99 protein-coding genes, 1 tRNA gene, 1 pseudogene and 1 riboswitch are annotated in these 115343 nt (G+C 46.6%); of the genes and pseudogenes, 37 read left to right on the top strand and 64 right to left on the bottom strand.

Features of this window, described 5'->3' with window-relative positions:
* Positions 1-391 precede the first annotated feature (391 nt).
* The 9 genes from FC652_RS13565 to FC652_RS13525 all read right to left on the bottom strand — a co-directional run bounded on the left by FC652_RS13565 (position 392) and on the right by FC652_RS13525 (position 8313).
* On the bottom strand, positions 392-1648 hold the full coding sequence (locus tag FC652_RS13565; RefSeq protein WP_176299007.1) for an HD-GYP domain-containing protein: 1257 nt from the start codon (positions 1646-1648) through the stop codon (positions 392-394).
* Positions 1649-1742: 94 nt separating this feature from the next.
* Positions 1743-2150 carry a VOC family protein gene (locus FC652_RS13560; RefSeq protein ID WP_176299006.1) on the bottom strand — a complete coding sequence of 136 codons (408 nt, stop codon included), beginning with the start codon at positions 2148-2150 and terminating at the stop codon, positions 1743-1745.
* A gap of 64 nt (positions 2151-2214) precedes the next feature.
* Positions 2215-3213: a LacI family DNA-binding transcriptional regulator gene (locus FC652_RS13555; RefSeq protein WP_176299005.1), complete on the bottom strand. Its 999-nt coding sequence runs from the start codon at positions 3211-3213 to the stop codon at positions 2215-2217.
* Between the two features lie 94 nt (positions 3214-3307).
* The gene (chbG, locus tag FC652_RS13550; RefSeq protein WP_176299004.1) at positions 3308-4066 is read right to left on the bottom strand and encodes a chitin disaccharide deacetylase; all 759 of its coding nucleotides are present in this window, start codon (positions 4064-4066) and stop codon (positions 3308-3310) included.
* A gap of 42 nt (positions 4067-4108) precedes the next feature.
* Positions 4109-5431: a 6-phospho-beta-glucosidase gene (locus FC652_RS13545; protein WP_176299003.1), complete on the bottom strand. Its 1323-nt coding sequence runs from the start codon at positions 5429-5431 to the stop codon at positions 4109-4111.
* Positions 5432-5444: 13 nt separating this feature from the next.
* Positions 5445-5753, bottom strand: coding sequence for a PTS lactose/cellobiose transporter subunit IIA (locus tag FC652_RS13540; RefSeq protein WP_176299002.1), 309 nt, complete (start codon positions 5751-5753; stop codon positions 5445-5447).
* Between the two features lie 50 nt (positions 5754-5803).
* Positions 5804-7135 carry a PTS sugar transporter subunit IIC gene (locus FC652_RS13535; RefSeq protein ID WP_176299001.1) on the bottom strand — a complete coding sequence of 444 codons (1332 nt, stop codon included), beginning with the start codon at positions 7133-7135 and terminating at the stop codon, positions 5804-5806.
* Between the two features lie 89 nt (positions 7136-7224).
* Positions 7225-7530: a PTS sugar transporter subunit IIB gene (locus FC652_RS13530; RefSeq protein WP_176299000.1), complete on the bottom strand. Its 306-nt coding sequence runs from the start codon at positions 7528-7530 to the stop codon at positions 7225-7227.
* A gap of 698 nt (positions 7531-8228) precedes the next feature.
* A tRNA-Leu gene (locus FC652_RS13525) sits at positions 8229-8313 on the bottom strand.
* 192 nt (positions 8314-8505) lie between these two features.
* Between FC652_RS13525 and FC652_RS13520 the strand changes: the two genes are divergently transcribed.
* Positions 8506-8979, top strand: coding sequence for an RDD family protein (locus tag FC652_RS13520; RefSeq protein ID WP_176298999.1), 474 nt, complete (start codon positions 8506-8508; stop codon positions 8977-8979).
* 96 nt (positions 8980-9075) lie between these two features.
* Here the strand turns inward: FC652_RS13520 and lptG are convergent, their stop codons facing one another.
* Both lptG and lptF read right to left on the bottom strand, forming a co-directional pair.
* On the bottom strand, positions 9076-10149 hold the full coding sequence (gene lptG, locus FC652_RS13515) for an LPS export ABC transporter permease LptG (protein WP_176298998.1): 1074 nt from the start codon (positions 10147-10149) through the stop codon (positions 9076-9078).
* Positions 10150-10152: 3 nt separating this feature from the next.
* Complete coding sequence (gene lptF, locus FC652_RS13510) at positions 10153-11253, bottom strand: LPS export ABC transporter permease LptF (protein ID WP_176298997.1); 1101 nt, start codon at positions 11251-11253, stop codon at positions 10153-10155.
* 192 nt (positions 11254-11445) lie between these two features.
* Here lptF and pepA point away from each other — a divergent pair, with 192 nt between their 5' ends.
* The 5 genes from pepA to FC652_RS13485 all read left to right on the top strand — a co-directional run bounded on the left by pepA (position 11446) and on the right by FC652_RS13485 (position 17524).
* A complete protein-coding gene (pepA, locus tag FC652_RS13505; protein WP_176298996.1) occupies positions 11446-12954 on the top strand; it encodes a leucyl aminopeptidase in 1509 nt (502 codons plus the stop codon).
* A gap of 63 nt (positions 12955-13017) precedes the next feature.
* Positions 13018-13467: a DNA polymerase III subunit chi gene (locus FC652_RS13500; RefSeq protein ID WP_176298995.1), complete on the top strand. Its 450-nt coding sequence runs from the start codon at positions 13018-13020 to the stop codon at positions 13465-13467.
* Between the two features lie 87 nt (positions 13468-13554).
* The gene (locus FC652_RS13495) at positions 13555-16410 is read left to right on the top strand and encodes a valine--tRNA ligase (RefSeq protein ID WP_176298994.1); all 2856 of its coding nucleotides are present in this window, start codon (positions 13555-13557) and stop codon (positions 16408-16410) included.
* Positions 16411-16572: 162 nt separating this feature from the next.
* The gene (locus tag FC652_RS13490) at positions 16573-16983 is read left to right on the top strand and encodes a DUF2061 domain-containing protein (protein WP_176298993.1); all 411 of its coding nucleotides are present in this window, start codon (positions 16573-16575) and stop codon (positions 16981-16983) included.
* A gap of 46 nt (positions 16984-17029) precedes the next feature.
* A complete protein-coding gene (locus tag FC652_RS13485) occupies positions 17030-17524 on the top strand; it encodes a GNAT family N-acetyltransferase (RefSeq protein WP_176298992.1) in 495 nt (164 codons plus the stop codon).
* A 5-nt stretch (positions 17525-17529) separates the two neighbouring features.
* On the opposite strand, the gene FC652_RS13480 is transcribed toward FC652_RS13485, so the two are convergent.
* The gene (locus FC652_RS13480; protein WP_176298991.1) at positions 17530-18306 is read right to left on the bottom strand and encodes a hypothetical protein; all 777 of its coding nucleotides are present in this window, start codon (positions 18304-18306) and stop codon (positions 17530-17532) included.
* A 155-nt stretch (positions 18307-18461) separates the two neighbouring features.
* Entirely contained in the window at positions 18462-18884 is a 423-nt protein-coding gene (gene rraB / locus FC652_RS13475; protein ID WP_011079425.1) for a ribonuclease E inhibitor RraB, read from the bottom strand.
* Positions 18885-19470: 586 nt separating this feature from the next.
* Between rraB and arcA the strand changes: the two genes are divergently transcribed.
* From arcA to FC652_RS13450, 5 genes are all read left to right on the top strand, one after another.
* Complete coding sequence (gene arcA, locus FC652_RS13470) at positions 19471-20691, top strand: arginine deiminase (protein ID WP_176298990.1); 1221 nt, start codon at positions 19471-19473, stop codon at positions 20689-20691.
* A 134-nt stretch (positions 20692-20825) separates the two neighbouring features.
* A complete protein-coding gene (argF, locus tag FC652_RS13465) occupies positions 20826-21830 on the top strand; it encodes an ornithine carbamoyltransferase (RefSeq protein WP_176298989.1) in 1005 nt (334 codons plus the stop codon).
* Between the two features lie 259 nt (positions 21831-22089).
* Positions 22090-23019: an aspartate carbamoyltransferase gene (pyrB, locus tag FC652_RS13460; RefSeq protein ID WP_176298988.1), complete on the top strand. Its 930-nt coding sequence runs from the start codon at positions 22090-22092 to the stop codon at positions 23017-23019.
* 14 nt (positions 23020-23033) lie between these two features.
* On the top strand, positions 23034-23495 hold the full coding sequence (pyrI, locus tag FC652_RS13455) for an aspartate carbamoyltransferase regulatory subunit (RefSeq protein WP_176298987.1): 462 nt from the start codon (positions 23034-23036) through the stop codon (positions 23493-23495).
* Between the two features lie 109 nt (positions 23496-23604).
* On the top strand, positions 23605-23994 hold the full coding sequence (locus FC652_RS13450) for a RidA family protein (protein ID WP_011079420.1): 390 nt from the start codon (positions 23605-23607) through the stop codon (positions 23992-23994).
* A 59-nt stretch (positions 23995-24053) separates the two neighbouring features.
* On the opposite strand, the gene FC652_RS13445 is transcribed toward FC652_RS13450, so the two are convergent.
* The 3 genes from FC652_RS13445 to rapA form a co-directional block, all read right to left on the bottom strand.
* Positions 24054-25016: a D-2-hydroxyacid dehydrogenase gene (locus tag FC652_RS13445; RefSeq protein WP_176298986.1), complete on the bottom strand. Its 963-nt coding sequence runs from the start codon at positions 25014-25016 to the stop codon at positions 24054-24056.
* A gap of 56 nt (positions 25017-25072) precedes the next feature.
* A complete protein-coding gene (gene rluA / locus FC652_RS13440; RefSeq protein ID WP_011151233.1) occupies positions 25073-25825 on the bottom strand; it encodes a bifunctional tRNA pseudouridine(32) synthase/23S rRNA pseudouridine(746) synthase RluA in 753 nt (250 codons plus the stop codon).
* Between the two features lie 92 nt (positions 25826-25917).
* Entirely contained in the window at positions 25918-28827 is a 2910-nt protein-coding gene (rapA, locus tag FC652_RS13435) for an RNA polymerase-associated protein RapA (RefSeq protein ID WP_176298985.1), read from the bottom strand.
* Between the two features lie 538 nt (positions 28828-29365).
* Here rapA and FC652_RS13430 point away from each other — a divergent pair.
* Positions 29366-30745, top strand: a complete 1380-nt coding sequence (locus FC652_RS13430) for a PhoH family protein (protein ID WP_176298984.1) — start codon at positions 29366-29368, stop codon at positions 30743-30745.
* A 230-nt stretch (positions 30746-30975) separates the two neighbouring features.
* On the opposite strand, the gene tldD is transcribed toward FC652_RS13430, so the two are convergent.
* From tldD to FC652_RS13300, 26 genes are all read right to left on the bottom strand, one after another.
* On the bottom strand, positions 30976-32421 hold the full coding sequence (gene tldD, locus FC652_RS13425; RefSeq protein WP_176298983.1) for a metalloprotease TldD: 1446 nt from the start codon (positions 32419-32421) through the stop codon (positions 30976-30978).
* A 23-nt stretch (positions 32422-32444) separates the two neighbouring features.
* Positions 32445-33269, bottom strand: a complete 825-nt coding sequence (locus tag FC652_RS13420; RefSeq protein ID WP_176298982.1) for a carbon-nitrogen hydrolase family protein — start codon at positions 33267-33269, stop codon at positions 32445-32447.
* A 10-nt stretch (positions 33270-33279) separates the two neighbouring features.
* The gene (locus tag FC652_RS13415) at positions 33280-37167 is read right to left on the bottom strand and encodes a YhdP family protein (RefSeq protein ID WP_176298981.1); all 3888 of its coding nucleotides are present in this window, start codon (positions 37165-37167) and stop codon (positions 33280-33282) included.
* 10 nt (positions 37168-37177) lie between these two features.
* On the bottom strand, positions 37178-38647 hold the full coding sequence (gene rng / locus FC652_RS13410) for a ribonuclease G (protein ID WP_176298980.1): 1470 nt from the start codon (positions 38645-38647) through the stop codon (positions 37178-37180).
* A gap of 22 nt (positions 38648-38669) precedes the next feature.
* Complete coding sequence (locus FC652_RS13405; protein WP_176298979.1) at positions 38670-39230, bottom strand: nucleoside triphosphate pyrophosphatase; 561 nt, start codon at positions 39228-39230, stop codon at positions 38670-38672.
* 3 nt (positions 39231-39233) lie between these two features.
* Positions 39234-39722 carry a rod shape-determining protein MreD gene (gene mreD, locus FC652_RS13400; protein WP_176298978.1) on the bottom strand — a complete coding sequence of 163 codons (489 nt, stop codon included), beginning with the start codon at positions 39720-39722 and terminating at the stop codon, positions 39234-39236.
* The gene (mreC, locus tag FC652_RS13395) at positions 39712-40602 is read right to left on the bottom strand and encodes a rod shape-determining protein MreC (RefSeq protein WP_176298977.1); all 891 of its coding nucleotides are present in this window, start codon (positions 40600-40602) and stop codon (positions 39712-39714) included. The genes mreD and mreC overlap by 11 nt, the downstream gene beginning before the upstream one ends.
* Positions 40603-40658: 56 nt before the next feature.
* Entirely contained in the window at positions 40659-41702 is a 1044-nt protein-coding gene (locus tag FC652_RS13390; protein WP_011151240.1) for a rod shape-determining protein, read from the bottom strand.
* A 152-nt stretch (positions 41703-41854) separates the two neighbouring features.
* Entirely contained in the window at positions 41855-45334 is a 3480-nt protein-coding gene (locus FC652_RS20570) for a DUF6701 domain-containing protein (protein ID WP_255199168.1), read from the bottom strand.
* 3 nt (positions 45335-45337) lie between these two features.
* Positions 45338-45754, bottom strand: a complete 417-nt coding sequence (locus FC652_RS13380) for an MSHA biogenesis protein MshP (RefSeq protein ID WP_176298976.1) — start codon at positions 45752-45754, stop codon at positions 45338-45340.
* On the bottom strand, positions 45744-46433 hold the full coding sequence (locus FC652_RS13375; protein WP_176298975.1) for a PilW family protein: 690 nt from the start codon (positions 46431-46433) through the stop codon (positions 45744-45746). The genes FC652_RS13380 and FC652_RS13375 overlap by 11 nt, the downstream gene beginning before the upstream one ends.
* Positions 46433-46999 (bottom strand): prepilin-type N-terminal cleavage/methylation domain-containing protein, encoded by a 567-nt coding sequence (locus FC652_RS13370; RefSeq protein WP_176298974.1) that lies wholly within the window; start codon positions 46997-46999, stop codon positions 46433-46435. Before FC652_RS13370 ends, FC652_RS13375 begins: the two co-directional genes overlap by 1 nt.
* A complete protein-coding gene (locus FC652_RS13365; RefSeq protein ID WP_176298973.1) occupies positions 46999-47496 on the bottom strand; it encodes a prepilin-type N-terminal cleavage/methylation domain-containing protein in 498 nt (165 codons plus the stop codon). The genes FC652_RS13370 and FC652_RS13365 overlap by 1 nt, the downstream gene beginning before the upstream one ends.
* Before the next feature lie 91 nt (positions 47497-47587).
* Positions 47588-48058 carry a type II secretion system protein gene (locus FC652_RS13360; protein WP_176298972.1) on the bottom strand — a complete coding sequence of 157 codons (471 nt, stop codon included), beginning with the start codon at positions 48056-48058 and terminating at the stop codon, positions 47588-47590.
* Between the two features lie 33 nt (positions 48059-48091).
* Positions 48092-48670 (bottom strand): prepilin-type N-terminal cleavage/methylation domain-containing protein, encoded by a 579-nt coding sequence (locus tag FC652_RS13355; protein ID WP_176298971.1) that lies wholly within the window; start codon positions 48668-48670, stop codon positions 48092-48094.
* Positions 48671-48747: 77 nt separating this feature from the next.
* Positions 48748-49209 carry an MSHA biogenesis protein MshF gene (locus FC652_RS13350; protein ID WP_176298970.1) on the bottom strand — a complete coding sequence of 154 codons (462 nt, stop codon included), beginning with the start codon at positions 49207-49209 and terminating at the stop codon, positions 48748-48750.
* Between the two features lie 5 nt (positions 49210-49214).
* Entirely contained in the window at positions 49215-50435 is a 1221-nt protein-coding gene (locus tag FC652_RS13345) for a type II secretion system F family protein (RefSeq protein WP_176298969.1), read from the bottom strand.
* 9 nt (positions 50436-50444) lie between these two features.
* A complete protein-coding gene (locus FC652_RS13340; protein WP_176298968.1) occupies positions 50445-52169 on the bottom strand; it encodes a GspE/PulE family protein in 1725 nt (574 codons plus the stop codon).
* Entirely contained in the window at positions 52166-53302 is a 1137-nt protein-coding gene (locus tag FC652_RS13335) for a lipopolysaccharide assembly protein LapB (protein WP_176298967.1), read from the bottom strand. The genes FC652_RS13340 and FC652_RS13335 overlap by 4 nt, the downstream gene beginning before the upstream one ends.
* Positions 53299-54144: an ExeA family protein gene (locus FC652_RS13330; RefSeq protein ID WP_176298966.1), complete on the bottom strand. Its 846-nt coding sequence runs from the start codon at positions 54142-54144 to the stop codon at positions 53299-53301. Before FC652_RS13330 ends, FC652_RS13335 begins: the two co-directional genes overlap by 4 nt.
* Positions 54145-54154: 10 nt before the next feature.
* Entirely contained in the window at positions 54155-55795 is a 1641-nt protein-coding gene (gene mshL / locus FC652_RS13325) for a pilus (MSHA type) biogenesis protein MshL (RefSeq protein ID WP_176298965.1), read from the bottom strand.
* Positions 55796-55810: 15 nt separating this feature from the next.
* Positions 55811-56131: an MSHA biogenesis protein MshK gene (locus FC652_RS13320; RefSeq protein ID WP_176298964.1), complete on the bottom strand. Its 321-nt coding sequence runs from the start codon at positions 56129-56131 to the stop codon at positions 55811-55813.
* The gene (gspM, locus tag FC652_RS13315; RefSeq protein ID WP_176298963.1) at positions 56124-56774 is read right to left on the bottom strand and encodes a type II secretion system protein GspM; all 651 of its coding nucleotides are present in this window, start codon (positions 56772-56774) and stop codon (positions 56124-56126) included. Before gspM ends, FC652_RS13320 begins: the two co-directional genes overlap by 8 nt.
* Positions 56771-58213: an MSHA biogenesis protein MshI gene (locus tag FC652_RS13310; RefSeq protein ID WP_176298962.1), complete on the bottom strand. Its 1443-nt coding sequence runs from the start codon at positions 58211-58213 to the stop codon at positions 56771-56773. Before FC652_RS13310 ends, gspM begins: the two co-directional genes overlap by 4 nt.
* A 12-nt stretch (positions 58214-58225) precedes the next feature.
* Positions 58226-60220 (bottom strand): RNase E specificity factor CsrD, encoded by a 1995-nt coding sequence (csrD, locus tag FC652_RS13305; RefSeq protein WP_176298961.1) that lies wholly within the window; start codon positions 60218-60220, stop codon positions 58226-58228.
* Positions 60221-60369: 149 nt separating this feature from the next.
* Positions 60370-60909, bottom strand: coding sequence for a single-stranded DNA-binding protein (locus FC652_RS13300; RefSeq protein WP_176298960.1), 540 nt, complete (start codon positions 60907-60909; stop codon positions 60370-60372).
* A 288-nt stretch (positions 60910-61197) separates the two neighbouring features.
* On the opposite strand from FC652_RS13300, the gene FC652_RS13295 reads away from it, so the two are divergent.
* The 4 genes from FC652_RS13295 to FC652_RS13280 all read left to right on the top strand — a co-directional run bounded on the left by FC652_RS13295 (position 61198) and on the right by FC652_RS13280 (position 67700).
* Complete coding sequence (locus tag FC652_RS13295; RefSeq protein WP_176298959.1) at positions 61198-61845, top strand: response regulator transcription factor; 648 nt, start codon at positions 61198-61200, stop codon at positions 61843-61845.
* A 185-nt stretch (positions 61846-62030) separates the two neighbouring features.
* Positions 62031-62903: a UTP--glucose-1-phosphate uridylyltransferase GalU gene (gene galU, locus FC652_RS13290; protein WP_011079387.1), complete on the top strand. Its 873-nt coding sequence runs from the start codon at positions 62031-62033 to the stop codon at positions 62901-62903.
* Positions 62904-63047: 144 nt separating this feature from the next.
* Complete coding sequence (gene uvrA / locus FC652_RS13285) at positions 63048-65870, top strand: excinuclease ABC subunit UvrA (RefSeq protein WP_176298958.1); 2823 nt, start codon at positions 63048-63050, stop codon at positions 65868-65870.
* A gap of 66 nt (positions 65871-65936) precedes the next feature.
* Positions 65937-67700: a PglL family O-oligosaccharyltransferase gene (locus FC652_RS13280; RefSeq protein WP_176298957.1), complete on the top strand. Its 1764-nt coding sequence runs from the start codon at positions 65937-65939 to the stop codon at positions 67698-67700.
* A 64-nt stretch (positions 67701-67764) separates the two neighbouring features.
* Here the strand turns inward: FC652_RS13280 and FC652_RS13275 are convergent, their stop codons facing one another.
* Positions 67765-68886, bottom strand: a complete 1122-nt coding sequence (locus tag FC652_RS13275) for an alanine--glyoxylate aminotransferase family protein (protein WP_011151256.1) — start codon at positions 68884-68886, stop codon at positions 67765-67767.
* A gap of 215 nt (positions 68887-69101) precedes the next feature.
* Positions 69102-69280, top strand: a riboswitch (Lysine riboswitch).
* Positions 69281-69400: 120 nt separating this feature from the next.
* Here FC652_RS13275 and lysC point away from each other — a divergent pair.
* Positions 69401-70750: a lysine-sensitive aspartokinase 3 gene (lysC, locus tag FC652_RS13270; protein ID WP_176298956.1), complete on the top strand. Its 1350-nt coding sequence runs from the start codon at positions 69401-69403 to the stop codon at positions 70748-70750.
* A 112-nt stretch (positions 70751-70862) separates the two neighbouring features.
* Here the strand turns inward: lysC and FC652_RS13265 are convergent, their stop codons facing one another.
* From FC652_RS13265 to dusA, 7 genes are all read right to left on the bottom strand, one after another.
* A complete protein-coding gene (locus tag FC652_RS13265) occupies positions 70863-71639 on the bottom strand; it encodes a phosphoadenylyl-sulfate reductase (RefSeq protein ID WP_176298955.1) in 777 nt (258 codons plus the stop codon).
* Positions 71632-73368 carry an assimilatory sulfite reductase (NADPH) hemoprotein subunit gene (gene cysI / locus FC652_RS13260; RefSeq protein ID WP_176298954.1) on the bottom strand — a complete coding sequence of 579 codons (1737 nt, stop codon included), beginning with the start codon at positions 73366-73368 and terminating at the stop codon, positions 71632-71634. Before cysI ends, FC652_RS13265 begins: the two co-directional genes overlap by 8 nt.
* On the bottom strand, positions 73368-75218 hold the full coding sequence (locus FC652_RS13255) for an assimilatory sulfite reductase (NADPH) flavoprotein subunit (RefSeq protein ID WP_255199167.1): 1851 nt from the start codon (positions 75216-75218) through the stop codon (positions 73368-73370). The genes cysI and FC652_RS13255 overlap by 1 nt, the downstream gene beginning before the upstream one ends.
* Positions 75219-75331: 113 nt before the next feature.
* Positions 75332-75562, bottom strand: coding sequence for a hypothetical protein (locus FC652_RS13250; RefSeq protein WP_130197694.1), 231 nt, complete (start codon positions 75560-75562; stop codon positions 75332-75334).
* A 146-nt stretch (positions 75563-75708) separates the two neighbouring features.
* Positions 75709-76371 (bottom strand): TIGR04219 family outer membrane beta-barrel protein, encoded by a 663-nt coding sequence (locus FC652_RS13245; RefSeq protein WP_176298952.1) that lies wholly within the window; start codon positions 76369-76371, stop codon positions 75709-75711.
* A gap of 103 nt (positions 76372-76474) precedes the next feature.
* Entirely contained in the window at positions 76475-76687 is a 213-nt protein-coding gene (gene pspG / locus FC652_RS13240; protein ID WP_176298951.1) for an envelope stress response protein PspG, read from the bottom strand.
* Between the two features lie 160 nt (positions 76688-76847).
* Complete coding sequence (dusA, locus tag FC652_RS13235) at positions 76848-77828, bottom strand: tRNA dihydrouridine(20/20a) synthase DusA (RefSeq protein ID WP_176298950.1); 981 nt, start codon at positions 77826-77828, stop codon at positions 76848-76850.
* A 292-nt stretch (positions 77829-78120) separates the two neighbouring features.
* On the opposite strand from dusA, the gene zur reads away from it, so the two are divergent.
* The gene (gene zur / locus FC652_RS13230) at positions 78121-78570 is read left to right on the top strand and encodes a zinc uptake transcriptional repressor Zur (protein ID WP_176298949.1); all 450 of its coding nucleotides are present in this window, start codon (positions 78121-78123) and stop codon (positions 78568-78570) included.
* A gap of 25 nt (positions 78571-78595) precedes the next feature.
* Positions 78596-79057 (top strand): chemotaxis protein CheX, encoded by a 462-nt coding sequence (locus FC652_RS13225; protein ID WP_176298948.1) that lies wholly within the window; start codon positions 78596-78598, stop codon positions 79055-79057.
* Positions 79058-79142: 85 nt separating this feature from the next.
* Here FC652_RS13225 and metH read toward each other — a convergent pair whose 3' ends face one another.
* The gene (metH, locus tag FC652_RS13220; protein WP_176298947.1) at positions 79143-82823 is read right to left on the bottom strand and encodes a methionine synthase; all 3681 of its coding nucleotides are present in this window, start codon (positions 82821-82823) and stop codon (positions 79143-79145) included.
* A gap of 193 nt (positions 82824-83016) precedes the next feature.
* On the opposite strand from metH, the gene FC652_RS13215 reads away from it, so the two are divergent.
* A complete protein-coding gene (locus FC652_RS13215) occupies positions 83017-84351 on the top strand; it encodes a sodium:proton antiporter (RefSeq protein ID WP_176298946.1) in 1335 nt (444 codons plus the stop codon).
* Positions 84352-84397: 46 nt separating this feature from the next.
* Here FC652_RS13215 and FC652_RS13210 read toward each other — a convergent pair whose 3' ends face one another.
* Complete coding sequence (locus tag FC652_RS13210; RefSeq protein WP_176298945.1) at positions 84398-85825, bottom strand: sensor domain-containing diguanylate cyclase; 1428 nt, start codon at positions 85823-85825, stop codon at positions 84398-84400.
* A gap of 1 nt (position 85826) precedes the next feature.
* Positions 85827-86960 carry an FIST signal transduction protein gene (locus tag FC652_RS13205; protein WP_176298944.1) on the bottom strand — a complete coding sequence of 378 codons (1134 nt, stop codon included), beginning with the start codon at positions 86958-86960 and terminating at the stop codon, positions 85827-85829.
* Positions 86961-87825: 865 nt separating this feature from the next.
* On the opposite strand from FC652_RS13205, the gene FC652_RS13200 reads away from it, so the two are divergent.
* The 4 genes from FC652_RS13200 (at position 87826) to FC652_RS13185 (ending at position 92509) form a co-directional block, all read left to right on the top strand.
* A complete protein-coding gene (locus FC652_RS13200) occupies positions 87826-89214 on the top strand; it encodes a tyrosine phenol-lyase (protein ID WP_176298943.1) in 1389 nt (462 codons plus the stop codon).
* A gap of 61 nt (positions 89215-89275) precedes the next feature.
* Complete coding sequence (locus FC652_RS13195) at positions 89276-90487, top strand: aromatic amino acid transport family protein (protein ID WP_176298942.1); 1212 nt, start codon at positions 89276-89278, stop codon at positions 90485-90487.
* A 13-nt stretch (positions 90488-90500) separates the two neighbouring features.
* A complete protein-coding gene (gene pdxY / locus FC652_RS13190) occupies positions 90501-91388 on the top strand; it encodes a pyridoxal kinase PdxY (protein WP_176298941.1) in 888 nt (295 codons plus the stop codon).
* 326 nt (positions 91389-91714) lie between these two features.
* Positions 91715-92509: a DUF547 domain-containing protein gene (locus FC652_RS13185; protein ID WP_176298940.1), complete on the top strand. Its 795-nt coding sequence runs from the start codon at positions 91715-91717 to the stop codon at positions 92507-92509.
* Positions 92510-92628: 119 nt separating this feature from the next.
* On the opposite strand, the gene metF is transcribed toward FC652_RS13185, so the two are convergent.
* From metF to FC652_RS13170, 3 genes are all read right to left on the bottom strand, one after another.
* A complete protein-coding gene (gene metF / locus FC652_RS13180; protein WP_176298939.1) occupies positions 92629-93522 on the bottom strand; it encodes a methylenetetrahydrofolate reductase in 894 nt (297 codons plus the stop codon).
* A 199-nt stretch (positions 93523-93721) separates the two neighbouring features.
* Positions 93722-96133 carry a bifunctional aspartate kinase/homoserine dehydrogenase II gene (locus FC652_RS13175; RefSeq protein ID WP_176298938.1) on the bottom strand — a complete coding sequence of 804 codons (2412 nt, stop codon included), beginning with the start codon at positions 96131-96133 and terminating at the stop codon, positions 93722-93724.
* Complete coding sequence (locus tag FC652_RS13170; RefSeq protein ID WP_176298937.1) at positions 96133-97299, bottom strand: O-succinylhomoserine (thiol)-lyase; 1167 nt, start codon at positions 97297-97299, stop codon at positions 96133-96135. Before FC652_RS13170 ends, FC652_RS13175 begins: the two co-directional genes overlap by 1 nt.
* Before the next feature lie 211 nt (positions 97300-97510).
* Here FC652_RS13170 and metJ point away from each other — a divergent pair, with 211 nt between their 5' ends.
* Complete coding sequence (metJ, locus tag FC652_RS13165) at positions 97511-97828, top strand: met regulon transcriptional regulator MetJ (protein ID WP_176298936.1); 318 nt, start codon at positions 97511-97513, stop codon at positions 97826-97828.
* An 84-nt stretch (positions 97829-97912) separates the two neighbouring features.
* On the opposite strand, the gene FC652_RS13160 is transcribed toward metJ, so the two are convergent.
* Together FC652_RS13160 and rpmE are read right to left on the bottom strand one after the other, a co-directional pair.
* Positions 97913-99190: a malic enzyme-like NAD(P)-binding protein gene (locus tag FC652_RS13160; RefSeq protein WP_176298935.1), complete on the bottom strand. Its 1278-nt coding sequence runs from the start codon at positions 99188-99190 to the stop codon at positions 97913-97915.
* 278 nt (positions 99191-99468) lie between these two features.
* A complete protein-coding gene (rpmE, locus tag FC652_RS13155) occupies positions 99469-99690 on the bottom strand; it encodes a 50S ribosomal protein L31 (RefSeq protein WP_176298934.1) in 222 nt (73 codons plus the stop codon).
* Between the two features lie 280 nt (positions 99691-99970).
* Between rpmE and priA the strand changes: the two genes are divergently transcribed.
* From priA to glpX, 9 genes are all read left to right on the top strand, one after another.
* Positions 99971-102175, top strand: a complete 2205-nt coding sequence (gene priA / locus FC652_RS13150) for a primosomal protein N' (protein ID WP_176298933.1) — start codon at positions 99971-99973, stop codon at positions 102173-102175.
* Between the two features lie 228 nt (positions 102176-102403).
* On the top strand, positions 102404-103411 hold the full coding sequence (gene cytR, locus FC652_RS13145) for a DNA-binding transcriptional regulator CytR (RefSeq protein WP_176298932.1): 1008 nt from the start codon (positions 102404-102406) through the stop codon (positions 103409-103411).
* 109 nt (positions 103412-103520) lie between these two features.
* Positions 103521-104078, top strand: a complete 558-nt coding sequence (locus tag FC652_RS13140; RefSeq protein WP_176298931.1) for an SPOR domain-containing protein — start codon at positions 103521-103523, stop codon at positions 104076-104078.
* Positions 104079-104248: 170 nt separating this feature from the next.
* The gene (gene hslV, locus FC652_RS13135) at positions 104249-104803 is read left to right on the top strand and encodes an ATP-dependent protease subunit HslV (protein ID WP_176298930.1); all 555 of its coding nucleotides are present in this window, start codon (positions 104249-104251) and stop codon (positions 104801-104803) included.
* Between the two features lie 27 nt (positions 104804-104830).
* Positions 104831-106162, top strand: coding sequence for an HslU--HslV peptidase ATPase subunit (hslU, locus tag FC652_RS13130; RefSeq protein ID WP_176298929.1), 1332 nt, complete (start codon positions 104831-104833; stop codon positions 106160-106162).
* A gap of 178 nt (positions 106163-106340) precedes the next feature.
* Positions 106341-107258 carry a 1,4-dihydroxy-2-naphthoate polyprenyltransferase gene (locus tag FC652_RS13125; protein WP_176298928.1) on the top strand — a complete coding sequence of 306 codons (918 nt, stop codon included), beginning with the start codon at positions 106341-106343 and terminating at the stop codon, positions 107256-107258.
* A gap of 75 nt (positions 107259-107333) precedes the next feature.
* The gene (gene rraA / locus FC652_RS13120; protein ID WP_176298927.1) at positions 107334-107843 is read left to right on the top strand and encodes a ribonuclease E activity regulator RraA; all 510 of its coding nucleotides are present in this window, start codon (positions 107334-107336) and stop codon (positions 107841-107843) included.
* Between the two features lie 227 nt (positions 107844-108070).
* Positions 108071-108313, top strand: coding sequence for a cell division protein ZapB (zapB, locus tag FC652_RS13115; RefSeq protein WP_176298926.1), 243 nt, complete (start codon positions 108071-108073; stop codon positions 108311-108313).
* 265 nt (positions 108314-108578) lie between these two features.
* Positions 108579-109586, top strand: a complete 1008-nt coding sequence (glpX, locus tag FC652_RS13110) for a class II fructose-bisphosphatase (protein WP_176298925.1) — start codon at positions 108579-108581, stop codon at positions 109584-109586.
* 62 nt (positions 109587-109648) lie between these two features.
* Here glpX and FC652_RS13105 read toward each other — a convergent pair whose 3' ends face one another.
* Complete coding sequence (locus FC652_RS13105) at positions 109649-110266, bottom strand: metalloregulator ArsR/SmtB family transcription factor (RefSeq protein WP_176298924.1); 618 nt, start codon at positions 110264-110266, stop codon at positions 109649-109651.
* A 256-nt stretch (positions 110267-110522) separates the two neighbouring features.
* Here FC652_RS13105 and FC652_RS13100 point away from each other — a divergent pair, with 256 nt between their 5' ends.
* Complete coding sequence (locus FC652_RS13100) at positions 110523-110861, top strand: DUF3135 domain-containing protein (RefSeq protein WP_176298923.1); 339 nt, start codon at positions 110523-110525, stop codon at positions 110859-110861.
* A gap of 72 nt (positions 110862-110933) precedes the next feature.
* Here FC652_RS13100 and FC652_RS13095 read toward each other — a convergent pair whose 3' ends face one another.
* Positions 110934-111356 (bottom strand): DUF805 domain-containing protein, encoded by a 423-nt coding sequence (locus tag FC652_RS13095; protein WP_176298922.1) that lies wholly within the window; start codon positions 111354-111356, stop codon positions 110934-110936.
* A 58-nt stretch (positions 111357-111414) separates the two neighbouring features.
* Positions 111415-111762 carry a 5-carboxymethyl-2-hydroxymuconate Delta-isomerase gene (locus FC652_RS13090; RefSeq protein ID WP_176298921.1) on the bottom strand — a complete coding sequence of 116 codons (348 nt, stop codon included), beginning with the start codon at positions 111760-111762 and terminating at the stop codon, positions 111415-111417.
* Positions 111763-112064: 302 nt separating this feature from the next.
* Between FC652_RS13090 and tpiA the strand changes: the two genes are divergently transcribed.
* Both tpiA and galE read left to right on the top strand, forming a co-directional pair.
* Positions 112065-112835 carry a triose-phosphate isomerase gene (gene tpiA / locus FC652_RS13085; RefSeq protein WP_103277318.1) on the top strand — a complete coding sequence of 257 codons (771 nt, stop codon included), beginning with the start codon at positions 112065-112067 and terminating at the stop codon, positions 112833-112835.
* A gap of 178 nt (positions 112836-113013) precedes the next feature.
* Entirely contained in the window at positions 113014-114024 is a 1011-nt protein-coding gene (gene galE / locus FC652_RS13080; protein WP_176298920.1) for a UDP-glucose 4-epimerase GalE, read from the top strand.
* Positions 114025-114120: 96 nt separating this feature from the next.
* Here the strand turns inward: galE and bfr are convergent, their stop codons facing one another.
* The 3 genes and pseudogenes from bfr to tuf form a co-directional block, all read right to left on the bottom strand.
* The gene (bfr, locus tag FC652_RS13075) at positions 114121-114597 is read right to left on the bottom strand and encodes a bacterioferritin (RefSeq protein ID WP_176298919.1); all 477 of its coding nucleotides are present in this window, start codon (positions 114595-114597) and stop codon (positions 114121-114123) included.
* A 73-nt stretch (positions 114598-114670) separates the two neighbouring features.
* Entirely contained in the window at positions 114671-114859 is a 189-nt protein-coding gene (locus FC652_RS13070) for a (2Fe-2S)-binding protein (protein ID WP_130350762.1), read from the bottom strand.
* Positions 114860-115065: 206 nt separating this feature from the next.
* Positions 115066-115343, bottom strand: a pseudogene (gene tuf / locus FC652_RS13065) (elongation factor Tu); the annotation flags it as partial.

Below are 115343 nucleotides of genomic sequence, written 5' to 3'. Positions count from 1 at the left end.
CGTTTTGGTCACTCAGTTCATTGATAAATCTTTTGGATTATCATCAACGAGTGCCCACACAGATTGATAGGTTTAAATTGTTAAAGAGCTTGCTTCTCAAGAAGTTTTTCTCTCAAAGCGGAGGTGAATTCTAGCGAGTTAATTTGAAGAGTCAAACACTTTTTCAAATTTATTTTCTCAGAAGCTTTTGCCTCACCCGACCTTGCTGAAGCCTTACGCTGTCTGCCGTGTCGGTGGATGCGCATTATAGGGAAGACGTTTTTCTTAGCAAGCAAAAAAATAGTTTTTTTATTAAAAAAACGCTCAAGTGAACACATTTCACTCAAGCGCTTATTTGCTTGTATTTTATATTCAGGCTATACAGAAGATATTCACAAAATCCTGTGGATAACTAATCATCGCTATCGAAGAAATAAGAAATTCGTGAGCGAGGGTTTAAGTACTCTCTCACTTTGTCAGGTAACTTATTAGGATGAATTGCGCTGACTATCTTTATATCTTTGTCCGCCAAATCGATGATGGGCGCCTGAGTTCTTGGTACTGCTGGGTCGTACATCAAAACATTGGGATACAGTAGATGTGCCGCATTAACGGAAATGACCAGCCCGACCATATTATTGGAAAGTTGTACAACCGTTCCTGGAGGAAAAACCCCCATAAACTTGATCAGTATATTGAGGTTTTCTACGTTATAGAGATGCTTACAGTTCTTGTATAGATGAGAGAGAGCGGTATAAGGGATCTTTTGTTCCGCAGGAATATTATGATGACATAAGTTATCAAACGCGTTTGCAACCGCAATAACTTGAGTTAACTCATCTATTTGATCACCTTTAAGACCTTCAGGGTATCCTGAGCCGTCATTAAGCTCGTGATGCTGCAGAATTACTTTCTTCGCACTTTCTGGGAATCCTTCCACAGTATTGGCTAGGTCCAGCCCATATTTCGTGTGTAGCTTAAGATAGTTAAACTCAGGTTCGGTTAAAGGCGTCTGCTTACGAACAATCGCTGAGGGTATTTTTATTTTACCAATATCGTGGAATAGAGCGGCAAAAGACAGCTCTTTCAACTGCTCAGCCTTATAGCCTTTCGCCTTTCCTATCATCATGGCGATGACGGAGACGTTTAACGAATGAAAGTAGATATCTTCAAACTCACTTTTTCCATTCATAAGATGAAGAGTGACATTATCATCGCTCATCAGCTTTTCAACAATGTCGTCGATGAGTTGTTTAGCTTCCTCTACCGCATCGGTTGGTCGATTGCGAATTTTTGTCATCACAGAGCGCATTCTAGCCAAAGAACGTTCAAACTCTTTCTCGCACTGAATCACACGTCGGCGATAAGAACTGAGCTTTTCTATACGCTTTTGCTTTTCATCCCAAAGCTTTTTGGTTTCACCATCCAATTTCTCTGACTGAGCGTCAAGTTCACTAACGCTTCTCTGATTGGCAGGCAGGGGCTGTGTGTCACTTTGATTGACATTAAGAAACACATATTTAACGCCCAAGTGGCGGATCATTTCCACTTGTTCCTGGTCTTTAATCTTAAAGCTATTAAAAAGAAAAGGATGCTCGTTCCACTTCAACGGCAGACGTATATGTAATCCAGGCTGAATACGATCTACTGTAATTTTGATAGTTGCCACTTCTCGTAAATACCAAAATTTCCAAAACAAAGGCGAAATTTTAGTGCATTTTGTCAATTAATTCATCAATAACAATTCACATTTTCAATCACAATCAATTTGTGAGTTTACAGTGAATCATCCAGCGAATCCCAAACTTGTCTTCTACTTTTCCAAACCGAGTGCCCATAAATGAATCCGCGAGAGGTAACATGACGCGGCCATCTTGAGCAAGGCGATCAAACAGTTTTAACTGCGTGTCCAGTTTATTTACCACGATAGATAAGGCTATATTGTTCCCATGCAACTCCTTTGCAACGACGCCATCGGATAACATGAGTTTCAACCCCGGAGCTTCAAACTCAGCATGCATAATCCAATCTGGCACAACGCCATCCATCTGCTGAGGTGCATCTTTAAATAGACGAATATTGGTTATCTTTCCGTCAAAACACTGATGATAGAAATCGAGAGCTTCGGCGCAACGCCCAGCAAAGAATAAATAAGGGGTAAGTTGATACATTGGCCATCTCCTGTTATTTCTATTAAAAGATAGCCGACAAATCAACTTACTGCAGGTTGATTAGTTACGATATCACTCGATCTGCGTTACGTTTTTTCAGAACTGGACTGAAACTTGCGGGGGTGGTAATGATCTGCCCTTTGGTCAGACTCACTAGGGTTTGAACTGCCACTTCCGCCATTTCACTAATGGGGAAATGAACAGCTGTGACCGTCGGATAAAGGCTTTCACAGAGGTCGACACTATCAAAGCTAACTAACGAAATAGATTCTGGAACGGAAATACGTTTTTCATGCAAGTATTGCATCGCCCCTATGGTCATTTCTTCACTGCATGAAAAGACTGCCGTTAAATCGGCGTGATGCGCTAGCAGGGTATCCATCGCTTTGTAGCCACTTTTTCTTCCGTAGTCGCCTTCTGCACATAAGAGTTCCAAGTCACCTACTCCCAATGAACTCATGGCGTCTAGATAACCTTGTTTTCTTAACTGGCTGTTATAGCGTTGCGCCGGACCAGTAATGCACCCAATCTTTCGATGTCCTTGCTCTATGAGATGATTGACGGCAAGCACACTCGCACCTCGATGATCAAACGTAATGCATCGTTCTTCCAGCCCTTCTACATATCTATCTAACAGCACAAATGGCGTATCTTGCTGTGCTAGTGCGCGTAAATCATCATCCGAAAGATAGCGACTGTGCAGCACGTAGCCATCACAACGTAGATCATGAAAACGTTGAATCGCATTCTTCTCCCCTTGCGCAGAATGATGACCTTGAGCAGTAATTAAGAACTTATTGTGAAGATCTAATTCGGTTTGAACGCGATCCATCATTTCGCCAAAGAAACCACCTGTATAGTAAGTGACAAGCAACCCCATCATGTTTGACGAGGAGGTGGCCAGAGAGCGCGCAATGGCACTTGGGCGGTAGTTAAGTTGCGCCATCGCCCATTCCACTTTTTGTCTGGTCTCTTCCTTGAATTTTCCTTCACCATTGATGATTCTCGAAACCGTTGAACGGTTAACGCCAGCAAGTTCTGCTACGTCTTTTATTCTTGCCATTTCTCTGCCTATCTATAATGCGATTTAGCGCTTTCTATAAAGTGACTGCCAGCAACTCGTAAGGTGACTAAGGGGACGTTGCTGACAGTCTTAATCATACACAGCTATGCAACGGTGCAAAAATTAACTCAGAATAATCCGTGATTTCGATATCATGCTTTTGCAGACTTAGACGTAATTCTTTACTGGTTAACACAGCAAGCTCTTCCTCTCTTTGCTTTGCATAACCACTACAGCGCTCCAACGCACTATCAACCAATGCAGGGTGACACATCACTTCAACGAGATCGTATTTGCCTTTTAAGGAAACCAGATGTTCCACCAGCGAATCGTGCTCAACACGTTCATCGTAAAAATGGTCCGTAAAGTAATAGCGACAGCCAAACTCTTCCTCACCTGCCATTCCTGTGCTGCGCAAAGGTACATGATAGGCTTTGGCGATATCATAGATGACCGATTCAAACTGCGGATGCGTGTGTGCATGATGATGACTGTCTATGTGACTAAGAGTTAGACCTAAAGCAAGGAAATGTTCTACTTGAGCCATCGCCTCATCATGTATTGCAATGGGATCGTAATCTCGTCTCTGCCAAAAATTGCTGTAACGAGTAAACTCGCCATTAGGATCACACAAGTTGGCTTCTTCTGTTAATGGCCTACCAGCTGTGAATCTAAGATGAAGGCCAACTTTTAACTCTGGCAACTGATTGGCCAGTTCAACCGCATGTTTTTCTGCTGGCATACCAACCATCATGGTCGTGGACCGGACGACGCCTTCCAAATGCGCTTTCGCGATGCCATCATTGACACCCTGCGTCAAACCGAAATCATCAGCGTTAAAAATAACTTTCATCTTAGGATTCACCTTTTGTTTGAGAGCCTTTCGTTTAAGTGCCTAAAGCGACGTTAACTTAAACTGCGGGAGATATTGCGCGTTTTCACGAAGAATGTCGTCCAAAATTGCCTTAGCTCGACCAATATCAGGCACTAATGGGTTGTTTGCTAACGCCATCAATGCTTGGTGGTAATCGCCATGCACCGCTGCTTCAATCGCCAGTTGTTCGTAGGCTTTCACTTGATGTAGCAACCCACTTACTTTAGGCGATAGGGTTCCTACTGCAATCGGTTTGGCTCCCCAGCTACCAACAACGGCACTACATTCAATCACAGCATCATCTGGCAATGTACTGATAGCGCCACGATTAAGAACGTTAACCACGTGAATACCATTTCGATTGTTGTAGATAGCATCAACCAAGTTGAGAGACGCATCTGAATAGTACGCACCACCCCGCAGCTCTAACTCTTGCGGTTTTTGATCAAGCGTTGGATCTTGATAGAGATTAAATAACGCCTTTTCTGTTTCCATCACCTGCTCTGCGCGAGTGCCTTTTTCTTCAGAGCTTTGTTTTTCTTCCGCTAGCATTGCGTCGGTTTGATAAAAATAACGATGATAAGGACAAGGAATCGCACCCAATGCTTTCAAAAAGTCCGGGTCCCAGGGTTCTTCCCAGATATTTTTCATGCTGAAGTTCGCGCCATCGCCAACCTTTTCTAGAACGACATCCGTAATATCTTGACCATCCAACCACGCTTTATGCACCCAGACCAAATGGTTCAATCCCGCGAACTCTAACTGCAACTCTTTGGGTTCGCATTCCATAATCTCGGCAATCATCATTTGCATTGAAACCGGGACGTTACACAGGCCAATGCTCTTCACTTTAGAGTATTTGCTGACGGCTTCCGACACCAAACCGGCTGGGTTGGTAAAGTTGAGCATCCACGCATTGGGAGAGAGCTCCTCAATATCTTTACAGATGTCCAATATAACCGGAATCGTGCGCAGTGCTTTCGCAAAACCACCAGGTCCCGTCGTTTCTTGGCCAATGACATCATATTTCAGCGGGATCCGCTCATCACTTGCACGAGCGGCAAGACCACCCACACGAAATTGCGTCATCACAAAATCCGCACCCGCGATAGCTTCTCTGCGATCAAACCCTGCTTTGATTTCGATATCCGCACCTACCTTGTCGACCATACGCTGTGCAAGACGACGAATAATATCTAATTTCTCGGCGCCCGATTCAATGTCAACAAAATGCATTTGCTTAACCGGTAAATAGTCCAGTCGCTTTAAGACCCCTTCCACCAACTCAGGCGTGTAACTGCTTCCACCACCAATAATGGCCAGTTTTATTCCATCTCTAGACATGATGAATCCTTACTTATCCAGCCAATTGTTTGTGCAATGCAACCATTTCTGATGCCAGTTCCTGAGCGAGGATGGTAGTCATTAAGTGATCTTGCGCGTGAACCATAACCAGCGTCATCGGCACTTTACCCTCACCTTGGTCCTCTTCTATCAGTTGCGTTTGTACTAAATGGGCTTTGTTCAAACATTCTTTGGCTTGCTGCAGCTTTTCTTCAGCCACGCTAAAGTTCTTTTCTCGAGATTGGCGCAACGCTTCAAAACAAAGGCTTCTCGCCTCACCTGCATTGCAAATAATTTCCATAACAACCAGTTCTTGTTCCATTTCTCTCTCCTCGGGAAGAGGCTGCCCGCAGACAGCCTCAATAATGTCAATTAAGCTGTTACACCTTGACCACTCACCTGCTGTTGTTCAGGGGCCACATCAACCGATTTCTCTTGCTCAAGAATTTGTTTTTCAAACATCTTGAAGAAAGGCAGGTAGATGAAGAGATCGAGAATTAACAAGCCGACCACGAGTAAAATTGGCGTAAACGTCCAGCCACTCCCCCAGGAGGCACCGATGATGGCTGGCGTTGTCCATGGTGTGGTCGCAACCCCCATACCAACAAAGCCAAGTTGCACAGCGAAATAAGCGATAGTGGCGTTAATCACTGGTGCAAAAACAAAGGGTAGGAAGAGGATTGGGTTCATTACCACAGGGCTACCAAAGATGACAGGTTCGTTGATCTGGAATAACCCAGGAACTGCACTCATACGGCCGATACTCTTTAAGTGTGCAGAGCGACTAAAAGACATCAGCATCACCAGCGCCAATGTGGCACCAGACCCACCAATAAAGATGTAGAAATCCCAGAACGGTTGCGTAAATACGTTCGGAATCGGTTGTCCTGCCACAAATGCATCAATGTTGGCACTGATGTTGGTTAGGAAGATTGGCGACAACAAGCCCACCACGATGGCTGCTCCATGAATACCTGCGAACCAAAGTAACTGGCACACTAACAACGCCCCGATAATGGCTGGTAGTGTATTGGATGCACTGATTAATGGTTTAAACATGGCCATAACCGCATCAGGGATGAGCATGTCATATTGCGCTTGCACAAACAGGCTTAACGGATAGAGTGTGATAAAAATAGCCAACACAGGAAGTAACACTTCAAAAGAGCGTGCAATCGCTGGCGGTACCTGCTCAGGCATACGAATCGTAATATTGTGCTTTTTCATAAAGCGGTAGAGCTCGACCGAGAAGAATGCACACATCACTGCGGTGAAAATGCCAGTGCCCCCCATATGCGACATTGAGAGCGCCCCTTCTTTTGCTGGCGCAGCCACCAGTAGAAACGACATGAGCGACAGCACCGCGCTGGTGATCCCATCCATCTTATACGCTTTGGCTAAGCTATAGGCCACGCCAAGCGATACAAAGATCGTCATAATGCCCATCGACATATTGAATGGCATCATAATGGTATCAAAATGCGTGGTGGCAAAATCAAGCCAAACACGACCAAATGCGTTGGTGGTATCTTCTGAGAATGGGGGAAAAGCAAAGATGAGAATAAAACTCCCCACAATAATAAAAGGCATTGCGACAATAAAACCGTCGCGCATTGCTCGTACATGGGGTTGATTACCAACCTTTGCCGCAATTGGTGCTATGTATTTTTCTACAACACCTATTATTGCATCATAAAGCTTCATAGATTCCTTCCTTATTTTTAGATAAAGCAATCCTTGGCCATATATAAAATACACAGCTTGAATTACTCACATTTTAATCTTAGAAAAAACTAGTTAATTAGATCGAGTGCTTGCTGAAGAACTTCATCACCCTTCATCATTCCATAAGCTTGAGGAGAGATTGCCGCAATGTTTTTACCATACTCGTTTGCGGTTTTACGTAGCTCTTCCAACTGAAATCTCACTTGTGGGCCAAGCAGGCAAACATCGTAGTCTTTGATCGCCTCATCAAATGCATTCACCGAAAGTGCGTCAATCTTACACTCAATCCCTTTAATAACAGCAGCTTGCTCCATTTTCTTCACGAGCATGCTGGTTGACATACCAGCACTGCAACATAACAAAATCTTTTTCATCGCCAATTTCACCCTGTTCAAAATCCGACCTAAAAACTGTAGCAAAATATACGCGCACAAAAAAGCGCAACCGGTTGCATTGTTCGTGAACAAAATCTCATTTTAGACAATTAACCCTATTTTAACTTTGTTTATTTGGAGCGAATATTAAAGTAACAACTAGGTAATAAGACAAAGCAAAATTACGACCATAAGATAGATAAAAACCTTTCTATCAATATAACCAACGACATCATAATTAAATATCATTTAGCATGGATTGAAATTATTTCCATTGCTTTTTTGAGCGTTACTGACCAACGACATAAATAGAAAAAATTATCAAAGCGATATGGTGAGCATGTATTACAACGGCAATGTTTCACATGCCTCATGGGCAACGGGGACATCTGAAACGCAGAACACTTTATTGATCGTTCTAATCACTGTTCCAGCGATCACCATATAGATAGTTTGCGTAGTGGCACTTCCCCGCAGCTTTGTATCAACCTGAGACATTTCATTTTTTTGATAGCCCAGAGAGCCAAAAGATGAACGCAATCGTCACAACATCAGCTTGATTGAACACTGAACGTTACACACGAGAGAATAATAGTATAGAGAGAATGCAGTACGGATGAAGGAGAGATGGAAAAAGGAATCGTTATTTAAAGCCCCAAAACGACGAAAGGCCGCTATAAAAGCGACCTTTCTATGTATGGTACCGGTGGGCGGACTTGAACCGCCACTCCCGAAGGAAACGGATTTTGAATCCGTCGTGTATACCAATTTCACCACACCGGCATCTTTAGGCTATTGCCTTTCGATGCTTGGCATTATACGTAAGCTTTTCGGTTGTGCAAGAGCAAAAGATTGAAATAATTACCGTTTGCCTAAGTTTTCGCCACAAATGAACACAGTGTGCTCTAGCTCTCTTTTCTTCATACGGTTGAATCTATATCCTGACGCACAATTTGAATGGTAAGTGATCGATTTATGACTACAACAACACTACCGCCAGCTGGCCTATTTCGCCGTCTGGCTGCACTTTTTTATGATTCTCTAATTATTATCGCGTTAGAAATGATGGCAGCGGGTGTCGTAATGGCCATACTGTTTGCCCTTAATGGCACAGGGCTGATTAGCTATGGTGAATATGTCGACGCAGCGGATTTGCTAAGCCGTCATCCTGTCATTAGCCCTCTCTTTACTCTTTATTTAGCCGGCGTTTGGGTGTACTTCTTGGTGTTCTTTTGGACCAAAGCAGGACAAACACTTGGAATGCGTGCGTGGAAGATTCAAGTTCGTAACCACGATGGCTCCATGATATCCGCCACTCAGGCGTTGATTCGTATTGCTACTTCTGCGTTTGGCTTAGCAAACTTCACCGTGCCAATCGATCCGAAGAAAAGAGGCTTTCACGACATCTGGGCCAAAACGGAAGTCGTTTTACTCCCTAAAGTGAGATAACCCCAAGTCGAACAATTTTAGCGCTCATATTAAAGAGACCATAAAAAATGGAAGGCATTTTGCCTTCCATTTTCTTTCGTGCGTCTATCACGTTACTTATTGCAGTTTTCGGTTCAACAACATCACTGCGACAATAAAAAACACAATGCTTGGGGCCACTGCGCCAAACACTGGTGGAATACCATACACCAACGTCAAAGGACCAAAGAACTCGCTGGAGATGTAAAAAGCAAAGCCAGCAATCACACCCGAGATCACTCTCGCTCCCATAGTGACACTGCGAAGCGGACCAAACACAAATGACAGCGCCATCAACATCATCACCGCAATTGAAATCGGTTGAGTCAGTTTACGCCAAAACGCCAGTTCATAGCGTGACGCATCTTGTTCAGAGGCCTTTAAATAAGACACATAGTCATACAAGCCACTTAACGAGAGTTCTTCTGGTTTAACAGTCACCACGGCTAGCTTATCGGGCGCCAATGACGTTTCCCATACCATCTGTTCTAGTGCATGTTTTCGGATGATTTTTTCATCTTGCATGTCGGTGACTTGGACATAACGCATTAACCAGCGATTGTCTTGTTGGTAATCCACCTCTTCGGCAAAAATCACTGACTGTAGCTTCTTATTCTGGTCAAACTTCCACATGTTCAGTCCATAGAGCCTATCTTCATCGACCTTGCCGATAAAGATAAAGTCATTAGCATCTTTGGCCCAGACCCCACTGCGCACGGAAACGATGCTACCGCCAGATAAGGCAAATGAACGCAAATCGCGGGCCATTTTCTGCGCTTCTGGCGCTCCCCATTGTCCTAGAGCCATGACAACGAGCATCAAAGGAACCGCGGTTTTAAGTACCGATATGCCGATATCCAATTTTGAGAAACCCGCGGCTTGCATCACCACAAGTTCAGAACTGGAGGCCAGCATCCCAAGCCCGATCAATGCCCCTAAAAGCGCCGCCATCGGGAAAAACATTTCGATATCGCGAGGAATGCTCAATAAAACAAAGTACAGCGCATGCAAGAGGTCATACGCACCTCTGCCCACTTTACGTAATTGCTCAACATACTTAATAATTCCAGAAAGCCCAACAAAGGTAACCAGTACCAATGAAGTCGTCGCTACTATCGTTCTACCGATGTAAAGGTCTAAAATTTTAAACACGATTTACGCTAGCCTCTTCTTTCTAAAATTATCTTTGATTCGTCTAACGGCAACGCTGTCCATAAAGTTCGCCATAATCGCCACCAGCAATAGCAAACCGTTAATTGGCCACATGCCGATGGAGACCGAGATATCCCCCTCTTCCAACGCAGATTTCGTCGCACTAATCGACAAGAAGTAAGCAAGGTAGATGAGAATCGCAGGTCCCATTTTGGCGAACCGTCCCTGACGTGGGTTCACGGCAGATAATGGAATCACCAGCATAGTGAGTAGAGGAATACAGACAAACAACGACACTCGCCATTGAAGTTCTGCTTGCGCTTCACGATCCGGATGACCAATCAGCTCCAAGGTCGGTATCGCATCCCAATCCCTTCCCTTTTGTTTCACTGATCGTTGGCCAATTAAGCCGTCATACTGCTCAAACTCGGTCACCATATACTCAACTCGCGTTGGTACCCCCTCGTAGCGCGTACCTTGCTTCATTGAGATAATCTGGCGGCCATCCGACAGTTCTTTTACCTCACCAGAATTGGCAAACATCACACTCGGCAAAATTGAATCTCTAGGTATGAGCTGAGCGATAAACACGTTGGAGAGTTGCTTGTCTTTGATATCGTCGATGAACACCACCGAAGAGCGATCAGGCGTGAACTGAAATTGGCCTTTTTTCAATAAATCCACACTATTTTCTGCCGCCACCTGTTCGGTAAGTTGCTCAACACGGTCCATTGACCACGGAGAAAGCCACAACGAGTTAAAGGCGGCAATTCCTGAAGTCATCACCGCGAGATACAAGGCAGCTTGAACGAGGAACTTATTGCCAATACCCGTGGCATTCATCACCACGATTTCACTTTCCGCGTAGAGACGACCAAAGGTAATCAAAATACCAATATAGAGGCTTAGAGGTAACATCAATAAGCCCATTGACGGCATATTCAGTGCAACAATGGACATGATCAAACTGGCCGGAATATCGCCATCCGACGCATCCGCTAACACACTGATGAACTGCTGGCTGAGAAACACCAAAAAAAGTACGAAAAAGATCGCAAATTGGCTCTTGAGTGTTTCGCGGATCAAATATCTAACAATAATCACGCTGAAATTACCTATACAAAACTTGTTTTTTTGGTCGAATCACTATAATTTCCCGTTGAACCTTTTATTTTTCAAAAAAACTGACTAAATGTTAATCTGTAACTTACAGAGTAGACCGAGAATAGAATTCAACAAGTAAGCGGTCATTATCTAACATTTAGAACTATTTGTCTTCAGGATGTAGGAGTACGCATGGAGTTCAGTGTAAAAAGTGGCAGTCCAGAGAAACAACGCAGTGCATGTATCGTTGTTGGTGTGTTTGAACCACGTCGCCTTTCTCCAGTAGCCGAACAGCTCGATAAAATCAGTGACGGTTACATCAGTTCATTACTTCGCCGTGGTGATCTAGAAGGTAAACCAGGTCAGATGCTACTGCTGCATCAAGTTCCAGGTGTACTTTCAGAACGTGTTCTTTTGGTTGGTTGTGGTAAAGAGCGTGAGCTTGGTGAACGCCAATATAAAGAGATCATTCAAAAAACCATCAATACTCTTAACGAAACAGGCTCTATGGAAGCGGTATGCTTCTTAACTGAACTGCACGTTAAAGGTCGCGACACGTATTGGAAAGTACGCCAAGCGGTTGAAGCGACGAAAGACGGTCTTTACACCTTTGATCAGTTTAAGAGCGTGAAGCCAGAAACGCGTCGCCCACTGCGTAAGCTTGTCTTCAACGTTCCAACACGCCGTGAACTTAACCTTGGCGAAAAAGCGATCACTCATGGCCTTGCTATCGCATCTGGTGTTAAAGCCTCTAAAGACCTTGGCAATATGCCACCAAACATTGCAAACCCAGCTTACCTTGCCTCTCAAGCACGTCGCTTAGCGGATGACTACGACACCATCACCACCAAAATCATTGGTGAGCAAGAGATGGAAAAACTGGGTATGCACTCCTACCTAGCAGTAGGGCGCGGTTCAAAAAATGAATCGATGATGTCGGTGATCGAGTATAAAGGTAACCCAGACTCGACCGCGAAACCTATCGTTCTGGTGGGTAAAGGTCTCACATTTGATTCAGGCGGTATTTCACTGAAACCAGGCGAAGGCATGGATGAGATGAAGTATGACATGTGTGGCGCAGCCTCTGTTTTCGGCACGATGAAAGCGCTGGCAAAACTGAACCTCCCTATCAACGTGATTGGCGTGCTTGCTGGTTGTGAAAACATGCCTGGCAGCAACGCTTACCGTCCAGGTGATATCCTAACGACCATGTCAGGTCAAACCGTAGAAGTACTCAATACCGATGCAGAAGGTCGTTTGGTACTGTGTGATGCACTGACTTACGTTGAGCGTTTTGAACCAGACTGCGTGGTTGACGTTGCGACGCTCACTGGCGCTTGTGTTATTGCACTGGGTCACCACATTACTGGTGTTCTGTCTAACCACAACCCTCTTGCTCATGAGCTCGTCAATGCTTCTGAACAATCTAGCGATCGTGCTTGGCGCCTACCAATGGCGGATGAATACCATGAACAGCTAAAGAGCCCATTTGCCGACATGGCAAACATTGGTGGCCGTCCTGGTGGTACCATCACTGCAGCATGCTTCTTGTCTAAATTTGCTAAGAAATACAACTGGGCACACCTAGACATCGCAGGCACAGCATGGAAGTCTGGCGCAGCCAAAGGGTCAACAGGTCGTCCTGTCTCTATGCTGGTCCAATTCCTGCTAAATCGCAGTGGCCAAGAGACTGAAGAATAATTCAAGTCAATGTAAAAAGGGCCGCTAGGCCCTTTTTTTCATCGCCAAAGAGACTAATAAGCCATGCAAAGAGCTACATTTTACATTGTCCGAGAAAACACCCCGCAAGCAACGCCAGAAGGTTTTGCTCACTATGTGGTGTTCCTTGCCCACCATTTTGCCAAGCAAGGCGCAAAGGTGTATCTCAACGGAGAAAGTAAACGTCACGCAGAGCAAATTGCAGAATACTTTTGGCAAGTCGAACCCGCTCAATTTGTCGCGCATAATTTGGTCGGTGAAGGTCCAAAATACGCCACCAATATTGAGATAGGCCATCAAGGCGTAAAACCTAGCTGGAATCGCCAACTGGTGATAAATTTGGCGAAAAATGAGACAACCTTTGCGAACAAGTTTGCTGAGGTGGTAGACTTCGTCCCTTGCGAAGAAAAAGCTAAACAGCTCGCACGAGAAAGGTATAAAATCTACCGTCAAGCCGGTTACCAACTGCACACCGTCGAAATTGAACACAACTAGCGGTCAATCCTTATAGTTAAGCTCTCCTACTAGAGAGTTCACTTATAGAGATTGACCTAGATTTACCATTAACCAGATTAAGCTCCCATGGAAAAAACATACAACCCAACTTCAATCGAACAAGATCTGTATCAGACTTGGGAAGAGCAAGGCTACTTTAAGCCACACGGCGACACGACTAAAGAAGCCTACAGCATCATGATCCCACCACCGAACGTCACTGGTAGCCTACATATGGGCCACGCGTTCCAAGACACGATCATGGATACACTTATCCGTTGTGAGCGTATGAAGGGTAAAAATACCCTTTGGCAAGTCGGTACTGACCACGCAGGTATCGCTACTCAGATGGTTGTTGAGCGTAAGATCGCCGCAGAAGAAGGCAAAACTAAACACGATTACGGTCGTGAAGCCTTCATCGACAAAATCTGGGAATGGAAAGGCGAATCTGGTGGCACCATCACTAAACAGCTACGTCGCCTTGGCGCATCAGTAGACTGGGATCGTGAACGCTTCACCATGGATGATGGTCTGTCTAATGCCGTTCAAGAAGTCTTCGTGCGCCTATACGAAGATGACCTCATCTACCGCGGTAAGCGCCTAGTTAACTGGGATCCAAAGCTACACACAGCAATTTCTGATCTAGAAGTTGAAAACAAAGACACCAAAGGCCACATGTGGCACTTCCGCTACCCGCTAGCTGATGGCGTGAAAACAGCGGATGGCAAAGACTACATCGTTGTTGCGACGACTCGTCCTGAAACCATGCTAGGCGATACTGGTGTGGCGGTGAACCCAGAAGATCCACGTTACCAAGATCTGATCGGTAAAGACATCATCCTTCCACTAGTTGACCGTCGCATCCCAATCGTGGGCGATGAACACGCAGACATGGAAAAAGGGACTGGTTGTGTGAAAATCACCCCAGCGCACGACTTCAACGACTATGAAGTGGGTAAGCGCCACCAGCTACCAATGATCAACATTCTGACGTTTGACGCCAACATCCGTGACGCGGCTGAAGTATTCAACACCAACGGCGAAGCAAGTGATGCTTACAGCACAGAGCTACCCGCTAAATACCGCGGTATGGAGCGTTTTGCTGCGCGTAAAGCGATCGTGGCGGAATTCGATGAGCTAGGTCTGCTTGAAGAAGTCAAAGATCACGATCTACAAGTGCCTTACGGCGACCGCGGTGGCGTGGTTATCGAACCAATGCTGACTGACCAATGGTACGTGCGTACTGCACCGCTAGCGAAAACCGCGGTTGAAGCCGTAGAAAACGGCGACATCCAGTTCGTACCTAAGCAATACGAAAACATGTACTTCTCTTGGATGCGTGACGTTCAAGATTGGTGTATCTCTCGTCAACTTTGGTGGGGTCACCGTATCCCTGCTTGGTACGACAACCAAGGCAATGTTTACGTCGGTCGCAGCGAAGAAGAGGTTCGCAAGAACAACAACCTAGAGTCTGTGATTGAACTGCACCAAGACGAAGACGTACTGGATACCTGGTTCTCTTCAGCACTATGGACCTTCGGCACACAAGGTTGGCCAGAGCAAACGGACGATCTGAAAGTCTTCCACCCTTCAGATGTACTAGTCACTGGTTTCGACATCATCTTCTTCTGGGTTGCACGCATGATCATGATGACCATGCACTTCGTCAAAGACGAAAACGGCAAGCCACAAGTCCCATTCAAAACCGTTTACGTTACTGGCTTAATCCGTGATGAAAACGGCGACAAGATGTCTAAGTCGAAAGGTAACGTCCTTGACCCAATCGACATGATCGATGGTATCGACCTAGAGTCTCTAGTAGAGAAGCGTTGTGGCAACATGATGCAGCCTCAGCTAGCAGCGAAGATCGAGAAGAACACGCGTAAAACGTTTGAAAACGGTATCGAAGCCTACGGTACTGACGCGCTACGCTTTACACTTGCTGCAATGGCATCAACAGGTCGCGATATCAACTGGGATATGAAGCGTCTTGAAGGTTACCGTAACTTCTGTAACAAGCTATGGAACGCAAGCCGTTACGTAATGATGAACACAGAAGAGCAAGATTGTGGCTTTGGCGCAGGTGAGATCGAATACTCACTGGCGGACAAGTGGATCGAGTCTCAGTTTGAACTGGCAGCGAAAGCATTCAACAACCATATCGACAACTTCCGTCTCGATATGGCGGCAAACACGCTTTACGAGTTCATCTGGAACCAATTCTGTGACTGGTACCTAGAGCTGACTAAACCCGTTCTATGGAAAGGCACTGAAGCGCAACAACGCGGGACTCGTCGTACCCTAATCACTGTGCTTGAGAAGACGCTACGTCTCGCTCACCCAGTGATTCCTTACATCACCGAAACGATCTGGCAAAGCATCAAGCCACTAGTAGACGGTGTGGAAGGCGAGACCATCATGCTGCAAGCACTGCCTCAATACGATGAAGCCAACTTCAACCAAGAAGCGCTAGACGACATCGAATGGGTGAAAGCGTTCATCACTAGCATCCGTAACCTACGTGCTGAATACGACATCAACCCAGGTAAACCGCTGGAAGTGATGCTAAAAGCGGACGAAAAAGATGCAGCGCGCCTAGAAGCGAACAAGCAAGTACTGATTTCTCTAGCCAAACTTGAGTCGGTTCGTGTGTTGGCGGCAGGCGAAGAAACGCCAGCCTGCGCAACAGCACTTGTGGCGAAATCTGAGCTGATGATCCCAATGGCGGGACTGATCGACAAAGATGCTGAGCTTGCTCGTTTGGATAAAGAAGTGGCGAAGACGCAAGGTGAAATCAAGCGTATCGAAGGTAAGCTGGGTAACGAAGGTTTCGTCGCCAAAGCCCCTGAAGCGGTTATTGCAAAAGAGCGTGAGAAGCTGGAAGGCTACCAAGAAACCTTGGCAAAACTTGAAGAGCAAAAAGCGACCATCGCTGCACTGTAATTCCAGTTAGCTTCATAAAACGAAAGGCAGCGTTATCGCTGCCTTTTTTAATAGCTAAAAACTATTGTAGTTATACGATTAATCGATTTTAACTTTCGTAATTTTCCCATGATACTGTCACCAGTGGCAAAACGAGCCAAACGCATCATGAGAGATAAGATTATGAAAAAGACCATTACCTTTGCAGCGCTTCATTTTACGGTCGCTTTCACTGTTGCCTACGTCTTAACGGGCGATATCCTCATCGGCAGTTTGATTGCGCTGATTGAACCTGCAGTCAATACCATTGCGTTTTACTTCCATGAAAAAGCATGGTCTACCGTGCCTGCGCTCAAAGCGCGTCAGTGGATGACGAAAATCAAGACCGCCAGTTTTGCTACTGTGCATTTCAGCGTGGCGTTTAGCGTGGTTTACTTGTTAACAGGTGATGCGTTTGTCGGTGGGGTGATGGCATTACTCGAACCGTCTATTAACACCGTAGTGTACTACTTCCATGAGAAGGTTTGGTTGCGCCACAGCGCGGCAAAACAAACCCTCGATTCGCACAGTTTTTGTTTGCACCCAACCGTGTAATGACTCTATAGTTTTGACCATCATAATTTGAAATACGAATGGTCTTATGTCAGAAAAAATGGACTTTGTCTTGCGCCCTATCACCGTTGAAGACAACGCCTCAATCGCCAATGTGATTCGTCAAGTCTCGGCGGAGTATGGGTTAACCGCCGATAAAGGCTACAGTGTTGCCGACCCAACCCTAGACGATCTTTTTAGCATCTACTCACAAGCAAATGCCGCCTATTGGGTGGTGGAACATCAAGGGAAGATCGTCGGTGGCGGTGGCTTTTCTGCGCTAGCAGGGGTCGAAGGTGTCTGCGAGTTACAAAAAATGTACTTCCTACCCATTTGCCGTGGGCAGGGTCTAGCCAAACAGATCGTATCGTTCAGCCGCAGCACCGCGAAAAAGATGGGTTATCAACGCTGTTACCTAGAAACGACCGCCTGCTTGAAAGAAGCCATTGCTCTGTATGAAAAGCTCGGATTTGAACATCTGCAAGCGCCACTCGGGCAAACCGGACATGACGCTTGTGAAGTGGTGATGATTTGCCATTTATAAGGTAACTAGCGGATAAAGTGGGTAACCGAAATCGCCTCATCGAGCACAACGGGGGCGCTCAGCGTTTGACCATCAAGCTCAATCTCTAATTGATATGGTGTTGCTGGGCTGGGGGCGTCAATTTGAAATAAAGCACTGGCATGATCGCTGCGCAGATCCAGAGGAATATTGTAGCGGCGGCCATCAAACTTGACTGAAGCTGAAATCAAACCCGATGCGTAGGTTTGATAGTAGAGATCCACTTTAAATTCACACCCACCACCATGGTGCCAGATTTGCTCGGTCGTCACGCGATCAAGACGAACGTGGCGGATAAACTGCAAATACGGCTCTCGCCAGATCCCCATTCTTTCGTCACTTGGTTGATAGGCATTTGCCCCTAACTCGCACAATGCCAGTCTGTCTTCCTCAAACAGCAATTCTTCTTCCTCTTCGAGAAAAAGAATTTCAAAGCGATTGCGTCCATGTTGCAGATAAGGACGAATATCTTTGCGATACTCAAACTGACTTTTATCACAATCAAACACAGCAATGCCGTTTAAGCGCACTTCGGCATGGTAATCCACTCCAGCAAGCACCATCTCAACCGCAGGATAAGCCAGCAAACTGTCATCCACTTCGATGTCGTGCATCAAGTGCCATTCTTGCCCCGCAATGGCTTGCTCAGAGAGGGAAGCAGGCAAAATCTCGCTCAGTGGCGCGGGAAAGCAGAGATCATCTTGTGGAATAGAGAGATCGGTAAGCGGGGAAAGTTGCCAATAACCAGTGAGTGAGAGTTGCATATCATAATTGAGCTAGATCAAGTTTGCCGCATTATATACACAACCCTGCTAATGAGCGAGCGCTGTTCTCCGTATGAGTGTAACAGGATGAATAGCAACGCTATGCGAGCAAACGGAACACAAACAAGAGCCGGCAATCGCCGGCTCTTGTTTTATTAGTCTTCGAAGTCTTCGTCTTCGTCGTCATCTTGGTATAGCGCATCTTCACCTTCGTAGTAAGTGCCCCAACCATCATAGATGATGTCGTATTTTTCAGCGAGATGAACCAACTTCTCTACTTGAGCGTCAATGGTTTCAGCGTCCAAGGTCGACTGCATGGTTGCATCACAACAAAGCAGCTTGTTGCCATCTTCATCTTCAGTTTCTTCAGCTTCCAGCACTTCAAAGCCCATCTTAAATGCTTCAACAACCGCTTTTTCTAGGGTGTCGAAATCTTCAGCAAATAGGTGGTGCTCGATTTCATACAGTGCTTCAGGATCGCTGCCATCTTCAAGCAGAGCAGCGATAATATCGCGAGTCTCTTCCTTTTGAATCTCAATTAACTCTTCTACTGATAGATATTCATCTTCGTGAGACATGTTTTAACTCCGGAATCGTTACTCTAAATTGGATCAACTTGTTGCGGTGAAATATGGCATGGATCGCCCAGAAAAGCCACCGACAAAGCGCTCTGTATCTCATCTTTTATCGCTGAATCAGCCAAAGCGATTCATTAGATGGAGAAAAGTAAGTCGGCCACAGAAAAGAACAACAGCTTATTAACAATTTGGCCTTTTTTTTAATATTCAGAACATCCTAAGGGCTAGAAGAAGAAAAAAGAGTACATAGAATAGTTCAATTTTCGATACTTCATTCACTCAGTTCAGAGCAATTTCTTCACTATTTCGAGTAACACCACGACAAAAATGCATTTTTCTGAATAAAAAATCACATTTTATTCAAATGAAATCAAAGTAAGCAAAGCTTCATTTATGCATAAAAAATCAATACTGCCGTAGTTTTTCCACACCCTATAACACAAAACAATAGTCCGAATTTTATTAAACACTCAAACTTAAACGCTATAAATTTAAGTATAAATGGAATTTTAACGAAGTTGAGTAATTTGCATCTTATACAAAAGGTTGTCATAAATAGCGCCAGAATAAACTGAAAGGATGCAAAATGAGTAAGTTGTATGTAGGTTCTGAAGTCGGCCAGTTACGCCGAGTCCTTCTTAATCGGCCGGAAAGAGCCCTAACCCACCTTACCCCTTCCAATTGCCACGAACTCTTGTTTGACGACGTATTATTGGTTGAAGCTGCAGGCAAGGAGCATGATGCGTTTGCCGATACGTTGCGCCGGCAAGGTGTCGAGGTGCTACTTCTGCACGATTTGATGGTGGATACCCTCGCCATGCCAGAAGCTAAGCAGTGGCTGTTAGAGGTTCAAATCTCCGATTTTCGCTACGGCCCAATTTTTGCGCGCGATTTACGTCGTTACCTTTCAGAAATGGACAACGAACACCTTGCCACCATTTTGCTTGGCGGTTTGGCCTACTCTGAGTTGCCGATTCAATCCGCCTCTATGCTGCCACGCATGAAACAGCCATTAGACTTCGTGATTGAACCGCTCCCGAACCATCTCTTTACCCGTGATACTTCATGTTGGGTTTATGGCGGCGTCTCGCTCAATCCAATGATGAAACCCGCACGTCAACGTGAGACCAACCATTTGCGGGCGATTTATCAGTGGCACCCCATCTTCGCCGGACAAGATTTCATCAAATACTTTGGCAACGAAGATCTTCATTATGACAACGCCAATATTGAGGGTGGTGATGTGCTAGTCATTGGCAAAGGCGCCGTGCTGATTGGCATGTCAGAACGCACCACCCCACAAGGAGTGGAAAACTTAGCCGCTAATCTGTTTAAACATGACCAAGCAAAAGAAGTGATTGCCATTGAACTGCCCAAACATCGTTCGTGCATGCACTTAGATACGGTGATGACACACATGGATGTTGATACTTTTTCTGTTTATCCAGAGATCATGCGTAAAGATCTGCATACTTGGCGCTTAACGCCAAAAGGCAATGGTGAAATGCAAGTAGAAGCTTTGCATAACTATTTGCACGCCATTGAACGTGCTTTGGGCTTCAATCATCTCAATATCATTACTACTGGCGGTGACAGCTATGAAGCTGAACGTGAACAGTGGAACGATGCCAATAACGTGTTAACGGTGAAGCCAGGCGTGGTGATTGGTTATGAACGAAACGTCTACACCAATGAGAAATACGATAAAGCGGGTATTGAGGTTCTCACCATTCCAGGGAACGAGTTAGGCCGTGGCCGTGGTGGTGCGCGCTGTATGAGTTGCCCAATTGAACGTGATGATATCTAACAGCCATCCAGCATGCAGAGACTAAAGCCAACTTCTTTGAGTTGGCTTTTTTATCATTAAAACAAAATAATTATTCACAAATACAGCATTTATATGTTTAACTATTGCCATAATGATAGAAAAAGGGACGAGTCATGGCATTTAATCTCCGCAATCGCAACTTCCTCAAGTTGCTGGACTTCTCTACAAAAGAGATCCAGTTTTTGATCGATCTTGCTGCTGATCTAAAAAAAGCCAAATACGCTGGCACTGAGCAGAAGAAACTGGTGGGTAAAAACATCGCATTGATCTTTGAGAAAGCGTCAACTCGTACCCGATGTGCTTTTGAAGTCGCCGCCTTTGATCAAGGCGCACAAGTTACTTACCTCGGCCCTTCCGGCTCACAAATCGGTGACAAAGAGTCGATGAAAGACACTGCGCGAGTGTTGGGTCGCATGTACGATGGCATTCAATACCGTGGCTTTGGCCAAGCGATCGTCGAAGAACTTGGCGCTTATGCTGGCGTCCCGGTATGGAATGGCTTAACCGACGAATTTCATCCCACACAAATTCTTGCAGACTTCCTCACCATGCTTGAGCACAGTCAAGGCAAACCCCTCGCTGAGATCAAGTTTGCTTACCTAGGTGATGCACGCAATAACGTCGGCAACTCGCTGATGGTGGGCGCTGCCAAAATGGGCATGGATATTCGCCTTGTAGGTCCGCAAGCTTACTGGCCCGATGAAGAACTCGTAGCCACCTGCCAAGCCATTGCCAAACAAACCGGTGGCAAGATCACCCTGACTGAAAGTGTCGCTGAGGGGGTACAAGGCTGTGATTTCCTTTATACCGATGTCTGGGTCTCCATGGGTGAATCACCAGAGGCTTGGGATGAACGTGTCGCACTGATGAAACCTTATCAAGTCAACATGAACGTCCTCAAGCAAACTGGCAATCCAATAGTAAAGTTCATGCACTGTTTGCCTGCATTTCATAATGACGAAACTCAGATCGGTAAGCAAGTAGCCCAAAAGTTTGGTATGAAAGGCCTAGAAGTTACCGAAGAGGTGTTTGAATCGGAACATTCGATTGTGTTTGATGAAGCCGAGAATCGCATGCACACCATCAAAGCTGTTATGGTGGCCACCTTAGGCAGTTAATCGATTACATTATACGCTTAAACAGTGATGTAATCGCTTGCGCTCACTTTGCTTAGGCGTATAATGCTCGGCAATTTGTCCGAGGGTTGGTAGATAACAATGGATCATCGCAGTAGCAAAACACGACGCGCAGGTGAAGTATTCAGCCTGTGTAGTGTTGTTTGTTCTGCCCTTGTATTTAATCAACCCATAGATTTTTGAAGCCTCCCGTCATGGGGGGCTTTTTTATGCCTGAAACGTTCAGATAGGGAAGACGATTATGACAAACTCGCTTTATAAGAAGCACATTATCTCCATTCCAGAGCTTAGCCGCGCTGAGCTGGAATTGATTGTCAAAACGGCAGGTCAGTTAAAAGCAGAGCCAAACCCAGAGCTGATAAAGAACAAGGTCGTCGCGAGTTGTTTCTTCGAGCCCTCTACCCGCACTCGCTTGTCGTTTGAAACGGCCATCCAACGTATTGGTGGCGATGTCATTGGTTTTGACGATGGTGGCAATACCTCACTGGCAAAAAAAGGCGAAACGCTGTCTGACTCGGTACAAGTCATCTCGAACTATGTGGATGCTTTTGTCATGCGTCACCCACAAGAAGGTGCTGCGCGTCTGGCTTCTGAATTTTCTAACGGCGTACCGGTGATCAACGCCGGTGATGGTGCTAACCAGCATCCAACCCAAACGCTGCTTGATCTGTTCACCATCTCCGAGACGCAAGGTCGTTTGGACAACTTGAATGTGGCGTTTGTCGGCGACTTAAAATATGGCCGCACCGTACACTCGTTGACGCAAGCCTTGGCAAAATTCAACAACATCCGCTTCTTCTTTGTTGCGCCAGACGCATTGGCAATGCCAGATTACATTCTTGAAGATCTGGATGAAGCTGGCATCAGCTACAGCCTGCACACAGACATGGAAACCGTAATCCCTGAGCTGGATATTCTCTACATGACACGCGTACAAAAAGAGCGTTTCGATGAATCAGAATACGCGCACATTAAATCCGCCTACATCCTGACTGCATCGCTATTGGAAGGCGCACGTGAGAACCTCAAAGTGCTGCATCCACTGCCACGTGTGGATGAGATCACCACTGACGTCGACAAAACACCGCACGCTTACTACTTCCAGCAAGCAGGCAACGGCGTTTACGCTCGTGAAGCCTTGTTGGCACTGGTACTGAACGAATCACTGTAAGTAGGAGAATCAAGATGAACAAAGAGACAAAATTGCAGGTTGAAGCGATTAAAAACGGTACAGTGATCGACCATATCCCAGCGCAAGTGGGCATCAAGGTGCTTAAATTGTTTGATATGCACAACTCATCGCAGCGCGTCACCATTGGCCTAAATTTGCCTTCATCCGCTCTGGGTAACAAAGATTTGCTCAAGATTGAAAACGTGTTTATCAACGAGGAACAAGCAAGCAAATTGGCCCTTTATGCGCCTCACGCCACCGTCAATCAAATTGAAGATTACCAAGTGGTGAAGAAGCTCGCGTTGGAGCTGCCTGAGTTTGTCAGTGATGTGTTTGAATGCCCAAACAGCAACTGCATTACACACAACGAGCCAGTAGCGAGTAGCTTCCGCGTGTTTGAGAAAAAAGGCGATGTACGTTTGAAGTGTAAATATTGTGAAAAAGTCTTCTCCCGTGAGATCGTCACTGAGCGTTAATCAATATGATCCCCGCCTACCTTGCGGGGATTTTTCCTTTACCAATCATGTCTTTCGCGGCACACTGAACGCTCTTTTGTTTTCCTTTCAATCAAGATGGAATATAACAATGACTAAAGTACTTCACACAGATTCAGCCCCTGCAGCAATAGGCCCATACATCCAAGGCGTAGACCTCGGTAATATGGTACTGACCTCTGGTCAAATCCCAGTAAATCCAGCAACAGGCGAAGTGCCAGCAGACATCGCCGCGCAAGCTCGCCAATCGCTCGACAACGTCAAAGCGGTGGTAGAAGCCTCTGGCCTGACTGTAGGCGACATCGTGAAAATGACGGTATTCGTTAAAGATCTCAACGATTTTGGCACAGTAAATGAAGTGTATGGTAACTTCTTCGACGAGCACAACGTCGCGCACTACCCAGCACGTTCATGTGTGGAAGTGGCTCGTCTACCAAAAGACGTAGGCATCGAAATCGAAGCGATCGCGGTTCGCAAATAATCGCCAATCCAACCGATTTTAAAGGGTGACATCAGGTCACCCTTTTTCATTGCTGCTCGCTACACCAAACGGTTGAGCGTTTCGCCTCGCCAATAGGCGTTGATGTTTTCCAGCAAAATCTCACACAACTGAGTAATCGCAGAATCACTGCCCCACGCCACATGCGGCGTGAGCAACAAGTTTGGCAAATGCATATTCGCGAGCAGCGGATTGCTTTCATCGGCAGGCTCTGCGCTAAACACATCCACGCCAGCCGCCGCAATGTCGCCCTTTTTCAACGCCTCGACCAAAGCCTGCTCATCAACTAAGCCACCACGCCCAGTATTGAGTAAAATCGCGTTGCTTTTCATGCTGGCCAGCTCCGCTGCGCCAATTAAATGGTGTGTTTGCTCGGAAAGCGGGCAATGAAGGGAAATCGCATCCGCTTGCGACAACACCTCTTCAAAACGGTGGTAGCCCTGACGACAATCGCTTTGCCCTTTTCGCTCAGCAAACAGCACCTTCACACCTAATGCTTGCGCCAATTGCGCCGTGGCTTGCCCTAATGCGCCAGAGCCAATAATGCCCAACGTCGAGCCTGCCACATCACCAATGGGATGACTAAAAAAGCAAAACTGCTTGTCCTGTTGCCATACACCGGCAGCAATGTCTTGATGATAACCAAACAGGTTACGACGCAGCGCAAACAGCATAGCAATCACGTGTTCAGGCACCGATCGCGTCGCGTAGCCTCGCACATTCGCGACGGCAATGCCTTTTTCCGCGCAAAAATCCACATCGACATTGTTAAATCCGGTTGCAGCGACCGCAATCATCCGTAAGTTCGGCAACTGCGCTAACACTGCTTGATCGAGCAGCACCTTATTGGTGATGACAATATCAGCCGCTTGCAGACGTTCAATCACCTGTTCTGGCGACGTGAAATCGTATTCAACCCAGCGATGCTCAAACGCCAAGGTCGGCAGGGTGATGTGGGCAGGAATGGTGGCGCGATCGAGAAAAACCACAACAGGCAGCGACATAAAAACTCCTTACGCACTGCCAGTGAAAAGAAATCGAAAACGTGAAAGGCGAGAGCCTAGCTCTTGGGCAGCGACTTGTAATCCGGTAATTTACGCGCAGGATCGAAATATGAAAAGATCATCTCTTCGGCATCCGGATAGAAGTCACAAGGAACGAATAAGCTGCGTAGCCAATGGCTCTTAGGATGATAAAAGCTCAGCTCTGCGGCATGCAATTCGAGGCGTTCGGAGAAGGTAAACGCGTCACCTTGGGCGTAAAATTCATCGCCGACAATCGGATGCCCCAATGCCTGCATGTGCACACGCAGCTGGTGCGAACGCCCCGTCACAGGAAGCAAACGCATAATCGTGGTTTGTGCTCCATTGGCATGCACTTCGCGTTTGGCGACTTGGAACTCCGTTTGCGATGGCTTGCCATGTTCGTGACACACCTTCTGCATCGGGCGGTTTGGCCAATCACAAATCAGTGGCAAATCAATCATGCCTGAGTCTGTTTCTACATGGCCCCACACGCGTGCGTAGTAAATCTTGTGCGTTAAACGGTATTGAAACTGCTTCTTTAATGCCGCTTCTGCGCGCTTGTTCTTGGCAAACACCATCAAGCCAGAGGTCGACATATCCAGGCGATGCACCACTTGGATCTCAGGATACTGCTCTTGCAAGCGGCTCCACATACTGTCGTGATGCTCTGGCAAGCGCCCTGGAACCGAAAGCAATCCCGAAGGTTTGTTGACCGCCAAAATATGGTCATCTTCGAAAATAATCTCCGTCCAAGGATCGGTCGGTGGAAGGTACTCAAGCATTGCCATAGCAAAGTCTCACTGCAAAATTAACGGGCATATTGTCATAACCCAACGGCTCCAGTAAAGGAGCCGATGGTCGTTTAACGAATCACTCAAGATCAGTTATGGCTCACCACAATCAGACGCAGTGAATCCAATTGGAATTGCGCCTTCGCGATGTAACCGTTCAACTCTTTGATTTGCGCGTCAATCGCCTCAATCTCTTCATCACGAATGTTCGGGTTGACCGCTTTCAATGCTTGCAGACGCTCAAGTTCACTATTGAGGCTCTGCTGCATCTCTTGCTGCGCTTGCTGACGAATTGCTTCGACATTCTCCACCACCAACTGGTCACCAGCTTCAATCAAACGATGGATATCGTTTTGTACCGACGAAACCAATTTGCTCGCCAAATGGCGATTCACTGGGCTCAATTGACGGTTAAAGCTTTCAAACTCCACTTGGGCAGAGAGATCGTTGCCACGGGCGTCCATCATCAAACGAATTGGCGTGCGAGGTAAGAAGCGGCCAATACCACTGCGTTTCGGCGCTTGCGCGTCCACCGCGTAAATCAACTCTAGCAGCAAAGTGCCAACTGGCAATGCTTTATTCTTGAGCAGAGAAACGGCACAGGTGCCCACCCCTTCACTCATCAGCAAATCAATGCCGCCTTGGATCATTGGGTGTTCCCAACTGATAAAGTGCATGTCTTCGCGTGACAACGCCGTATCGCGATCGAAGGTAATCGTCGCGCCTTCATACGGCAAGCCTGGGTAGCTCGGCACCATCATGTGCTCCGACGGCGTCACCACGATGGCATTTTCACCTTTGTCATCTTGGTTCAAACCAATGGTGTCAAACAAGCTAAGCGCAAAACTCACTAGGTTGGTATCGCCATCTTTAGCAGCAATTTCCGCCACGATTTGCTGCGCTTTCTCACCACCGTTGGAGTGCATTTCCAACAGACGGTCACGCCCTTGCTCAAGATCGGCTTTCAACGCTTGATTCAGTTTGGCCGATTCCGCAATCACGTCATTCAACGCCTCATTGGAACCCGATGCCAACATCTCGATCAGTTGATCAGAGACTTGGTCATAGACAGTGCGGCCTGTTGGGCAAGTTTCAGCAAATGCATTGAGGCCTTCATCAAACCAACGCGCCAAGACTTCTTGCGCGGTTCCTTGCAGGTAAGGCACATGAATATCGATATCGCGTTTTTGACCAATACGGTCCAAACGACCAATACGCTGTTCAAGCAAATCTGGGTTGAATGGCAGGTCAAACATCACCAACTGGTTAGCGAATTGGAAGTTACGACCTTCAGAGCCGATTTCACTACAAATCAGCACCTGTGCGCCCCCCTCTTCTTGCGCGAAGTAAGCCGCGGCTTTGTCGCGCTCAAGGATGGACATACCTTCATGGAAAACGGTGGCACGAATGCCTTCACGCTCACGCAACGCTTGTTCAAGCTGCAATGCCGTGCTGGCACGCGAAGCGATCACTAAAACTTTCTCACTGCGTTGCGCTTTCAGCTTTTCCAGCAACCAGTTTACCCGGCAGTCAAACTGCCACCAGCTCGACTCTTCCCCTTCAAACTCTTGGAAGATCTCTTCTGGGTAGAGGTTTTTCATCGCACGCGCTTCTGGGGCCAACTTGCCACCGATCATGCCTGAAACACGCATCGAGGTGGTGTATTGGGTTGGGATCGGCATCGGCAACAGGTGCACATTACGCACAGGGAAGCCTTTGATCGCCGCGCGGGTGTTACGGAACAAAACACGCCCAGTACCATGGCGGTCCATCAAGTTATCAATCAACTCTTGGCGAGCGATCGCTTTGCTCTCTTCATCCGCATTACTTTCGATGATGCGGAACAGCGGCTCAACGTCCTGCTCAGAAAGCAGTTCCGTAATTTGGTTTTTCGCCTCATCCGCCAGCTTCACGCCGGAGAATAACGCGGTAATTGCATCCGCAACTGGCGCGTATTGCGCTTCTTCTTCAACAAACGCAGCGTAGTCGTAGAAACGGTCTGAATCGAGAAGGCGTAAGCGGGCAAAGTGGCTCTCACGGCCAAGCTGCTCTGGGGTTGCGGTCAGCAGCAACACACCGGGTGTGCGTTCTGCTAAGCCTTCTACCACTTGGTAGCCACGGCTGGGTTTGTCTTGGCTCCACTCAAGGTGGTGCGCTTCGTCCACCACCAGCAGATCCCAGTCGGCTTCAAGTGCTTGCTCAAAACGCTTGCGACTTTTACGCAAGAAATCGAGTGAACACAGTACATACTGCTGGGTATCAAATGGGTTATCTGACTCGGCGAACGCTTCGACACAGCGTTCTTCATCAAAGATAGAGAAATGCAGATTGAAACGACGCATCATCTCCACCAACCACTGGTGTTGCAGCGTTTCAGGCACCACAATCAGAATGCGTTCAGCACGACCAAGCAGCACTTGCTGGTGAATGATCATGCCCGCTTCAATGGTTTTACCCAAACCCACTTCATCCGCCAGCAACACACGTGGCGCATGACGACGCCCCACTTCGTGGGCAATGTAGAGCTGATGAGGGATCAAGCCAGCACGCATACCACAGAGGCCGCGCATTGGACTGCGGTGTTGTTCGTATTGATTTTTGAGTGCGCGGTAACGCAACACAAAGTTGTCCATGCGGTCGATTTGACCGGCGTACATTTTGTCTTGCGGTTTATTAAAACGAATTTGGTTGCTAAGGAAGATTTCACGCAGTGCAACACCGGTTTCTTCGGTGTCTTCACGCGTGCCAAGATAGGTGTATAACCCGTTCTCTTCCACCACTTGTTCCACTTTGAGTGACCAACCTTCTTGACACTCAACCACATCACCGACATTAAAAACTACTCGGGTTACCGGCGCATCGTTACTGGCGTAAACTCGGTTCTCTTCTGATGCTGCAAACATCAGTGTCACGGTGCGAGCATCTAACGCCACTACCGTACCTAAACCCAAATCGCTCTCCGTATCGCTGATCCAGCGCTGCCCCAAAGCAAATGCCATGAATAGACTACCTCGTTTTAATTGTGAATCTTAAAAGCTTAGTTCTGCTTTTTGTCACCGCCAAACGGGACAAATTAATTATCAATCGATGAAGAAATCGCCGCAGAAAAAGGCCGCTAATCTTACTTGATGGCGTGATGGAGGTCACGCTCAAACACTCAGAATCTCAATATTTTTTTCAAGCCGTGACGATGAAATCAAAATGTAAACAAAGCGTGTCATTTGTGAGTTCTGGTGTTCCAAAAATGACGTATACTCGAACTAAGCCAGTATGAACGCGTCAGAAAAATAACTCGGTACAGTTCATGCTAGCTTTAAAAGGTCAATAGACCGTTATTCAGTCGATTTGGATCAACACGGGTTTGCAGTAAGTCGTCTCGCTACTCGGTTGACATGCCATAAGCGCCCCAATTGGTGCCTCTGTCGGTATATTACGCCGTATGCTCACGACCTCTTCTGCAGGCAAGATGCTAAGCAGGAAGTAAGCTCTTCCGCTTAGTGTACTTTGAGCAAAGCCGGTTTACGGCAAGGAGACGCTATGGGCGATACCGATCGGAAACTGTTTGTACTTGATACCAACATACTGCTGCACGAACCCTTCGCAATTTATTCCTTTAAAGAGCATGACGTCGTCATCCCTATGACGGTGCTTGAAGAACTCGACAGAATCAAAGACAGTAAACGAGATGTGGCCCGTGATGCGCGCGTGGCCATTCGTGCGTTGGAAGCGCTTTTCAAAGACGCGACGCCTGATGAAATTTCAGAAGGTATTCCTGTTTCGAAAGAGAGCGAAGGCCACGGCACTATTTCTATTCTGGCCGATTTTGAACTGCAAGAAACCGTCAAAGCGTTCGCCGATAAAGCGGGCGACAATCGCATCCTCAACGCCGTGCTCTATCTGCAAAACAAGCGTGCTCCACGCGAAGTGGTGTTGGTCACCAAAGACATCAACATGCGTCTCCGTGCCAAAGGGGCGGGTGTGCGTTTTGTGGAAGATTACCGCACCGACCAATTGATTGATGATATTCAATACCTAACCAAAGGCTACCAAGTACGAGAAGGTAATTTCTGGAGCCAAGTCGATCAAGTCGAAAGCTACGCCATCTCTGGGCGCACTTTTCATAAGTTGGATCGTGCGCCGTTTGATCCGACGTTTATCAATCAATACGTGGTGGATGAGGAAGAGAGTGATTTCGTTGGCCGCGTCGAAACCATTGATGATGACAAACTGACATTACTCGATCTCAGTCGTGATCGCCTGATGCACCGTAAAGCATGGGACATCACACCAAAAAATATCTACCAAGCGATGGCATTGGACGCCTTGCTCGATCCCGATATTGATCTCGTGATCCTCACCGGCGCGGCGGGCAGCGGTAAAACTTTACTGGCACTTGCGGCTGCGCTTGAACAAACCATTGAAAAAGGCATGTTCGATAAGATCATCGTCACGCGAAACACCCCAGACATTGGCGAGTCCATCGGTTTCTTACCGGGCACGGAAGAAGAAAAAATGATGCCTTGGCTGGCGGCGGTCACCGATACCTTAGAAGCACTGCACAAGCACGATCACTGCACCGAAGGATCCTTGAAGTACATTGTCGACAAAGCCAACATTCAGTTTAAGTCGATCAACTTTATGCGCGGTAGATCGATCCAAAATGCGTTTGTTCTGCTCGATGAGTGTCAAAACCTCACCGCCTCGCAGATCAAAACCATTATTACTCGCTGCGGCGAAGGAACGAAGATCGTCTGTTCCGGCAACCTTGCACAGATCGATTCTCACTACCTCACCCCTGTTACTTCGGGGTTAACTTACATGGTTGAGCGCTTTAAGAACTTTGAAGGCAGCGCCAACATTCACCTCAATGGCGTGGTGCGCAGCCGCTTGGCTAAATTCGCCGAAGAGAATTTGTAGTAGAGAAAGAGAGGGGCTAGGAGCTAGGAACTAGGAAATAGGAACTAGGAAATAGGAAATAGGAACTAGGAAATAGGAAATAGGAACTAGGAAATAGGAACTAGGAGCCAGGAGCCAGGAGCTAGGAGCTAGGGGCTAGGGGCTAGGGTACTGAAGAGAGTCGCAATGAGTAAACAAGTTGACTCGCAAAGAAAAAGGGGCGAACACGTCGCCCCTTTGATTTCATGAAATTACTCAGTACCACCTACGGTGATCGAGTCCAGCTTGAGGGTTGGCTGACCAACGCCAACAGGAATGCTCTGCCCGGCTTTACCACACACGCCGACACCGCGATCGATGCTGAGATCGTTACCCACCATCGAGACTTGCTGCATCGCTTCGATTCCCGAGCCGATCAAGGTCGCCCCTTTCACTGGACGGGTGATCTTGCCGTCTTCAATCAAATACGCTTCTGAGGTCGAGAACACAAATTTACCGGAAGTAATGTCCACCTGACCGCCACCAAAGTTTGGCGCGTACAAGCCTTTCTTCACCGTCGATATGATCTCTTCTGGGGTATGCTGACCTGGCAACATATAGGTATTGGTCATGCGCGGCATCGGTAAATGCGCGTACGATTCACGGCGGCCATTACCCGTTGGGTTAACCCCCATCAAACGCGCGTTGAGCTTATCTTGCATGTAACCTTTCAACACACCATTTTCGATCAGCGTGTTGTACTGGCCATTCACCCCTTCGTCATCGACGTTGAGCGAACCACGTAAATCTTTCAAGGTGCCATCATCAACAATGGTACACAACGAAGAAGTCACTTGCTGACCCACTTTGCCAGAGAAGACCGAAGATCCTTTACGGTTGAAATCGCCTTCCAAACCATGACCAACCGCTTCATGCAGCAGAACGCCCGGCCAACCAGAACCGAGAACCACTGGCATACTGCCCGCAGGCGCGGCATCGGCTTCCAAGTTAACCAACGCCATGCGAATTGCTTCATCGGCAAAATGGAACGCGCGCTGTGCTCCATTTTCATCGCCAAGGAAAAAATCATAGCCAAAACGGCCACCACCGCCCGCACTGCCACGCTCACGTCGCTCACCTTTTTCCGCCAATACGCTGATTGAAAGACGAACCAAAGGACGAATATCTCCCGCGTACGTACCATCGGTCGCGGCCACCAGCATTTGCTCGTGCACACCACTGAGGCTAATCGACACCTCTTTAATCAGCGGCTCTTTAGTACGGATATAAGCATCCAGTGATTTAAGCAGTTCAGTCTTTTGCTGTTTCTCCCAGACGGCCAGCGGATTAATCGCCGCATAGTAACTCTGGTTATCGCTGCATTTAAACGCTTGAACTTGAGCATTTTTCCCTTGCTGAGCAATACCACGCGCGGCAATGGCACTTTGTTTCAATCCTTCCAATTGGATTTGGTCAGAGTAGGCGAAACCGGTTTTTTCACCCGTTACAGCGCGCACGCCGACACCACAATCGATGTTAAACGAGCCGTCTTTAATAATGCTGTCTTCTAGTACCAGTGACTCATGCCAACTGGATTGAAAATAGATATCGGCATAGTCAATTTGGCGCGTTGCAATACTGCCTAACGTGGCGGCAATATCGTCTGCCGTCAGACCCCCAGGTGCTAATAGCGCTTCTTCAATCTGATTTATGCTCATAAGCTTGGCTCTGCCTTGTTATCTTATCTTTCGTTATCTAATAATGGGGTAAAGCGACTGTGTTGCGCCACTGGCATTTTGCCACGAATCGACTCGCAAGCACTTAAGTCGATATCCGCAATCAGAAGATCGCCCTGTTGCGGTAATTGTGCGACCACTTTTCCCCAAGGATCAATCACCATCGAGTGACCCCATGTTTCTCGTTGTGCTGAGTGATGTCCACCTTGCCCAGCTGCGAGCACCCACGATTGTGTTTCTATCGCTCTAGCACGCAGCAATACTTCCCAATGCGCCAGCCCAGTGACCGCCGTAAAGGCAGCTGGAACTAAGAGGATCTCTGCACCTCGTTGACGCAACTGCTGGTACAACGCAGGAAAACGCAGATCATAGCAGATACTGAGTCCTAAACACCCTACAGAGCTCTCGACTAAGCAAACTTGGTTACCCGCTTTGAAACTGTCAGATTCTCGGTAGCGACCATGACCATCGGCCACATCAACATCAAACATATGTAGCTTGCTGTACTCCCCGATCCTGACGCCATCGGGGCCAAACACCACTAAAGTCGTGGTGACCGATTCACCATCACGAATCGGCATACTGCCGACTACTAAGGTAAGCCCAAGTCGTTTGGCAAGGTTACTCATCGCGTGTTGCAACGGCCCCTCACCTAAACGCTCTGCATGGCGGTGATAATCATCACGTCCACCAAACACCAAGGCATTTTCTGGCGTAACAACCAACTCTGCACCCTGTCGCGAGGCTTGCTCCGCCCAATGTTCAATATAGGCCACATTCTCATCAGGGTTGGCCGAGGATGTCATTTGAATAATGGCGATCCTTTCCATCATTCGCTCCTTATTCTTGCGCTTCTTTACGCAGTTTTTCCGGTAACTCGAACTCACCGCGACTACGCGAAATTTCACTGACCGTTGGCGAGTCAAGCGGCCCTTTAACCGAATAGTTAACTTGGGTAAACACTTCCACAACTGGCGAAATCACGGTGGAAATCGCCAACACGTAGAGTGCCGTTTGTGGCGCGACCGCAAACGCCGTCAACATCGGGATACCAGAGGTAATATCTGGGGTAAACTGCACTTCCGCGTCAACTGTACGTGTCACCATGTTGGCAAGCCCGCGAATTTTCATCGCCCCAGCCAACGCATCCATTTCAATATCGTTGGTGACAAACACGCCATCTTGGATCTTGCCCGTGCCTTTGATGGAGTTAAAGGCCATACCTTTATCAAACACATCGGTAAAATCGAGCTGCATTTTACGAATGATGGAATCGAGACTAAATAGCCCCAACAAACGAGCCGCGCCGCTCACGTCAGTAATGATGCCTTTGCCAAATTCGGTTTGCACATCACCATCAAGCGTATTTACCCGCATCGACCAAGGCGCCCCATCCCAAGTCACTTGTGAGGTAATTTCAAACGGCGCTTTTTGGATCCCTGACGTGATACCAAAACGCTCCATCAAGTCACTGTTGTTGTCACTCTTAATTTTTAGGTTCATCTTCGACTGGCTAGTTTCTCTGTCCAGCTTCCAACTCCCATTAACATCAACGCGGTTTGAACCACTGACCAGCGAAATATTTTTCCACACCAAAGCTTTACCTTGGCGTTGCAAATCGATGTTCACATGACCCACTTTGTAGCCCTGAAGCCAAAAATCATCAATGTTCAAGGTGAGATTTGGCATCAGCTGATGAAAATCGCGATCAAACTGACTGATCAATGGCGCTTCAGCGCTTTCGGCAGTTAACAAAGACTCACCTTGCGCTTTCTTCTCATCCAAACCCGGGACATAGAGATGCAAGCGCTCTAATGATACCGCTAAGTCGTAAGGTTCAAGGTAGTTAGCCTGTCCTACGGCTTCTTGGCTTTTAAGGTTGAACTGCCAATTGAGATTTTTCTTCCGTGCCGAGAAATCCACATCATGAAACTCGATACCGGCCAACACCAAGGTTGGCGTTTCCACTTTGACACGCGTTGGAAGCGGAACCTCTGGTGTATTCATTTGCGCCAGAGTCGACTTTTCCGCAACTTTTGGCGCGCTCAAAACCGAGAGCCATTGGTCAAGATCGAAATAATCAGTGCGAATTAAAGCATGATGCCCCACCACCGGACTGATTTTAAACCCACCACTACCCAGCACGAGATTGGTTGCACTTAATACGGGCACTTTACCCGTAATATCAATTTCTGTTTGATACTTGGCATTGGGCATTTGCAGACGTGCCGTGATCGACTCTTGATTTCCTGATGCTTGCATACGCGCCTGCCACGCTTCACCAACACGCTTATCAAGTGGGTAAGGGTACTGGCTGGCAATGTCGTTTAACTTAGCGTTCAGATCGACTTGATAGGTGAAACCGACATCATTCAACTGCAGATCGATATCCATACTCCAAGGGGCATGTCCCGATAAGCGACCAAGCCATTGCTCGCCCACATAAGGAACCAAAGGTTTCACATCCCAATCCGCCAGAGTATTGATCACCACGTTATAACCGTTTGCCGCGCTTTCCCCAGCAAAATCGATGGCAATCGGCTGTTTTAACAGGCGAGCAGAGAGTCCAGAGGCTTTCACCACATCATTATCGAACTCAATTCGTCCTGTCACTTTTTCCAGCCTCATCGGCGGCGCATCAATGTCAACTCGGTTGCCCTTTAACTCCGCATATCCCCACGCTCGCGGCTCTTTGTCACTGGTAAACGGAATATTGAGCTGAAACTCTGACTTCACTGGCCCACGAACTTGCAAAGCCGTTAACGCGGCGCCAACTGAATCCACCAGCGGCGTGGCGGTCATGTAGTCACGCACGGCATTGCCCGCAGCCGTCGCCTTAGCTTCGATTTCGATGTGCCCCCCTTCTGCCAGTTCGGGGATTCGCCCTGTAATTCGGCTCGCTTTGACGTCTTTTAAGGTGGCGGACTTGGAATCCAAATACATAGCATCGTTTTGGAACAAAAGATCCAACTGCAAATCGGTAATCGGAGGCCAAGCGGTATCAAAGCTGAACTTACCTTGTTTTAAACCTACCCACGCTTGGAACATGCCATCATTTTTTCCATAAGGAAATTGCGCTAATTCGCCATACCACAGCAGCTTTGCTGTGTTGACTTTACCACCTTGAATGGCCGTCGAAAGGTAATCGGTCAGTTCTCGTCCGAGCGCCAAGGTTGGCAGATAGCGCCACGTTTCCCCTACGTTGTAAGCATCAGCTTCGGCATAGAAAGACAAAAATGGGCTCTTATCTTTCGGGAAATCGAGACGAAACGCCCCCAGCACCTGCAGATCGGGCGTCGCTGCGGTGATTTTATCAGACCACAATCGCCAGCCATTTTGATCGTTCTGCCAAACAATATCCACCAGCCCTTGCTTGATGTTAAGCGGGGCCTGAAACACCTCTCCATAAGGAAATTCATCATCAATCACAGAAATAGAGGCTTTCGCTTGATTGAGACTACCAAAGAGTGAACCCGACACATGATGAAAACCCGGTAGCAACTCCCACTGCTGCATGGCTAAGGCATCAATGTCTGCTGAATAACGTAATGTCCCTAGGTCGCTACCAGACATCGCAACACGAATATCTTCAATCACACCATTCGGGCGCAGTTGCTGCAGCACATCACTTGTTTGATTCGATTCCGGAAGCAATTTGACCAACGGCATCAATGCCTCGAGACTTAACTGGGAAAGATTCAACTTCCAACCCTGTGGTTGCCAATCAAAAGCCACATCCAGTTCAGGCCAATCCATGTCATCGGTGCGCAACGTCAGTGAATGCCCACTGACTTTCCAACCTTCGGCATCAGGGGAGAGTTTTAAAACGCCCGATTCCAATGTTAGCTCATGACGCCCATTTTCCGTCCAAATGAGCTCAGATGGTAAAAGCTCCACAAAGGCGTAACGAGGTTGTGAGTGCTGTAAGGTCAACCAAGACTTTAGGCTGATTTTTCCTGACTCGATGCCAGTCTCTTTCTTCACATAGCGAGTGAGCCATTGTCTGACGGCAATTTCTTCCGCATTGACGTAAAATTCGCCACTCACATCCAAAAGTGAGCCATGGTCAACAAAGTTAGCGCTCACTAACAGCGCATTAAGATTGGTGCCCGCGACACTCACCACCCCTTCCGCTAAATGATGAGCACCTTGATTACGCCAACGTAAACGATCGATATCAAGGCGGCGATTTTCTCCCGAAACGGACTGATACCATATCTTCGATTGAGTAATAGAGAACTCGTCCAACTGACGCAGCAACAAGTTATCGAGTTGCTTAATCAGGTTCGAGGATTCTTGCGATTCAGAAGCGGTTTCGCGAGTCGGAGGCCCTTCAGTAGAGACCCATTCAATGGCGCGGACATCCAAAGCCAAGCCGCGCATGTCGAGATTGGCAATGACCGGTTGCAGACGAAAAATAGATTCTAGTAAATCAAATTCAATCTGAACTTCGTCCACCGAAATATTGATTTTTTTATCCCCAGGCAAATACGCTTCAAAGCCCTGCAAAGCGACAGAAGGATGGCTATTTCGCCATGATCCCGCCACGCTAGAGATAGAGACATCCAACCCGGTGCCTTGCTTGACCCAGGTTTTGATTTCATTTTGAAAATGGTTCATCTGCGGCAACGCAATGCGTAGCCCAGTGACCAAGATGGCGAGCAATAATAACAGGGTCACTAACAACCACAGCACCGCCCGCCAAAATAGGGTAAAACCAGAAATCACAAACTATCCATTACATCATCACGACATCAAACTGCTCTTGAATGTAAAGATGCTCAGCTTGAATACGCACTTGCTTACCAATAAAAACTTCCAACTCTGCCAAAGCATGTGATTCATCGCCATGCAACGCATCTGCCACCGCTGGCGAAGCATACACAACAAACTTATCCGCATCGTAAGCTCGGTTGACTCGGGTGATTTCACGCAGAATTTCATAGCACACGGTTTCCACCGTTTTGACGCTACCACGCCCTTCACACGTTGGACAACTCGAGCAGAGAATGTGTTCAATGCTTTCGCGGGTGCGTTTACGCGTCATCTCCACTAGCCCCAGCTGAGTAAAGCCGTTGATGTTGGTTTTCACACGATCTTTGCTCAGCGCATTGTCCAATGAAGTGAGTACACGCTTACGGTGCTCATCTGACGACATATCAATAAAGTCGATAATGATGATACCGCCTAAGTTGCGTAAACGTAGCTGACGAGCAATCGCTTGAGTGGCTTCAATATTGGTATTGAAGATGGTTTCTTCCAAGTTACGACGACCAACGAATGCGCCGGTATTAATGTCCACCGTGGTCATCGCTTCGGTTTGATCAATGATCAGGTAACCGCCCGATTTGAGTTCCACTTTGCGCTCTAACGAACGTTGAATTTCATTCTCGGTGTCGTACATATCGAAAATTGGTTTGTCTCCTTCATAGAGTTCCAATTTTGCCGTTAGCTCAGGTACATACTCAGAGGTAAACTCTTTCAGATTTTCAAACTCTTGACGAGAGTCGACCAAAATCTTATCCAGCTCAGTCCCAACGAAATCACGAAGAATACGCTGCGCTAATCCCAATTCACCGTACAAGGTTGAACGCGTTTTGTACTTAGCCCTGCGCTCCATCACTTTAAGCCATAAACGTTTTAAAAACGCGGCATCTTGAGAGAGCTCCTTCGCATCAGCCCCTTCCGCGGCAGTGCGAATAATAAAACCACCGTGCTCGTCACAGTAGTGAGAAACGATCTTCTTGAGGCGTTCACGCTCCGATTCACTTTCAATTCGTTGCGAAACCCCGACATGGCTCGCGCCCGGCATGAAAACGAGATATCGAGAAGGCAGTGTAATGTCGGTCGTCAGGCGCGCACCTTTGGTGCCCAGTGGATCTTTAACCACTTGCACTACAATGTCTTGGCCTTGGCGGACTAATTCTGAAATATCGCGAACTTGAAACTGCTGTTTCTCGTTTTCTGCAACACATTCTGTGTGAGGAACAATATCGGATGCATGGAGGAAGGCGGCTTTATCCAAACCAATATCCACAAAAGCAGCCTGCATACCTGGCAGTACTCGGCTCACTTTGCCTTTGTAAATATTTCCGACAATACCACGACGGGCTTCACGTTCAATATGGACTTCTTGTAAGACTCCACCTTCTATCATGGCCACACGAGTTTCACTCGGGGTCACGTTCAGCAGCAACTCTGCACTCATGTGCACACCTCAATCTTTAAAATTATATAAATTCGTGCAGCAGTTGGTCTGTTTCATACAAAGGGAGTCCTACGACAGCAAAATAGCTGCCCTCAATACGGGTAACAAAACGTCCACCCAAACCTTGAATTCCATAACTGCCAGCTTTATCGCATGGCTCGCCTGACTGCCAATATAGTTCGATTTCTTTATCAGTCAGCTCTTTGAACCACACATCCGTCGTAACGACGATAGAACGTTGTTTTTCTGCACTGACCACCGTCACTGCGGTCATCACTTGGTGACGACGGTTAGAAAGCTGCTTCAGCATTCGCTGTGCATCGGCAAAATTGTGCGGCTTTTCCAGTACATGCTCATCGCACACAACAACAGTGTCAGAACCAACAACAACGGCTTCTGCCGTTGTTAGTTGCAAACCTGCTTGTGCTTTTTGTTGAGAAAGGCGCAGCACATATTGTTGCGCAGATTCATGCTGCGCTTTGCACTCTTCAATATCAGGCAACACGACATCAAATACAAAACCGAGTTGGCCGAGCAACTCTTTCCGCCTCGGTGAACCTGAGGCCAAGACTAGCTTGTACATCGTTTACCTTACATGCCAGTGACGACGGACACGTCGTAACAGTAAAAACACCCATGGCCAAAGTATACAGTTAATTACCGCGGTCCATAGCGATAATGGGTTGAATACTACGTCCTGGATCAAATATTCACCACAGAAAATAAACACTTCAAGCAGTGCGCTCAAGAAGGCAATCAATAAGGCCTGCTGCCAAAGCGCCATATTTCGGATGACCAGAAAATTGAGGGCAACCAAATAGATGACGATGGACATCATCATACCTCGAATACCTAGTGTTGAGCCGATCAAGAGATCCCACAACAGGCCCACCACCAACGCGCTGCCCACGTTGACTCGATGAGGCAAAGCCAGCACCCAATAGCAAGTGACCAACAGTAGCCAAGCCGGACGGAAAAGATCTAACGCCCCCGGCCAAGGAATGGTTTGTAGCACCAGAGCAATAAAAAAACTTACCCCGATGACAATCTTGCTACGCAATACGCTATTCGCCATCCTTCACCTCTTGCGTCGCCTCTTCTTCTACGTTGGCATTCAGCACTTTATGTTGTCTATCTTCGTTTGGCCATACCAATAAGAGGTAACGTAAGCGATCAAACTCCACTACGGGTTTGGCTTTAATCGCGGCAAACTCGCGTCGGGTATCGTGCTCTACCGAAGTAACATAGGCAACAGGATACCCTTCTGGGTAAACACCACCCAAGCCAGAAGTCACCAGCAGATCATCGACCTGAATATCGGTACTGGTTGGGATATGCTCTAACTGGATCTCATCAATGCTGCCATTGCCAGAGGCGATCACACGAATATCATTGCGCACCACTTGCACTGGAATCGCGTTTTTCGCATCACTCAATAGTAATACTCGGCTATTGTGCGCCGCGACGAAGGTAATCTGGCCCACAATGCCTTTCTCATTGAGCACCGGTTGGCCAATGTAGACACCGTCAATGCCACCTTTATCGATCACGACTTGATGACGATAAGGTGAGGTGTCGACCGCCATCACTTCGGCAACCATTTTCTTTTCATCACGCACAAACGAAGAGCCAAGGAGCTTGCGCAGGCGCTGGTTTTCTTCTTTGTACTGTTCCAGTAGCAGCAGATCGCTTCTCAGCCTCAATACTTCTCGCTTGAGATTTTGGTTCCCCTCGAGCAGAGACTGACGGGTACTAAAACGCTCATAGACGCCATCAAACATGCTGCGTGGTAAATTAGCAGTATATTGAATCGGGGCGACTAAGCTATTGAGGAAATATCGAACACCAGAGAAAGCATCTAAGCGACCATCAGCCAGCATAAGGCTGGCTGATGCTATGACAGCAAAAAAAAGACGCAACTGTAGAGAAGGGCCTCTACCAAAAATTGGCTTCATTTTGTTTTAGAACCTTAGGTTTGAAGGCTAAGTGATCACTCACTTAGCCATCACCATTATTCTTCAGAGAATAGATCGCCACCATGCATGTCGATCATTTCAAGTGCTTTACCGCCGCCACGAGCCACACACGTTAGTGGATCTTCTGCGATCACCACAGGAATGCCGGTTTCTTCGGTCAGTAGACGGTCAAGATCTTTCAGTAGTGCGCCACCACCAGTGAGTACCATGCCATTCTCTGAGATGTCAGAAGCCAGCTCTGGCGGACACTGTTCTAGCGCAACCATCACTGCTGAGACAATGCCTGATAGCGGCTCTTGCAACGCTTCTAGAATCTCATTCGAGTTGAGCGTAAAGCTACGTGGCACACCTTCAGCAAGGTTACGACCACGAACTTCAATCTCATGTACTTCATCACCTGGGTAAGCAGAACCAATTTCATGCTTGATTTTCTCTGCCGTCGCTTCACCAATTAAGCTGCCGTAGTTACGACGCACGTAGTTGATGATCGCTTCATCGAAACGGTCGCCGCCGATACGCACAGAAGAAGAATAAACGACACCGTTTAGCGAGATGACCGCCACTTCTGTAGTACCACCACCGATGTCGACCACCATCGAACCGGTTGGTTCTGAAACACGCAGACCCGCACCGATTGCCGCCGCCATTGGTTCATCAATCAGAAAGACTTCACGAGCACCTGCGCCCAACGCAGATTCACGAATTGCGCGACGCTCAACTTGCGTTGAACCGCAAGGCACACACACTAGAACACGTGGGCTTGGCTTGAGAATGCTGTTGTCGTGCACTTGCTTAATAAAGTGCTGAAGCATTTTTTCAGTCACGTTGAAATCGGCGATCACACCATCTTTCATTGGACGAATAGCCGAAATATTACCTGGAGTACGACCAAGCATTTGTTTTGCTGCGTGACCAACAGCTGCGACGCTTTTCGCTGAACCCGCACGATCCTGACGGATTGCAACCACTGAAGGCTCATCAAGCACAATGCCTTGGCCTTTCACATAAATAAGAGTATTGGCGGTACCTAAATCGATCGATAGGTCGTTGGAAAACATGCCACGAAGTTTTTTAAACATATTCTTCGCTCATCCTGCAAGAAAATAGAAGATAAAAATTGTCCTAAATGTACCAACGCCTTGCTGTGACAGCAAGGCATTGGAGTATAAACATGGGCTCAAAGCCCCAATTTCTGACAGATTCCTTACTTAGCGCAAAAAATCCACACTGTTTATTGGCCCGTTAAGCCAGATTCACCTTTGTAAATAACCCGGTCGTTGCCACGGTTAATCCCGAAAGTAACGACTGCGGAAGGATCTTCATCACCTTTGTTGCGCCAATTGAAGCGTAACCAAGGGCGAGCACCCACTCCATTACATTGAATATTGTTGTCGTTAATATCATCAACCTTTTGTAAGGCGGTGTCACTGACACGTAACCAAAAACGCACTTGTTCACGTATTTCATTATTGATGTCGGTTGGCGATTGTTGCGCAAAAAGTTGCTCAGCAGTGCCTGCCGAGACCGTCCCGCTGCCACTGAGCGAAGCATTGCTGGTGGTTTGCGCTGTACTGTGCCAAATCACCTGACGACAGAACTTCACGCCATCGAAGTCACTGCCAGAATCGTCCCCGTTGGTGACAAACTGGTTGCCATCCCAGAATTCAACCTTCAGTGGTACGTTAATCTTGTTACCAGTATGGCCACCCACGTCTTGCAAGCGCATGCGTCCATAGCGGAAGACTGGCTGATTGATGAATGCTTTGCCCGACTTGACGATGACACCACTGTCATGCACTTCCAACTCTTTGCTCTCGAAATCAACGCCATCCACCACTGTACTGCTCCACAAGCCAAAACCTTGCGTAAAGGGCCCATCAGGCTCTGAGGTGTAAGGCACAGATGAAGTGGCTTTTTTTACAAACGCAAAGTCAGGCAAAGTAACGTTTAAGCCAACTAAAGACCAAGCAGGTTGCTGCCAAGTTAACGTCGAGTAATCTTTCACGCGATCATCGATTTCATTGTGCAACTCATCAACATTGAAATAAGAGACGGTTGAGACATACGCTGCATCGAACAAGCCATAATTCTGCGTCACTTGATCTGAGGCATTGTGTGCCTCAACACGAAAAGCATGTTCAATGGGTTGGTTCATGTACGCGAATGCCGAATGTCCGGTGGCATACGTCCAACTATTGCTCGCTAATACCAATTTCTCAGGCACAAAACGGCCGATATTACGATAGCCCAAGTTAATATCCCTTTGCAGATAATCGGCCTGTGCATCTGCCGTCACTTTCAAGCTACCCACTTCGTCCCAATAGAGCTGAGTGAAATCATAGTGTTGATTTGTACCACTGCCGCTGCCACTGTTGTGCGTTTTGGTGAGAGTACCTCTAAGTAATACACTAGTGCTCCCCCCTGAAGGAGAGTGCAAAGCACTGCTCATCTCAACGACAGCGCTAGGGGCCGTGCTGGCAAAGAAATTTTGGGTAATAGCAACCGTAGGAGTACAGTAACCACTTGTTTCTATTGCGCCCGTTACCGCGCCGCCGCTCTGCCAAACAATGGGTTTTACGTGAAGGTCAAATGGCTCAGAAGCCACTTTGAATTTAGTCCCAGAGGATGAAGTGCCATCCATGGGCAACGCTGGATTTTCACCGCTGCAGATGGCAAACGTCCACGGACGGGAATAGACATGGAACTGGCCTTTGAGGATCCCTGAACCTTCTATTGGACACCCTTGCACGCCCGTGCAATCAAAGTTCCCATCCTCCAGTTGTACCCGCATCACACCAGAATCACTAAAGGTTAAATCAGTATTACTGACACCTGCGGCAAATATTGGTGTGTAATCCAGTGCCCCTACACCGGGGTTGGGCTGTTCAAGAGTAGAGGTAGGATTGATTGTACCGTTATAGCCAATATCAACGACCTCTCCAGCATTGCAAGCTAAGACTTTCGCGTTGACAGGTTGGGGTTTAGCCGCAATCACATATTGATCGTCTATGGCAAACTTAAAGGGGACAAACTGATATTGTCCTGTTACCGTTGTATTAGCCTGGTCACCATTAATGTAGGCTTCAACCGAAACGGTTTTCGTTTGCATTGCACTTAGGGCGAGTGTTTGTGATAAAACGCCATTAGTGGGTTCTAATTGCTGGTCTACACCATCGATACGCACCGTTACTGAACCAGTGAAATCGGTGGCTAAAACACCATTGTTAAGCACACGTACCGTTGGGGTTAGGGTTTCGCAGGTCAACCCTATATCACTGCTTGGCGTAAGTTCTAGGGTGTAATTATTCGTCGGTTGTGTACAATCATTACCACCCGGTCTGTTTATTACCACGCCATTTTTCATCGTTAAAGTATGAGCCGTAACAGAGCCGAGAATAGTAATGGGGTTTTCAAAAGAGACCGTTTTTCCCAAAATGCTTCCTGGAAACGTGGCATTATTGGTTAGGAAGACAAACTCCGCTTCTGGGCCGTAAAAAATAACGTCTTGAGCTCCTGGCTGAAACTCAAATGCAAATGGATTGTTTAACTCAAACTTAGTTTTAACATTTATGAGCGATTGATGCCCAAAAATAAGTTTTAAATTTCCATCACTGTAGGTGACTGTTCCAAAAGTCACTAGAGAGCTCGGCCGGAAATAAGTTGAGATAGGAATTGAACCGCCTATCGTCATCGACTCTATATGAATATTATTAGCAAATGTCACTACAAGCTCAGAAGTTGCTCCTCCATACATAGAAACATTGAGAGATTTCAAATTGCCTACTATTTCTATATTGGTTTTGTTACCAGACACAGAGTGTTTACACAGAGTAGGGTTGGAAGTACAAACGGATGAAAAGTTTGAACCATTAATATCCAATATTGCATTTGATTTTTTAAAAATCACAACATTAGGTTCCTTTGCTTTTCTTTCTCTAATTAGTCCATCCGCATTCCCCACTTCACATCCTGCTGAATCACAAACGTTATGGGTATAGATTTGCCAAGGATCTGTTGCTGAATCAAACCCTGTTTTCAATAACGTTTTATTTCCCCAGTCTGTTGGTTTCGTAATTAAGTTTTGTTGTCGATAGGCATTTGACCAACCACGTATACGCGCAGTGTCTCCATTGTTAACATTAAGAAAACTAGCACCGTATGCAGCATAAGGACCTGTTGAAGAAATGCTCCAACTTTGTGCGGGCTCAGGGAACAAATCACAGATTTCTGGGAACTGAGGCTGGATGTCTGGAGGGGTAATATTACCACTACAAGCCACATCAACAACACCGCCTGCCACCAGTAACACCTGAGTCGGGTGAATCCCTTTTAAGTCAGCAGGATAATTACCAATGAATTGAAAATTATTTCCTGAGTAATCACTGAGGTAATAGGCTAGATTGCCAGATTTGTTACCTTGGCCTGGCGTAAAGATCAACTCAACTTTATAGTTCTCTCCAAGAGCGATGTTATTTAGGTCCTGAATAAAAGCACCATTAACTTGAATATTGTCCGTCCAAATGGGAACTAAATCATCGGAATCTGAAGGACTTTTCGAACCAAATAATGTTTCTTTTCCCGTCGCATTCACAATCGAAAAAGTCATTTTTATTGGTTCACTTGGATCAACAATACATGCCGATGAGAAGTGAGAAAATAACGCGAATAACAAAACCATCAGAAAAGACAGAAGTTCATTTAGTTTTATCATCTGCTACTCCTTCACCCACACTTCTTGCCGACGTTCAACTTCCACTATACCGCTACCACAAACCGCGATCGCTTCCACCCGATAGAAAGTTTCGCCTTGTAACTGTCCTATCGACTGGCAAGTCATTTGTGGACGACGACAAGGGCTATTGACGCTGACACTTGGCGTGTCACCTTGAATGGTAGCGCACGCGCTTGATACCGAGGCTGATTCGCCAGGCGGGTAGAGCTTAGTTAACGCCCATTCATTGGCGGAATGCGCCATTAACCATGCCTGTGTGCCCAACTGTTCTCGGGTTAAATTGTCGCTGTTAGACCAGTTAATCCGTGTCAATGACGAGGCGAGAAAACCCATCACCACAATGACGAAGATGGTGACCACCAGCATGTTTCCTTGTTGCTTACGTCGATTAGGGAACATTGAGCACCTGCACATCTTGTTGGTAATGACTGGTTTCACCATTTTGCGTAAACGTCAGTTTGATATGCACTAACCCACCCCGCTGCAGAGTCGGTTCCAGATATTGAAACGTGGCAGCTGAAACATTGTCGGCCACTTGCACACCATTTCGTGTAATTCGCTCTGCACTAAAACAGTACTCCACTGGCTCTACTGCATTATAAATATAGTGTCGATGGTTTATGGAGTTACTCTTCAAGTTAGCAACTTGATTCGTTAGTGAGTAATAACTAGCACTGGTCTCTACCGCAGACAAATCAAAAGCATCGGAGAGCAGGTCTTGCTGACGACTAGGATTTATCGTCAACTTTAACGTGGACAGCAACTGAGCAGAGACATTTGGGTTACCAATCAAAAAACGAATATCGTTTCCTTCCACCGCATAAAAACCCGAATAGACAATTGGATAAAAGGATAAGCAGCCATTTTCGTTGCTGAAACTGTTTGGCACAGCATGACGGAACTCGCGTGAAATTTTCTCTAGGACAAATTGCGCTTGGGTCTGAATGCGCTGCCTGTCTACAGAATCCGCATAGCCTTTGGTTCCCAACTCAACAAAGCCCGCAATGCCAAGCACCAGAATACTACCGACAATTAAAGTCAGCACCATTTCGACTAAGGTAAAACCCCGAGATTTCATCAATAGTTCCCCTTATAAGCCACAAGAGGATATGGACCATATTGCCCGGCATAGATCTGCATTTCGATACGTTTTAATGTGCTGATCGAACCATCATCTACACCATCCATGTCTGCATCGTAGAAGACATTCACTTCCACTCGGAAATTGGGGTACTCACTATCAATGGCGCTGCCAAACACATCCGCGAGTGATTTCTGAATGGTGCCAACTGGGCACTGAGATTGGGTGTTAGCGGTGTACCAACAGCCGATATAATCATCGACATCATTATACTCTGCAACCTGGATCTCTTCGGCACCCAAGCTACCGGCGGCGGTACAAGAGGAGCCATTCTCACCACAACGAGAACCTCCCCCATCAAAATTACTATTGTGATCAAAGCCTCGAGCCAAAATCTGGCTCATAAAGCCTTGCCCTAAGGCAATGGCGCGCGTTTGGTAGTGAGGGGCGGCAGAGTTTTTGACATTGGGGAACAACAAGCTCGTGAGAGTGACCATGGCAACCGCGATCAGCACCATGGCAACGATGCTTTCTATCAGAGTCATGCCTAGGTGTTTTTTCATCAGCAGCTCCCGCCACTGACATAGCCTTGGCTATTGATACAAACCGATGCACTTTCCCCGGAAGCGGAAAAAGTAATAGTGACACTATTAAGAGCAGAACCGTCTGTTTGCAATGGATTACCACGCAAATCGAAGCGGATAGGAGAGATTGTTGAGGAGACGGAAACACCTTCAAGTCGCATCACATCGCTGCGAGATTGCGCAGCTTGAGGCGTGGTGGCAACATCACAACCTGCACTGGAGCCTAAACAGCCACCGCTGGCGGTAAGTTCAAAACTCAAGTTGTAAGTGCCTGTGGTATTGGATTGCATACGATAGACTTGCAGCTGGCGAATGATCGAAATCGCCTGCTCTTGCGCGGCATACGCAGAAAAACTGCCGGTACCAATATAGCGACTGGCAGCGTATGCGGAGACGATACTGATCAACACGATCACGACGATTAGTTCGATCATAGTAAAGCCCCTGCAGTTCTTGTTCCACGGAGCTATAAGCATACTTGAGTCTCTACCCTTAATATCGACAAAAAGAGCCAGTCATTTTACCGGCCCCTTGATTAATACTAACGCAGATTAACACTTATCGGTATTAACAATCGTCGGTAGTAACAATTGTCGATGGCGCTTCAGACACAGCAGTGCCTGATGCCTCTGTATAAGATACGTAGCACTTTGTGGCAACAATCTGTGCTGCAGTAGTTAAGTTAGCATTCTTAAATGTGATCAGAGTTTGAGAACCAGATACTTGATTTGTCCAATCAGAACTAAAGCCGACAACGGCTTGATCAATACCGCCTGCTTTCGCCATAGGATAACCATAGATAGTAGCAATACCATCTACAGATGTTTCGACTTCCTTAGTTTCAAGACCGAGAATAGCCGCACGACCATATACGATACCCGCAGCGCCATCTATTGCCCCTTTTAGACCCTGTAGCGATGCTTTTCTTGCATCGTTTTGCAGATTTAGAAAACGCGGAGCTGCTGTTACTGCCAAAATACCGAGAATTACAATCACCACAACTAACTCAATCAGGGTGAAACCGCCTTGTCTTTTCATAGTCTTCTCTCTCTATGTTTCAATCGTGCAGGGTTACTGCAAAGTTACGGTCACACGACCATTTTTCGCTTCATATTCAAACTGATGCTGAGTATTGCCGTCAAGTTGAATATACGTACATTTGGCATTTGCTGAGTCAGCAGATGCTGAATATTTGAAGCCACTAGCACTTGTGGTGTCCGAACCTGCAATGCCAACCTTCGGTGGGTTTTGCAACAAGTTCTCCATTAAGTCTACACACATTTGACTCGTTAGCTCAGGAGGATAACTGGAAAAGCCGCCAGCTAAGCCCCACGGATAGCCATCACGGAAACCAGTATCTGTGTTAGCGTCATCTTTTGAACGCGTCAGCCAAAAGTCGACGCCATCATAGTTTACGGTGTTTTGCTCTTGGCTACTGATGCTTCGTGAAGGACGTGCTTCCGCTTCCCACTGGGCACGCGCAGACAACACGCCAGTCGCATACCCACCCGCGACACCTTCAATACTGGCTTTTTTGGCTGCATCGGTCACATCCAAAAATCGAGGAAGCGCGGCAACCGCCAATAAACCAACGACGACGATCACCACCACCAGTTCAACCAAAGAAAAACCATCTTGCTTTTGTTTCATACACAACCTTTTACTTATAGGTTTTGGGTATTATACCCATCTTTGCATTTCAAAATAGAACAACACGTCAAAAAACATTACTCTGTCATCTTTTCGACACTAATTTTCAAAACCTTACGTTGTTGGGTTACCACAACCAACAAATCAGCTTGATAATTAAATCGACACTGATAAGCACCGTTTATCTCTTGTTCATCAATACTGAGTAACTGAGACTCCAGAATTCGACGCTCAGGAAAGTGCAAATCAAGCCAGTTCTGGCATTGAAACTGACCATGTTCATCTTTTAGTGGTACCCATCCGTAAGCCGACATGGGAATCCGCTGCCCGTCCATTTCTAATCGTTTCGGTTTTCCCTGCAAGAGCCATTCCTGTTTATAGAGGTTTGCTCTTTCCAGCATGCGTTTAACCGACACTTCCGAGGCGGCTTTTGACGCTTCGTTTTCTACCGGCTGCCAAATCTGCGCAAACACCGCAAACAGTGTGACGACCAACAGCAGCCAAAACACCAAACTTGCACGATTTGTCTCTCGCCCCATCCTTTTTAACCCTTGATAACGTCAAGCATCCCCCACATAGGAAGGAAGATACCCAGTGCAAGCACCAGAACCATCCCCGCTACAATCACCAACAATATTGGCTCAATACGAGCAGTGAGGGTTTTGAGATCGTAATCCACCTCACGATCATAGAAATCCGCCACTTCCATCAAGAGCTCATCAATACGACCCGTTTCTTCACCCACGGAGATCATTTGAATCACTAACGGCGTAAAAATGCCACTATTGATCGCCGTGACCGACACTTGGCTACCCGCCTCGATATCGGCTTTCATTTTGAGGATCTTAAGTTCCAAATAGCGATTTCCCATTGCCTCTGCAGATAACGACAGCGATTGGTTCAATGGAACGCCCGCTTGAAGCATCAACGCAAAGGTACGAGAGAAACGAGACAACTGAGCACGGTTAACCACCCCACCCACCACCGGTAATTTTAGACGCCATCGATCCCAACGCTCGCGCCCATCCGCCGTGGCAACCCATGCTTTAAAGCCAAAGATAAGGCCAACAATGAGCCCCGCCAACAGCATCCAGTAGTTAACAAAAAACTCTGACATACCAATCAGAATTTTCGTTGGCAAGGGTAAGTCTACGCCAAACCGGCTAAACATAGAGGCAAACTGCGGGATCACTTTCACATTGAGGATAAACATCGCCACAACAATAAAACTGATCACGAATGTAGGGTAGCGCATCGCAGTTTTAATCCGTTTGCGCGTTTCCAGCTCTTGCTCGTAATAATTGGCCAGCTGCAACAAGGCCTGATCAAGACGACCGGTGTTTTCGCCGACATGGATCATCGATACAAACAGCGAGCTAAATACTTTTGAATGCAGCTGCATCGAGGCCGACAAACTGCGACCATTGGTCAGCTCGCCCACCACTTCTTCAAGAGCGGTTTTCAGTTGCTTGTTTTCACAGTTTTGCACTAAACCACGCATTGCACGCAGTAACGGAACGCCCGCTTTAGTCAAGCTGTATAGCTGTCGACAAAACAGTACCAAGATCTCTAACGGGATCGCAGGCGAAAATAACGCATTGAGATCAAAGCTCTGCTCGGTACTCGTTTTACCTTTGGTGATCGAGACCGGAATAATGCCTCGATTCATCAACTGCTCGGCAGCTGCTTCTGACGTCACGGCATCAATTTTCCCGTTCGTTTTGTTGCCATCAAGGGTTCTGCCTTGGTAGTGAAAGGTGGCCATTGCTTCACCTTACATCAGAATGGCGTCAGCAACCCCGGAGGAGTCACCTTCACCTAAAGTCATCACTTCATCCAAACTCACTACCCCTTTAAGTGCGAGTTCCATCGCTGACGCTAACAGAGGTTTGTAGTTTGGAGAGCGACGAGCAGCGTGCGCAAAACCGACCGCATCGTTTGCTCGCAGTGCGTCCATCATCTCGTGCTCTAACTCAAGCATCTCAAAGACACCGATACGACCACGATACCCAGTCAGGTTACAATTTTGGCAACCGCGTCCTTTCACAAAGCCCGCTTCCACTTGATTTGGGAAACGCTGAGCCAACCACGCTTTGCGCGACTCGCCCACATGATCTTCCGTTTTGCAATCCGGACACACTCGGCGAACTAATCGCTGTGCCACCACTGCACGCACAGCACTAGCAACCAGATATCCAGGCGCACCCATGTCAATCATACGCAGCGCACTATCGACCGCATCGTTGGTGTGTAAGGTACTTAACACTAAGTGCCCCGTTAACGCGGCACGTAAACCAATTTCGACGGTTTCATGGTCACGCATCTCACCGATCAAAATAATATCAGGATCCTGACGAAGAAAAGTTCGTAACACAGTCGAGAAGTCGAGATTGATCTTGGGATTGATCTGCACTTGGTTGACTCGAGATAAGCGGTATTCAACCGGATCTTCGGCGGTAATGATCTTCTTGCCCGGTTGATTGAGTTCTGTTAACGCGCCATACAGTGTGGTGGTTTTTCCCGATCCTGTTGGACCCGTTACCAAGATCATGCCATGGGGACGCTTAAGCTGACGACGCAAGCGAAGTAGAAGATCCTCCGGCAAACCAGATTCTTCCAATTTTCTCACCCCTGATGACTGGTTTAACAAACGCATCACCACCGATTCACCATACTGAACTGGCATGGTCGACATACGGATATCAACCGACTGACCTTTAGAGCGGATGTTAAAACGACCATCTTGCGGCAAGCGTTTTTCAGATATATCGAGGTTCGCCATCAACTTCAAACGCAACACGAGCGCTGGCGCAATGTTGACTTCATTGAGCAAGGTTTCATGCAATACGCCATCAATACGCTGGCGTAAACGCAGTACTTTCGCATCGGGTTCAATGTGGATATCCGACGCACCAACTTGAATGGCATCTTCAAACATAGAGTTGATCAGTTTTACAACCGTCACTTCGTCGCTGTCATTGTCTTCGATGTTGAAATCAAATGCATCGTTGACTTGGTGCTCCGCTTGCAGCTGCTCTGCGAAAGTGGCGATTTCTTTGGTTCGACGATAGTAGCGGTCAAAACCTTCCACCAACTGTCGCTCTGGCGCAATAACAAATTCAATGCCGTATTGGCCCAACTGGCCAATCAGTGCTTCTTGTGCAAACAAATCGGCTGGATCACTCATCGCAATACGCAATGTGTCACCATTTCGTCCGATGACGAGGGCACGTAAGCGACGAGCATGTACTTCGGATAACAGCTGTACCGCCTCAGTATCTACAGTCGCACGATTCAAATCAATCAGCGGTAAATCCAGCTGTTGAGAAAGGAAAGCCAGCATCTGTTGCTCGCTGAGGAAACCCAAATCAATCAGTGTATCGCCAAGCTTACGACCACTACTACGCTGTGCGCCGAGCGCCTGATCAAGTTGAGCTTCGTTGATAATGCCCTCTTCAACAAGCAGGTCACCAAGGCGCTTCCTTAATCTTACTTTCATTGTGCACTCTCCAAATTCTGCAACAGCGCGAGCCGATCTTTAATAAAACGTTGAGATTGGTTGGAAATACCCACTTTCGACAGGGCCGCTTGGTAGGAGTTTTGAGCCGATTTGAAGTCCAAAGCGCGCTCTTGCTGGATGGCAAGTCCAAGCCACCATCGAGCATTCTCACTGTCCATTTGACTGAGCCGCTGATAACTTTCCAGTGCAATATCGTCTTTCTTCAGTTTTTGCGCTAAAGCCGCTCGCATCGCGAGATACTCTTTTCCAGAATGATCGTAAATCGCCACTAGAGGAGAAAGTGCGGCTTCATTTTGATTGGCTTTAATCAACATTTTGCTCAAAGCAATGCGCAACGTTTCACCTTCAGGATCAAGTGCAATGCCAGCCTGAAGCAGTTCATACGCTTTGCGGCTATCCCCTTTGCCAAAATAGAGCGCGGCAAGTTTTTGTCTCACCACTTCATTATTCGGTGTATGGCGTAGTGCTTCACTGTAAGCAGAAAGCGCATTTTGTAAGTTATTGGCATCCAGCGCTTTCTCTGCACGGCCAATGGCTTTCTCTGCCAATTGTTCTTTGCTCAGTTCAACCTGCTCAATCACCATACCTTCAGACTCAGAAGAAACAGGGGCAGATACTTGGTTTCCCGAAGTCACAGCCGATGAAGAATGAGTATGGGATTCTGTCGTTTGACGCTTGGCTGGTACATCCGTTTTAGCGACCACGATCGATTCTTTAGTCGAAGTCGTTGTCACTTTAGTTGGCACTGGGCGTATGACGCTTTTCTCGGCAGCCATTTTCGGCGAGTTCGTGGTTACATCGGTGAAGACTGCAGGCTGCGATACCACAACACTTTCAGAGGTCGCAGAAAGGACTTTTTGAGTTGGAGAAGCAAGGGGCACTTCGTTTGCTTGCTCCGTGGTTACCGTCGTGATGGGCGCACGCACGATCTGCACCTCAGGTTGAGATTGCGTGATCGCCCAGCCGCCTACCGCCAAACTGAGAGCAAAACCCGTTGCTATCCACAAAATGGGTTTTGCCGATGAGACTTTCGGCAAGACTGCTCTTTGCAATTGAGTAGGCTGTTTTTTTTGACTTGCTAACTCCGCAAGTGCTTTGTTTATCTCACTCAAGATGCTCTCCATCCCCAAAGTACTGGTTTTTTAAACAACGGTTTACAAGCGTCATAAGTGTCATGAATCGCGGTAAACAAATGATGATTGGTCACCTGATGTTGCTTTTGCATGTAGGCCAACAAAAATGCCTTATGACACAACTGATTAATTAAGCGAGGAATGCCACCCGCGCCACGCCAAAGTGCTTTCTTTTGTTCCAACGTGAGGTATTCACGCTCGCTTCCAGCTTTACTTAGGCGGCTATCAATAAACGCGACGCCCTCTTCCAAGGTTAACGCCCTAAGTTGACAGCTGAAGGTGATTCGCTGGCGAAACTGTCTCAATTCATGTTGCGCGATACGCTCGTCGAGCTCCGGCTGTCCAAATAAAACCATCTGTAACAGCTTTTCCTGTTCCGTTTCTAAATTACCAAACAAACGTAGTGCTTCCATCGCTTCAAGTGGTAAGGCTTGAGCTTCATCCACCAGCAATACTGTTTTGACGCCACGCTGTCGCATGCCAATGAGTGATTCTTGAATCAGCGGCACCAAGCTAACGGAGTCATACACCTTTAAACCCATTTCTCGTGCAATTGCCATTTGCAACTCGTGACCACTCAAGACGGGATTGGGTAAATAAACCAAGTTCACTTTGTCACTCAACTGGTCGATCAACATGCGACACACCATGGTTTTCCCTGTGCCGACTTCACCCGTCACTTTGACGATCCCTTCTCCCATTTCTAGCGCAGCCATCACTGTTTGAATAGCTTCAAAATGGGGCCCTAACCCCAAAAAAAGTTCCGTATTTGGGGTTTGTGAAAAAGGCTGAGTATGAAAACCAAAATGCTGTAAATACATGGTTTATCTACTATTGGTCAGGAAACCACTCCTGAAGTAAGTCACGTGAACGTTCCAATTCTTTTTGCCAAGTATTCACCCCAACAACCGTCGGCTTGAGTAAAATCACTAACTCAGTTTTCTGAGTTAAATTCGAGGTATTACGGAATAAATGACCTAAGGCCGGAATATCACCGAAAAACGGCACTTTCGAAACACGTTCAACGGTGTTCGATTTCATCAAACCGCCAATCACCACCACATCGCCATCACGAGCACGAATCACAGAATCCGATTCACGAATCGAGCTTTTCGCCAATGGCAGAGTGATATTTTGGAAATCACCACCTAAGTTCAACTGTTTGGTTTCCTCCTCCACCTCAATCACCGCAGGGTGTACATGCAGGAAGACGTTCCCTTTGTCGTCTATTTGTGGCGTCACATCTAACGAAATTCCAGAGAAGAATGGTGTTAACGTCACTTCAGGCACCGCATTGGAGTTCTCCCCGTTGCCCGCATTGCTAGACAATGACGTTACGTAGTATTGGTCACTACCCACTTTGATCACCGCTTTCTGGTTGTTCGAAGCGGTCACTCGTGGGCTGGAAAGCACATTAAGATCGCCTTGCGTCGACATAAAACTCAGCACAGCCTCAAAACTACCGTCAGAAATGGTAACGTTCGTTTGACCACCGAGCAGTGAACCAATGGCATCTAAACCAGGTAAAACGGTTGAGCCCGGTCTATTCACCACAATACTGCCTGAGTTACCAATTGAAGCCGAGATATTGGACCAGTTGATGCCCTGCTGATAGCCGTCACTCAAGGTCACTTCAAGGATCTTGGCTTCGAGAATCACTTGGCGCTGCATACGCTCCTGAGAAATGCCAAGGAACTGTCTTACTTCACGAATCTCATCAGGGAAAGCTCGAACGGTAATCACACCTGCTTGCGGCGTGACCACTACACTTTGCCCCTTGCCAGAACCAATCAGATTTGCGACCGCCTGTTGCAAGAGCGGCCAAAAATCGCTTTCAGTGATGGTTTCAATACGAGTACCACCACTGGAAGTCGTTGTGGTATCTCCATTGTTGGAACTGTTATTACTGGAACTATTATTGGAATCAGAATCACCACCAGAACTGGTTGAACCGGTTGAGGTCACTGAACCCGTGACAATACTGGTCAACGAGCGGCCTGAACGTTGGAACTGAATGTAATCAACAGGAATGGTCACCGTGCGTAAACCTGCTGGATACACTTGAATCACTTTACCTGTTTTCATCACATCATAACCGTACATATCTTGCACAATCATCAAGATGTCATCCAAGGTTACATCACTGACATTCAAGGTGATTCGGCCGGTTACATCGGGATGAACCGCGACACTAAACTCAGTTCCCTTAATTAATGAGGTAAAGAACTGCCTTGCTTCAACACCACTGGCTTTAATTCTAAAGCGCTTTACCGTGTTGCTCGTATTGGCATTACTCGTTTCTAGCTCTGGCATCAAATCTTCTTCAACAGAGGGAGGAAGGTCATCTAGTGCACGGCTATTCGCCTCATTGATGGACTGATTTAAGGTCTGTTTGACTTCAACGGGATCCCTGTGCCCCATCGAGCACCCCATCAGCGAGGCAATGATAATTCCTACTACAATCTTGCGCATTTGATTCAAACCCTATTATTCTTTTATATCCAGATTAAAAAGCTCTAATTTCCATACCTTTGAGCCTCTCTTCAACGTCACCACTTCTGAATCAATTTGAGTGACTTTATAACCTCGAATCGTTTCTCCGACACTGACCACATCATCATTTAAAATCGCAACACACTCTTTGGGTGACTGGCAAACGATGCTTTGCAATGTTGGCAAACGATACTGAACTTGCCCCGCACTTTTGGTTTGAGAAGGCTTTGTCCAACCTAACGGCGCGGTGGGGTCCTGAGTCGCATAGGATGGACTGCAGAACAACATTAGAGATAGCACAAGATACCTAACCACCGATAAACTCCTGTCTTGTCCCTAGGGTGTAAACCTCCAGCACGACTCTCGCCTGAGGGTATTTTTCCACTTGATAGTGAAAGCTTCGCCAATAATATCTCACTGGCAAGTTTTCCAATTTGTTCAAATAGGCTTGAATGGCGAAGAAGTCACCGGTCATTTCAAGCCGAACCGGGTGCAAGTAATACCCCGAATATTCGGAATTTTCTGGATTGCCCTCAATCGGTTCTGCACGCAGCGATTCCAATGCAATAAGCTTAATGCCTTTCGTCCCATCCAAGACGCTTTCCAGTAGCTCCGCCATCTGGCTAGGTGATAACAGATTACCAATTAACTCAGACAGCTGCAGCCCAAGATCTTGACTACGAGCCAGCAAGCTTTTCATCTCAATCTCGATATCTCTATTTGGATCTTTATTGAGCTTAGCTTGAATAACGAGCAAGTCACCCTGAAGCTTTTGGTTACTTTGTTGGACACTCACAAGTTGTGCTTTTTTCGATGACAACTCTTTCCAAGCGGGCTCTACCACCAAAGTAAACAGCACCAAAATCACAACCACAAAACCACACAAGGTAATAAGCCACTTCTCACGCCCACTTAACGCGAGAAACTTGGCGTTCAAATCATTCCATTGTTGCTTCATTTGCCGTTCCCTTCAGCTCGAGTTTTGAGTTCAAATGTGATCACATCATCCTCATTACGGCTAATGCTAACCTTATCGAAGTTGCGCCCCACTAAAGGGGTCTCCAGTTTAAATTGGTTGACCCAATTGGGTACTGCATTTGCGCTGATCGCCAACCCTTTAATATCGAGGTTCGTCCCGACAACATGAATATCGGTCAGCGAGATGTCGTTGCGCCCCAACTTCGCCAACGACTGCATCATACTCGAGTAGCCCGTTTGCAAAGAGGCATCATATTGACTGATTGCAGCGAGAGAAGCTTCTTGTGCACGCACTTTGACTTTTAGCCGCTCAACAGCCGCCATTTTTTCAGAAGATGGCTTATGTTTTTCAAGCTTCGATTGCTGCTCTGCCACCTGCTGACGCAATTGTTGAGTTTGCGCATTCAGTTCAGCCAACTGGTTATCTACCCCCATTTTTTGCCATAAGGTTAGAGCAAAAATAAGCAGCAGCATTAAAGAAGTTGCCCCCAAAGAAGCAACAACAGTATTTAGAGAAAAGAGCTCTTTTTTAGGCTTGAGATATTCTGGGTAAAGATTGACTGAAAATGTGGTTTGTAGCGCAGCACACTGTACCGCGAGACTCCCTGAGGGAGCCATAGATTCATTTAACAACGAGGCGTTAGCACTCAAGCGTTCATTCAATGCCGCTACTAGTGTCTCTTGATCTTCATCGTCACAACAAATTTTCAGTTGATTAAGAGAAATGCCTTTCACCTGAGAGGAAAGGTAATCCAGTGAGCGCTGAAGCTCGAGAGCCAAACCATCAAGCTGTAACTCACTGGCGGACTCCCCAGTCAACGGCGGAAAGACTGAGCGCATTGTACGTTGAAACATAGGGGTATGTTCCACAAACGCCCCTAGCTTAAACTGGCCTTTAACACTACGCTGCAGCAATAGAAAATTGGCCAACTCCCCTGCACTCTGCGCCCAAATTTCATCCTCAGGGACGATCGAACCCAGTTCACATTGATTTTGTGCAACAACAACCAGAAGCTTGTCTAGGATTTTTTTAGACAAGACATAGACTTGAAGCTTGTTGCTATTTGGCAATAGCTGAGCATCGGCAACAATCTCTGTCGGACGCTCGGAGATAAGGTCTTTGACTAAAAAAGGCAGCGCTTCAGGCCACTCTTCACGAGGCACCGCAGGCTTGTCAATTTGAAAAACTTGGTAATGATGACTGGCAAGAACAACGGTGATTGTCTCATTTGGCGTAAATTGCGTCTGCAATACTTTATCCAGCGCTTTTTCCCAGCTCTCTTCTATTGCCTCATAAGGAGAAGAATTCTGTTCATCATGAGAGACAAAATAGACGGCATCGGGTTGAAGCATCACATACCGTTGACGCCCCACCGATTTTTGTCCTTTTAATTTTTCTAGAAATGACTTCACATTCATCAATTTTTCTTCTTATTTTCGACGCCAGCGATTACGCCTCACTGTCTTTGTCTGTTTTTCTTCCGTGGCTAACGCTGGAGGCAACCACTGACTTTCTATCGAGAAATAACGCCCTTGACCACCATGTATTCCCAACTCCACAAGAGTGGCCCACTCTTGTTTGCTCTCAACGCCCACCGCAATAACTTTCACTTTCGTTCCGTCTCCGGCACCCAGCATACTACGAACAAACAACTGGTTTTCATGGCGTTGTTCTATTTTTTTTGTCAGGCTTCGATGCAGTTTTAAGTAGTCCACATTCAGATCTTTCAGATAGTGGGTACTGACTATGGTTCTTCCCGCCTGCCCAACCACCAATTGGCATCCTAGCCCCGACAGCATTTTGGCCACAGGTCTCATATAATCCAAATGTCGAACTAAATGACTTTCTACAAACTCAAAGCTCAACTTTGTTCGGTACTCACTAGGTAACTGTAGCAGTTCATCACGGAACCATTTGAAATAATGACGATTAGCAAATGGTATGACGTGAAGATTCAATGATACAGGTTCGACTTTCTCAGCATTAGAGCGTAAATGAGCGAAGACTTTGCGAATGACCGCTCGGTCCATCTGACTCTCAAATCCTACTTGTTTCAAAGCCGACATGTAGCGAGAAGCTTTCACGATGCCATTCTCTGGGTCCACAATTCGGCAGGTTAACTCAGTATGCAATGGATTTAACTGCTGTCCGTCTAATAAATAAGACAACTGTCCGAAGACTAACACATTTTCAGCTGACAGAGCCGTCTCAAAAATGGTACGCCACTTAACACTACCTCTTGCCTCATCAATATGATTCCACTTCTTAAATCGGCTCCAGTTATTATTGTTCTGTAATTGGGCGCTCCTCAATGCCGTTTCGGCTTCATCCATGATTTGGCTATGCCGCTCTCCCTCTTGGTACATGGTGATACCAATATGACACCAGTTTTCTTTATCAAGAGGATAAGGCGGGGTGAGTTTTTCCATTTGCCTAACACATTGAGCGGCAAGATTCGCGACATCTTTAGCGCCTAAGTGAGGAATAAATAAGGCAAAATCTGCTTGATAATATCGAGAAAAGACCACTTCTGGATAACGCTGCACTAGATTTGAAATCAGGCTCCCCACTTCAATAATAAAGTCGTCTGCAACCTGTTTATCATTTTCCTCAGAAACACTTTTCCAGTCCGCAATACGAAGCAAAAGAACCGCACCCTGAGCTGCGCTTTCGTGTAGAGCAGATTCCAACTTGTTGTCAAACAATACGCGGTTGGCGGTGCCAGTTAATTTATCAAGGAAAGTTTGCGTTCGAATAAAGGTATCGAAACGGCTGCGCTCTTGGCGAGCATCCTGCAACTCTTCGATTAGGACATCAAGCGCTTCGCTCGCTGTATACGGCCATTCTCTCTCATCACCTTTGGCATACTGTTCAACTCGCCCTGCCAAAATCATACGGCCACGCTCTTCAAGCAGCTCAGAACCATACAGCTGCTCTTTGAGCCATTTCACGCCGCGCATCAAACAAAAAACGATTAACCCAACAGCGAGCGTAATTGACCATAGCGCCTGAAACGAATATCCAAAGCCAACGTAGGGAGGCGTTGCTTTAAACTCCACTCGATAGCCAGGATTGCGTTGCAACACATAACTTTGTTCGTAAAGTCGATTTACATCAATTTGAGGGGACGTATCTTTGAAGCGATAAACAACACCAGCATCGGTGAAAAGCTTCATTTCAACAATGTTAGATGCTTGCAGCATCTTAGGCATCCACCGTTGCATCGAATACGCAGCGTCAGGATCCTCCATCTCTTTATCAAGCACTTCAACGATGCCTGCGAGATAATGGTTAAGATACTCTTGTCCAAGCTTCTTAAATGACAGGGTGCCGCCCACAAACAAAATGAACATGGCACTGATTACGATCATAGTGACAAAAGCCACCAATCGAGTACTGAGTTTTAGAGTCGGGGTATACCTCATGAACACCGAATTCCTTTTCCATTCATCATATACCGTTTGTGTCTATATACTTGATAAGTGAATGGTTAACAATCTGCTCTCAGTAGATGTGAGAAGTGTCATTGAAAAAGCCGCGGAAATCGCGGCTTTCGTCTATGTTTAGCGACGGCTTAAAATGGAATGTCGTCGTCAAAGTCCATTGGAGGCTCATTATACTGAGGCTGAGACTGCATTGGCTGTTGTTGCGCTGGAGCCTGTTTTTGGTAAGACGGCTGTGCGGCTGGCTGTTGAGGCTGACCCCAACCACCTTGTTGCTGCTGCGGAGCACCACCCATCGCTGGAGCGCCACCTTGCTGCTGACGGCCACCCAACATTTGCATAATGCCATTGTAGCCTTGTACAACCACTTCGGTTGAGTAACGGTCTTGACCACTCTGGTCTTGCCATTTACGCGTTTGCAATTGTCCTTCAATGTATACTTGAGAACCTTTGCGGAGGTATTCCCCAGCAACTTCTGCCAACTTTCCGTATAAAGTGACACGGTGCCATTCGGTTTTCTCACGCGGTTCGCCAGTCGCTTTATCGCGCCAAGTTTCTGAAGTGGCAATCGTAATGTTCGCAACTGCACCGCCACTTGGCATGTAACGAATTTCAGGGTCGTTACCTAAGTTCCCCACCAAGATTACTTTGTTAATTCCACGGCTGGCCATGATGTGCTCCGTTAAGCTTTCGGTATTAATTAAATTTAGCGCACTAGCATAGCATGCTTTTATCCACGGTAAAAATAGTCCTCATAGAGCGAGTTCAACGTCAACGAACCAGATTAAAAATTGTTTATTTTAGGAGCCAGCATACGTTTTGCTCATACTAACAGAAATCTCATTTACTTTCTGATTTGAAATTCAACGCATTTCATATAGAGAGCTGTAGCCTTAAAGCAATAATGGTGACAACTTTTAACCCGCTTATTCGATTGTTAACTAGAAAAGGGGATTGTTATGAGAAAATCGTCTTATGCACGCAAGCCATTCTTTATCAGTCTGCAGAACGAACAAACGCCAGATTTTATCGAAAAACTCTCCAAAAAAATCGAGATGGAGATACCGACCATAACACCTGCGACTCTCATGCAAGCGGATCCTAATCATCGTAATCGCATTCTGCTTATCGACTACCAACAGCACAAAGCGCTGTTGAAAGAGATAAAGAACTTGCCTCTTATCTGGAAAAGCTTCGAGATTGTGCTGCTCAATGTCCCAAACCGTTTAACAACGGAAGAACTGGTGAGCTTTGGTCAATGTAAAGCCATTTTTTATCGTGACAGCGGATTAGAAAAAATGGCCGAAGGCATTTGTTCAGTCATCAATGGAAAAAACTGGTTGCCTAGGGATGTCAGCGCACAGTTGCTTCACTATTATCGCAATATGGTTTCGTCACATACTTCACCAGTGAATGTCGATCTTACCATTCGCGAAATCCAAGTACTGAGATGTGTTCAATCCGGGAAATCTAACACTCAAATAGCCGAAGATTTGTTCATCAGCGAATTTACGGTTAAGTCGCATCTCTATCAAACCTTTAGAAAGCTCTCCGTGAAGAATCGTGTCCAAGCTGCCGCGTGGGCTGACCAAAATTTGATCTCATAAGTAAGAAGATCGCGAATTTTCCTTTAGAGTGTAACGTATGACAAAATAACAGGTTAGAATCGCCCCTAATGATAACTAACTGTTTATGGAACAACACACCACAAAGGAAATGCTGCGCGCTCGGCTTTAATTTTTACATGCGTATTGTTTCGGTGAGGAGTTCGATTTGATAAGGACACTATTCAATGATTAAAAAATGCCTTTTCCCTGCCGCTGGCTACGGCACTCGCTTCTTACCTGCGACCAAATCGATGCCAAAAGAAATGATGCCAGTGGTGAACAAACCTCTGATCGAATACGGTGTGGAGGAAGCCATCCAAGCGGGTATGGACGGAATGTGCATTGTGACTGGTCGTGGTAAGCATTCAATCATGGATCACTTCGATAAAAACTACGAACTAGAACATCAGATTAGTGGTACCAACAAAGAAGCCCTATTGGAAGATGTACGTGCTTTGATCGACTCCGCGAACTTTACCTACATTCGCCAGCGTGAGATGAAGGGCTTAGGGCACGCCATCTTAACGGGCCGTGAACTCGTTGGGGATCAACCTTTTGCCGTCGTACTGGCTGATGACCTTTGTGTGAATGAAGAACAAGGTGTCTTGGCACAAATGGTCGCGCTGTTTAAGCAGTTCCGCTGTTCGATCGTTGCTGTTCAGGAAGTACCTGAAAATGAAACTCATAAATACGGCGTTATCTCTGGCGAAATGATCAAAGACGATCTCTTCCGCGTAGACAACATGGTGGAGAAGCCAGAACCTGGTACCGCGCCAAGTAATCTTGCGATTATTGGTCGTTACATTCTTACCCCAGATATTTTTGATCTGATTGAACAAACTGAGCCAGGTAAAGGCGGCGAAATTCAAATCACCGACGCACTACTCAAACAAGCAAAGGCAGGTTGTGTATTGGCATACAAGTTTAAAGGCCGTCGTTTTGATTGCGGCAGCGTTGAAGGCTATATCGAAGCAACCAACTATTGCTACCAAAACCTTTATCTGAAAGATGAGAAGACGTCTGAATTGGGTAAATTCAGTACGCAAAAAGAGAAGTAATCAACTTCCTCTAAATCGAAACGTATAAGGCGCTTTGAATAAAGCGCCTTATTTTTAACTGTTTTTTTATCCAGTATTTTATTGCACATTTCTCACACTATGTAATACTTGCTCAACTTGTTGGTATTACACAGAGCATCAAAGATGGACAAGATAGAAGTTCGCGGAGCACGTACCCATAATCTCAAAAACATAAATCTCACCATTCCCCGAGATAAACTGATCGTTATTACGGGCTTATCCGGATCAGGTAAGTCTTCTTTGGCCTTTGATACCCTTTACGCTGAAGGCCAACGACGTTATGTAGAATCCCTGTCAGCCTACGCTCGCCAGTTTCTCTCTTTGATGGAAAAGCCCGATGTTGACCACATTGAAGGCCTCTCGCCAGCCATTTCTATCGAGCAAAAATCCACCTCACACAACCCGCGTTCAACCGTAGGGACCATCACGGAAGTGTATGACTACCTTCGCCTACTGTATGCCCGCGTTGGTGAGCCTCGCTGTCCTGACCACAAAGTCCCTTTAGCGGCTCAAACCATTAGCCAAATGGTCGACAAAGTGCTGGAGCTGCCTGAAGGTGCCAAAATGATGTTGCTCGCCCCCATCGTGAAAGAGCGCAAAGGCGAGCACGTTAAAACATTAGAGAATCTTGCTGCTCAAGGTTTTATCCGTGCGCGTATTGACGGAGAGACCTGTGACCTCACCGATCCACCAACGCTAGAGTTACACAAAAAGCACACCATTGAAGTGGTGGTTGACCGCTTTAAAGTGCGTGGCGATTTACAACAAAGGCTCGCAGAATCCTTTGAAACGGCACTGGAACTCTCAGGCGGCATCGCTGTGATTGCCCCTATGGAGGGGGACGGTGAAGAGATCGTTTTTTCCGCCAATTTTGCGTGTCCCCACTGTGGTTATAGTATGCAAGAGCTTGAGCCACGTTTGTTCTCGTTCAATAACCCAGCAGGGGCTTGTGGCACCTGTGATGGCCTCGGGGTTCAGCAATATTTTGATCCTGACCGAGTGATTCAAGATGCCAATTTAAGTCTTGCGCAAGGGGCGATTCGTGGTTGGGATCAGAAAAACTATTACTATTTCCAAATGCTCACCTCGCTGGCTGAGCATTACGATTTCGATTTACATGTCCCTTTTAGTTCGCTTTCAAAACGCATCCAAGAGGTCATTTTAAAAGGCTCAGGGCGCACTGAAATCGAATTTAAGTACATCAACGATCGAGGCGACATTCGTCTTAAACGCCATCCATTTGAAGGTATTCTCAATACACTCGAGCGTCGTTATCGCGACACCGAATCTAACTCGGTACGAGAAGAGTTGGTGAAATATATCTCCACCAAACCTTGCACCAGTTGTGGTGGAACGCGTCTGCGCCTAGAAGCACGCAACGTGTTTATTAATGACACGACATTGCCACAAATCGTCGAGTTGAGTATCGCTGATGCATTGACCTTTTTCGCCACCTTAAAACTCGAAGGGCAGCGAGCTCAAATTGCGGAGAAGGTCATGAAAGAGATCAACGATCGACTGCAGTTTTTAGTCAACGTTGGCCTCAATTATTTGAACCTGTCTCGCAGCGCTGAAACCTTGTCTGGTGGCGAAGCACAGCGTATTCGTCTGGCTAGTCAGATCGGTGCCGGTTTGGTTGGCGTGATGTACGTGCTTGATGAACCGTCAATAGGCCTTCACCAGCGTGACAATGAGCGCTTACTCAAAACACTGACGCACTTACGCGATCTCGGCAATACCGTATTAGTCGTAGAGCATGATGAAGATGCGATTCGTTGTGCCGACCATGTGATTGACATTGGTCCTGGTGCAGGCGTACATGGTGGCCAAGTGGTTGCCGAAGGAACAATGGCCGAGATTCTCGCCAATCCTGATTCCTTGACCGGACAATACTTGAGCGGAGCCAAGCAGATTATTGTGCCGACTCAACGCACACCAAGAGATAAGAACAAAACGGTTGAGCTCATTGGAGCCAGTGGCAACAACCTTAAAGAGGTCAATCTTTCGCTGCCTGTCGGGCTATTCAGTTGTATCACAGGGGTTTCTGGTTCAGGTAAATCAACACTGATTAACGACACCTTTTTCAAAATTGCTCATACCCAACTCAATGGAGCGACCACAGCTCAACCAGCGCCTTATAAGTCTATTAAAGGCTTAGAGCATTTTGATAAGGTCATCGATATCGACCAGAGCCCCATCGGTCGCACACCGCGTTCAAATCCAGCGACCTATACGGGGATTTTCACTCCGATTCGAGAGCTGTTCTCCGGCACCCAAGAGTCTCGTTCACGCGGCTACAAGCCAGGGCGTTTCAGCTTTAACGTTCGTGGTGGTCGCTGTGAAGCTTGCCAAGGTGATGGTGTGATCAAAGTTGAAATGCACTTTTTACCTGATGTTTATGTCCCTTGTGATGTGTGTAAAGGCAAGCGCTACAACCGAGAAACGTTAGAAGTACACTACAAAGGGAAGAGCATCGATGAAGTGCTAGAGATGACCGTAGAAGACGCTCATGAGTTTTTCGCTCCTGTCCCTGTCATCGCGCGTAAACTGCAAACCTTAATGGATGTTGGTCTTTCTTATATCCGTTTAGGTCAAGCGGCCACCACCCTCTCTGGCGGTGAAGCACAACGGGTAAAACTGGCTCGTGAGTTGTCCAAACGCGATACGGGCAAAACCCTTTATATTTTGGATGAACCAACGACGGGCCTACACTTCCACGATATCCAGCAACTGTTGACCGTATTGCATCGTTTACGTGATCATGGCAACACCGTTGTCGTGATCGAACATAATTTAGATGTGATCAAAACGGCCGACTGGATCATCGATTTAGGTCCAGAAGGCGGCCAAGGTGGAGGGGAAATCATTGCGCAGGGCACTCCTGAAGATGTGGCGCAGATCGAAGGTTCGCACACCGCTCGTTTCCTTAAGCCTATGTTGAAATAGAAAAAACAGGTAAAGTGATGAAACCAGCGGAATGCTGGTTTCTTTTTTCAGATGAAGAACAACGTCATGGCAACAATACACGTAAGCGGAACTCAACTAGAACAGCCTAAAGCCAAAGTGCCACTGAATAAACTATTTCTCATTGCACTGGCGAGTCTATTTCTTGTGGCAATGCACTTTTTTATGGCGAATCCCGGCGGTGCTGGTTTAGCACTCTCTTTCAATCCGACCACTTGGATTGCCTTTTCCGTCTCGTGCGCCATTGGCTGTTACCAACTCGCCACCCAGCACCACTTACGCTACTCCAAACTGACGATTGGCCTGTTTATTTGTTGTCTCATCCTAACGCTGCCGTTGTTTTACGCCAATAGCGATTATAGCCAGTCCATCACTCGCCTCATCGGCTTATGGGCGGGTTTCGCCTTTTTCGTTTTACTGCAGCAGTTTCGTTTCAGTAACAAACATAAGCAGAGACTTTTGTGGCTGATTGTCCTCGCGGTCGTGCTCGAAGCGCTCTTAGGCTACTACCAAATGTTATGGCTCAAACCGGGCAATTGGATGGGTTACAACACCATGTCGAATCGTCCGTATGGTATTTTCCAGCAGCCTAATGTCATGGCCAGCTTTCTTGCCACCGGATTCGTCCTGTCTGGTTATTTACTCGCAAGACAACCACATAAATACAACAAGCGTCTGAGCGAAATCTCTTTGCTCTATTGTGTGCCACTACTGACCGTGCCCCTTCTAGTCGTGCTCGCCTCGCGCACTGGTTGGCTTGCCTCAATTATCGCCCTGCTGCTTGTGCTTCCCTATCTCTATCGCTTCGGTACCAAGATTCGCTTTTGGGGATGGTTAGGTTCGGCCATTCTCGGTTTGTCTCTCTCCGTAGCGTTGCTGCAAGTTGAAGAAACGAACCTTGTTAGCCAGAAGACTCACCTTAACGATGTTCGCTCCTATACCTTCCCACAAGCACTCGACATGCTGATAGAGAAGCCTTTCACTGGTTACGGTTACGGCAATTTTGAGTCTGCTTACACCTTGTACACGGCAAGGCAGCACTTACTCAACAAGCAATATCCACCAGCGCTTCCAGCGATGGATCATCCACATAACGAGCTGCTCTATTGGGGCGTAGAAGGAGGGCTTGTTCCGCTATTGGGGATTTTTCTCGCGGCCATCTTGGTATTAAACCGAATCCACAGTGCCAAGAAAGGCACACGTTTAGCCATGTTTGCCTTGTTTGTACCGATCGTATTGCACAGTCAACTGGAGTACCCTTTTTATCACTCTGCGGCACACTGGTTGATTTTCATCATACTCATCTATTGGGTTGATCAACGCGTTGCCAAAGTGAAAACGGTTGAATTTTCTGTCGTCAGTAAAACATTGCTACGAGTGGCCAGTTTGGTAACGCCAATTTTGACCACTTTTTATATGTTGAGTGCATTACACACTAACTACATTCTGACCAAGTTTGAAACCACTCGCCCAGTCAATCCAGATCTCTTACAACGCGTCACCAATCCCGTGGTGTGGAAAGATCGTTTCGATTGGGATGTCTACAGCACCTACCTCAACATTGGCTTAGCAACACAAGATGCCAAATTGATTCAGCCCTATATTGATTGGTCCCTTGACATTATTAAGACCAAGCCAAGACCAGCGTTTTATTCCAATTTAATCTTAGCCTACCAAGGGCTTGGCGATTTGAGTAAGGCAGAACAAGTAAAGACGGAAGCTGAATTTCTCTTCCCTAAAAACGACTTCAGCAACATTCACTATCAACCACCGTCAGCGGCATTGTCTCACTCCGTGTCGTCCGGTCAGTAGTTTGTCATGTAATACAAAAGCGAAGCTCACCAGCTTCGCTTTTTTATTGTTAACTGACCAAAGATTATTGAGTGAGCGACTCTTCAAGCGCTCTTAAACATAACGCGACATTTTCCTCTCTCGCACCGTAACCCATCAAGCCTATACGCCACGCTTTACCAGCTAACGCTCCCAGACCGGCGCCAATTTCCAAGTTATAGGTTTCAAGCAAATGGCTACGCACTTTCGCTTCATCGATACCTTCAGGCACATAGATCGCGTTGAGTTGAGGCAAACGGTACTCTTCATCGACCACAAATTGGAACCCCAATTTTTCGAGACCCACTTTCAGCTTGTTGTGCATCTTTTCGTGCCGCGCCCAAGCGTTCTCCAGACCTTCATTTTTCAGCATCAACAACGCTTCGTGCAGTGAATACAAACTGTTGACGGGTGCGGTATGATGATAACTGCGTTTTCCTTCCCCACTCCAATAACCTAACACTAAGCTTTGGTCTAAGAACCAGCTTTGCACGGGTGTTTTACGTGACTGAATTTTCTCAATGGCGGCAGAAGAAAACGTCACAGGAGCAAGACCCGGGACACAAGAGAGACATTTTTGGCTACCGGAATAAACCGCATCAAGTTGCCATTCATCGACTTTAAGCGGAATGCCTCCCAGCGAAGTGACCGTATCAACGATCGTCAGCACTCCATATTGTTTTGCTAATTTCCCCAGTGTCTCCGCATCACTTCTTGCGCCTGTCGATGTTTCTGCATGAACAAAAGCCAGAATTTTGGTATCCGGATGTTGCGTTAAGGCCTGCTCGACCTTCTCAATCGAGACTGGTGTTCCCCACTCATCATCCACTAATATCGCCTCACCACCAGCGCGAATGACATTTTCACGCATGCGCTCACCAAACACGCCATTGCGGCAGACGATGACTTTATCTCCCGGTTCAATCAGGTTCACAAAGCACGCTTCCATTCCCGCACTGCCTGGCGCTGAGACCGCAATGGTAAAGTCATTCTTAGTTTGAAAGGCGTATTTAAGCAATTGTTTGAGCTCATCCATCATCTGAATAAACAGCGGGTCCAAGTGCCCCACGGTTGGGCGGCTAAGTGCTTGTAATACTTGCGGGGAAATATCAGATGGTCCTGGCCCCATTAATATACGGCGTGGTGGAATAAAGCTTTGAATTGACATACCGGCTCCTTGCTAAGCGTGAAAAAGGTTAACGGACAGCGAAATCGTTTTAATGCAAATTATGTTTCTCCACACTAAAGCAAACGAGCAACGACAGCAATTAGCCGACAGTCTTAGAGGTCAAACCAGTGTCACAAATTTGTTAATAAAAACTTTCAATCACGATCGAATTAAGCGTTGACATTGGGGTGCGAAAAACGTTCAATGTTTAAGCTTTTTGCAGAAGAGGAGCACTGCCCAGGCAGATGTTTTGTGGAGCCGCAACTCCAACACAGAACATTCAGGGGGAGTAGTGCCGAGGTAGATCAAAATTGCAGGATTTGATCTGTCGGTTGACTTGGGTTGAGTCCCATCAACTGTCATCAGCTCAGCCTGATGAAGAGCTTCTGAGATGGATTTTCTGATTATTCAAACTGACCTCTCTAAACTGCTCTGCCCCTTTCCTCACCAAAACAAACATCGGATGTTGGATTACCAACGGTTAATATTTTTCGGAAGTTGTGGGAGAAATGCCGTGAGCGCATTAAATGTAGCAAAATTTGGTGGAACTAGTGTTGCAAACTTTGAGGCAATGAGCCGTTGCTCTGCCATTATTGAAAATAATCCAGACACGCGTTTGGTTGTGAGCAGCGCGTGTTCAGGTGTAACGAACTTGTTGGTTGAGTTGGCCAATGGGGTTCAATCACAGGATCGCCGAGCTGAGCTTTTAGCTCAGCTCGCGGGGATTCATGAAGCGATCCTGAATGAACTCAACGATGCTACCGCTGCCGCGACAGAGGTCTATGCCATTCTCGATACCATCGCAAGCCTTGCCGAGGCCGCCTCAATCCAAGCAAGCAATAAACTGACCGATCACTTAGTCGCGTGTGGTGAGCTGATGTCCACTCACATTCTTGCGCAACTGATGCGTGAACGTGGCGTCAATGCAATCCGTTTTGATATCCGTGACGTATTGCGCACAGATGATAATTTTGGCCGTGCAGAGCCCGATGTAGCGAAGATTTCACAACTCGCGCAAGAGAAACTGCTGCCACTTTGTAGTGACTACGTCGTCGTTACACAAGGATTTATCGGCTCTGATGAAGAAGGCAATACCACAACGTTAGGCCGCGGTGGCAGTGACTATAGTGCCGCTCTGATTGCCGAAGGCGTCAAAGCCACTGGCTTAGAAATATGGACGGACGTCCCGGGGATCTACACCACCGATCCACGTATTGCAGCGAAAGCGGCACCAATTCCAGAAATCAGCTTTGCAGAAGCATCTGAAATGGCCAATTTTGGCGCTAAAATTCTCCACCCATCGACCTTAGTGCCAGCGCTTCGTCACGACATCCCTGTTTTTGTTGGTTCCTCTAAAGAACCAGAGAAAGGTGGAACTTGGATTCGCCACGAAGCTCAGAGCTCACCACTTTTCCGCGCACTGGCGCTGCGCTGCAATCAGACTATGGTCACCTTACGCAGTGCGAAGATGTTCCATGCGTACGGCTTCTTAGCCAAAGTGTTTGAAATTCTCGCTAAACATAAAATCTCCGTGGATTTGATCACAACCTCAGAGATCAGTGTTTCCCTAACTCTAGACAAAACGGACACATCTGGTGGTGCACCAGAGCTACCACAAGCTGCTCGTAAAGAACTGGAAGAGCTATGCACGGTCGAAGTTGAACACAATCTGTGTTTGGTGGCATTGATTGGTAACCATATGGAAACCAAGGGCTACGCAAAAGAAGTGTTCAGCACCTTAGGTGACTTTAACCTGCGAATGATCTGTTACGGAGCAAGTGATCACAACCTCTGTTTCTTGGTCGATGCTCACGACTCGAAGAGCGTGATCCAGAAACTTCATCAAGATCTTTTTGAGCGATAAACGCAACGACATACGACCCACGAAGAACAAAAATCCCTCGTCATTGCGAGGGATTTTTCTCATGTTGATGTTGTCAATGAGTCACACTGACACTAGCAAACACAAGCACTCATTAAATACCTGAGCCATCTTGTTCCTTGTCTTCTTCATGTAGACCACACTCCCTTTTTAAACCAAAGAAGCGAGTTTCTTCCTCTGTCATTCCTGGTTCCCATTTTTTGGTCGTGTGTGTATCTCCTACCGATAGATACCCCTGCTCCCACAGAGGATGGTAAGAAAGACCATGCTCCTGTAGGTAGTAGTGAACATCTTTGTTCGTCCAATCAACCACTGGCAAGAACTTAAACACACCGTTTTGAAGCGATAGTATAGGTAAGCCCGCACGTGATTGTGACTGTTCACGTCTTAGTCCTGAAAACCAAGTGCCGACTTGTAGCTCATTCAATGCTCGGCGCATGGGCTCAACTTTGTTGAGTTTGTTATAACGCTCTATGCCTTCAACCCCTTGCTCCCAAAGTTTGCCGTAGCGAGCTTCTTGCCAATTGGCACTTTCTAAAGCTCGATATACTTTGAGATTGAGGTTCAACGATGTCGTTAGCTCATCAATGAACTGGTATGTTTCCGGAAACAAATAGCCCGTGTCCGTTAAGATGATCGGAATGTCGGCTTTTTGTTGCGAAACCAAGTGCAGCATCACCGCCGCTTGAATGCCAAAGCTGGAAGATACAGCAAATGTACCTTCTAAGTGAGTAAGCGCCCAAGCCACCCGCTCTTGCGCTGACAACTGTTCAAGCTCAACGTTAATTTCCGCCAAGCGGAGACTTTGCTCCGCTTTCGTTAACGTTTTTAGCTCTGATAGCTGCAGCTTTGAAGCAACAGAATCAAGCATAAAAATCCCTCTTAGAAATGATGACTTCTTCGACAATACCTGCACGTATCGTGAAATCACCAAAACACTCGCCATCCAAACGCTCTTTCGCCCAGCGGCCAACAAGCGCATCAATTTCTTCTAATATTTGCGTGTCGGTGATGTTCTCTTTATACATCTTCGGCACTCGTGTGCCACCACGGTTGCCACCAAGATGGAGATTGTAGCGACCAGGCGCTTTACCGACTAAGCCAATTTCCGCCAACATTGCACGGCCACAACCATTCGGACATCCCGTGACACGCAAAATAATGTTGTCTTCTTTCTCAAGGCCATGTTTTTCAAGAATGCCTTCCACATCAGTAACGAACTGAGGAAGAAAGCGCTCTGCTTCCGCCATGGCTAGCGGACAGGTAGGGAATGCCACACACGCCATCGAGTTCTTGCGCTGCTCGCTGACACCCTCATCCATCAAACCATGCTCTCGTGCCAACTTCTCAATCTTGGCTTTGTTGCTCTTAGAGACACCTGCCACAATTAAGTTTTGGTTGGCCGTCATACGGAAATCACCTTTATGAATTTTTGCGATTTCTGCCACACCAGTTTTTAGCGGCTTGCCGGGATAATCGAGTAAGCGACCATTTTCAATAAACAGGGTGAGATGGTGCTTACCATCAATTCCTTCAACCCAGCCAATGCGATCGCCACGCTCAGTGAACTCATAAGGGCGGCTAACCTCAAACTTAATGCCTGCACGCTTTTCCACTTCCGCTTTGAATACATCGGTACCCACACGATCCAAGGTGTACTTGGTTTTGGCATTTTTACGATTCGAGCGATTACCCCAATCACGTTGAGTCGTCACAACAGCCGCGGCCACATCCAGCGTTTTCTCTAGTGGAATGTAACCGAAATCATCGGCACGACGTGGGTAAGTCGATGTATCACCATGTGTCATCGCCAAACCGCCGCCCACTAGCACGTTAAAGCCAATCAATTTGCCCTTTTCAGCAATCGCCACAAAATTGAGGTCGTTCGCATGAACGTCCACGTCATTTTGCGGAGGGATCACAACGGTCGTTTTAAACTTACGCGGTAAGTAAGTTTTACCTAGGATCGGCTCATCGTCTTCCGTGGTTTCTACTTTTTCACCGTCTAACCAAATTTCGGCATACGCTTTGGTCTTAGGCAGTAAATGCTCACTGATTTTTTTCGCCCACTCGTACGCTTCTTGATGCAGCTCAGATTCAACCGGATTGGTGGTACACAAGACATTACGGTTAACGTCACCAGCGGTAGCGATTGAATCAATACCAATACTGTTTAACGTTTGGTGCATTAGCTTAATGTTCGGCTTTAGCACACCGTGAAACTGGAACGTTTGACGCGTGGTCAGGCGAATGCTTCCATACAGAGAGTGCTCTGTCGCAAACTTATCAATCGCTAACCACTGTTTGGGCGTAATGATGCCGCCTGGCATACGAGCGCGCAGCATAACATTATGTAATGGCTCTAGTTTTTGTTTGGCACGCTCGTTACGAATGTCACGGTCATCCTGCTGGTACATGCCATGAAAACGAATCAACTGAAAGTTATCTGCGGTAAACCCACCGGTAATTCTGTCTTGCAGATCTTGCTCAATTGTTCCGCGTAGGAAATTGCTCTGGATTTTTAAACGCTCGTTATCAGACAGTTTTCCTAACTCTTCGCCTAATACAACCTGCTTATTATTTTCAGTAGAAAAAGTCATTAGTACACATCCCTTTGATAACGTTTTGCTTTACGTAAGTCGTTGATAAACTCTTCTGCATCATCTCGCGACATCTTACCTTCTTGTTCTGCCACAGCGACGAATGCCTGGTGGACATCTTTCGCCATTCGATTAGCATCACCACACACGTAGAGGTAAGCGCCCTCTTGAATCCACTGCCATACTTGCGCTGCGTTTTCCAAAATACGTTGTTGCACGTAGACTTTTTCTGCTTGGTCACGACTAAACGCCACATCAAGTTTCGTCAGCAAACCGGATTTCAAGTACTTCTGCCATTCAACTTGGTAGAGGAAATCTTGGGTAAACGTTCTGTCACCAAAGAACAGCCAGTTTTTACCTTCTGCACCACGGTTGTCGCGCTCTTGAATAAAGCTGCGGAATGGAGCAATACCAGTTCCAGGGCCAACCATGATGACAGGAACATGGTCATCCGCAGGCAGCTTGAAGTTATTATTGTTTTCAACAAACACTTTGACGGATTCGCCTTCTTCAAGACGCTGAGCCAAATAACCAGAAGCGCCGCCAAAACGTTTCTCGCCTTTAACATCGTATTCGACTAAACCGACGGTGAGATGCACTTCTTCATCCACTTCCGTTTGGCTCGATGCGATAGAATACAAGCGTGGAGTCAGGCGACGCAGTAAGCCGAGCAGTTCATCCGCACTCAACTTGGTTTGTTTTTCTGCGAGCAAATCCACCAACTGAGTATTGCTCGCGTACTCGCGAAGCTTATCTTTCTCTTCCACCAGCTTTAGCAGTTTTTTACTACCTGAAAGCGTGGCAAACTTTTCCACTTGTTGCGGGTTAGAAGAGGTAATTTCAAACTTACTCACCAAGGCACTGTGAATCGACAGACTCTCACCATCCACATCCACGCTTTCAACGCCAGATAGGCCTACTTTGGCAAGAATTTGATTGGCTAACTCACCACTGTTTTCAAACCAAACGCCAAGCGCATCTCCTGGTTGATAAGTGATGCCTGAACCAGCAAGATCAATTTCTACATGGCGAACATCTTTGCCCGAATCACGACCTGTAATTTTTTGGCTCGAAAGCAATGTTGCTGCATAAGGATTTTGCTTGTTGTACAACGAAGGCGTATGGGATGCTTGTGCTACCGGTAATTGCACAACCTCAGCTTCAACACCAGAAGAAAGTGCCTCTTTGATTTTCTCTAACGCTTGCTTACGCCACTGCGCTGCCGGAAGATCATAATCAACGTCACAATCGACACGTTCGATGAATGATTTTGCCCCCAATTTCGACAAGTAAGCATCAAAGTCTTTACCCGTCTGGCAGAAGAACTCGTAACTTGAGTCACCTAGACCAATCACAGCGTATTGTAGGTTTGGCAACTTCGGTGCTTTCTTAGATTGTAAGAACTCATGCAATTCGATGGCATTGTCTGGCGCTTCGCCTTCACCATTGGTTGAAGCCACGATGATAACGTGCGTTTCGTTCGCTAAGTTTTTGCCTTTGTAATCACTCGCATCAAACAATTGAACAGCGATACCTTCTGCTTTGGCCTCATGCTCGAGCGCTTCAGCGACCCCTTTCGCATTCCCTGTTTGAGATGCAAAAATAATCGTTAGTTTACCCGCAGGTTTAGCTGCCACGGCCGTCACTGCTTGAGCAATAGGCGAGACCGAAGACGGAACTGCGCTTTGTGATAATCCCCAAAAATAGCCGCTAACCCAAGCTAGCTGTTGAGGAGACAAATCTGAAATCTGTTGTAGTAGGTTGATCTGCTGATCATTAAGTGGGCTAGTTAAACCAGCCAATCCTGATGGAGTAGTGTTTCCTGATGACACTTTCTTTTGAGAAGACATAGTCACGACATCCCTATTCATTGCGTGACGATAGATTAACCACTCTTTTTAATAACAAGAAAGAATAGAAGTGAATGTTTTATAACTTTTTGGAAGTAAGCAATCATGCGTACTTAACGTGTTTCCACTCGGACTTGCTGAAAACCCACTGCCATCGCCGATTTGGACGCTTCATCCAAGTCCTGATATTGGCACTCCTCACCGTGGCTGTCGGTCAGTAACACAAATCCTCCTCTTGCATGACGAAATTCGACAACCCAAGCCCCCTCTTGAATGGATGGTTCGATGATGGCTTCAATCAACTGTTTTTCACGGTACAGATTTCGTAGTTCAGTAATAGTCATACCCTGCCCTTTCTGACTTTTGATGATGACATCAATAAGCATGGACGAAATTGCCACTAATGCGAAAAATTACCGATTTTTATAGACAACAAATATAAAAAAAGGCCGCTTATAACAAAGCGACCTTTTAGGATTCTCATTTATGCTTAGAAGCGATATTGCGCTCCTAAGAACCATCCGTGAGCAAAGATGAACGATTTACCCAAAGGGGACGTAAAGGTATCCGCCTCTAAATCAATCACTCGGTAGCCCGCACGAACAGCCACTTCAGAGTCTTCAAACGGCAATCGATACTGCATGCCTGCCATCAAATCTGTACTCTTGATGCCTTTGTTGTTACCAAAATTCATCTCACCAATCACATCAAAATTGGTCTTGGGTACGTTAATTTCACCATAGCCATACCATGCCCAAATCATTTCATCAAACGAGCGCGCACCCGCAGCTTCATTTGCACCGTTGAGGTATTTGGTATTGCCCAAATCACTAAAGGTAATCCCTGCGTCAAAATGCATCAGTTCATGCTCTAATAAGTTGAAGTAAAGGGTAAAATCAAGCTTATCAAATGCCATGTAATCGGCATCCACGGAAGAGTGACGAACTCGGAGATCTGGCAGATATTTTACGTCATGCTCAATAGAGGCGTAATAAACACCAGTGGCAGCGCGGTCACGCTCGACCTCATTGACTTTGGTTTTCGCATTCCAAAATTCGGCGCCTACCGTCGTCTTTACACCCGCTTGGCAAGTAGCAGAAAAAAAACCAGTTGATGCCAATAGCGCACAAACGGTAGCAATTTTATTACGCATAAGAGTAATACTCCGATTTTACTGAATTAACCTAGTATGAGCTGAGCGGTGATCCTATCACAATCTCAGCTCACACATTCAACAAAATCTCTATTCTCTAGGTTTAATACCTAGGCTGCGCAACGATGTGTTTAAAAAACCAAATCGCTAATGCGATAACAATTAACCAAGGCAATAATTTTAAAACGAAACCAAGCATACCCAGCAAGACCATCACAACCAACGCGATACCCGTTGCCGCCAACACCGTCATCATAGTGATCCCTGTAACTAGAAGAGTTGCAGCAAACACCAAAATAAAAATCAGCTCTAACATCATCTATCTCCTTAATGTTTTTCTTATACAGAGCAGATTTTGTACCAACTTTTCACACAGATATAACTATCTAATAAATAAAGAAAAAGCCCTAAACTAAAAAAGCAAAGGGCTTCACTATAAATGTATATAGGTAATTTTTACCACCTAGTGGTGAAAATTACACATCAAGATCTTGGGGAATTTTCGCTAACGCTTGCTGTAGCACTTCAATACCAGAGCCTGGTTTATGGGCATTTTCACTAATATGACGACGCCATTGACGCGCCCCAGGCATGTTTTGGAATAGCCCTAGCATGTGACGAGTCATATGACCAAGGTAAGCACCATTGGCAAGCTGCTGTTCGATGTAAGGATACATTTCTTCCACGATCTGACGTCGCTTCTTAATTGGTGCTTGGCTGCCAAACAACTCTTGATCCACTGACGCGAGTAAGTAAGGACTTTGATATGCTTCGCGACCGATCATCACACCATCTAGATGTTGTAGGTGTTCTTTCGCTTCTTCTAAGGATTTGACACCACCGTTAATCGCAATCGTTAAATGCGAAAAGTCTTTCTTTAGCTGGTAGGCACGCGGGTAATCCAATGGAGGGATCTCACGATTCTCTTTCGGACTTAGACCACTTAGCCAAGCTTTGCGCGCATGGATCGTAAACTGCTCACAGCCACCTTTCTCTGACACAATCGAAATAAAGTCGGTGAGAAATTCGTAAGAGTCTTGATCATCGATACCAATACGGGTTTTTACCGTCACCGGAATATCCACAACCGCTTTCATTGCAGCGACACAATCGGCGACCAACTGAGGCTCAGCCATTAGACATGCGCCAAAACGTCCATTCTGAACTCGATCCGACGGGCAACCCACATTCAGGTTAACTTCATCATAGCCTCGCTCTGCAGCCAACTTGGCACTGGTCGCGAGATCTTGGGGATTCGAGCCGCCTAATTGCAACGCGACAGGATGCTCTTCTTGGTTATACGCGAGGAAGTCCCCTTTTCCATGAATAATCGCCCCAGTCGTAATCATTTCGGTATAGAGCAAGGTTTCTTTCGTCATCAACCGATGAAAATAGCGACAATGGCGATCGGTCCAATCGAGCATTGGAGCCACCGAAAGGCGACAAGAGTGAGTCATAAGCATTTACCTTAACAACAAAGGAGCAAAACCAGTTCGCATAAGTAACGGCGCAAAAACCCAGTTTTTGCACGGTTAATTATTCGAGTTAGCTTTATATCAAAAATTTGGTCCGATATTGTAATGGTTCATGTAAGGATGCGCTACACTCGCTTTACCTGAGCTAGGTTTCGTTTTATTGTGGAGCGAACACTGACCGTTTGTGACAAAGATAAAAGCTTATTTGGATTTTTATCGGTTTCTCAACGATCTTCGTATAGAAATAGTTTATTATTAAGAAAGTCCAATAAGTATGGTGAAAGATTTGGACCAGACACTAGTTGAGCAAATAGAAGGCATATGTTCGGCACGAGGAGTCCGACTGACTCCGCAACGTAAACGCGTTTTTGAACTAATTTGTTCAAACTCAAGAGCTTCCAGTGCATATGAGTTATTGGAGCAGCTCAAGGAGAGCGAACCTCAAGCCAAACCTCCTACCGTCTATCGCGCTTTAGAATTTTTAATGGAGCAGGGCTTTATTCATCGAGTTGAATCGAACAACAGTTTTATCTCCTGCTGCTCTTGCAACACTAACCAACATTTTTTCCAATTGCTGATTTGTGATAAATGTGGGGATGTCGTTGAACTTCAGGATGATACACTGATATCCTTGTTGGCCAATAATGCTGAGAAATACGGCTTTAAGTTGACCAATCAAGTGATCGAAACTCACGGTACCTGTAAAACTTGTCTCTCAGAGTGAAAGAATCAAGATATAGAAGAACGTTATGCGCGCTGAATTTGTAAACCCGTTTTTGGCTTCTTTAATGAATGTTCTAAAAACGATGGCTTCACTGGAATTGAAGCCTCAGAAACCACGAATCAAAAAAGATGAGATCGCCCGTGGTGATGTTTCTGGCCTTATTGGTATGATCGGCCCGCAGACGCGTGGCTCGATGTCGATTACCTTTGATGAAGCGCTTGCGCTTGAAATCATGCAAAACATGCTGGGTGAACGACCAAATGGATTGAACGAAGAAGTGACTGATATGGTGGGTGAAATCACCAATATGGTAACGGGTGGAGCAAAACGTATTTTGGCGGAAAGCGGATTTGATTTTGATATGGCCACGCCTGTAGTCGTTTCTGGTAAAGGGCATACCATTCGTCATAAATGTGAAGGTTCGATCATCATCATGCCTTTCTCTTCTCAATGGGGTAACGCCTTTATCGAGATCTGTTTCGAATAGTTTAAAGGCGCTGACTGACGTCAGCGCCTTTTCTTTTCACTGAAGAATTATCCGATATTGAAGCATTCAATATCGGATTTTTTCTTTAGCCGTTGATATTCGGTCCCAACCATTTTTCGGCTTCCAAGAGATCCCAACCTTTACGCTTAGCGTAGCTTTCCACTTGGTCTTGCTGAATTTGTGCGATGGCAAAATAACGAGAATCGGGATGAGAGAAATACCATCCTGATACCGAAGCTCCCGGCCACATCGCGTAACTGCTGGTGAGTGACATACCAATGGTCTCTTCTACGTTAAGCAGTTCCCATAACGGCCCTTTCTCGGTGTGCTCTGGACAGGCAGGGTAACCTGGCGCAGGACGGATCCCCTGGTATTTCTCACGGATCAGTTCTTCGTTTGAAAGATTTTCATCGGCAGCATAGCCCCAAATTTCTTTACGGACACGTTCATGCAGATACTCGGCAAAAGCTTCCGCTAGACGATCGGCAACCGCTTGAATCATGATCGCGTTGTAGTCATCACCTTGCGCTTTGAACTGATCTGCGAGCTCACGCTCGTTCACCCCACCAGTCACAGCAAAAGCGCCGATCCAATCTTTTTTACCACTCTCTTTTGGCGCAACGTAATCTGACAAACAGTAGTTCGCCCCTTTGGGTTTCTCCGTCTGTTGACGAAGATTGTGCAACACTTTCGCCACTTGAGTGCGGGACTCATCGGTATAGACTTCAATGTCATCACCAACACTTGCCGCTGGGAACAAACCACACATGCCACTCGCCTTGAGTAACCCTTCTTGTTCGATACGATCTAGCCACTCATTGGCATCTTCAAATAGACGCTTCGCCTCTTCGCCTACCTCTTCATGCTCAAAAATCGTGGGGTATTTGCCTACCAATGACCAAGTGAGGAAGAATGGTGTCCAGTCGATGTATTGGCGTAACGTCGCCACATCAAAGTCATCAAACACGTGCACACCAGGCTGACTCGGTGCAGGAGGCGTGTAGCTTTGCCAATCAATTGCCACCTTGTTCGCACGTGCCGCTTCTAACGTCACCGGCTTAGTACGCGGCTTCTTGCGATTATGCTGATCGCGAACCAACTCATAATCGGCCTGTAAGCGTTCAACAAACGCAGGACGCAGTTCATCAGAAAGTAACGAGGTACAAACACCAACTGCGCGAGAGGCGTTATTTACGTATACCACCGGATGTGAGTAGTTTTGTTCAATCTTCACCGCAGTGTGCGCTTTTGATGTGGTCGCGCCGCCAATCAACAATGGCAAATCAAAACCAAGACGCTCCATCTCTTTGGCTACATGCACCATTTCATCGAGTGATGGGGTAATCAGACCAGAAAGACCGATGATATCGACTTGCTGCTCTTTCGCAACTTTCAAAATCTGCTCACACGGCACCATCACACCGAGATCGATGATCTCGTAGTTGTTACATTGCAGTACCACGCCAACAATGTTTTTGCCGATGTCGTGTACATCCCCTTTCACCGTCGCCAATAGGATCTTGCCGTTCGAAGAACCCGCTTGTTTGGACGCATTGATGAAGGGTTCCAAGTGAGCCACCGCCTGCTTCATTACGCGTGCTGATTTCACCACTTGTGGTAAGAACATTTTGCCCTCACCAAACAGATCGCCCACCACGTTCATGCCGTCCATCAGAGGACCTTCAATCACTTCCAGTGGTTTAGTGGCATTTAAGCGCGCTTCTTCGGTGTCCTCGACGATGAATTCGGTGATCCCCTTAACCAAAGCATGCTCAAGACGTTTCTCGACAGACCAAGTACGCCACTCCAGTGCCGATGCGTCTTCTTGCTTGCCCACGGCATTTTCACGGTACTCTTCGGCAATCTCCAACAAACGCTCAGTGGCATCGTCGCGGCGGTTCAGTACGACATCTTCGACCGCTTCACGTAACTTTTCAGGCACGTTGTCATAAATTTCGAGCTGGCCGGCATTCACGATGCCCATGTCCATCCCGTTCTTAAAGCAGTGGTAAAGGAATACAGCGTGTATCGCTTCACGGACGTAATTGTTGCCGCGGAATGAGAAGGAAACGTTCGATACCCCGCCAGAAATCATTGCATGCGGAAGATCACGTTTGATGTCCGCCACCGCTTCAATAAAGTCGACCGCGTAGTTGTTGTGCTCATCAATGCCCGTTGCAACAGCGAAAATGTTGGGATCGAAGATGACATCTTCCGGTGGGAAACCGACTTCATCAACCAAAATACGATAGGCTTTGGTACAAATCTCCAGTTTACGTTCACGCGTATCCGCTTGGCCGACTTCATCAAATGCCATCACGATCACCGCAGCGCCATAACGACGAATCAGCTTCGCCTGTTCGACAAACTTCTCTTTCCCCTCTTTGAGAGAAATGGAGTTCACGATGCCCTTGCCTTGAATGCACTTCAGGCCAGCTTCGATCACTTCCCACTTAGAGGAGTCGACCATGATCGGCACTTTGGAGATTTCTGGCTCAGATGCACATAGGTTAAGGAAACGCACCATGCACGCTTCTGCATCGAGCATGCCTTCATCCATGTTGATGTCGATGATTTGCGCACCGTTTTCAACTTGCTCACGCGCAACGTCCAACGCTTCATCATACAGCTCTTCTTTGATCAAGCGTTTAAAGCGTGCAGAACCAGTAACGTTAGTGCGCTCACCCACGTTAACAAAAAGGGTATCTTTGGCAATCGTCAGCGGTTCTAAGCCCGATAAGCGACAGGCAACTGGAATCTCAGGCAACACGCGAGGACTCACCCCTTCCACCGCCATTGCCATATGGCGAATATGTTCTGGCGTGGTGCCACAACAACCACCAATCAGGTTGAGAAAACCACTTTGCGCCCACTCTTTGACGTGTTCGGCCATCTCTTCTGGAGATAGGTCGTACTCACCAAAGGCATTCGGCAAGCCTGCGTTCGGGTGAGTGGAAACAAACGTTTCAGAAATTCGAGAAAGCTCTTCAACATAAGGGCGCAGTTCATCGGGCCCAAGTGCACAGTTTAAGCCGAAAGAGATCGGACGTACGTGACGAAGAGAGTTGTAAAAGGCTTCCGTCGTCTGACCGGACAGCGTTCGACCTGAAGCGTCGGTGATGGTGCCCGAAATCATAACAGGGAGTGCGAAGCCTAGTTCTTCAAACACCGAATCCACCGCAAAAGCACACGCTTTCGAGTTCAAGGTATCAAAAATAGTTTCAATGAGGATGAGATCAGAACCACCGCGGATCAGTGCACGAGTCGATTCAGAATAGGCCTCTACTAGTTCATCAAAGCTGACGTTACGATACCCCGGATCGTTTACATCTGGCGAAATGGAACAAGTACGGTTGGTTGGGCCAAGTACCCCCGCAACATAGCGTGGTTTCGCGGGATTTTTGGCTGTCCACTCATCCGCGGCTTCACGTGCTAACTTCGCGGCAGCAAAGTTGATCTCTTCGCTCAGGCTTTCCATATCGTAGTCGGCCATTGCGATGGTGGTGGCGTTAAAGGTGTTGGTTTCAAGAATATCGGCACCCGCTTCTAGATAGGCATGATGAATTTCTTTAATCAACTGTGGCTGAGTTAGCACCAGTAAGTCGTTATTGCCTTTTAAATCGCTATGCCAATCAGCAAAACGCTCACCACGATAATCTTGCTCCTGCAACTTATAGCCCTGGATCATGGTGCCCATACCACCATCAATCAACAAGATTCTCTGTTTTAGTTGCGCTTCAATCTGCGCTCTGATTTGACTTCCCACAGTACCGCCTCATTCCTTTTTCTAATGTTGACATCCTATCACACAACACTCAGGAGTCTAGACGTCTAAAAATACTAATTTTGACTATTTTGCCTGCAATCCTCTTGGACTATTTTACTAGGAAAAAGAGATTGCTATTTACTCATCAAACGAGGAGAATTTCGTTCACAAATTGTTACAAATAGAGAACTGTATGTCGGTCTACTATACTCTCTGCTTTCTATCCGCTGCAGCAATGTTGATTGCTTTTGTAAACAGCAAGATAGGCAAAATGCAGACTACCATCGCGATTACCGCGGGCTCAATGGTGCTCTCATTACTTATTTTAATTGCAGGTCAAAATAACTGGTTCCACTTAACCGAAATCGCCACACAAACCATGTCGAGCATCGACTTTGAAGATTTCCTCCTCAAAGGTATTTTGGGCTTCTTATTGTTTGCTGGCGGTTTAGGTATCAAACTACCCAACCTTAAAGACCAAAAATGGGAAATTACCGTGTTGGCGCTAGGTGCGACACTTTTCTCTACTTTCTTTATTGGTTTTGCTCTGTATGGCATTTGCCAGCTCATTGGTATTCAGTTTGACCTGATTTACTGCCTGCTTTTCGGTGCACTCATTTCACCGACCGACCCGATCGCTGTTTTGGCTATCGTGAAAAAACTCAAGGCACCTCGTAGAATCTCAACGCAAATTGAAGGGGAATCACTGTTCAATGATGGCTTTGGTCTGGTGATTTTTGTGACCTTGTTTACCATCGCATTTGGCCACGAAACGCCTACGGTAGGTAGCGTTACTTTGCTGTTCATCCAAGAAGCCATTGGTGGCATCTTGTATGGTTTTGCTCTCGGTTTGCTGTTCCATTATCTGATCTGTGCCACCGACGACCACTCAATGGAGCTACTACTCACCATTGGCATCCCAACGGCAGGTTATGCTTTTGCAGAAGTGCTCCATGTTTCTGGTCCATTAGCAATGGTGGTCTCTGGCATTATGATTGGTAACTGGACACGCTTTATCGGCTTCTCTAAAGAGAGTGAAGATCATCTCGATCATTTCTGGGAGCTCGTCGATGAGTTTCTCAACGGTGTGCTTTTCCTTCTGATTGGTATGTCGATGTTGCTGTTTAAATTCCATCAAGAGGACTGGATTTTGATGGCCATCGCTATTCCACTGGTCTTAATCGCTCGTTACCTCAGCGTATTTTTGTCCTATATCGGCTTTAAACGCTTCCGCCAATACAATCCATGGTCAATTAAAATCCTCACTTGGGGCGGGTTGCGCGGTGGTTTAGCCTTAGCGATGGCACTCTCAATTCCATCGGGTATCTGGGTTATTCCAGATAAGCTCATCGACGTGAAAGAGATTATTCTGGTGATGACCTATGCGGTGGTGGTTTTTTCAATATTGGTTCAGGGTTCAACCATCACTCCAATGATTGAGAAAGCGAAAAAAGCACAAGTCGATTTTGAAGAACAACACAAAACAGAACCGGAAAGCAAAGTAAACCAACAATCGCTCTCCTCATAACAATAAAGGGCTGGTAACAGCCCTTTCCTTTATTACACGACCATCTTCACTGTGGCGCTATCACACAGTTTCGGCCATGGTTTTTAGCACTATATAGACCCTCATCGGCCATTTTCATTAAAATTTCAAATGGCGTATCCAGCTCACTTGAAGAGAGGCTTGCTAAACCAATGCTGATCGTCATGTTTAAGGCCTGTTGGTCATAGAAGATCTGCATACCTTCCACAACCTGCCGCAAACGATCGGCCACTTGGTAGGCTTCTTTACCGCCTAACCCTGGTAGTACAACAGCAAACTCTTCCCCGCCTAAACGTCCGACAAAATCAATTTCACGTATCGATTTCTGAATGAGTTTGACCAGCTCCACCAAAACAATATCGCCAGCCGCGTGGCCATAAGTATCGTTAAAACGTTTAAAGTAGTCGATATCCAGAATGAGGAGTGATAGAGCACACTCCCTACGCTTGCACGTTTTGATCGACTTCTCTGCTTGTTCCATAAAGCTGCGACGGTTTAATGCCCCTGTTAGCGGGTCCGTTGCTGCGAGGCTACGTAGCATCTCTTCCAACTGCTTCCGTTCACTAATGTCCGTAATCGAGATAATGACCATGGTTTTCCCTTCAAACACTATCTTGCTAAAGGCCATTTCTACCGGAATATCTCGACCATCAGGCAGCATCAGCATTAAATCTAAACGTTGGATGTCTGTCATGGTTTGGTCATAAAGTGCCTTATCAACAAACTGTTTAAACACTGCCCTATATTGAATAGAAATATACTCCATTGGATGCTGATTCATCAGCTCTTGCTTACTCATACCAAACAAATGACAAAGAAAGTCATTGCTCATCAACACATTGAGTCTGGGATTGCATATTAAGATACCAATCGGCGCAGAGTTGACGAGTTGTTGCAGCTGCTTCTCAGAGCGTTTTGATTGTTGCAGACGTTGATTCTGCATCTCTTCTAATTTCTTACGTAAGTAGATGTCTTGTAAGACCAGCAGCCAGCGCTGTTGACTAATGGCCGTCAGATTGGCCTTGACCAAGTATTGGTGACCATTGAAATGCAGAGCGACATCCCTGCTTCGTTTGGTTGTGTGTTGGTGGTCTTGTAAAAAAGCGTACAGTTCAGGAGATTGCTGGACAAACGGAAGTTCAAAAAGCTGATCGGTTTTACATTCTGCGCTAATCAGTGGGGGGTCGAAAGAGCCAACTCGGATATCCCGTACAACACCCTCTTTGTCAATCCACAAGCTCATGTCGGGCAGAGAGTCCAAAATGGTGTTTAAGGTACGGTTACGATGGTTTAATTCTTCACTGCTGATGTCTAGTGAACGCTCTAAAATGGTTAATTGCTCGGAAAATGCATCATAACCAGACTCCACCAAACCAATCAGTTGCTGCAACTTAGGGTCATCGGGAAGCCCGTTGGGAAACACTTTCCTAAGTTGTCTTTGCAGCAAACGATGCATACTAAAACTCCCTAAAAGTCGTGATCGTCATCGTTTGGTTATGCAATTCAGACTTTCCGTTTTTATCAACGGGGGCAATTTCACCATACGAATAGAAGCCACAGATGACCGCATTCTCGCCCAACTCATCATGGACCGCTTCCACCTCATCTTCGGCTAGCTGCCTGAGAAGTAATTTTCGCCCGACACAACTAATCAAAATCGCGACAATTGGCGCTTGGCTCTCTTCGTCATGGCATAAGCTCGCCGCTAAACGTGCCCCATCGATCAAAGAATCCGAACTGGCTCTCATCAGTTTCGCCGATACACCTTTAGGGATATTACCCGCAAATGTGATGGTTCCATCATGCTCATTGGTGGCAAGTAATGTTCTGACCAGTTTCAAGTTTTTCTCAGGCAAGGTGATTTCTAGAGGAAAACGTAACCCACTCGCGGGCAACTCATCAGCAAGGTCACCAAGATAGGCCTTATAAATGTCTAATGCATTTTGGTCATCGAGTTCATAAAGCACATTATCTTTCGCCCTTGTGACCTTCCTTTCCATACCAAATGGGCACCAGCCACCTCTCGAGCCGAAACGAATGTCTAGAGATTCACCATATAAGCCTAGTGCGGCCACAACCCCAGATTCCGTCTTGACTCCTGAAGTGACAAAAGTCTGCGAAAAATGCTCACCATCGCCCGCTAGCCCCCCTGTCACCTGCACATATGATGGCAAAACACTACGGAATCCTTCGACTAAATAACCGCCATTAACTAACAGGCCATCGCTCAAAACAAAAACATGCTTAAGATCATCCCCTCGAGAAACCAATTGCTCACTGAGACTTTTACCAAGCACAAAACTATCCCCAGAAAATGTTGCGATAGACTCACAGACCTGCTCTATTCTTGATTTTTCAAAAGCGACAATGGTCGCGACCAAAGAGCCATCCAAGATTGTGTTGTCTAACATTTCCCCAGCGGTTGAACAACCAAGGATTTTCGAGTGCGGCATGGCTTGATGAAGTAGATTGATCGCTTGAGAATGCTGAGTACCAAAGGCCAGAACGAGCGTTGAATCGGAATCTAATCGTGTGACAGTAGAAAGGTTTTGCCAAGAGTCCTCCCGCCAAATGATCTGTGCACTTTTCATAATCCCGCGCTCCTTAGCCTACTTACTTAAAGTTAGTTGCTTTTAAGGAGCATTCAAGACCAGTTGATGTGGTGAACATTTTTTAATCAAGATTATGCTCAGTGTGACGAACACATCTTGTGGTGCCACATACTCTCTTTTCGTGATAACTCACTGTACATCGGCCTTCGTATAGAACAAGTTCAAATAATTATTGACCAATACCAAGCGGCTAAGGGGGCTCATTGTTTCTTTGAAGCAGGGTTGATTCGCTATGCGTGATGATGACTGAACAAAAGGTCGGTTTTCATTGGATGATAGAAAAACAGCGACTGATGCGATTACTCCGAAATAATATCAAAGAAAACCCATCTGATATGAAACAACACACCCAAGTGAAAATTTCTTCTTATAGTGAACGTAAATTTATTTTCCACCTTAAAATAAATTCATGAAAAATAAATCAGAGAAAAATATTCGCTTTGATGAAAATATTGTTAACTTGCCATTTTCAATTTAAACACCAAATAAAAACAATTAACCAAAAAAACAGCAACGATAAATAATACAAGTCATCATTTAATCCCATAATTTAAACCAAAAAATAGAGGTGTAAATATAAATTTACACCAATTTTAAATTTTAAATGCGAGAGCTAAATCACAAGGCGAGCTTAATTAACAGATCCTAAGTGGAAATTCAACTAACAAATTTTGAAATTTAAGTTGCTCAATTCTCAAAATAATAATTTTCACCGCTGTTCCTTTTTTTATACGCAACTCCAAATTAAATCCAATCGCAAAACATTTTATTTTTTAAACAAACAATATTTAATACTCCCAACATTAAACACCCAATAACGAAGAAACTTTGGAGTATTATTCTTATGAAAAAATATCCTGCCGAACCATTTAAAATTAAAGCTGTAGAACCAATGGCGATGATCACTCGTGAAGAACGCGAAGTGAAAATGCGTGAAGCTGGCTACAATACTTTCCTACTCCGCTCAGAAGATGTTTATATCGATTTCTTAACCGATTCTGGAACTTCTGCCCTATCTGACAAACAGTGGGCCGCTCTAATGACAGGTGATGAAGCCTATGCTGGCTCAAAAGACTTTTATCGATTAGAGTCCGCGATTCAGCGCTTATATGGTTTCCCATACGTAGTCCCTACCCATCAGGGTCGCGGCGCTGAAAACATCCTGTCGACCATCGCCATTCCAAAAAATAAAGGACAGCAGTACGTCCTAGGAAACATGTATTTCACAACGACGCGTTTCCACCAAGAGTTCAATGGCGCCAAGTTCATCGACATCATCCGTGATGAAGCGCATAACGCTGAGTTAGATATCCCATTCAAAGGTGATATTGACTTAAACAAACTGCAAGCAGCGATCCATGAAAAAGGCGCGGAAAATATTGCTTACGTTTGTTTGGCGATCACGGTCAACTTAGCGGGTGGGCAACCTGTTTCTATGGCGAACATGCGTGCAGTGGCCGAAGTTTGTCGCGCTCATGGTATTAAAGTCATGGGGGATGCGACACGTTGTGCAGAAAACGCATACTACATCAAAGAGCAAGAAGAAGGTTACGCCAATAAATCCATTCACGAAATCATGTTGGAGCAGTTCTCATACATGGATGGCGCGACATGTTCTGCGAAAAAAGATGGCCTGCAAAACTGTGGTGGCTTCCTAGCTCTCCGTGATGAAGAGTTGTTTAACGAAGCGAAAGAGTGGGTTGTTGTGTACGAAGGCATGCCATCTTACGGCGGCATGACAGGCCGTGATATGTCTGCCTTGGCCCTTGGTATCGAAGAAGCGATGGATTTCCATTACTTGGATCACCGCATCAAACAAATTCGTTACCTCGCTGACCGTTTGCGTGAAGCAGGCGTCCCAATGATTGAACCAACTGGTGGACACGCGGTATTCGTCGATGCACGTCGTTTCTTACCACATTTAACGCAAGAACAATTACCAGCTCAAACACTTGCAGCCGCGGTGTATGTCGAAACCGGCTGTCGCACCATGGAGCGTGGTATTGTGTCTGCAGGTCGAAATGTTGAAACCGGCGAACACCACCGCCCTGCTCTAGAGACGATTCGTTTAACAATTCCTCGTCGAGTGTACACCTACGCTCACATGGATGAAGTCGCGGATGGCATCATTGAGCTGTATAAAAACCGAGATCAAATCAAAGGTCTGAAGTTTGTGTACGAGCCGAAGCAACTGCGCTTCTTTACATCGCGATTTGAATACATAACTGAGTAAACTTCTGAGCCCCTAACTGACTTGGTCAGCTAGGGGCTTTTTTAATGGAGAAGAAAAAACTATGGAAGTAACAACCACAAGCAAAACTCCCTCACCCAGTAGTTCAAAAACGATCGGTGGTGGACTCATTATTGCGGGCACATCGATCGGCGCTGGGATGCTATCAATACCCTTAGTGACTGCGGGCATTGGATTTGGTCTCTCGACAGTGATTTTGTTCGCCTACTGGGCTTTGATGACTTATACCGCTTTATTAATGTTAGAAGCCCATCAACATGCAGATAGCAAAGCCACGCTCCATACCCTTGCAAAACAGTTTCTTGGCGATAAAGGCAAATACATTGCGGCTATCGCCATGTTTTTCTTGTTTTATTCACTATGTGCGGCGTATACGGCTGGAGGGGGCGCTAACTTAACCATTCGGTTAGATGAACTCTTCGGTATTCAAATACCTTCCGCGCTAGGGTCTATTATATTTGTCATCTTGGTCGCCATGATGGTGACTGCGGGGACACAACTGGTAGACAAAGTAAATCGAGTCCTTTTCGGCCTGATGATGCTGTCTATGATATTAGTTCTTATGTTCCTCTCACCGAACATTACTGGAACTTATCTGGCAAGCGCACCAGTGGGATACGGTTTAATCTTTGCGGCTCTACCAGTTGTGTTTACTTCGTTTGGCTTCCACGGCTCAATTCCGGCTATTGTGTCATATCTTGATGGAAATACCAATCATCTGAAAAAAGCGATGTATATCGGTTCGTGTATTCCTCTTGCCGTCTACATTATTTGGTTAATGTGTACGCTTGGTGTCGTCTCACAAGATGAATTAATTCATAGTTCCGATTTAGGAAAGATGATAGCGGTGTTATCGCAAGCATTAACCAATTCAAAGCTCGCGTTATTAATTGGTCTTTTTGCTGATATTGCATTAATTACCTCATTTTTAGGCGTTGCTTTGGGCCTGTTTGAATTTCTACGTGATACTACGAAAAAATCGGTTAAAGGTAATCGTATTTACGTTGCACTCATTACGTTTTTACCCCCTCTAGCCTTCGCGCTCTTTTATCCTCAAGGCTTCATTATGGCTTTAGGATATGCATCGATTGCTCTGGTCGTCCTTGCTATTTTCCTTCCTGCAGCGATGGTCTACAAAGCGCGTAAAATATATAACGCACCAAATCTTTACCGAGTTAAAGGCGGCAATTTATCGATCGCCATCAGCGTGTTATTTGGTGTGGTCATTATTATTTCCCAGCTATTTCTAAGTTAATAAAGGAGCTTGTATGAGGGGTGTGATTTCTATTCAGAGCCATGTGGTTTATGGGCATGCTGGTAACAGTTCCGCTGTTTTTCCATTACAACGGATGGGACTAGAAGTGTTCCCCATTCACACTGTGCAATTTTCAAATCACACCCAGTACTCAGAGGGCTGGACAGGTCGAGCTTTTCCAGCCAATGATGTTTATCAATTGCTCGATGGCATGAAGTCGATTGGCGTTCTTGATAAGTGTGATGCGATATTATCGGGCTATCAAGGAAGCGCTGAACAATGCTGCGCGATTGCTGAGTTTGTGAAACAAGTTAAGTTAGCGAATCCTAAAGCACTCTATATTTGCGATCCCGTCATGGGCGATCCAGCCAAAGGCTGTATTGTGGGTGAAGGCATTGCGGAAAAGTTAATCCACACTCTCATTCCGATGGCGGATATCATTGTTCCTAATCAATTTGAACTGTCGCAGTTTACCAACACGCCCATCCGTGATCTCGATGATGCGGTTTCTGCGTGTAAGAAAGCCATGGCGATGGGTATCAAAATCGTTTTAGTTAAACATTTGCACGCCATCTCTGATGATAAGTTCACGATGATGCTCGGTTATGAGGGAGAATGCTATATCGCCCAACGTCCGAATCTGGCGTTTGCCAAACCGCTAGTTGGTGTCGGGGATTTAATCTCTTCCCTATTTACTGCTGGCTTGCTAAACGGGTTGTCGCCACTTGATGCCTTTAGCTATTGTAATGCAGCATCTTATGCGGTGGTCAAAAAAACCTTTGATTTAAACGAATGGGAACTGCAAATCATCGCAGCTCAAGAAGAGATGGCCACGCCTAACGAGGTCTTTCCTGTCGGTCGATGCGTTTTAGACAACGCAATCAACTACTATTCTTTGTAATCCTCTCGCCCATTCCCCATTTTATTCTCTGACTTCGCCGAGTCACACACGCTCGGCGAAAACTCAACCCCACATTAATAAAAACGCATGTATCATGCCGACTTGGGATTGAGACAATGGCAATTAACCTCTACGTCGCATCATCTGTACCAAAATGACTTGGCGTTGCAGTTAGGACGGCGATAATAGATATACTCCGTTATTTCAACGACCAGAATATGGGATCACCTAGATAGCCATTTTCTTTTAAACGACGGAAATTGATTTCTACTTTATACGGTCTACTGGACAAATGACCCGTTAAGCCTCTAAAGGAAGCCCTGTTCATGCAACGATTTTTACTGTTTCTTGTGACACTCATTGCCACGCTAATTTCCACTTCCAGTTACGCTGCACCTAAGGCCAATCTTTGGCCTTACTGGCAAACCTTCGATGAGAGCAGCACGATCCAGATTTCTCATCAACCTTGGCAATCGCTGTTGGACAGTTATCTGATTCGTCGTGATGAACACACACTTTTTCGCTATGCTGCGGTATCTAACGAGGACAAACAAAGGTTAAAGCAATATCTCGCCAAGCTGGCAGAATACGATCCAAGAACCTTAAATCGGTCTGAGCAGTATGCCTATTGGGTAAACTTATACAATGCGATTACGGTAGACCTTATCCTTGATAACTACCCAATCAAGTCGATCACCAAGTTAGGCGGCTTGTTTTCTTTTGGTCCGTGGGATGAAAAGGTGGTGACCATCAATGGGTATGACATCACGCTCAATGATATTGAACATCGAGTTTTGCGCCCGATTTGGAATGATCCGAGAACCCACTATGCTGTGAATTGTGCCAGCTTAGGTTGCCCAAATCTTCAACCGCAAGCGTTCACCGCCAGCAATAGTGAGGCCTTACTTGAGCAAGCGGCAAGAGAGTTTATCGCTAGTCGTAAAGGAGTCACATTGCAAGGGAACAAAGCACAACTCTCATCCATTTACGATTGGTTTGCGGAAGATTTTGGTGGTAAAGCGCGATTGTTTGAGCACATTGGCCGGTACTCATCGCAGTATCGTGATTTTTCGGGAAAAGTACACTTTGAATATGATTGGCGCTTGAACGGCGCTGACTGAACTTGATCTCCGAGCAAATGCCCACTTTCTCTCGTGAGAGAATTAACAAGAAAAAGGGGTATTGAAGGCAAAAATGGCGCTTAAAGCGCCATTTTCATTTGAGGGAGAGTCGAGAACTGTTATGCCTTTTGAGGGCGCACGCCAAGTGTGTGGCACAGGGCGTAAGTCATTTCTGCACGGTTTAAGGTATAGAAGTGGAAATCTTTCACACCTTCACGGCTTAAGATCCTCACCATATCAATAGCTTGGCTAGCACCAACAAGCTGACGCGTCACTGGATCATCGTCTAATCCTTCAAACTGCTTTGCCATCCAGCCAGGGACTTTGACGTTATTCTGCGCAGCAAAGCGAGAAGCCTGTTTGAAGTTAGAAACCGGAAGGATCCCAGGAACAATCTCAACATCAATGCCCGCAGCTACACAGCGATCACGGAAACGTAAGTAGCTTTCGACATCAAAGAAAAACTGAGTGATCGCGCGATTGGCTCCCGCGTCTACTTTACGTTTTAGATTGAGCAGATCCGCTTGAGCACTTTTTGCTTCTGGATGCACTTCTGGAAACGCAGCGACGGAAATATCAAAATCGTGTAGCGATTTCAGTAGTGTCACCAAGTCCGATGCATACATATCTGGCGCACCGCCACCAGGAGGAATATCACCACGCAACGCGACGATATTTTTGATGCCATTCGCCCAATAATCGTTGGCTATATTGACCAACTCATCACGGCTCGCATCGATACAGGTTAAATGTGGTGCGGCCACTAAGCCTGTTTGCGCTTTGATCTCTTTAATGATGGAATGAGTACGGTCACGCTCGCCGGAGTTGGCTCCGTAAGTCACGGAAACAAACTTCGGTTGTAACGTTTTCAAACGATGAACAGAGCCCCAAAGTGTCTCTTCCATTTGTGGTGTACTTGGTGGAAAAAACTCAAACGAAACATTGATGTTGTCTGACAACTCCGCAATGTTCTGGTTTAAAGCGTCAATATGACTTGCGTGTGTGTATCCCATCTTACTCTCCCTGTGACTGTCTGCCACGAAACCATCTCAATCCTCAAACTGACGTTTAGACGTCTATATGGCTACAGAATGTATTGAATACGATTTAATGTCAACCTTGTGATTATGAATTTTTTTCAAGTTCATAATGAGCATAGTTCAAGTAGAAAAAAGGGACCGCTTGGGTCCCTATCAAATCATCTATCTTCTGTTAGAACAAGCCAGCTAAGCGATTGAGATCAGACTGAATTGCGCCAGCAGTCACTTCACGCCCAGCGCCGGGACCACGGATGACCAGTGGGTTGTCCCTATACCATTTACTTTCGATGGCGAAGATGTTGTCACAAGGCAGCAAATTGGCCAACGCATGCTCACGCGACAACGCTTCAACACTGACTCGCGCCTTGCCAGTTTTTTCTAAACGGGCGACATAACGCAAAACTTGCCCCTGACGTTGTGCTTTCGCTAAACGTTCCTGCAGACGCTCGCTGAGCAAGTGCGCTTTGTCAAAGAACTCATCTAACGATAAATCTTTGAGCTCGTCAGGCACCAAAGACTCAACTTTGACATTTTCAGGTTCAATTTCCAGACCCGACTCACGCGCCAAAATAACCAGCTTACGCATCACGTCAGAGCCATCCAAATCGCTGCGTGGATCAGGTTCGGTGAGACCTTGCTGCCACGCTAAGTCGACCAACTCAGCAAACGGCACTGAGCCATCAAACTGCTGGAACAGCCAAGAGAGCGTACCGGAGAAAATGCCCGACAGCGCGACAATATCGTCACCACTTTCACGCAGATCACGCACGGTATGATTGATCGGCAAACCAGCACCAACGGTGGCGTTGTATAGCCAGTGACGTCCAATCTTGCTGAAGGCATCTTGCACTTGGTAGTAGTAGTCGCTACTCGCCGAGCCCGCAATCTTATTAGCCGAGATCAAATGCATCCCTTGATGAGCGATATCGAGATACTGAGCGGACAAATCGCGGCTAGCGGTCACGTCTAGCACCACCACCTCATCGTAATCTTGGACGGAACTAAGTTTTTGCAACCAGTTCTTACCATCATTGGGCACAGAATCATCATCAAAATGCGCATGTACCGCCGCCGCATCAAGCCCTTGCTCATTAAACAAGTAAGTTTGACTATCGACCACTGCGACAAGCTCAAAGTTCATACCATGGCGTTTTTCGAGCTCTCCTTTCTGCTGTGCAAACAAAGACAACCAGCTCGACCCGATGTTACCTTTACCACAAAGCGCAATCGCCACGCGCTTTTGCGCCTGAAAGAGTTGAGTGTGAATGGACTTCACCAACACTGGAATATCGACACGGCGCATAACCGCGACCAGACTCAACCCTGATTCGGTTTCAGAAATAAACTCAACCGGAGAGTGTTTTAACTGCTGATAGAAACCAAAACAGTGACTGGCATTGTTTGTCACCCCAGCACCAACAGCAGCAATCAAAGAAAAACCTTCTTTTAACTTGATTTCTGCGGCAAGCGCGAGTTCTTGCAAATAAGCCAACGCGCCACCAGCAATCTCATTGGTATACGCTAAACGTAACTTGTGCTGATCCGGTTGCGCTTCAAAGGCCAGTGGCTCAAGCTGTGCTCTCTTGAGTGCTCGTAACACATCTTGTTGCACTCGCTCAAAATCATGACCAGCGGAGAAGTTAAGTTGCACCAGCATGACATCCTCAAGTGAGGTGATGATTTTGGCACCCCGCCCTGAGGCCAACACCCGTTCAATGCGCGTAGAACCAGACTCAGGTGTGTAACTGCAACGCAGATTAAGTTCCGTGGCACTTTGCGCCACGGGTTGTAGCGTCCGACTATGAAGCACTGGAGCCGCGAGGCGTGCAAGTTCACTGGCTTCATCCAGGCGCAACAAAGGTAGTAAACAGGCGTCATTGACTAATCGTGGATCGGCACTGTACACGCCAGCTACGTCACTCCAGATTGTGACTTTGTTTACTTCTGCTAAAGCGCCAATCACCGTAGCGGAATAATCAGAACCATTGCGACCTAACAGTACCGTTTCACCAGCATTATTTTGTGCCATAAAGCCAGTGATCACCACTCGGCGGTGGGAATGCTGAGCCAACACTTCTTTGAGTAAGGGGTAAGAGCGAGCGCGATCCACTTCTGGTTGTGTGCCCGTTTCCGCACGCAGAAACGCACGCGCATCCTGGGCAACCGCGGGTAGTGAAGATTGGTTGAGCAACGCCGCCAACAGACGCGATGACCATACTTCACCATGACCCCAAATCGCAGCTTTTTGCGCTGCGTTCAACGGGGCCGTCTGCTCTGCCAACGTACTGAACTCGTCGACCAACTGGTCTAACAACGTCTTTCTCAGATCGGATTGAATCAGAGCTTCCACCAAACCAGTTTGATATTGGCGCAAAGCCTGCAACGTTTCGTGTGCCAATCGACCATCTTTCTCAAGTGCATCGGTAAACTCAATTAAACGATTGGTGGTCTTCCCTGCTGCAGACACAACCACGAGATCATTCTCACCAGAATACTCTTTAAGTATGCCTGCCACTCGGCGATAGCAATCCGGATCAGCAAGGCTACTTCCACCAAATTTGTGCAGTTGTCGAACCTGACTCATTAACGGCTCTCCTTCGCTTGTTGAAAGGCTTGCTTAAGGTCGGCAATCAAATCTTGCGCATCTTCAAGACCCACCGATAGACGGATGAGTTGCTGTGTTACCCCAGCTTCAGCCAATGCTTCCTCACCCATAGCGCGATGAGTCATGGATGCAGGATGGCAGACCAAGCTTTCAACGCCACCAAGCGACTCCGCCAATGAGAACAGTTCAAGTACTTTAACAAACACTTTTAGCTGCTCGAAACTGCCCGCGAACTCAAAACTGAGCATAGAGCCAAATCCAGATTGCTGTTTTTTCGCTATCTCGTGCCCTGGATGATTTGGCAAGCTTGGATGATAAATCGTACCAACCAAATCTTGGGTTTGTAGATAAGCAAGGATTTGCTGTGAACTCTCTTCATGCACACGCATGCGAGCGCCTAAAGTACGAATGCCGCGCAGCGTCATATAGCTGTCAAATGGCGTGCCGGTTGCACCAAGGCAATTCCCCCACCACGCTAGCTCTGTTGCGTGCTCTTCGGTTTTGGTGATCACCACACCGCCAATCACATCAGAATGCCCATTGATGTACTTGGTTGTCGAGTGAATCACAAAATCAGCCCCGAGCTCCAAAGGCTTTTGGTACACGGGTGTCAAAAAGGTGTTATCGACCGCCACCAACGCGCCCACTTTATGCGCTTTCTCACACACTTCCGCGATGTCCACCACACGCACCAGCGGGTTGGAAGGCGTTTCAAGCAACACCAGTTTAGGCTTAAGCGCCAACGCCGCATCCAGTGCAGCACTGTCGGATTGATCAACAAAACGGACCTTAAAATCGCCTTTTTTCGCTCGAGTATTGAACAGACGATAAGTACCGCCATAGCAGTCGTGAGGAGCCACAATAAGATCATCTGGGCTTAAGAAAGCAGAGACCCACAAGTTGAGTGCAGAGGTGCCACAGTTGGTGACCACTGCTCCTTTGCCAGATTCCAATTGGAACAGTGCTTGTTCTAACAAACCTCGATTGGGGTTGCCTGAACGAGTGTAATCATATTTAGGAACTTCACCGAAGGAAGAGAAACCATAGTTTGTTGAGAGATAAATGGGTGGTACAACGGCACGGTATTGAGTATCGGATTCGATGCCGGTTCTCACGGCTATCGTGGCTGGCTTGTGAGTGCTCATCATGTTTCCTTTCAGCGAAGATGAATTCTTAATAAGAATGCGCTAATGTTGTTGCAGCGCCTTCCTCTCCTTTAATAGCTGTCACTTTAACCATCAAACATTAAGACGTCAACACTTCTAGACGTCTATATGTCTTTGCTTATGGCAGTAAATCCAGCTAAAATCTCCGCTTACAATTTTAATTCACCAATTATTACTCTGAAGGTGCGCAATGGCTGACTGGAATGGCGAATACATAAGTCCATACGCAGAGCATGGAAAGAAAAACGAGCAAGTCAAAAAAATTACCGTTTCTATCCCGCTTAAAGTACTAAAAGTTCTGACGGATGAACGTACTCGTCGTCAAATTAACAACCTGCGCCACGCGACAAACAGCGAGTTGTTGTGTGAAGCATTTTTGCATGCCTATACAGGTCAGCCCCTGCCGACGGATGAAGATCTTAGAAAAGATCGCCCTGACGACATTCCTACTGAAGCCAAAGAGTTGATGACGGCGATGGGTATCGAGTTTGAAGCCTACGATGATTAAATCATCGGGCAGGGTCACATCGGGGATAAGTGACACACGATCAAAACGGGACGCTTAAAGCGTCCCGTTTGTTTAGGCTGTGATTTACTCGGCCATGTAGTTTTCAGGCATTGGAATACGAGCAACGCCGGTATCAACGGCCGCTTGGGCCACCGCTTTCGCTACGCGAGGCAACAAACGCGAGTCCATTGGTTTTGGAATAATGTATTGTGGGCCAAAGCTCAGCGATTCCACACCCGCCGCTTTAAGCACGGCCTCTGGAACTGGTTCTTTCGCCAATTGACGAATCGCGTCAACCGCAGCCAGCTTCATTTCATCGTTAATCACACTCGCGCGCACATCCAGCGCACCACGGAAAATGAATGGGAAACAAAGCACGTTGTTGACTTGGTTTGGATAGTCACTGCGGCCAGTGCCCATGATAAGATCGCTGCGCACTTCATGCGCCAATTCCGGCTTGATCTCTGGATCAGGGTTTGAACACGCAAACACAACTGGTTTGTCCGCCATCAGCTTCAGCGCTTCTGCAGGCATTAGGTTTGGACCAGAGACGCCAAGGAAGAGATCCGCACCGCTGATCACATCTTCTAGTGTGCGCTTGTCTGTATTGTTGGCGAACAGTTGCTTGTACTCGTTGAGGTCATCACGACGAGTGTGAATCACACCTTTACGATCCAGCATGTAGATCTTTTCGCGCATCGCGCCACATTTGATCAACAGCTCCATACACGCCACAGCAGCCGCACCCGCACCAAGACAAACGATAATACATTCGTTTAGCTTCTTACCCTGCAGTTCGATCGCATTCAGCATGCCAGCAGCGGTGACAATGGCCGTACCGTGTTGGTCATCATGGAACACCGGCACATCACAGCGTTCAATCAGACGTTTTTCAATTTCAAAACAATCTGGAGCTTTGATGTCTTCTAGATTGATGCCGCCAAAGGTATCTGCAATGTTCGCGACCGTATCCACGAATTCGTCAATGGTACGATGCTTCACTTCAATATCGATAGAATCAAGACCAGCAAAACGCTTAAACAGCAGCGCCTTACCTTCCATTACTGGCTTTGATGCCAAAGGACCTAAGTTACCTAGGCCCAAAATTGCCGTACCGTTAGAGATAACGGCCACCATATTTCCCTTTGAGGTGTACTTGTAAACGTTGTCTGGGTTCTGTGCGATTTCGCGCACCGGCTCTGCGACACCTGGGCTGTAAGCTAAAGCAAGATCTTTAGCGGTTTCCGCAGGTTTAGTTAGAGCGACGGCAATTTTACCCGCCGTTGGCAAAGCATGATAATCAAGAGCTTGTTGGCGAAGTACTTCTTCAGGGGTCATTTGCTGGCTATTGTCATCGGACATAAATGGTTATTCTCTTTTTGCGTGTACGGTAAAGGGGGGAACACTTTAGGTTGAACAAAAACTCTGCTTTTTTGTTCAATTTAGAGAGAAATTCTAATTGATATAAGTCAATCTTCCTAGCCAAGAATGCGAGGCAAATCTATATAAATAGTGAATAAGATAGAAGTAAGACCAGATAACCAAAGGCGCGATTGCGGGGCAAGCTGAGATCGGTGCCAAACAAAAACAAAAAAGGCCGCAAATGCGACCTTTTTCTCAAGCAACAATAGCAAACGCTATTATTTTTTACCGCTTGATAGAGCACCGAAACGCTTGTTGAAGCGATCAACACGGCCGCCTGTATCAACGATACGTTGCTTACCAGTGTAGAATGGGTGACACTTGTCACATACGTCTAGGTGGATAGACTCTTTACCTAGAGTAGAGCTAAAAACGAAAGAGTTGCCGCAAGAACAAGTTGCGTTTACTGCTTTGTATTCTGGGTGGATACCAGCTTTCATGGGATAACCTCAAATAGTAGGCCGTGTCGCTATACGAGTCTTTGCCGCACACCACACGTAGTTAAAAATAAACTCAGATACCGCTTTTACTCGCGTTAAAGCCATATCTTAAGGCGCGATATAGTAATGAATCGTCCCTTTAGGATCAACTTATTTCCTCATTTTCCCGCTAGTTTTTTATACAACTTTTGTTCGCTCGCCAAGCGCAGCCGTTTTCTCGTATTTCTAGTTCGCTTCCATTAGACTGTAAACCATTATTTTTGCCAAGAATCACCACGTTATGCGTCCATCCATTGCTCGAGTTGCTTTGCCCGTACCACTGGACAAACAGTTTGATTACCTCGTTCCTAACCATCTGTTCCCTATTATTGGTGGCCGAGTCAGCGTACCTTTTGGACGACAAACACTGATTGGCATTGTCACCGCATTGGTGCAGGAGTCTGATTTTCCTCGAGAACAACTGAAACCAATCAAAGCGGTGTTGGATCATCGTCCTATTTGGCCCGATTCCGTCTACAGTTTATTACTTTGGTGTAGCCACTTTTACCAATATCCCCTAGGTGAAACACTGCATAACGCCCTCCCCGCAGCACTAAGAAAAGGCAAAGCGGCGGACTTTGCTACTCTACAAGAATGGCAACTGACCGAGTTAGGCAAAAACCAATTGATGCAAGGGTTAAACAGCCGTGCGATAAAGCAGGCTAAAGTATTGAATATGCTTGCTAATAGTCCTCTGCCTCACCAAGCCTTTTTGGATGAGGAAGTGGCATCCACAACCTTACGCACCTTGGAAGAAAAAGGCTGGATCAGCTGTGAAGAAAAAACACCACAGTTGGCTAGCTGGGGTAACCCGATTGAACATCCCGTCGATAAGCCGAAACTCAACCAAGAGCAAGCCATTGCCATTGCAACTGTGAATAGCCAAACTGGCTTTGCTTGCTACTTACTTGAAGGGGTAACGGGATCTGGGAAAACCGAGGTTTACCTCAACCTCATCAAACCAGTCTTGGAACAAGGGAAACAAGCACTGGTGCTGGTACCAGAAATAGGCCTAACACCTCAAACCATTAATCGTTTTCGCCAGCGCTTTGATGTGCCCGTGTCGGTGATACATTCCGGACTCAACGATACTGAGCGCCTCAACGCATGGCTTTCTGCTCGAGATAAGGCAGCAGGTATTGTGATAGGAACTCGCTCTGCACTACTGATCCCATTTGCCCAGCTAGGGATCATCATTGTCGATGAAGAACATGATGCCTCGTATAAGCAGCAAGATAGCTTGCGTTACCATGCTCGCGATGTGGCGGTGATGCGAGCGGCAAAAGAAGGCATTCCAATTGTGCTCGGATCAGCCACGCCCGCGTTAGAAACCTTACACAACGCACTTACGGGCAAATATCATCATCTCTCGCTGACTCAACGAGCTGGAGTGGCCGTACCAACCACCAACAAAGTACTCGATGTCAAAGGGCTCTATCTGGAAAGCGGCCTCTCAGCGCCACTCATTGCTGAAATGCGTCGTCATTTAAAAGCGGGCAATCAGGTGATGCTGTTTCTCAACCGTCGAGGCTTCTCCCCTGCGTTGATGTGTCATGAATGTGGTTGGATTGCCGAATGCAAACGCTGCGATGCCTATTACACCTATCACCAGTACAGCAATGAAATACGCTGTCACCACTGCGGTTCTCAACAACCAATTATCCACCAGTGCCAAGGCTGCGGTTCAACCCAACTGGTAACGGTTGGAGTCGGCACTGAGCAACTGGAAAACCAGTTAACAACTCTGTTTCCCGACTACAAAGCGATTCGCATCGACCGCGATAGTACACGACGCAAAGGCAGTCTCGAAAGCGCTTTAGAAGCCATTCGCAAAGGGGAATACCAAATTTTAATTGGCACGCAAATGCTGGCTAAAGGCCATCACTTCCCAGACGTGACATTAGTGGCACTATTAGATGTCGATGGTTCTCTTTACAGCAGCGATTTTCGCGCCTCTGAACGATTAGCCCAGCTGTTTATTCAAGTGGCAGGACGGGCCGGACGCGCCAGCAAACCAGGTGAGGTGATCCTTCAGACCCACCATCCAGAGCACACTCTTCTAAAAGCACTCTTGACGAAAGATTACCGTCATTTTGCAGACTCGGCACTTACCGAACGCAGAATCGCCCAACTTCCTCCTTTTAGCTTCTTGACCCTATTTCGTGCTGAAGCAAACCAAAGTGAGGTCGTCGAAACCTTCTTACGACAAGTTCGCCTAACACTCGAGTCTCATCCTCTATTCGATAACAGCTGCTTAGTGCTGGGACCCACCCCTGCCCCTTTGGCCAAGCGAGCAGGAAAATATCGCTGGCAACTGTTGCTACAAACCCAACAGCGTTCACTGATGCAAAAAATACTCTCGAGCACCAAACCAGCGATAGACCTGTTACCAAATGCTAAAAAAGTTCGCTGGAACTTAGACATCGAACCGCAAGATTTGAGCTAGCAAACGTTTACTAAAGGAAAGTTTAGGTTTAAATTGCAAGACTTTGCTTACTTCCGTGATGAGAATCACAAGTAAAATGCGGATTTTGTTAATTCAGCCGTAACTTTAAACAAAGAATTGAATAGACTATCCAAATCAGCTTTAGGTTATCGATAACTCAGCTTTATTTTATAAAACAATACAATAACTATACGTCATAATTGGCGCAATTTTTGAGAGGGTTAGTATATGGCGACAATGAAGGATGTTGCCCAGCTTGCAGGGGTATCAACAGCAACAGTTTCAAGAGCGCTGATGAACCCAGATAAGGTGTCTGCCACGACAAGAAAACGTGTGGAAGAGGCCGTATTGGAAGCTGGTTATTCCCCCAATTCGCTCGCACGCAATTTACGCCGAAACGAATCGCGTACCATCGTGGCCATTGTGCCTGATATCTGTGATCCTTATTTCACAGAAATCATTCGTGGCATTGAAGATGCGGCTCTCGAACAAGGTTACTTAGTCCTATTAGGAGACAGTAGCCACAAGAAACGTCGCGAAAATTCATTGGTCAACCTTGTGTTTACCAAGCAAGCCGATGGAATGCTGCTACTCGGTACCGATTTACCTTTCGATGTCAGCAAACCCGAACAGAAAAATCTACCGCCGATGGTAATGGCCTGTGAATTTGCACCCGATCTCGAACTCCCAACCGTGCATATCGACAATCTTACCTCCGCCTTTGAAGCGGTTAACTATCTAACTCAGCTTGGTCACAAACGCATAGCCCAAATATCCGGTCCTAGCTCCGCTGCTCTTTGTCAATTTAGACAGCAGGGGTACCAACAGGCTTTACGTCGCGCTGGCATTACTATGAATCCACAGTATTGTGTAGAGTCAGAGTTTTCTTTCGAAGGTGGAGCGAAAGCCATCCGCTATCTGTTAGAAATGAACGATGCTCCCACTGCGGTTTTTTGTCATTGTGACACCATGGCAATTGGTGCAATTCAAGAAGCGAAAAAATTGGGTTTTAGAGTGCCACAAGATCTGTCCATTGTCGGCTTTGATGACATCCAGTTTGCCCAGTATTGCGATCCTCCACTGACGACCATTTCACAGCCACGCTATGAAATTGGACGCCAAGCGATGCTGATGATGCTCGAACTACTTAAAGGGCATGACATCCATAGTGGCTCTCGTCTACTCGAAACAAAGTTGGTTGTCCGCGGTAGTGCTGCTCCTCCTGGATTACGCTAGAGACACCAAAACAACAAAGCGAGGTGATTTGTCGCCTCGCTTCCTTTTCTAGGACGTTTCCCTGTTAACGCTGCTCAATCTGCATTACCATAGCGGACTGACGTAACAATTGTTTATATTTTCCGTGGCTAAAGATTATGTAAGACGTGGTCGTAGTCCTAAAAAGCCGACCCAAAAAAACGCTCCTCGTAAAAACAAACCTTGGCTAGCTGGCTTTTTCGCCATCGTGCTACTAGGTGGCTTTGGTTTTGGCTTGTATACGCTCAGCAACGATCCTGAGCCCCCTCCACCAGCGGTAGAAAGTAAGCCCGCGAGCAAACCAAAGCCACAACCTAAAAAAGAACTGCCTCCTCCACCAGAAGAAAAATGGCAATACGTTGAAACATTGCCAAACCGTGAAATCGAAGTGGTGGCCAAAGAGCAGGAAGTGCCTAAGATTCCTTACATTATGCAATGTGGCGCTTATAAGAGTCGCGAACAAGCAGACAGTCGCAAACTCGATATTGCTTTTCAAGGCATCACCAGTACCGTAAAGAAAAAAGAAGGCAGTGATTGGTATCGCGTGGTACTTGGGCCTTACAAACTGAAGCGCGATGCTGAACGTGATCGCCACAAACTGCAACGCGCCAAAATTGAGCCCTGTGCTATTTGGCAAGAATCACCATAGCACTCTCATCCGTGAACAAAAAAAGGGGCATCATCGTATTGCCCCTTTTGCTTGCGCCACTAAAAATTCCGAGGCCCACGCTAATCACGCCATCATCCGCCTTGATTTCTTTTTTACCCTCCCCCATATAGGGATCAACTCCATAAAGAAAAGAATCAAGAGGCCTACTCGTGACTACCATCGTTTCTGTACGTCGTAACAACAAAGTCGTCATCGCCGGAGACGGACAAGTGTCTCTGGGCAACACGGTAATGAAAGGCAATGCGCGTAAAGTTCGCCGTTTGTACAACAACAAAGTACTCGCGGGTTTTGCAGGCGGTACGGCCGACGCCTTCACCTTATTTGAGCGCTTTGAGAGCAAGTTGCAAATGCATCAAGGCCACCTCACCAAAGCAGCCGTTGAGTTGGCCAAAGATTGGCGCAGCGATCGTGCGTTACGTAAACTCGAAGCCTTACTGGCTGTCGCCGATGAAACCGCTTCACTGATCATCACTGGTAATGGCGATGTGGTTCAGCCAGAAAATGACTTAATTGCCATCGGCTCTGGCGGTGCTTACGCTCAAGCCGCCGCAACAGCGCTGCTTGAAAACACGGAGCTGGACGCGCGTGACATTGCAGTCAAGGCCCTCAACATAGCAGGCGATATCTGTGTATTTACCAACCACAACCACACCATCGAAGAACTTGAGACGACGGTAGAATTACCTAATCTCAACAAAGCCTAACTCGTCCACAGATTGTAAGGAATAACTATGTCTGAAATGACTCCTCGCGAAATTGTCCATGAACTGAATCGACACATTATCGGTCAAGACAACGCTAAGCGCTCTGTGGCGATCGCATTGCGTAACCGTTGGCGCCGCATGCAGCTTGAAGAAAGTTTGCGTGCTGAGGTCACTCCAAAAAATATTCTGATGATTGGTCCTACGGGCGTGGGTAAGACAGAAATCGCTCGTCGCTTGGCAAAACTGGCAAATGCGCCATTCATCAAAGTGGAAGCGACTAAGTTCACCGAAGTGGGCTATGTTGGCAAAGAAGTAGAAAGCATTATTCGCGATCTCACTGATGTTGCGGTGAAACTGACACATCAGCAAGCGATGGAAAAAGTAAAATTTCGCGCAGAAGAGTTAGCCGAAGAGCGCATTCTGGACGCACTGCTGCCACCACCTCGTGACGCATGGGGTCAAAACGAGCAAACAGAAGACAGTTCCAACACACGCCAGATTTTCCGTAAGAAACTGCGTGAAGGAAAGCTCGACGACAAAGAAATCGAAATTAACGTCGCTGCGCCGCAGATGGGCGTTGAAATCATGGCACCTCCTGGCATGGAAGAGATGACCAATCAGCTACAAGGCATGTTCCAAAGCCTTGCCGGCAACACCAGTAAGAAACGCAAACTGAAAATCAAGGATGCGTTCAAATCGCTGATTGAAGAAGAAGCTGCGAAACTGGTCAATCAGGATGAACTTAAAGAGCAAGCGATCTACAGTGTTGAAAACAACGGCATCGTGTTTATCGATGAAATAGATAAAATTTGTAAGCGTGGAGAAAGCTCTGGTCCCGACGTGTCTCGCGAAGGAGTACAACGAGATCTGCTACCTTTGATCGAAGGCAGTACCGTATCAACCAAACATGGCATGGTGAAAACTGACCATATTCTGTTTATTGCTTCTGGTGCTTTCCAAGTCGCGAAGCCATCTGATTTAATTCCTGAGTTACAAGGTCGACTTCCGATCCGTGTAGAGCTTGAAGCACTTTCAAGCCACGACTTCAAACGCATTCTGACCGAGCCAAGAGCGTCCTTGACAGAACAATACGTGGCATTGATGAAGACAGAAGAAGTCGACATTGAGTTCACAGAAGATGGCATTACACAAATTGCTGAAGCGGCGTGGACGGTTAACGAAACCACCGAAAACATCGGCGCACGCCGTCTACATACCGTGATGGAGCGCCTGATGGATGAAATTTCATTTGATGCAACAGAGCAGTCAGGCAGCAAGTTTGTGATTGACGCTGCGTATGTTCAGAAACGACTTGGTGAGTTTATTGAAGATGAAGATTTGAGTCGCTTCATTCTTTAATCCATCGGCACGCGAGAAGGGAGCATCAGCTCCCTTCCTGTCTGTTCTTTTGTGCCGACCTTCTTGCATTATGCAGCGCTGCGCTTAATTTTCCGTATTTCGCTCCAATCAACCCAACCTTCCTTCACCCACGTTTTATTCGTATACTGACAACTCTGTTTACTAGCACGAAATTTTCATGAATCAGTCACTGCGTATCTGGCTGGATGCCGCTCGTCCCAAAACGCTTCCTCTAGCCCTTGTTTCTATTTTAACGGGGAGTGTACTCGCCTATTCATTCGGCCAGTTTTCACCTATGGTTGCACTGCTTTCCTTTGTGACCGCAACCCTACTACAAATACTGTCCAACTTAGCCAATGATTATGGAGATGCCATCAAAGGCACGGACAATGAACAGCGTTTAGGGCCAACGCGCGCAATGCAATCCGGCGCGGTCAGTGCAAAAGAGATGAAACGTGCCATCATCTTCAACATAGCGCTGACCATGATCGCAGGGTTAAGTTTGGTCTTATACGCACTGAACAGTCCTCAGAGCATTCTTGCCTTTATTGGCCTGGGTGTATTGGCCATCTTTGCCGCCATTGCCTATACCATGGGCAGCAAACCTTATGGCTATGTTGGTCTTGGGGATTTATCCGTCTTCATTTTTTTTGGCTTGCTCGGTGTTTCTGGCACTTACTTCTTACATACTGGACAGCTCGACAGCGCATTATTTCTGCCTTCACTCGGTTGCGGAATGCTTGCTGTAGCCGTTCTCAATATCAACAATATGCGCGATATTGAAAATGATGCGGCTTGCGGTAAGCGTACCGTTGCGGTCAGATTGGGCCAGAAAAAAGCCAAACAATATCACTTTGTTTTATTAGCGGGAGCGCTGCTCGCTTTTGCCAGTTATTTACTACTACAACCCAGCTCCGCTTGGCTCTGTTTGCCATTTTTGCTCAGCCTTATCGCGCTCTTCAGGCATGGTAAAGCCGTTTGGCTGACCAAACAACCCGCGCAAATCGCCCCAATGATGCCCGTGGTAGTCAAATGCTCCTTGGTCACCAATATTTTGTTTGCAACTGTTGTGATAGCTCAAACTCTTGTTAGTTAATCATTAATTGTCATTGCAATGACTTAATGGGCAGATATACTCAAGAGAAATCTCGTTGACCAAAGAAGGTATGCCATGGAATACAACACTTCTGCCCTTTGTGATATCTATCTGGACCAAGTGGATGTAGTCGAGCCTATGTTCAGCAACTTTGGTGGCCGTGCCTCGTTTGCTGGGCAAATCACCACCGTTAAGTGCTTTGAAGATAATACACTGATTCGAGAAACCTTGGAACAAGACGGCGTGGGACGTGTTCTCTTGGTGGATGGTGGAGGTTCTCTCCGTCGGGCTCTGGTGGATGGAGAGTTGGCTGCGATTGCCGAAGAAAACGAATGGGAAGGCATTGTTATTTACGGTTGCGTGCGTGAGGTCGATGAGCTTGAAGAGATGAACATTGGCATTCAAGCACTTGCATCCATTCCTGTTGGTGCGTCTTCACAAGGAGTGGGTGAAGTCGATGTGCCAGTCAACTTCGGTGGCGTCACTTTTTTGCCTGAAGATTACCTTTACGCAGACACGACTGGCATCCTTCTATCTCAAGAGCCACTCAGTGCCGATTTATCAGATGAAGAGCCCGTGCTCTAAGCTAACTCGGTAAAAAGCGTCATATTGACGCTTTTTTGCTGATTAGCGCTCACGATTTCTGGAGAAAAGTCAGCAACAAGTAAAGATGCGCTGTTTTTTTGACCGAATGATGCAAAATATGCAATATAGGGCGTGTTTCTCTGCGGCGTGCTGAGTAGAATGAGGCTAACAGACTTGAGTAGTAGCAAGGGCTGCACTCTTAACCGAATATAAATAGGTAGGCCAAGATGTCTTTTGAAGTATTAGAAAAACTAGAAGCTAAAATTCAGACCGCTGTCGATACTATCGCTTTGCTACAAATGGAAGTAGACGAGCTGAAAGAAGAAAAAGTAAAACTGGAAGCACAAGCCAATGACTTACGTGTACAACGCGAAGAACTAGAGCAGAAAGCACAGCAAACTCAGCAAGAGCATGCTCAATGGCAAGAACGTATTCGTGCCCTGCTTGGCAAGATGGAAGACGTAGAATAACCATTCTCTACTAGGAAGAGCAAAAGTCAGAACGAAAGTCACAAAGACGCATTTGCTCTTCCTTTGATCTGCACCTCGCACCTCGCACCTCGCACCTCGCACCTCGCACCTCGCACCTCGCACCTCGCACCTCGCACCTCGCACCTCGCACCTCGCACCTCGATTTTCAGCTCAAAACTCAATTTAGCAAACGTTTCCCCTACTTTTTATGCTAGAATCGCCGCAATTTTTCTCTTCCTTCGATTTGACACTTTTTGGAGACAACATGAAACGCGATTTAGCAATGGCCTTTTCCCGCGTAACTGAAGGCGCAGCGCTCGCTGGCTACAAATGGCTTGGCCGTGGTGATAAAAACGCGGCAGATGGCGCAGCCGTTGAAGTGATGCGTACCTTGCTGAACAAAACCGACATCTGTGGTGAAATCGTCATTGGTGAAGGTGAAATTGATGATGCACCTATGCTCTACATCGGCGAAAACGTTGGTCTAGGTGGTGACGAAGTCGACATCGCAGTCGATCCTATCGAAGGGACTCGCATGACCGCTATGGGCCAATCCAACGCCCTTGCGGTCTTAGCGGCTGGCGAAAAGGGCAGCTTTTTGAAAGCGCCGGATATGTACATGGAAAAACTGGTAGTTGGCCCTGGTGCAAAAGGCGTGATCGATCTCAACCAGCCACTTAAAGAAAACCTCGAGAACATCGCACAAGCGCTTGGAAAAACGCTTGATACCTTGGTGGTGATTACCCTTGCTAAGCCTCGTCATGATGAGGTGATCGCCGAGATGCAACGCATGGGCGTACGCGTCTTCGCAGTGCCTGATGGGGATGTTGCCGCTTCGATTCTCACCTGCATGCCGGATAGCGAAGTGGATGTGATGTACTGCATTGGTGGAGCCCCGGAAGGGGTCGTTTCTGCTGCAGTTATTCGTGCATTAGATGGTGACATGCACGGTCGCTTGCTGCCCCGCAATGAAGTGAAAGGGGATACAGAAGAGAATCGTAAGTTCGCGGCGTTTGAGCTTGAGCGATGTGCTGAAATGGGTGTTGAAGCAAACAAAGTGTTGAAGCTGGAAGATATGGCTCGTAGCGACAACGTTATTTTCTCGGCCACGGGCATTACCAAAGGCGATTTGCTAGAAGGGATCACCCGTACTGGTAACATTGCGACCACTGAAACACTGCTGATTCGTGGCCGCTGTCGCACCATTCGTCGTATCAAGTCGATTCATTATCTTGAGCGTAAAGACGACGAAGTGAAAGCGATCATTCTTTAATCCACTTTCGCACCAAGATACGAATAAGGCCGCTTCAAGCGGCCTTATTACTGATCATCAGTCTAACGTCGACGGATCCGATAAGCACAGCGACGTTCCCCTTGGATAATATGTTCACTGCGTTCAACATGACACTGCTCGCCAAGCAGTTTCTGAAATATACTCAATTCGGATTGGCACAAACTCGGACAACGAATTGCCGCTTTGCAAATTGGACAATGATTTTCAGTTAAGAGAAAACCTTCATCCGTTTTCTCCAGCTCCGCCATATACCCTTCTTCTTCACGCATCGCCGTTAGCTTTTCCAAGCGACTGGTTAGGTCTAAGCATGCCGCCAATGCTCTTTCATAGTGGAGAAATGTTTTCTGCTCTCGCTCAGCGGCCACTTTCGCCAAACCTTCAACACCAAACAGCGCCTCTACCGCATCAATCACTTGGATGGTGAGTTCCCCGTGGCGATCGGCAAACTGATCATGCCCTCTTTGTGTCAAAGACCAGTGACGAGTAGGGCGTCCGATTTTCACTTTCACATCGTGAAAGCTCACCATTCCATCCTCTTCAAGGCTTTGCAAATGTTGTCGGGCTCCCATGGTTGTCATACCAAGCTCCGTTGCAATCTGCTTTGCCGTTACCTCGCCATCACGTTTAATAGATTGAATAATCCTATCTATGGTCTTCATACATCCCTCTCACCCGATAGAGATATTATGCGCCATAGGGTTAGTAAAGAAAAGTCTTGATAATCTATTACCATACTTAGTGAAATAACAAGGGTGCCTCTTCACCACCACACTATGCTAGACCTCTAAATACAGAGAATGAGCGTCTTATTTTTAAGACAAATTAATTGCAACCTTTCCATTTTCAAAATCTGACATATGCTTTGTTTATAGCTACTGTTTATTTTATCAACAGCACCAGATAGGGAGAGGCGCTATGGGCAGTCTTCAAACGGAGCAACAATTACCATCGTTTGATGAAATGATGGCGCTCGCCGCAGAAAACCCAAATGCTTTTAATCAATTTAAACAAGAGATGTGTCACGAGATGATTCAATCTGCTTCGGAAGCCATGAGAGAGAGGTTAGTCGCACAGCAAAGCCACATTGATTTGGTCATTAGCCGTTGTAAGAACCCTGTTCACACTAACGTGGTGTTGATGAATGAGTTAACCAAACAGATGGTAAAATTTCGCGAAGCCCTTGATAGTGATGGCTCAGACACATTGAATCAAGACGCACAAATCATTCCTTTTACCCCAAAGACTTTCTACTAATGATTCACACCAACAAAAGAATTAAGGCCCAAAACGGGCCTTAATTCTTTTGTTGCTCGGAGGATGGAACATTTACTTTTCTGGTTCCCCATAACGGTTTGGTCCTTCCGTGCCTTTCAAAAAGCCACACTCAAGTAAAATCCATGCTCCACACAGTAACGCGATTGAACCTACGATGGTTTCCATGCCTGTTGGCTGCTGAGTCAACGTACCAGACATTGGCGTTGCTAAACGGCCAAAAACTAATGGGATATTAAGGAACAGCCAATAAACAGATTTGTTCCTGTCGTGCCAACGCTTGGTGGTCACTGCCAAATCGGGGATTAAAATTACCAACAAAAATATCGGCAGTAAGATGTGGCTGTAAGATGGGAACAGCTTAGAAACTCCACTTACAAAACCCAAAATACCCAAGTAATAACACAAATTCCAAAGCCAATATGTTTTACGACCGATACGACCTTGGAAAGAAAAAAGCAGTTCTTTTAACGACATCAAATTAAATCCCAAACAAAATACACCACCGTTACCGAAAAAAGTAACGTAATGGGGATCAGTTTACCACCTTCTGAAAACTATCCTTATCCATATCTCGAATATTCACCGTCAAACTGCGCACATGGCTAGCGGTTTCCTGAAGGGCCGACATCAATTGACGTGAGAGCTCTCGTTTTTGTTCTTCGGTTCGTCCTGATAATAAATCAAAGCTTACATGAATAAAGTCGACACTGTCCCCTTCTTCTCCGATCAACCAATGGTGGCAGCGCAGCGTGCGCGACTTAACCGATGGCGCATCGAACAAACCACTTTTGATGGCTATGTGGTGAAGATCCTCCAGTAAACCAGGAATATTAACGCGCTCTTCAACGGAATTTGAATACTCTAAGACTAGATTTGGCATGATACTTCCTTTTGTTGCCGATTTTTGATTGGTAACGCTGACATAGAGTAATACCAAGCTCACCGACAAATTCCGAGTAATTGGCTATGGTTATGCAGGATAGATCACCAATCGTTTTCGTCTGAGCGAAATATCAGTGAATTTGACGCGCTCTGACCAGCCAAAGAAAGCGACAAGAAATGACACGAGTCATGATCTATCCACATATTTCTGTTATATTCCTACGTAGATTTTTTACATAAATTGGCTTCATTGGTTCGCCTGTGAAGACTTCGATTCAATAAAGATATGGAGATATTCCTATGCGTCGTCCTGTAGTGATGGGTAACTGGAAACTTAACGGCAGCAAAACGATGGTTGCTGAACTGCTAACTGGTCTAAACGCTGAACTAGAAGGCGTTGAAGGTGTAGATGTAGCGGTAGCGCCGCCAGCACTTTACATCGACCTTGCAGAGCGCCTAATCGCTGAAGGTGGCAACAAGATCATTCTTGGTGCACAAAACACTGACATCAACAACAGCGGTGCATTCACTGGCGACATGTCTCCTGCAATGCTAAAAGACTTTGGTGCTACTCACATCATTATTGGTCACTCTGAGCGTCGTGAATACCACAATGAATCAGATGAGTTCGTAGCGAAGAAGTTTGCATTCCTAAAAGAGAACGGCCTAAAACCTGTTTTCTGTATCGGTGAAACTGAAGCGCAAAACGAAGCAGGCGAAACTGAAGCTGTTTGTGCACGTCAAATCAACGCAGTGATCGACGCATACGGTGTTGAAGCGCTAAACGGTGCCATCATCGCTTACGAACCAATCTGGGCAATCGGTACAGGCAAAGCTGCAACAGCAGAAGATGCACAGCGTATCCACGCCTCTATCCGTGCGATGATCGCAGTAAAAGATGCTGCAGTAGCAGAGCAAGTGATCATCCAATACGGTGGTTCTGTTAAGCCAGAAAACGCGGAAGCTTACTTCGCACAACCAGACATCGATGGTGCTCTTGTTGGTGGCGCATCTCTAGACGCTAAGAGCTTCGCAGCGATCGCGAAAGCAGCAGCGAAAATGAAAGCGTAATTCAACGCCATCCTATCTTTGTATTTAGGGCGTATTTCTTCGGGAATACGCCCTTTATTTTAGCCTCAACATTTCTCGAATTTGATTTTGCCCTATTCTGTTCATCGAGAATCTTTTCTAATAAACTCACAAAGTTAGTTTGGCTAGATAATTGGAAATATAATTTCAGAGGACAACTATGAACATACTGGTCACTGGTGGCAGCGGTTATATTGGCAGCCACACCTGTATTCAGATGATCGAAGCAGGAATGACGCCCATCATTTTGGACAATCTTTATAACAGCAAGTTGCTGGTGCTTGATCGCATTGAACAGGTCACTGGCGTGCGCCCCGCTTTCTATCAAGGTGACATTCGTGACAGCGAGATTCTGCAACACGTCTTTGCTCAGCATGATATCCAGGGCGTCATCCACTTTGCAGGCCTAAAGGCAGTAGGAGAATCGGTTGAAAAACCTCTGATGTATTATGATAACAATGTGTCAGGAACCCTAAATCTCGTACGTGAAATGGATAAAGCTGGTATTAAGAGCCTTATTTTCAGTTCATCCGCCACCGTCTATGGTGATCCCGCCTCCGTACCAATCCGTGAAGATTTCCCAACCTCAGCTACCAACCCTTATGGCCGCAGCAAATTGATGGTGGAAGAGTGTCTGACTGACTTCCACAAAGCCAATCCTGATTGGAGCATCACCCTGCTGCGTTATTTTAATCCCGTTGGCGCTCACGAGTCGGGTTTGCTCGGTGAAGATCCTCAAGGCATTCCAAATAACTTATTGCCCTTTGTGGCTCAAGTTGCGGTTGGTCGACGCGAAAAACTGGGCGTATTTGGTAACGACTATCCAACACCAGATGGCACTGGGGTTCGTGATTACATTCACGTTGTTGATCTTGCAGACGGTCATTTGGCGGCTTTGAATAAAGTGGGGCAGCAAGCAGGATTGCATATCTTTAACCTTGGCACTGGCCAAGGGAATAGCGTGCTTGAAATGGTCGCTGCTTTTGAAAAAGCGGCTCAGCGTCCTATTCCTTACGAAATCAAACCTCGCCGTGCAGGTGATATTGCTGAATGCTGGGCCGATCCTACCTATGCGGAACAAGTATTGGGGTGGAAAGCGACACGCTCGCTAGAGACCATGGTGGTAGATACTTGGCGTTGGCAGTCCAATAACCCAAATGGCTATGAGTAATCGCCATCACTGACACGTTTGATTGTGTTGGCAACACAATAAGGGCGAGTGAGAACTCGCCTTTTGCTTGTGGGTACGATAGAAATAGAGGTCAGATTAATCCTCATCAACAAACTGGGCCTGTAAGTAGTTTTCAATACCCGTCAATTGAATAAGGCCTAGTTGCGTCTCGAGCCAATCCACATGCTCTTCTTCATCTTCTAAGATATCTTGAAAAAGATCACGTGATACATAGTCGTGCACATCTTCTGCGTAAGCAATTGCTGCCTTTAGATCGGGAATCGCGGACATTTCAAGTTTTAAGTCGCATTCCAGCATCTCTTTAGTATCTTCACCGATCATCAACTTACCAAGGTCTTGCAGGTTTGGAATACCTTCAAGAAACAAAATGCGCTCAACAAGATGATCTGCATGCTTCATCTCATCGATCGATTCGTGATATTCCTTGTCCGCGAGGTGCTTAAGCCCCCAATCTTTGTACATGCGAGCATGGAGAAAGTATTGGTTAATGGCAATCAGTTCATTGCCTAATACTTTGTTGAGATGTTGAATAATTATTGGATCGCCTTTCATGACATAGCCCTCCTCTTTGGCTTCTATAACTGTAGAACCAATTGGGCAAGTGTCAAAAAGAAAGCCGATTAGGTTAACTGGCTTGCTTGAATAGTGCCGGAGCAGTCTCGTTGATAATCTCTTTCGCCATACGTATGCATTTGCCACATTGACTTCCCAATGCAGTGCACTTTTTGATTCCGCGAACATCCGCAACACCTTGCTCAATAACAAGCTTGCGAATCTTTTTATCAGAGACACCGTGGCATAAACAAACGTACATAAAAGAACCTAGCAATTGAAATCACAACAGCAAATATAATGGATAATCATTATCATTGCTATGTTTATTTGCTCTTCATTTAGACCAATTTGTTATTAGCTTTTGGTATTTTATATAAACGAAAAGAGGAAGCCAAAGCTTCCTCTTTTCTTGTGCGCTGTTCTTCAAATTGAAGAAGAGTGCAAGATTTCGTTTAATTCAAAGAATTAAGCGATGATCTTAGCAACAACACCAGCACCAACAGTACGGCCACCTTCACGGATCGCGAAACGTAGACCTTCGTCCATCGCGATTGGAGAGATTAGCTCAACAACCATTTGGATGTTGTCACCAGGCATTACCATTTCTACGCCTTCTGGTAGAGAGATATCACCAGTTACGTCAGTTGTACGGAAGTAGAACTGTGGACGGTAGCCTTTGAAGAACGGAGTATGACGGCCGCCTTCGTCTTTAGAAAGTACGTATACTTCTGACTCGAACTTAG

This window comes from Vibrio sp. 05-20-BW147, from assembly GCF_013369385.1.
GTDB lineage: Bacteria > Pseudomonadota > Gammaproteobacteria > Enterobacterales > Vibrionaceae > Vibrio > Vibrio floridensis.
This window is presented reverse-complemented; position numbering and strand designations above follow the sequence as displayed.

Coding starts and splice junctions, on each gene's coding strand:
- FC652_RS13560 (WP_176299006.1), bottom strand. CDS start 2,150: ATGTATCAACTTACCCCTTATTTATTCTTTGCTGGGCGTTGCGCCGAA.
- FC652_RS13555 (WP_176299005.1), bottom strand. CDS start 3,213: ATGGCAAGAATAAAAGACGTAGCAGAACTTGCTGGCGTTAACCGTTCA.
- chbG (WP_176299004.1), bottom strand. CDS start 4,066: ATGAAAGTTATTTTTAACGCTGATGATTTCGGTTTGACGCAGGGTGTC.
- FC652_RS13545 (WP_176299003.1), bottom strand. CDS start 5,431: ATGTCTAGAGATGGAATAAAACTGGCCATTATTGGTGGTGGAAGCAGT.
- FC652_RS13540 (WP_176299002.1), bottom strand. CDS start 5,753: ATGGAACAAGAACTGGTTGTTATGGAAATTATTTGCAATGCAGGTGAG.
- FC652_RS13535 (WP_176299001.1), bottom strand. CDS start 7,135: ATGAAGCTTTATGATGCAATAATAGGTGTTGTAGAAAAATACATAGCA.
- FC652_RS13530 (WP_176299000.1), bottom strand. CDS start 7,530: ATGAAAAAGATTTTGTTATGTTGCAGTGCTGGTATGTCAACCAGCATG.
- FC652_RS13520 (WP_176298999.1), top strand. CDS start 8,506: ATGACTACAACAACACTACCGCCAGCTGGCCTATTTCGCCGTCTGGCT.
- pepA (WP_176298996.1), top strand. CDS start 11,446: ATGGAGTTCAGTGTAAAAAGTGGCAGTCCAGAGAAACAACGCAGTGCA.
- FC652_RS13500 (WP_176298995.1), top strand. CDS start 13,018: ATGCAAAGAGCTACATTTTACATTGTCCGAGAAAACACCCCGCAAGCA.
- FC652_RS13495 (WP_176298994.1), top strand. CDS start 13,555: ATGGAAAAAACATACAACCCAACTTCAATCGAACAAGATCTGTATCAG.
- FC652_RS13490 (WP_176298993.1), top strand. CDS start 16,573: ATGAAAAAGACCATTACCTTTGCAGCGCTTCATTTTACGGTCGCTTTC.
- FC652_RS13485 (WP_176298992.1), top strand. CDS start 17,030: ATGTCAGAAAAAATGGACTTTGTCTTGCGCCCTATCACCGTTGAAGAC.
- FC652_RS13480 (WP_176298991.1), bottom strand. CDS start 18,306: ATGCAACTCTCACTCACTGGTTATTGGCAACTTTCCCCGCTTACCGAT.
- rraB (WP_011079425.1), bottom strand. CDS start 18,884: ATGTCTCACGAAGATGAATATCTATCAGTAGAAGAGTTAATTGAGATT.
- arcA (WP_176298990.1), top strand. CDS start 19,471: ATGAGTAAGTTGTATGTAGGTTCTGAAGTCGGCCAGTTACGCCGAGTC.
- argF (WP_176298989.1), top strand. CDS start 20,826: ATGGCATTTAATCTCCGCAATCGCAACTTCCTCAAGTTGCTGGACTTC.
- pyrB (WP_176298988.1), top strand. CDS start 22,090: ATGACAAACTCGCTTTATAAGAAGCACATTATCTCCATTCCAGAGCTT.
- pyrI (WP_176298987.1), top strand. CDS start 23,034: ATGAACAAAGAGACAAAATTGCAGGTTGAAGCGATTAAAAACGGTACA.
- FC652_RS13450 (WP_011079420.1), top strand. CDS start 23,605: ATGACTAAAGTACTTCACACAGATTCAGCCCCTGCAGCAATAGGCCCA.
- FC652_RS13445 (WP_176298986.1), bottom strand. CDS start 25,016: ATGTCGCTGCCTGTTGTGGTTTTTCTCGATCGCGCCACCATTCCTGCC.
- rluA (WP_011151233.1), bottom strand. CDS start 25,825: ATGGCAATGCTTGAGTACCTTCCACCGACCGATCCTTGGACGGAGATT.
- rapA (WP_176298985.1), bottom strand. CDS start 28,827: ATGGCATTTGCTTTGGGGCAGCGCTGGATCAGCGATACGGAGAGCGAT.
- FC652_RS13430 (WP_176298984.1), top strand. CDS start 29,366: ATGGGCGATACCGATCGGAAACTGTTTGTACTTGATACCAACATACTG.
- tldD (WP_176298983.1), bottom strand. CDS start 32,421: ATGAGCATAAATCAGATTGAAGAAGCGCTATTAGCACCTGGGGGTCTG.
- FC652_RS13420 (WP_176298982.1), bottom strand. CDS start 33,269: ATGGAAAGGATCGCCATTATTCAAATGACATCCTCGGCCAACCCTGAT.
- rng (WP_176298980.1), bottom strand. CDS start 38,647: ATGAGTGCAGAGTTGCTGCTGAACGTGACCCCGAGTGAAACTCGTGTG.
- FC652_RS13405 (WP_176298979.1), bottom strand. CDS start 39,230: ATGTACAAGCTAGTCTTGGCCTCAGGTTCACCGAGGCGGAAAGAGTTG.
- mreD (WP_176298978.1), bottom strand. CDS start 39,722: ATGGCGAATAGCGTATTGCGTAGCAAGATTGTCATCGGGGTAAGTTTT.
- mreC (WP_176298977.1), bottom strand. CDS start 40,602: ATGAAGCCAATTTTTGGTAGAGGCCCTTCTCTACAGTTGCGTCTTTTT.
- FC652_RS13390 (WP_011151240.1), bottom strand. CDS start 41,702: ATGTTTAAAAAACTTCGTGGCATGTTTTCCAACGACCTATCGATCGAT.
- FC652_RS20570 (WP_255199168.1), bottom strand. CDS start 45,334: ATGATAAAACTAAATGAACTTCTGTCTTTTCTGATGGTTTTGTTATTC.
- FC652_RS13380 (WP_176298976.1), bottom strand. CDS start 45,754: ATGTTCCCTAATCGACGTAAGCAACAAGGAAACATGCTGGTGGTCACC.
- FC652_RS13375 (WP_176298975.1), bottom strand. CDS start 46,433: ATGAAATCTCGGGGTTTTACCTTAGTCGAAATGGTGCTGACTTTAATT.
- FC652_RS13370 (WP_176298974.1), bottom strand. CDS start 46,999: ATGAAAAAACACCTAGGCATGACTCTGATAGAAAGCATCGTTGCCATG.
- FC652_RS13365 (WP_176298973.1), bottom strand. CDS start 47,496: ATGCTTATAGCTCCGTGGAACAAGAACTGCAGGGGCTTTACTATGATC.
- FC652_RS13360 (WP_176298972.1), bottom strand. CDS start 48,058: ATGAAAAGACAAGGCGGTTTCACCCTGATTGAGTTAGTTGTGGTGATT.
- FC652_RS13355 (WP_176298971.1), bottom strand. CDS start 48,670: ATGAAACAAAAGCAAGATGGTTTTTCTTTGGTTGAACTGGTGGTGGTG.
- FC652_RS13350 (WP_176298970.1), bottom strand. CDS start 49,209: ATGGGGCGAGAGACAAATCGTGCAAGTTTGGTGTTTTGGCTGCTGTTG.
- FC652_RS13345 (WP_176298969.1), bottom strand. CDS start 50,435: ATGGCCACCTTTCACTACCAAGGCAGAACCCTTGATGGCAACAAAACG.
- FC652_RS13340 (WP_176298968.1), bottom strand. CDS start 52,169: ATGAAAGTAAGATTAAGGAAGCGCCTTGGTGACCTGCTTGTTGAAGAG.
- FC652_RS13330 (WP_176298966.1), bottom strand. CDS start 54,144: ATGTATTTACAGCATTTTGGTTTTCATACTCAGCCTTTTTCACAAACC.
- mshL (WP_176298965.1), bottom strand. CDS start 55,795: ATGCGCAAGATTGTAGTAGGAATTATCATTGCCTCGCTGATGGGGTGC.
- gspM (WP_176298963.1), bottom strand. CDS start 56,774: ATGAAGCAACAATGGAATGATTTGAACGCCAAGTTTCTCGCGTTAAGT.
- FC652_RS13310 (WP_176298962.1), bottom strand. CDS start 58,213: ATGAATGTGAAGTCATTTCTAGAAAAATTAAAAGGACAAAAATCGGTG.
- csrD (WP_176298961.1), bottom strand. CDS start 60,220: ATGAGGTATACCCCGACTCTAAAACTCAGTACTCGATTGGTGGCTTTT.
- FC652_RS13300 (WP_176298960.1), bottom strand. CDS start 60,909: ATGGCCAGCCGTGGAATTAACAAAGTAATCTTGGTGGGGAACTTAGGT.
- FC652_RS13295 (WP_176298959.1), top strand. CDS start 61,198: ATGAGAAAATCGTCTTATGCACGCAAGCCATTCTTTATCAGTCTGCAG.
- galU (WP_011079387.1), top strand. CDS start 62,031: ATGATTAAAAAATGCCTTTTCCCTGCCGCTGGCTACGGCACTCGCTTC.
- uvrA (WP_176298958.1), top strand. CDS start 63,048: ATGGACAAGATAGAAGTTCGCGGAGCACGTACCCATAATCTCAAAAAC.
- FC652_RS13280 (WP_176298957.1), top strand. CDS start 65,937: ATGGCAACAATACACGTAAGCGGAACTCAACTAGAACAGCCTAAAGCC.
- FC652_RS13275 (WP_011151256.1), bottom strand. CDS start 68,886: ATGTCAATTCAAAGCTTTATTCCACCACGCCGTATATTAATGGGGCCA.
- FC652_RS13265 (WP_176298955.1), bottom strand. CDS start 71,639: ATGCTTGATTCTGTTGCTTCAAAGCTGCAGCTATCAGAGCTAAAAACG.
- cysI (WP_176298954.1), bottom strand. CDS start 73,368: ATGACTTTTTCTACTGAAAATAATAAGCAGGTTGTATTAGGCGAAGAG.
- FC652_RS13255 (WP_255199167.1), bottom strand. CDS start 75,218: ATGTCTTCTCAAAAGAAAGTGTCATCAGGAAACACTACTCCATCAGGA.
- FC652_RS13250 (WP_130197694.1), bottom strand. CDS start 75,562: ATGACTATTACTGAACTACGAAATCTGTACCGTGAAAAACAGTTGATT.
- FC652_RS13245 (WP_176298952.1), bottom strand. CDS start 76,371: ATGCGTAATAAAATTGCTACCGTTTGTGCGCTATTGGCATCAACTGGT.
- pspG (WP_176298951.1), bottom strand. CDS start 76,687: ATGTTAGAGCTGATTTTTATTTTGGTGTTTGCTGCAACTCTTCTAGTT.
- dusA (WP_176298950.1), bottom strand. CDS start 77,828: ATGACTCACTCTTGTCGCCTTTCGGTGGCTCCAATGCTCGATTGGACC.
- zur (WP_176298949.1), top strand. CDS start 78,121: ATGGTGAAAGATTTGGACCAGACACTAGTTGAGCAAATAGAAGGCATA.
- FC652_RS13225 (WP_176298948.1), top strand. CDS start 78,596: ATGCGCGCTGAATTTGTAAACCCGTTTTTGGCTTCTTTAATGAATGTT.
- FC652_RS13215 (WP_176298946.1), top strand. CDS start 83,017: ATGTCGGTCTACTATACTCTCTGCTTTCTATCCGCTGCAGCAATGTTG.
- FC652_RS13210 (WP_176298945.1), bottom strand. CDS start 85,825: ATGCATCGTTTGCTGCAAAGACAACTTAGGAAAGTGTTTCCCAACGGG.
- FC652_RS13205 (WP_176298944.1), bottom strand. CDS start 86,960: ATGAAAAGTGCACAGATCATTTGGCGGGAGGACTCTTGGCAAAACCTT.
- FC652_RS13200 (WP_176298943.1), top strand. CDS start 87,826: ATGAAAAAATATCCTGCCGAACCATTTAAAATTAAAGCTGTAGAACCA.
- FC652_RS13195 (WP_176298942.1), top strand. CDS start 89,276: ATGGAAGTAACAACCACAAGCAAAACTCCCTCACCCAGTAGTTCAAAA.
- pdxY (WP_176298941.1), top strand. CDS start 90,501: ATGAGGGGTGTGATTTCTATTCAGAGCCATGTGGTTTATGGGCATGCT.
- FC652_RS13185 (WP_176298940.1), top strand. CDS start 91,715: ATGCAACGATTTTTACTGTTTCTTGTGACACTCATTGCCACGCTAATT.
- metF (WP_176298939.1), bottom strand. CDS start 93,522: ATGGGATACACACACGCAAGTCATATTGACGCTTTAAACCAGAACATT.
- FC652_RS13175 (WP_176298938.1), bottom strand. CDS start 96,133: ATGAGTCAGGTTCGACAACTGCACAAATTTGGTGGAAGTAGCCTTGCT.
- FC652_RS13170 (WP_176298937.1), bottom strand. CDS start 97,299: ATGAGCACTCACAAGCCAGCCACGATAGCCGTGAGAACCGGCATCGAA.
- metJ (WP_176298936.1), top strand. CDS start 97,511: ATGGCTGACTGGAATGGCGAATACATAAGTCCATACGCAGAGCATGGA.
- FC652_RS13160 (WP_176298935.1), bottom strand. CDS start 99,190: ATGTCCGATGACAATAGCCAGCAAATGACCCCTGAAGAAGTACTTCGC.
- rpmE (WP_176298934.1), bottom strand. CDS start 99,690: ATGAAAGCTGGTATCCACCCAGAATACAAAGCAGTAAACGCAACTTGT.
- priA (WP_176298933.1), top strand. CDS start 99,971: ATGCGTCCATCCATTGCTCGAGTTGCTTTGCCCGTACCACTGGACAAA.
- cytR (WP_176298932.1), top strand. CDS start 102,404: ATGGCGACAATGAAGGATGTTGCCCAGCTTGCAGGGGTATCAACAGCA.
- hslU (WP_176298929.1), top strand. CDS start 104,831: ATGTCTGAAATGACTCCTCGCGAAATTGTCCATGAACTGAATCGACAC.
- FC652_RS13125 (WP_176298928.1), top strand. CDS start 106,341: ATGAATCAGTCACTGCGTATCTGGCTGGATGCCGCTCGTCCCAAAACG.
- rraA (WP_176298927.1), top strand. CDS start 107,334: ATGGAATACAACACTTCTGCCCTTTGTGATATCTATCTGGACCAAGTG.
- zapB (WP_176298926.1), top strand. CDS start 108,071: ATGTCTTTTGAAGTATTAGAAAAACTAGAAGCTAAAATTCAGACCGCT.
- glpX (WP_176298925.1), top strand. CDS start 108,579: ATGAAACGCGATTTAGCAATGGCCTTTTCCCGCGTAACTGAAGGCGCA.
- FC652_RS13105 (WP_176298924.1), bottom strand. CDS start 110,266: ATGAAGACCATAGATAGGATTATTCAATCTATTAAACGTGATGGCGAG.
- FC652_RS13100 (WP_176298923.1), top strand. CDS start 110,523: ATGGGCAGTCTTCAAACGGAGCAACAATTACCATCGTTTGATGAAATG.
- FC652_RS13095 (WP_176298922.1), bottom strand. CDS start 111,356: ATGTCGTTAAAAGAACTGCTTTTTTCTTTCCAAGGTCGTATCGGTCGT.
- FC652_RS13090 (WP_176298921.1), bottom strand. CDS start 111,762: ATGCCAAATCTAGTCTTAGAGTATTCAAATTCCGTTGAAGAGCGCGTT.
- tpiA (WP_103277318.1), top strand. CDS start 112,065: ATGCGTCGTCCTGTAGTGATGGGTAACTGGAAACTTAACGGCAGCAAA.
- galE (WP_176298920.1), top strand. CDS start 113,014: ATGAACATACTGGTCACTGGTGGCAGCGGTTATATTGGCAGCCACACC.
- bfr (WP_176298919.1), bottom strand. CDS start 114,597: ATGAAAGGCGATCCAATAATTATTCAACATCTCAACAAAGTATTAGGC.
- FC652_RS13070 (WP_130350762.1), bottom strand. CDS start 114,859: ATGTACGTTTGTTTATGCCACGGTGTCTCTGATAAAAAGATTCGCAAG.